This is a genomic window from Pseudomonas sp. FG43 (genome assembly GCF_057809175.1).
The window spans coordinates 1-115,343 of record NZ_JBMDJL010000014.1; the positions used below are offsets into that span (position 1 = coordinate 1).

Sequence of the window (115,343 nt, forward strand, 5' to 3'; positions counted from 1 at the left end):
GTGGGAGGCAGCTTGCTGGCGACTTCACGTACAGACGCAGAATATCTGCCGGTTTCACAGGCCTTTTCGCCAGCAAGCTGCCTCCCACGAGGTTGTGTTGTGCCTTAAGTGATCGGCATGAGTTAGAGGAGGGCAGGATCACTGAGGGTGAGTGATCCTGCCTTTTTCATTCAGGAAGGTTCTTTGTTTCTTTCGACCATCGCAATGATGGTTTCCAGCAGTTCGGCCTTTGCCTGGGCTGAGGTGATCTCTGCGCTCGCAGCGGCATTGGACAAGGCTTCTGCAGCGCCAAGCATCGCTCGCAGGCCAGCCTGTGAAATGACGCCTGAGGGTGAAAACGGAGCCAGGGCATTTCGGCACTTTTCCAGAAAGACGGCCTCGTACTCCCGCTTTACCTTCTCAAGCTCCGGTGAGCTGGCCAGTGCGGCGACGACACCGGATATCTCGCCCCCGTGCAAAACGACGCAGTCCACATAGGACGATGCAATGATATCGGCCTTGTTGATCAGGGTCGCATCGCTTGTCTGAAAGGCCGCGTCCATAAGGGCTGTCTGGCGTTCATCGAAGTCCTTGTAGAGCGTTGCCAGCAATCCGGCACGGGTGCCGAAATGGTCATAGACCACGGGCTTGGTCACGCCTGCCTGTTCGGCGAGCCGCCCCAGCGTCAGCGCTTCGGTCCCTTCCTCGCGCACCAGTTGCCATGCCACGTCGAGCAATTGGCGGTGTCGGTCATCTCGCGATAACCGACGGCGCGGTTGCGGGTCCGGGGTCTGTGCTGGCGTGTCAGTGCTTGACATGGAAACCTACCAAAAGCAACTTAATGGCGTAACTTACTAAAAGTATATAAGTGTCGTCTTTTATCCGCAATCAGCAGGAGTGTTCGCTATGCATGCGCTCATCGTGGTCGCTCACCATGACCCCCAGTCACTCACCCATAGCCTTGCGGCACAGGTCGCAGAAGGGCTGATGCTTGCCGACCCCGGACATACGTTTGAAATCGCGGATCTGTTTGCCGAGTCATTCGATCCGAGATTCAACATGGCCGATCACGCTGTTCATCGCGAAAAGGCTTCGCCACCTGCCGATGTGCTCGCAGAACAGGCCAGGATCGATCGGGCGGATGCCTTGGTACTGGTTTATCCGGTCTATTGGTGGTCGATGCCGGCGATCCTCAAAGGCTGGATTGACCGGGTATTTTCCAATGGCTGGGCGTTTGACTTCAGCTCCGATGCCACACTGGTGAAGAAGCTTGGCCATTTGAATGTCCACCTGATGGGGGGCGCCGGTGCCGATGCGGGTACTTTCACGAAGCATGGTTATCTGAATGCGATGAAGACCCAGATCGATCACGGCATTTTCGATTATTGCGGTGCCCGTGTCGTAACCTCTGAACTCTTGCCGGATTCCGAAACCCGGGATGCGGCTGCTCATCTTGATACAGCACGTACAATAGGGCGCCGGATTTTTGATACCGAGTTACTGGGTGAGCCTGTTTGAGCAAGGTGTAGCGTTGTATGCAGATTCAGAAAATTCAGGATGATATCGGCGAGCACCGAAAGTTGTTCGTACGTTTGCCGTTCGCACGTCTGTTCAGGAAGCGCGAGTATGCAGTCACCTCAGGTTACCTGCTGATCATTTCCATCTTCATGCTGTACAGGATCGGCAGCGATGGTGTGGACGGATTTGTCGATACCATCGCATGGATGTCGTACTGCATGGCGGTGTTGATGATCGCTCTTATGCGCTGTGTGGATGTGATCGCCATTACCCGCTCCGACGTCATCGAGCGGGTGGCGGGTATCGCCAGACCTCAGGACTGCACGGTGCATATCGGCCTGCAGGTTCAGGAGCAGCAGTGGTTTCGTCAGCGTTACCAGTGCGCAAATGAGCAACTGGCCAATGAGGCTTTGGCGCTGGAGGAGCAGTGGTGCAGTTGGCAGCGCATCTGTTCAAAGGCCGGTGATGATCAGGCCAGTGACTTCAAACGGTTTTATTTCAGCTTTCCGGAATCCGGGCGTTTCATGACGCTGCTGGTGGGTTTCTTTGCGATTGTCGCCACGCTCATCATTACTCTGGGGGCGACCCCGACGGCTTATTTCGAGTTACTGGACGATTGGCGCGGATATGTTGGTTTTGTCATTCAGGTAACGATGTTACTGGCCTATGCCGCGTTGCCTTTGCTGGGGGCAAAGGTCATGTTGAAAGAGATGTTCCTGACCTTGCTGGATTACATCAACGCCATGCAAGTCACTGATCGAAGCTTCTATCGATATATTCGCCAGATGATCTGGAGTGCCGGGGTCATGTCCGGGCCGCCGCGCTCTCGCAGCCAGGTCCCGGTTGCCATCGATGGGGCGCTGGCTTTTTTCTCGCTTTCGCCCTTTGCAGCGCTACGGGCCTCCGGTCATTTTCCGGGCTGGTACATCCGCAAGGTTCCTTTCGTCCTGAACTTTGTCTTTGGCTTCATGGTGTTGTGGCTTTGTTCATGAGGCCATCGGGCGTAGGCGAATTCATTCGCGACCGGCTGCTTAGCAGTCGCAGGTTTTGCGAGCGCTTCGCACTCGGTTGTCGCAATGCCGCCCGGAACAAGCATGTCGTCCGCTCATTCGTGAACAGGTCGCCACGGCTTCAGCCACAACGCCAGCCCGACCATCAGCGCGGCGCTATAGGCGCAGCCAAGTGCCAGTTGAGTCCAGATATCCTGCAAGGGATGCAGCAACAGGGCTGCCAGTAACATGAACAGTGTGGCTAGCAGCCAATGACTGCGCCACGGGACGACCGCAAGCAAGGATTGGCGACGCATCAATAGCAGGCCGGTGACCAGCGCGCCGCCCAGTGCCGCGATGGCGATACCGGTCAAACCCAGGAAGAACGGCAGTGTGCCCAGCAGCAAGGCATTGCACAGGCTGCCGATCAACTCGCAGTTCAATGGCAAGCGGGTGTCGCCGTCCGCATAGGCATAGCGAGCCAGCAGGGCATTCCAGGCACCGAACATCAAGGGCACTGAAAACCAGGCCAATAATTGTGGCAGTGGCCCATCGTGGGTCTGATTGGGCAGCAACAGCACCACCAGCGCGCCTGCAGCGCCGATCAGGCCGGTGACTGCCGGCAGTGTCAGCAATGTGGCGCTGCCCAGTCCACGGCGCAGCAGCGACAGGCGTTGGGTGTTCGCGCTGCCGCTCATCAAGCCCAGCAGTACCTGGTTCAGGCTCATCAGGGCAATCAATGGCAGATTGATGAGTTTGCGCGCCAGATTGATCCAGGTCACTGCGCCTTCACCCAGCAACGAGGCGACCATTCGCTCTAGAAGCGCCAGGCCTTGGCTGGCCAGATTGCTGCTCAGCAGTGGGCCGATCCGTTGCAGCAATTCACGCACCGCGCCCTGTTCGGTCTGCCATTGCCATGGACGCCAGCCCGAGCGATAGAGTGTCGGCAGCAGCACGCCCGGCATCAGCAGGCTGCCCAGCACACAGGCAAAGGCCAGACCCGCAGGCGTCGCCGAGTGGCTGAGCACGGCGAGGTAAATCACCGGCGGCAGGTTGAACAGCAGCGAGCCAAGCCCGGCCAGTACAAAACGTGAACGCGCTTGCAGTGGAATACACAGCAAGCCATGCAGCAGAAAACCCGGCGCACACCATGCCAGCCAGTGCAGACCGCTGCCTGCCTGTGCGTAACCGTCGCTGTCGAGCCCAGGCCCGATCAGGCGAACCCACAGCCCGGCACCGAAACTCAGCACCAGGCTGAGCAACACCCCGAAAATCAGCAGACGTGGTGTCAGTGCCTGAAGCCAGCGCTGTTGCTGTTCAGGAGAGCGTTGTTGATACAGAGGCAAGGCCGCCGCACTCAGCAGACCGGCTGCAAGTGACATGCGCAAGGCTTCGGGCAGAAACATCGATACCAGAAACGCATCGCTCTGGCTGCCCGCACCCCAGGCGGCGACCAGCAGCCACTCGCGGGCAAATCCGGCCGCCAGGCCAGTCAGCGTGGCCAGCGTCAGCCACAAGGTCGAACCGAGCATTGTGCAGGCGGCTTAATGGAACAAAGTGAACAGGCCTTTGCCGCCCACTTTGTACTTGAGGTTACGGGCGCGCTCGCCTTTGATTTCCGCGTTCGGTCCGCTGACGATGGCGTAGTCCGGGATCGGCTTGGACACTACGCTGCCGCCACCGACCACGGCACCTTCGCCGATATCGGCACCGAACGAGAGCAGGGCGCGGCTACAGATCCAGGCATAGTCGCGAATGAATACCGGGCCGCCCACTGCCCAGAATTCGGGTTCGTTCAGGTCGTGTCCGCCCGCGATGATCAGCACGTGGGAAGCGATGGTCACATGGTCACCGATCACCAGACCGCCACGGGCATCCAGTTGGCAGTGCCAGCCGACGGTGGAGTCGTTGCCGATGCGCAGGCTGTCCACGCCCAGCACCTCGGTATTGCGCCAGACCGTTGAACCCTTGCCGATCTTTGCTCCGCCGATGCGCAGCCAGAGCAGGCGCAATGTGTGGCTGGGAATCTTGCAGATCAGAATGTTGTAGATCTGCTCCCAGGTACGCAGCATGCGGTCGCGCAGGGTTGGCCAGTTGATTCCATACAAGGGAATCAGCGCGCCCAGGGTTTCGCTGGCCAGCAGGCGATAGAAGCGTCGGGCCAGAGGGTTTTCGATTCTCGGCTCGATATTCAGGTAGCAGATGAAGGACAGGGTGGTGTTCTTGATCCGGGTTTCGAAGCACACCTCGTTGTCCAGCATCCACTGGTAGGTGGCCTGCAATTCTTCCAGGTCTACGCCCATCTTGCGGGCGTAGTCGGGAAGAGCCTCTCTGAGGTTATGCGAATGCATCATGCGGTGTTTCATCGAGCGGTTCCCTGGTCGGTTGGGGCGGCGGGGGATTTCAAGGTCTTTGCAGCCTTGGCGCGCAGGCGCTTGGCTTCGTGCAGGCTGATGCCGACGAATAGCCAGAACAGTGCGACCAGCACGCTGGTGAAGCTGAAGTAGTGATCGAACAGGCCGCTGAACAGTGCCGCCAGAACACCGACGGTACAGCCCAGGCCAATGGCGTTGTCATGGGTCAGGATGATCGGGCCTGGAGCAGGGCGCACCTCTCTCCACCAGCTTACGGTCACGGCAATGAACAGCAGCATGCCGGGAATGCCCATCTTGTAGATGAAGTTCAGCCACAGGTTGGAAATACCGAACTGTGTGTAGCCCGGCACGGGAGGATCGATCTTGAAGCCGATGCCAAACGGAAACAGGGCCATGGCCTGCGGGAAGTGCGTGTATTCCAGAAAGCGAATGGCGGTACTGGTGTCATCGTTGCTGAACAGGCCCAGCAGACGGTCCTGCAAGGGCGGATAGAACATCAGCAGCAACACGCCCGCTATCGCGCCGCCCACCAGCAGACGGCCCAGATACGGCAGACGCCGACGCGCCATCCAGAGCATGATTGCCAGCAGACTCACCAGAGCGCCCCGCGAGCCGGTCAGCAGCAGACCGATGGCACCCAGCGCCGCGACGAGCAGGCCGAGGGAGCGCGGTCCTCCGCTGCGAGTGACGCCAAAGCAGAATGCAATCGGCAGGATCATGGCCATGGCACCACCGGCCACGTTGGGGTGCAACCACGGTGAACCCATGCGACTGGCCAGCGACAGCAGGCTCTCGCTCAGCACGTCGAGGCCGCCGTAGCCCATGATCGCGAGGATCGGCGTGATGGCCGACGCCGAGCCACTGATGATATAGGTCGGAATCGACAGCGCCAGCAACATCAGGGTCCCGGCCAGCATGGCGATGATCACGTGTTCCAGGGCCTTGCCATCGCTCAGCAGGCGTGGCACCAGAAACAGGATCGACAGGTTGAACAGCCAGCGTACCCAGTTGATCGGGCCGTTGCCGTCGGAAACGATCGTCAACTGGCCGACCAGGAACGGGAAGGCGCTGAACAGCATCAGCGCCAGCAGCAGACGCTCTGTGCGCATCATCTTCGGCACGCGGGGCTGCTCGAAGAACATGGCCTGCAACAGATAACTGGCCCAGGTCAGCATGATCAGTGCTTCGGATACTGTGGTGCGGATACCGATCTGGATCGTGGAGTAGGGAATGAATGCACCGATCACACAGAACAGCAGCAGCCCGCGAATGGGTTGGCGGATCACGGTGATGATGGAGGCAGTTCCGACAGCGACCAGCAACACTTTTGCAGGAGGCAACAGCCAGATCATGACACCGAAGACCAGGCCGAAAAACAATCCCAGGGGCATCGCTACCGGCATCAGCGCAACTCCTCAAGGGCTTCATGCAGGCGTTTGTAGAAAGCCTCTGGAGCATAATTGGCCGACCAGGCTCTGGAAATTTCGGGGTCCTCTTCGGGGGCAGTGGACAGCTCTCCCATCAGTTGGACCAGTGCGCTGCTGTTGGTGGGCGAAAACCGCGGGCTGTCCGGCGGGGTGATTTCATCCAGCGACGAACCGGTAGCCACGGCAACCCGTGTGCCGACCCTCAAGGCCTCGATCACCGGCAGGCCGAAGCCTTCGGCATAGGAGGGCTGCCAGAGGCGGTCAGCGTTGCGATAGACCGCATGCAGTTCGCTATCGCTGATGCCGCTGAGCACATGCAGCCCCGGCAAGCGGCGCTGGGATTCGTTCAAGGGCTCGCTGCCGCCGACCAGCACCAGGTCCGGTACGGTCTGGAACTGAAGACGGGCGTTCTGCCAGGCATCGACGAACCAGGCAATGTTCTTGCGTGGTTCGCGAGTGCCGACACATAACCAGTAGCGTTCGGGCAATTGCAACTCGCTGATATCGGCAGGTTCCCCTTTGAAGCCTTCGACCAGCAACGGCACCGTACGCAATTTGTTACGGGCTGAAGGGAACAGGCGGATGACTTCATTTGCAGTGAATTGCGAAGGCACCCATACCACGTCGGCCACTTTCAGCGAATGGGCAATCGAGAGGTAGTCCGTCAGGCGATAGAACGCTGCCTTGAGTCGCGAGCCGTGGTTGTTCTTCTGGGTGATCTGGAACAGGTCATGCAATTGCAGCACGTAGCGCACGTTGGCAGGTTTGCGACCCAGAGGCAGGCCCATGTTGATGTTGGCCACGTAGATCTGTACTTCCGTGTCGCGCAGGGCCTTGGGCAGAAACAGGCCCTCGAAGCCCAGTCGATCCGGCAGACGATGCACCGAGTTCAGCGGGGTCGCCCACCTGGGCGCATGGATCAGGCGCCGGATCGGATGATCGTAAGGAGCAACCCCGAACAGTTGCAGTTGCACGTCGGGGTGAGCGCGAAAGGCATCTTCCAGCGCGAAGTTCTGGCGACCGATGCCGCTGATGGGGTAACCGGCCGCAGCGCGGTAATCAAGTCCGATACGCATGCGCGAGATCCTTGCTTGGGGGCGAAAGTCGGGTGTAGATGCCTTCCAGCTGGGCGGCCGAAACGGACCAGTCATGCCGTGAGCGAACGTAGGCACGTCCGGCTTCGCCAATCTGGATAAGGCGTGCAGGGCTGTCGATGTTGTCGGCGATCAGACGTGCCAGTTGTAACGGGTCCTCGCTGCCCAGGTAGTGCTCGCCATTGGTGACTTCCAGGCCCGATACACCCTGCCCGGTGGTGACCACGGGCAGGCCGGCAGCCATGGATTCAAGAGTCTTGAGTTTCGAGCCGCCACCTTGACGCAGTGGCGCGAAAAACATCGAAGCGCTGCTCTGCAAGGCTCGCAGGTCCGGCACGAAGCCCAGCCATTCGATGCGCTGATCCGTCCAGCGCTCGCGCCAGGACTCAGGCATGCCGAAGCCGCCCACGGCAAAGCGTACGGTAGGGGACAGCTCCCATACCAGTGGCATGATTTCGTCCAGCGCCCACTCGATGGCGTCCACATTGGGGCCGTATTCATAGTTGCCGATGAACAGCAGGCGGCGGTTGTAACGGTCTGCGTGAACATTGGCGTAGTAGCTGCAATCGACGCTGTTGACCGCGATGGAAGTCGCCCGGCCGCTCAGGCGTGAAAGAGCCTTGGCATCATCCTCGGTGACGGCGACCAGTTCGCTGGCCTGGCGGAAGACCCTCAGCTCCCAGCGGCGGTAGCGCCAGCGATCATAGACGGCGAAGGCGCTTGCCCAGCGGGGCAGGCGGTCATAGCTGGCGGCACCCAGCGCCGATTCGACATTGTGCTCGGTAAGCACAAACGGTTTGCCCGAACGCTTGAGCGCCCGCTCGAATGGCTGAAAGGCATAGGTGTGCTGAAGCTGGATGATGTCCCAGTCTTCTTCAAGCAGCTTTTCAAACGCCTTTTCCAGTTTCGGCGCATAGCCGTTGACGCTGGCCAGCATGGGAGGCGGTGCGAAGGCCACAGCCAGCAACGTGCGCAGGCTGAACAGCGGGCGTCGATCAATGACGATCAAGCGCTCCAGCCAGGGTTCCAGCGCGCTGCGGCAGGCATCATCCAGCGCAACCTTGGATTGCACCAGCAGGGTTATCCGGTGGCCTCGTGCTGCCAGATTGCGCAGCAGATGATATTCCCGGGTCTTGCCGCCGCTGGTGGTTGGCCAGGGCAAGTAAGGTAGCGTCCATAGAATTCGCATGGCTTATGGATTCCATTCCAGAATTTGCAGGGAAGGTTTGAGCGCCAGACTGATGCCCTGGCTACCAGACAATGGCGTCTGTGTGCCGGCCAGAGGGTCATGAACGATGCCTTCATGGATTTGCGGAAAGTTCAGAGTGGTGCCGGTGGCGCTCCAGAACATCAGCAGATGTTTGCCGTCGCTGCGTGTCCATGGCACGGCAAACAGGTCATCGGGAACTGTGCTGACGGCGGGCGGTGCGGCGGGCTCCAGGCGCGGGCCGGTGATATTCAGAAAGTTTTGCAGCGCAGTGTAGACAGGCTTTGGGTTGGCTTGCAGGTCGAGCAGGCCGTAACCCTGGTCGCGGGCGCTGGCGCGTTCATCCAGGTCGCTGAGGTTGAACAGGAAAATACGCTGGAAATCCAGGGCGCTCATCAGCGCCAGACGGCGCAGGGTGTAGTCGGCCTGGCCCTGGATACCGATGATGGCCTGCATTTCCACCGGGCCGGTATAGCTCGACCAGCCCCATTCGGTGGCCCAGACCTGCGAGACGCCATTGCTGTGCAGCAACTGGTTCATGGCGTTGGAACGCACCAGAAAATCCCGGTCTGCGACCGAGTCACCTTCGGGGTATTCGGAATACGGGTGGTAAGCCGCCACGATATTCTGCGAACCCAGATTGTTTTCGACCAGTGTCTGCAACATGTAGCCCGAGCGATGCTGCATCTGGCTGTAATAGGCCATGCCGGCGGTCACGATGGTCTTGTCCGGCAGGACTGCACGGATCGCATTGGCGGTGGTGGTCAACAGATTGCTGTAGGCGACCGGGTCCGCCTGTGGCAGCCAGACGATATTGGGCTCGTTCCAGACCTGCCAGTTGTTCACATGGGAATAACGCTGGGCCAGCGCCGTCATGCGCGCGGCAAAGACATTGAAGTCCCTGGGGGGATATTGATCGCGGCTCGCTGCGCTGGACGCCGAGTTGCTGGCAAAGGGTGCCGAGCCCACCAGATAGGCGAGGGTGTTATAGCCATGAGTCTTGATCGCGGCCATGGCAGCATCAAGCTCTGTCAGGTTGTACTGATCCTGGACGGGCTCGATGATTGGCCAGTGAATGGTCAGGCGTATCCAGTTCAGCCCGAGTGCGTCCAGGCGCGCCATCTGCTGCTGATAGACCTCTGGAGCGAAATACTGGAACTGCACGTTGACGCCCAGAAAGTCCTTCCAGACCACTGCACGCGGTGCTTGCAGAATGGTCGCGGCCTGAGCGACGGTTCCCATGAGCATCGCGCTTGTCAGTAGTGCCGCGATAGCCAGCCATGATCTTGATCTGCACTGCATGTCAGTTCACCTCGCATGCTTGCCGGAATACATCCTTGAAGCGTTCTGCCGTCTGACTCCAGACTCGGGTCTTGCCTATGCGCGTCGCGTTCTCGGCCCATTCAATGGTCATGTCCGGTGCTGCGCAGACACGATTCAAGGCGGCTGTCAGTGCTTCTACATCGCCCTGCGGGTAGATCATGCCGTTGCCATGGGAGACTTCTTCGGCAAACGAGCGTGCATCCGAGGTGATGACCCCGCGCCCGCAGGCGGTGGCCCAGGACAACGCGCCACTGGTACCGCGCAGCTTGCCCAGAATCCTCAATTTGCTGGACTCGCGATAGGGCAGGACCATCACATGATGGGCCTGGATGACATGGGCGATCTGTTCGGCGGGCAGGTCCAGTTGCCAGTCCACCAGATCCACCAGACCCAGTTGCCGGATACGCAGGCGCAACTGATCCAGATAGCTGCCTGACGGCCCGAATGCCATTTCCGGTTCGCTACCGCCCGCCAGTGTCAGGCGCACACGAGGGCGCAGTTCCGGCTGGGAGAGGAATACATTGGCCAGTGCATCCAGAAGGTCCTCAATACCCTTGCCGCGGTAGATGAACCCGAAGTACAGCAACCGCAGAGGCTGCAAGGGCGGCAGCGGTACCGGCTCGATTGCCAGGTTGCCATGGTTGATCACGGCCATCTGCGCCTGTTGCAGGCCCATGCGTTGCCTCAGGCTCTGGCTGCCCGCCTGAGTCAGCGTGATCAGGCGGGTCATGCTTCTTGCCAGTTGACGCTCCTCGCGCAGGCACAGTGGATCAGCCAGCACCGTGGCTATTTCCGGCAGGGGAGCGCGCATGCCGCTGGCAAGAGACAAGGGCCATGGCAGTTTTTCCCGACGCCATACCAGACGCTCCGGGTCATGCACGGTGGCGCTCAATGGCAAGCGGGGGAAGCGTTGACGCAATGCCCGCAAGGCATGGAACTCTGCCAGCCGTCCGCCGCCCAGTTCGGCATGGACCAGATCGATGCCGCTCCAGTCGGTTTCGGCGACACGCTGCTCGGCCTTGCGAGGATCGTTGCCGATCCCCTGCAAAGGCGTATGTACCTGCACGCCCAGATCTTCCAGAGCCTGTTTCAGATGTCCGGCATAATCGGCGATACCGTTCTGCTCCGGTGGCAGAGGGGCGAGCAGGGCAATTCGCATCAGGCACGACTCCCGATGCGTTTCAGGAACTTCAGAACGTGTTCCGGTACCTCGAAGCGACGGCGGTTGAGGATGACGCCATCGACCTTCTTGAACGCGGTATTCAATGTAGTCAGGGCGTCTTCGAGCATCGGTACGGTGGTTTGTTCGGCGCGCACCACCAGCACGATCTGATCGGCATCACGCAACAGGACAAAGGCTTCCTGGTTGCCGTAAACCCCCGATGCATTGATCAGCACGATCTCGCCCGGTTTTGCCGGAGCCCGGCCTTCGGTTCGCACGGTATGGCCTTGCTCGACCAGCAGCGTACTCAGGCGCGAGATGACAAAGTTCACACCTTCGCCCCGATGCACGGAGGTAAAACCGATGGCCAGGCCTTTTTCCGCAACCTGACCCAAGGGCAGGATGCCGTATATGCGATGCAGGTTGGCAGTGAGTGCCGCGCTGCGCTCCTGAGCGCGTTCCAGATCGGGAAGGCTGGTCCAGATCGGTACGCCAAAGCGTCCTTCGATCTTGTCTCCATCGTGGATGCGTTGGTCCAGCAGATAGAAGAAGTACAGCGCCAGGAAGCCTACGACAGCACTCAACGGGAAGGCCAGAAGCAGCATCAGCATGCTTTTCGGGAAAACCCGGCTGGCGTTGAAGGTGGCGTCTTCGATCGTGGCGATGTTGCTGATCTGGCTGTTGTCCAGTTCGCGGTCGATACGTGCTTTTTCCAGGCTGTCGGTATAGAGCGCATAGCTTTTCTGGGCAGCATCCAGCTCGTTCTGCAGACGCGAAAGCTCCGGCTCCAGTTTCAAGGCCAACTGACGGTCGCTCTCCAGTTGAGCCAGTTGTGTGTTCTGCTGCGCCAGTTGGGTTTGCAGCCGTGCATAGCTGGTCTGTTGGTCGGCATACACGTTTTGCATGCGGTTATAGATAGGGTTGGGCGTAATGCTTTCGGAACGCTGGATGGTTGCTTCCTGCTCCTTGAGCAGTTGCTTGAGGTTATTGATTTCTTCGTTGGCGGCACGCACTGGCGGTGCCTGTTCCTTGAATGAACGCAACAGTTCCTGACGCTCGACTTCCTTGCCATTGATGCGGTTTTGCAGGTCCTGGCGGTTGGGGTTCAGCGCCAGCTCACGGCCTGCCGAAACCGTTTTGGGTTGTGCCGCCAGTTGTTTCTGCAGGGTGTCGAGCCCGGCCTTGGTGGAAGCAATGGCGCGAATGGTGTTGTTGCGTTCGGTGCGCAGGTCATTGAGGCCCTGGGACGTATCTGCCAGACGCTGGGAAATGCTCACCGCGCCCAACTGGTTCAGGTAGCCCTGGATCTGTTGTTTGTGCGAAATGATGTTGGCGCCAATCTTCTGGACTTCAGACTCGTAGAATCCATAGAGGCTGACGCGCCCCAGTGTCTTGGTACGTTGCAACTGGTATTCATCGATCCAGGTCTTGAGCACGATCTGTGCCGTGACCGGGTCATTCCAGGTGAAGGTCAGCTCCATCACTGATGAGCCCTGCTCGTGACGGACCTTGAAGTTCTTTTCCAGGTCTTCGGCCATGCGTTCGACCGGGGTGCGCTTTTCTGCCAGCCCGAGGAATTGCAGAATGCTGTGGCCGGCATCGAAGACCGAACGTACGGCGTACTTGATGCCGTTTTTCACGGTGACCAGGAAGCCGGTTTCAGGCTGTGCCTTTGACAGTTCGTTCAGGTACTTCTCGGCGACCGTGCGCATGATCGGGCGTCCGGTGAGCATGCGTTCTTCGTCCAGCAGCGGGTCCCGCAGGCCGCTGGGTACGACGATCGCCTGGCGGTCGGACAGTTCGATGGGCACGGTGCTGCTGTCGCGGCCGGGTTTGACCAGCAGCAGAGCCGTAGACTCATAGCGGTTGGGGAGCAGGAAGGCGCCCAGAATAACGATGACGAAAGTCACCAGCACAGTGATCTTTACTTCGCGCTTGAAGATAAAAAACAGGCGTAGCAGATCGCGGAATGAACGAATATTGATCATGTCTTTTCCCTGACGATTAGTTGTTGTTACGCAACTCGTAGTTCATGCCCAGGCCTATCGATTTCGCGAAAGGAATCAACTGGTTGAAGTACAGGTTGACGCCGTCCACCTTGTTTCCGACTGTGGATTTGGGGACGAACACCACATCGCCGCGTTGCAGCAGTACCGGCGCGCGAGGCCCGCCAGCGTCTGCCCAGAGAAACTTGCTGTAGTCGAAGAAGTAAGTCTTGTAGAGGCCGTTTTCTTCCAGGCGCAGCAACGCCACCTGACCTGCATCGGCATCGAGTGCCACACCGCCTGCGCCTACCAGAGCCTGCTCCAGGTTGGTGGCGACATTGACCGGCAGAGTGACCGAGTTACGCACGGCGCCCCCCACGAACACCGTATTGCCCGGCGACTGGGAAATATTGATGGTCAGGGCCGTCTCGCGATAGACATCCTTGAGCTTGCTTTCCAGCAGGTCGTTCAACTGTTGCAAGGTCAGGCCAGCCGCCTTGACCGTACCGATATAGGGATAGGAAAAGGTCCCGTCGTTGAGCACCTGAAACAGCGTCAGCTCATAGATGGAGTTGGCGGTAAAGGCTGATATCGACGGTGCTTCCCCGGTGTTTCGCACGATACGCAAGGTATCTCCGGGGCGAATCCGTTCCGGTGGCAAAGGTTTGCCTGCCAGAGCCCGTCCTGCCGCCTGGCCGGCTTCGATCTGCGCCTTGTCATCGGGCAAGCCGACCCGCGCGGGTGTATTGCAAGCGCTTAGCAGCAATACGCTGATTAACAGCAGAATGCTTTTCATCGGTCCTGAACTCCTGTCATGCACGAATAAGGCTCCCTTTCGGGTAAAGAAATCATGTTGGCTGGTACTGCCTGTCCAGTGCGTGTTGGTTCAGTCCCTCATCGTTATTGATGTGCTTGTCATCGTGACCTTGCTATCGAATTTCATGCCTTGATCGCTTGTTCCGGAGCCCGGCCATAGATGTCAGTGAAGCGCACGATGTCGTCCTCGCCCAGATACTCGCCGCTCTGGACTTCGATGATCACCAGATCAATGACTCCGGGGTTGACCAGGCGGTGCGTGTGTCCTGGCTTGATGAAGGTCGACTCATTGGTGTCGAGCATGAACTCGCGTTCACCATTGGTGACCCTGGCCATGCCGCTGACCACGATCCAGTGTTCGCTGCGATGGTGGTGCATCTGCAGTGACAGCGACCCTTGTGGGCGAACCACGATGCGCTTGATCTTGAAGCGTTTACCTTCCTCAAGAATCGTGTAAGTGCCCCATGGACGAGTGACGGTGCGGTGCAGGCGATAGGCATCGTGACCCTGGCGCTTGAGTTCCTGGGCAATGATTTTCACGTCCTGGCTTCGCTTGCCGTCAGCGATCAACAGGGCGTCGGGTGTGTCGATGATGATCAGGTCGTCCAGGCCCACACCACCCACCAGTCGTTTCGGGGAGTCGATGTAGCAGTTGGTCACGTCATGCAATACGGTCTGGCCGTTGCACTGGTTGCCCTTGGCATCCACTGCGGAGAGTTCGCGTACTGCCTGCCAGGAACCGATATCGCTCCAGCCCAGTTGGCAGGGCACAACGGCGACTTTCTTCGAGCGTTCCATCAGGGCGTAATCAATGGAGATATCCGGGACGGCCGCGAACAGCTCGCTGTCCAGTTCCAGCTGCAACTCCCGGTTGCCTTCCTTGCTGATGCTCTTTTCAAGGCATGCCTTGACCGCGATCAACACCTCGGGCGCATGGATTTCAAGTTCATGCAGCAGGACTTCGGCACGCATGCAGAACATGCCCGCATTCCACAGGTGCTGCCCGCCGTCTACATAGCTCTGGGCGGTGGCTGCGTCGGGTTTTTCGACGAAGCGTGCGACCTGATAACCATCGGCATTGAGCGACTGGGCCTTTTCGATATAGCCGAAACCTGTTTCCGGCTTGGTAGGCAAGATCCCGAAGGTCACCAGCCAGCCTTCATCCGCCAGTAGCCGTGCGGCACTGACAGCCTGGGAGAAGGCTGTCACATCGGTGATCAGGTGATCGGCGGGCAGAACCAGCAGCTTGGCATCCGTGCCATACAGCTTGAGCGCATGCAGTGCAGCTGCCGCGATGGCCGGTGCCGTGTTGCGGCCGAAAGGCTCAAGGATGAAGTCCAGAGGGACCTTGCTCTTGTTGAGCTGACGGTAGTCGTCTGCGGTACGGAAATACACTTCACGGTTGGTGACGGTCAGCAGACGCTCGACGCCTGGCAGGCCTGTGGCGCGTTTGAAGGTTTTTTGCAGCAGGCTTTCGCCATCGGGAAGGCGCATGAAAGGCTTGGGCATGGCTTCGCGAGAGACCGGCCAGAGTCGGGTGCCGGACCCGCCGGCGATGATGCAGGGGATGAGGTTGCTCATCAATAAGCCTCACGAGTGAAGAGCACTGCCGGAACAGTGCGCATAAGGATGTAAAGGTCGAACCAGACGGACCAGTTTTCTATGTACTCAAGATCGAATTCGACGCGCTTTTCGATTTTTTCCACGGTGTCTGTTTCACCACGATAGCCATTGATCTGGGCCAGACCGGTGATTCCCGGCTTGACCCTGTGGCGTGACGTGTACTCCTTCACCGCTTGCTCGAAGAGAATGCCGGCCGCTTTGGTTGCCGTTGCATGGGGCCGAGGCCCCACCATCGACATGCTGCCTGCCACGACATTGAACAACTGTGGCAGCTCATCCAGGCTGGTCTTGCGTATGAAGCGCCCGACCCGAGTGACCCTGGCGTCACCTCGCGTGGTTTGTTGCTCGGCGGTTGCATCGGCCTGATGCTGATGCATGGAACGAAACTTGAAGACCTCGATCAGCCGGTTGTTGTAGCCATAACGTTTTTGCCGGAACAGCACCGGGCCAGGAGAGTCGAGCTTGATCGCCAGGGCGATGAGCAGCATGACCGGCGACAGCGCCAGTACCGCCAGCGTCGAGAGCACAATGTCCTCGGCCCGCTTGAAAAAGGGCGACCAGCCATTGAGTGGCACATCCGAAGCGTTGAACATCGGCAGCTTGGCGACTTCGGTGATGCGGTTGTGGGTGTGCCTGAAAGCAATCATGTCCGGCACCAGCAAGACATTCACCGGCAGCCTGCGCAGTTCGCGAATGATGTAGTCCATGCGGTTTTCGGCGGTCCAGGGCAGGGCAACCAGTACCTGGGTGACTTTCTCTTCCCTGATCAGCCGCTCAAGATCGCTGGTGTTGCCCAGCAAGGGCAGGTTGGCGACGGTCTTGGGCATGCGGCCAATGCGGTCATCGATGAAGCCGGTTACACCCGAACGGATGTCTTGATGCTCAAGCAGGTATTCGGCCAGACGCAGGCCGTTTTCCGTTGCCCCCAGAATCACCGCGTTCTGCAGGAAAATGCCCTTGCGCATCTGGTGCTTGAAAAACACCAGCATCAGCAAGCGCACGATACAGAACAGGGCCAGGCTGCTGAGGTACCAGAAAATCAGCTGCTCGTTGGTCAGACGCTCGAAAAAGCCCATGGTCTGGTGCATGAACAGCAATACGCCGAAGGATGCGGACCAGGCGAAGACGATGACGCGCAAACGTAATGCGTTACTGAACAGCGCTTCGGAATAAACCCCCAGAGCCTGGAATATCAGGACGCTGACCACGCTGAAAAACAGCGGCATCACTGCGTAATCCTGCGGGTTTTCGATAGCGCCATCATGCAGGAGTACCAGAATCAGCAATCCTGGCAGGATGCAGGAGGCTCCATGGATCAGGCGGATGCCCAAAAGGAAGTATTCGACCAGGCTGGTGCGTGTCAGCGAAAGACTGTCGACTGGTTGCAACCGCATAAAGCTCCCTCACTACATGGCACTCATGGTTCGAGTGCCGATCCATGATCTGTCGGTCGTAATATCCTAGAGTCAAAAAAATATCTTTTCTGTTTATTTATTCCAAGAAAAGCCATTTATTTGTCGTTTTTGGTTTTTTTCCTCATGTCCCCTGATGGTGTGTCAATTTTTTCAAGTCATTCAAAGCCTTTGATCGCGTAGGTCTTTTCGTTGGTTTTTGAAAAACAGCACCCTCGAATGGGGGTTTCTTGACAGTAAAGCTCATGAAACAAAAAAAGTTTCATTCTTGGGATTTTATTTTGGCTTTTTGCGTTGTTGCAGAGCTGTTGCAGAGCTGTTGCAGGCGTGCGCGTTCAGTTATTTCAAGGGAGGTCCGGCCAGCAGGCCCCTTGAAAAAATTATCCGGAAGAAGGGGTTTTTTCTTGTGCGGTGGGGTCACATCCACGTGTTACACGGAAAGTGTCTTCGTACAGACTATCGATTATGGAGAGGCGTCATGACAAAACGCAGAGCGATTCTGATTCTGCATGGCAAGCAGTCGCTTAATGAGGATGTACGCAGCGCCGTGATGGAAAAGCGTGAGCAAGGCTGGGAGCTGGATGTTCGACTGACCTGGGAGGGCGGTGACGCGCAGCGTCTGGTCACCGAAGCGCTGACGAACGGACACCGGCACATCATTGCCGGAGGCGGGGACGGCACCGTACGCGATATTGCCGAAGCTCTTGCGCAGGCTGAGACACAGAGCAGCCTTGTGATTCTGCCATTGGGCACCGCCAATGATTTCGCCCGTGCAGCCGGTGTACCGCTGGAAGTGTCGGATGCACTGGATCTGCTGGATGTAGAGCCACGTGCGGTCGATCTCGGGGAAGTGGACGGCAAGCTGTTCCTGAACATGGCCACTGGCGGCTTTGGCAGCCAGGTGACAGCCAATACCTCTGAAGACCTGAAAAAGGTGCTGGGCGGCGCTGCGTATCTGTTTACCGGGTTGTCGCGGTTCAGCGAGCTGCATGCGGCTCATGGCGAACTGGTCGGGCCGGATTTTCACTGGCGCGGCAATCTGCTGGCCCTGGGCATCGGTAACGGTCGACAGGCCGGAGGCGGTCATGTGTTGTGCCCGGAAGCGATGGTCGATGATGGCATGCTCGATATCAGCATCCTTCCGGCGCCTCAGGAGGTTGTCGGTACGCTCAAGCGGCTGCTCGAAGGCGGGTTGGGGATCGACAATATGTTCGTTCGTGCGCGCCTGCCGTGGGTTGAACTCAAGTCCGCCCAGGGGCTGGACATCAATCTGGACGGTGAACCGTTATCAGGCGAGAACCTGCGCTTTGTGGCCCGCCCCGGCGCCTTGCGGATCCATTTGCCCGGGAATTCGCCGGTGCTCGGGACGGTACAGGCACTCAGTCGTCCAGACTGATGATCCGTTCACGTACGCAAAACAGTACCAGCCCGGCAACATCGTAGATCTGCAGGCGCTTCATGATCTGTGAACGATGGCTTTCCACGGTCTTGATGCTCAGGCCCAGCCCGCTGGCGATTTCACGGGTGGATTTGCCGCGTACGACCAGACGCAGGATCTCCAGTTGGCGAGCAGTGAGGTTGTACTTGTCCAGTGGCTCGGGTTTGTTTGCCCGGGGACCACGCAAGGCCCGATTGATCACGGTATGGGCGATGGCAGGGCTCAAATAGCGCTCGCCGTTGCGCAGGGCTTCCAGTGCCTGTTCCAGTTCCTTGGCTGTCGCATCCTTGAGCAGATAGCCATGGGCACCCATTTCCAGGGCTCGCATGATCGTGTCGGTGTCGGTATGCATCGAGATGATCAGCACTTTGCTGTGGGGTTGCACCCCAAGCAGTTGTTCCAGGGCGTCCAGGCCGTTGGTGTCCTTCATGGTGATGTCCAGAAGGATGATGTCCGGTTCCAGTTCGAGTGCCAGACTCGACAGTTGGCTGCCATCAGCCGCCTCGCCAATCACGGCGTAGCCGGGAATGTCTGAAACCAGAGCGCGGACGCCAGCCCTTATCAGCGAGTGGTCATCGATCAGTAATAGATTGCAAGTCATTGGGGGGTCTTGTGTGCATTGGCCCGTTCGTGTGTGCGAGGAGCCCAGGGAAACAATACGTCGATCTGTGTGCCTTTGCCCGGCGTGCTGTGCAGGCTCCATGAGCCATTGAGCAAGGCTACCCGTTCTGCCATGCCCGCCATGCCGCGCTGGCCAGCATGTGCCGGGTTATGTGCCGGCTCGAAGCCTATGCCGTCGTCGGCGATGAAGAGTGAAAGCCCGGCGGGCAAGCGTTGCAGGCGTACCAGCAGGTTTTCGGCACGGGAGTGGCGCAGCACGTTGGTCACGGCTTCCTGAGTGATGCGGAAAGCGGCCACGGCCATTTCTTCGGGAATGCCGGTCAGCCGCTGGTGGCACTCCAGGCTCCAGCGCACCGGGCTGTCGGTCAGGGCGTTCAGCAGATGAGCCCGCAAGCTGGCTTCCAGCCCCAGGCTCGACAGTTGGCGGGGATTGAGGATGGCTGACAGGTCGCGCACTTTGTCCAGGGTTTCTTCAAGAATGCTGTTCAGTTGTATGCCGTGGGACTGTAAATCGGTCGTTAAGCGGCGTTGCAGCCAGTCGCACTGGATCTTTGCAGCGGTCAGCATCTGGCCGATGTCGTCATGCAATTCCCGGCTGAGCCGATGGCGTTCGCTTTCCTGAACTTCCAGCATCCGTTCGGCCAGTTCCTGGGGTTTAAGCTGGATCAGTTTGTTGGCACGTAGTTGTGCGAGCCAGATGCTCACGAACGTGATCAGGTTCAGTGCCAGCAGTGAAAGGGGGAGTGCGTCAGAACTGAGAAACAGCCCGATATTGCCCAGGATTGCGCCCGTACACAGCACATTCGTAAGCCACTGGGCGTTTTTCGTGTTGAGGGATCGAACTCTGGGGAGCTTCCTGCTGACATGCATAAAGAATGGCGCCAATTGATGGTCAGTGCGTATGACCTGGCATTATCGAGGTCAGGTCAATATCACGTAGTTGTATAACAGCCCGTCAGTTTCAGAGCCTGTCCATGTCCGGCCAGTGATCTTATCTCAATGCTGCGATGATTTAATGTTTTAACCTGCCTTCCTGTAAACAGGAAATTGCAGGGCAATGCGTGCGCTGGCACGTACCGTAATAGTGTCCTGATGTTTCTGAAGGGATATCGACTTGAAAACAGGCAATGATTTGCCGGGGGAAGATGGCCTGCAAGACCGGTTGTTATTTGCGCGTAACAGGCTGCGATGATCAGGAAGTACTGGAAATATCGGCGAGCTTGGCCAGAAGTTCCTGCTGCTCTTCACTGTCCAGAGGAAGCTCGCCGGTCTGTGGGTCGATCAGTTCCAGTTGCCAGGACATCAGGGCCAGACAGCTTTTTAGCGTATTCAGCACTTCCTGCGAGAACCCGTCACATTGGCGGGCTTCGGTAAGCCATTGCCGCAGTTGCCGGGAAAAGTCTGCAAGGCATTCAATCGAAGCGTTCTGAGCCTCATGGCTAAGCTTGAGCAGATTGGTCAGCAGGCTTTCAATGGCATCTTCATCGTCGACGATCATTTCCAGGTGCGACAGGCATTCTTCCGACTTGTAAAGAAGAGCCAGCGAGTCCTCAAGGAACTGATCGTGTCTGTGCTGCCACTCATTACTGTTCAGCATCCTCTGTCTCCACGCAGTGTAGGTAGCGAATTTGTTTCGCCCGCAGCGAATGGACGACAGTTAATGTTGATTTCAAATGAATGTATGTAGGTGCTTTCTGAATATTGCCGAGTGATGGCATTTTGATGTTTAAAAAATAATGTCTTGAATGACGCCAACCCGTTATCGGACCGCACTGGATGCTCCAGTTTTGCCATGGTGCAACGCCATTGATGCCCAGCTATGGGCCTCAGCAGGATGGCCGATTGCACGGACCGGAAAGCGAACAAGAGCCTGACTCCATTCATGCAATGAGAATGGCGTCACAATAGTGGCTATTGAGTGTGGAGAATATCAGGTCAGCCCTGATGGGGGCTCAGGGGTACCCCTAGGCTCGAAAGCGTCGAGCCTGTTTTTATGTGAGGGTCAAACAGGAGTTTTCTGTCATATTTGACCACGTGCAGTGCGACACCAGTAAAGCATGATGGTAATGTGACATCAATGCTTGGACATTGTATTTATGGCTATTAAGGTCCGGGCTGTTGCAGCCGATACAGGTACTGCAGACTCATCGTGATCAACGCTTCAGGAGCTATAAATGGCTGGCATTCTCGACACAGTAGATCAACGCACACAGCTGGTGGGCGAGAATCGCCTGGAAATCCTCATGTTTCGCCTTGCCGGTCGTCAGTTGTTTGCGATCAACGTGTTCAAGGTCCAGGAAGTGCTCCAGTTACCCAAGCTGACCCTGATGCCTCAGCGGCATTCATTCGTCTGTGGTGTGGTCAACCTGCGCGGTCAGACGCTGCCGGTGATTGACCTGTCTCAGGCCATCGGCATGCGTCCCCTGGTGCCCGGGCCGGGCAGTACCATCATCGTGACCGAATACAACCGTTCCGTGCAGGCGTTCCTGGTCGGTGGCGTGGACCGTATCGTCAACATGAACTGGGATGCGATCATGCCGCCGCCGACCAGTGCCGGTCGTCAGCATTATCTGACTGCCATCAGCAAGGTCGATGACCAACTGGTGGAAATCATCGACGTGGAAAAAGTCCTCGCCGAGATCGTGCCCTACAACGCCAAGGTGTCCCGCGAGAAGCTGGAAGACCCGGTTCTGGAGCACGCCCGTGGTCGTGAAATCCTTCTGGTGGATGACTCCAAGGTGGCGCTGTCGCAGTTGCGCGACACTCTTTCGCAGTTGGGGCTGAAGCTGCATGTGGCCAGCGATGGCCTCAAGGCGCTGAACATGCTCAAAGGCTGGGCTGACGCGGGTGAGAACGTCGAAGAAAAACTGCTGATGGTCTTTACCGACGCCGAGATGCCCGAGATGGACGGTTATCGCCTGACCACGGAAATCCGCAATGACCCGCGCCTGCGTAGCCTGTACATCGTATTGCACACCTCGTTGTCCGGCAGTTTCAACGAATCGATGGTCAAGAAGGTCGGTTGCGACAACTTCCTCTCCAAGTTCCAGCCCGACAAACTGGTCGAAGTAGTGCGCCAGCGTCTGATCATGGTCAACGGCGGCTGAAACATTTGCTGCTTTGCCTTGGGTGCCTCGTATAAGCTGCGACGTTCATGTCGCAGTTTTTCGAGCTCCCAAGGAACAGGCAATGCTACGTCTCGCTTCTCTTTATCGTTTCCCCCTCAAATCATGCAAAGCCGAAGTACTGCAGCGCGCAGCCTTCGATGAACTGGGGCTGGCAGGCGACCGACGCTGGATGCTGGTGGACGCAAACAGCGGGCGTTTCTTCACTCAGCGTGCCTTGCCGCACATGTCTCAGTTGTCCGTACTGTGGAATGCCGCAGGCGGTGTGACCCTTTCTGCACCCGGTTTCCAGCCTCTTGATGTGGCTCTGCCTGCCAGTGTCGAGGCGAATCTGCGCGGTGTTACTGTCTGGCGCGATACCTTGCAGGTGCCGGATGCGGGAGAGGAGGCGGCTGCCTGGGTCAGCGAATTCATCGGCAAGCCGACCCGCATGGTCTACGTGCCGGTGGATCGTGCCCGCTCGCTGCCCAGTGGTTACGGCACGGCTGATGACAAGGTGTCGTTTGCCGATGGTTTTCCCTTGCTGCTGATCGGTCAGGGCTCGCTCGACGATCTGTCTGCCAGGATCGGTCGCCAGCAGGAGATGCTGCGCTTCAGGCCCAATCTGGTCATCGAAGGCGCCGAGGCCTTTGCCGAGGATGGCTGGAAACGTATCCGCATCGGCGAAATGGAGTTTCGTGTCCTCAAGCCTTGTGCGCGTTGCATCCTGACCACCATCGATCCGGCGACAGGCGTACGCAGCGAAGACCGTGAGCCGCTGACTACGTTGAAGACCTATCGCGAAATGGAGGGCGATGTGATGTTCGGCCAGAATCTGGTCAATGACGGGCCTGGGGTTCTGGAAGTGGGGATGAAGGTCGAGATTCTCGAATAACCTGCCGCCTGAGTGGTGTGGGCAAGGCAGCGTGCAACTGCCTTGCCTCTGATCAGCTTTTACAGGTCGTCGAAGAAGCGCTCATGCCAGTCCACCAGCGGCTGTGGTGAATTGAGCTTCTGCCCGTAGATCACGGAATAAGACAGCACGTTCTGCACGTACTGGCGGGTTTCATCGAAGGGAATGCTTTCTACCCAGACATCGAATGCCAGATGGTTGGCGCCCTTGAGCCATTGGCGAACGCGGCCGGGGCCTGCGTTGTAGGCGGCGGAGGCGAGCACGCGGTTGCCGTTGAACTGGCCGTGTACCTGGCTCAGATAGGCAGCACCAAGCTGAATGTTCTTGTCCGGATCAAACACCTGCTGCGGCGATGCCAGTGGAATGCTGAACTTGCGGGCTGTTTCCTTGGCGGTGGCCGGCATCAGTTGCATCAGGCCGCTGGCGCCCACGCCTGAGCGGGCATCGTCCATGAATGCGCTTTCCTGGCGGGTAATGGCAAACACCCAGCTTGAATGCAGGCCGCGTACCTTGGCTTCGCGCACCAGTGTGTCGCGATGCGCCATCGGGAAGCGGATATCCAGATCGTCCCAGTACTGCGCCTGACTGATGGTCCGGATCGCCGGGAAATACCATTTCATGTCATAGGCCAGTCTGGCCTGGGCAACCATTTCATCGCGGCTGAACAGGCGGCTGACGTGATACCACTCACGACGGCCGTCGACGATTTCGCCGCGATCATGAAACTCCAGGGCGCGACGTATGCCCGGCGTGTTGCGCACCTTGTTGACCAGCGCAGGGCTGAGCACCAGTGGCTTGTTATTGAGCTGGTAAGCGCTTTGAGTGCGATCAGCCGCCAGGAAGCCATAGAAATCACGCTCCTTGGCCACGTCCTTGTAGAGGCTCGGGATCAGAGGGTTGTTCGGCTGGGCAAGCTCCAGTGCGCGAGCTTCCCAATAGCGCCAGCGGTTGGTGCTGGCCAGATCCTTGGGCAGTCGGCGTGCAAGTTCGTAGGCATCTTCCCAGCGTCCCAGGCGCAACAGCAGGCGCAGACGCCATTCGGTCACGGTGTTGTCGCGCAGTTCGGGGTCATATTTGGTCATGACCTCCAGAGCGCGATCGTCGTAGCGACGGGCCAGGGTCAAGCCGATTTCCTTGGCGATCTCCACCTGTTCTTCACGGGAGAAGTGCATGGTCGCGGCATAGCCGTCGAGCATGGCCATGGCTTTTTGCGGGTCCTGTCTGGCCAGGCGGCGCAAGCCAAGGCCTACGACATCGGACATGGCCTCATCCACCGGGGTGAACTGCGCCGGGTTATTGAGCATTTCCGGCTTCTGGGCCACGGCCAGCAGCAACTTGCCTTGGGGGGCGAGGGAATTGAGGCTGTTGACCAGAGTGTTTGCCAGCGTGTAGTTGCGAGCCTGTGCTGCCAGCTTGGCGCGTTGCCAGCGTTTTTGCTCGGTCAACTGGCCGGCGGCTGCCCACTGGCTGAAGAGTGCGTCGCAGGCGTCTGGCTGGGTCTTGCCGGTCATCCACAGCTTTTCGGCGTTGGCATAGCCTTCGGCGCGCAGATTGTTGTTCAACTGGTATTGGCCATACAGGCAGTCCAGTTCGACAAAGTTCATCTTGGGGCTGTAGTACTTGACGAAGGTCTGCCAGTCGCCACGTTCGGCCAGCCAGCGTAACCAGCGCAGTTTCATCCAGTTGGCCTGGGGCAGGTCGTCGTGCTCGGCCAGGAATCTTTCGATCTCCTGATTGCTTGCAGTCTTGAGGCGCGCAGTCAGTTCGTCGTATTCGAGATAAGGCTCCAGCGGGTAGGTGGCCAGCGCTGACTTGTACATCTGATAAGGGCCTGAGTCGCCTTTGGCCAGTGCCCGTTTTGCTTCGTCGTAATATTTGCGTTGTTGGCCGAGATCTGCCGCGTGAGCGTTCTGTGCCGCAGTGGCAGACAGCAACAGGCAGGATAAGAAACTGAACAAACGACTGCGCATGAGACTTCCGAGCAGAGTGAATCGTGAAAAGTGTCGCTAGCTTAGCCTTTTGCCAGCCTCGGGTGAAAGCATTGCCGAAGGCTGTAATGAATGCGAATGAAACCAGATGTTATAAGGACTTTGCGGGTTGCCCGGTGCAGGGTGGCATGAATGCCGACATCTGTCGGTTATCTCAGGTAGAATGCGCGCCCGGTTTTTGGAGAAGATCATGACCCTGCTCAAATTCAGCGATGTGTCCCTTGCTTTCGGCGCCATGCCGTTGTTGGACAAGGTGTCCTGGCAGATCGCCCGTGGTGAGCGGGTGTGCATCATCGGCCGTAACGGTACAGGCAAATCCAGCATGTTGAAGCTGGTCAAGGGCGTGCAGAAGCCCGATGACGGCGCTGTCTGGCGTGCGCCTGGCCTCAAGATCGGCGAGTTGCCACAGGAATTGCCCGTGGCCGATGACCGGACGGTCTTCGACGTGGTTGCCGAAGGTCTGGATGGCGTGGGTGCCTTGCTCGCCCAATACCACCACCTTGCCCAGAACTGCGTGACCGAGGACGACCTCAACAAGCTCATGCATGTCCAGCAGGAACTCGAAGCCCGTGACGGCTGGCGCCTGCAGCAACTGGTCGACAGTACCTTGAGCCGTCTGCAACTGCCCGCCGACAAGACCCTGGCCGAGTTGTCCGGTGGCTGGCGTCGTCGTGTGCTGCTGGCCCAGGCGCTGGTTTCCGAGCCGGATCTGCTGCTGCTCGACGAACCGACCAACCACCTGGATATCGGCGCAATCGCCTGGCTGGAAGAAGCCCTCAAGGATTTCCAGGGTGCTGTGTTGTTCATCACCCACGACCGGGCATTCCTGCAAAACCTGGCGACCCGTATTCTGGAGCTCGACCGTGGTGGCCTGATCGACTGGAATGGCGACTACGCCAGCTTCCTGGTTCACAAGGAAGCCGCGCTGGCTGCCGAAGAAACGGCCAATGCGCTGTTCGACAAGCGTCTGGCCCAGGAAGAAGTCTGGATTCGTCAGGGGATCAAGGCCCGTCGCACCCGTAACGAAGGTCGCGTGCGCGCCCTCAAGGCCTTGCGCGTCGAACGTAGCGAGCGTCGTGAGCGCACCGGCAAGGCCAATATCCAGCTCGATACTGCCGAGAAATCCGGCAAGCAGGTGATGGTGCTGGAAAACGTCAGCTTCGCGCATCCGGGTGGCCCGACGCTGATCAAGGATTTCTCCATGGTCCTGCAGCGCGAGGATCGTATCGGCCTGCTGGGTGCCAACGGTACCGGCAAGACCACATTGCTCAAGCTGATGCTGGACAACCTGCAGCCTACCGAAGGCAAGGTGGAAGTCGGCACTCGCCTGGACGTTGCCTACTTCGACCAGTTGCGTCACCAGCTCGACCTGGAAAAGACCGTTATCGATAACGTGGCCGAAGGCCGTGACTTCATCGATATCGATGGTCAGAGCCGTCACGTCCTGAGCTACCTGGGCGATTTCCTGTTCAGCCCGCAGCGTGCGCGTACGCCGGTCAAGGCGTTGTCCGGTGGCGAGCGTGCCCGTCTGTTGCTGGCCAAGCTGTTCAGCAAGCCAGCCAACCTGCTGGTGCTCGACGAACCGACCAACGACCTGGACGTGGAAACCCTGGAGTTGCTCGAAGAAGTGCTGCTGACCTTCAAGGGCACGGTGCTGATGGTCAGCCACGACCGTGCATTCCTGGACAACGTGGTCACCAGTACTCTGGTCTTCGAGGGTGAGGGCAAGGTTCGTGAGTACGTCGGCGGCTATCAGGACTGGTTGCGTCAGGGCGGTTCGCCGCGCTTGCTGGGTGTCACCGACACCAAGTCAGGCAAGGCCGAGCTGAACACTGCCGTGGTGCAGGCTGCGCCTGTAGCGGCTCAGGAAATGCCTGTTGCCAAAAAGAAGCTCAGCTACAAGCAGCAACGTGAGCTGGAAGCCTTGCCGGGGCAGATCGATGAAGTGGAAGGGGCGATTGCCGCTCTGACTGCAGAAATGGCCGAGCCGGGTTTCTATCAGCGCTCTTCCGAGCAGACCACTGCCGTGCTGGCGCAGGTCGAGAGCATGCAGGCGCAGCTCGATGCGTTGCTGGAGCGCTGGGCCGAACTGGACGAGTGAGCCGAACCCGGTAGGAGCGAATTTATTCGCGAGACGTCATTGAGGGCGATACGTTTTTCGGATGTATCGGCCTTTCGCGAATGAATTCGCTCCTACGCCGGTAGTTTGATGCAAAAAAGCCCGGGACAGATGCCCGGGCTTTTCGCTGGTAAATATGTTTACTCAGGCTTCTTGAGGCGTACAGCCAGCACATCGCAAGGTGCGCCATGCAGGACGTCATTGGCGGTCGAGCCCAGTAGCAGCGCCAGGCCGTGGCGGCCATGGCTGCCAACGACGATCAGGTCGCACTTCTGGTTCTTGGCCAGTTGATGGATTTCCTGACGAGGCTGTCCGTAAACCAGATGGCTTTCGCCTGCCTTGATGTCCGGGTACTTTTCCTTCAGTTTTTCCAGCTTTTCCTTGGCTTGATCGAACTGCTGCTGTTGCAGTTGCGACAGATCCATCGGAACGTCGCCCCCGAAGGCCATCGCCATGGGTTCGACAATATGCACCATTGACAGGGTTGCGTCGCTGGCCTGGGCCAGTACACGGGCGCGACGAATGACTGGATCGCACTCTTCAGTGAGGTCAATGGCAACCAGGATGTGTTGATACGACATGAGGAGGTCCTCCGAGAGGATTGCGATAATGGTGAGTATGGCTTCTTCGCACGCTTATGGGCAGACCCTTTTGCAAGCCATTGTTCTTGTGATTGTTTTTAGTGATACGAAAGCTGGCGAGCAAGGGCGCTATCCGCTCTGCGGTTCTTTCGGGTGATCTCCTTTTCGACTCGCATTTGATGCCGGGTATTTCCGGATGCGGCGACTTTTCGTACTGAGCCTGATTGGGCGGGGACAAGAAATATGACGACCTTGGTGGTTCTGTCAATCATTTGTGTGATGTTGAGCCCGCTCGTATGGCTGCGGCCCTCACGTCAGCAGAGCGGCAGAATGGCTTTGCGCCTGGAGGCCCGGCGTCTGGGGATGGCCATGCAATTGGCACCTCAGGAATGGCCGCACTGGCTTGCCAAGGAGCCGCCAAGCCCTTGCGCTCAATATCACCGGCCTCGTTCGGGAGCGCAGATGGCATGTTGGGCCTACTGGCAGAGCGAACCGGGTGTCTGGCTCAATCGCTGGCGCGAGCCCTGTGAGGACGCCGGGCTGCTAAATCATTTCAATACGTTGCCGGCGGACGTGTTCAAGGTCGAGGCTGACGGGCAGATGATTGCGCTGTACTGGGGGGAGAGGGGAGAGCCGCAGGTCTTGCTGAAAATCGATGCCGTTCTCAAGGCGCTGGCCTGAGAAACGATTGATTTGCAGGCATTAAAAAGCCCGATAACAGCATCGGGCTGGGGGTTGGCCAGGCAGGCCGATAATTCTGGGTGCTACGGTGCAATGCCGTAGATCACCGATCTGCTCGTATGCGGTTCATTTCGCGATGAACGGCTTCTCATGCAGTGCGCTGACTGTAGACCTTCCGCTCTGTTTTGTCGCGTTTTTCCTGAGTCTTTTTCGTCTGTGAGCATCAACGGTGCAAAAAAGGCCATGCGGGCTTTGCTGCGAGCTTTGCATTATCACTTTTTTGAATGGGCCCAAATCAAACTTGGGGCCTGGGTGACGATCCGGTCTGCAATCTGGCCAATCCGCCGTTTTTATTGATGTTTCGTCGAATTGACAATTATCGGGTTTTGCCTGATGGTGTGCATACCCAAATCAAACGGGCGTATGAATTGATCGTTTGGTCGTCAGACGGCTCTGACAGAACTCTGACTACCACGTCGGCGGGTGTGCTTGATTTGGCGTGTTCATCGACGGCGACGTCGTAGTCTCGTCGAACGTTAACGTTCGGCGAGTATTGTTCAGCTTCCCTATTGTGGAGATCAGTTGATGATTTACGAAGGTAAAGCCATCACGGTTAAGGCTCTTGAAAGTGGCATCGTCGAGTTGAAATTCGACCTCAAGGGTGAGTCCGTCAACAAGTTCAATCGCCTGACCCTGAACGAGCTGCGTCAGGTGGTGGATGTCCTCAAGGCCGACGCTTCTGTCAAAGGTGTGATTGTCACCAGCGGCAAGGACGTGTTCATTGTCGGCGCCGACATCACCGAGTTCGTTGACAACTTCAAGCTGCCGGAAAGCGAGCTGGTTGCCGGCAACCTTGAGGCCAACAAGATCTTCAGTGACTTCGAGGACCTGGGCGTTCCTACGGTGGTTGCCATCAATGGCATCGCACTGGGCGGTGGCCTGGAGATGTGTCTGGCAGCGGATTACCGTGTCATCGCCAGCACGGCGAAGATTGGTCTGCCAGAGGTCAAGCTGGGCATATACCCCGGATTTGGCGGCACGGTTCGTCTGCCGCGCATCATCGGGGCCGACAACGCCATCGAATGGATCGCCTCCGGCAAGGAAAACACTGCTGACGACGCGCTCAAGGTCGGCGCTGTCGATGCCGTGGTCATCCCTGAAAAACTTCAGGCTGCAGCCCTGGACCTGATCAAGCGTGCCATCAGCGGCGAGTTCGATTACAAGGCCAAGCGTCAGCCAAAGCTGGACAAGCTCAAGCTCAATGCCATTGAACAGATGATGGCATTCGAAACAGCCAAGGGTTTTGTCGCAGGTCAAGCCGGACCGAATTATCCGGCTCCCGTAGAAGCCATCAAGACCATCCAGAAAGCCGCCAACTTCGGTCGCGACAAGGCTCTGGAAGTCGAAGCTGCCGGTTTCGTGAAAATGGCCAAGACTTCTGCCGCGCAGAGTCTGATCGGCCTGTTCCTGAACGATCAGGAACTGAAAAAGAAATCCAAGGCTTACGATGCGCTCGCCAAGGACGTGAAACAGGCGGCCGTACTGGGCGCCGGGATCATGGGCGGCGGTATCGCTTATCAGTCGGCGGTGAAAGGCACGCCGATCCTGATGAAGGATATCCGCGAAGAAGCCATCCAGTTGGGCCTCAATGAAGCTTCCAAGCTGCTGGGCGGCCGTGTCGACAAAGGCCGTCTGACACCTGCCAAGATGGCTGAAGCCCTCAATGCGATTCGCCCGACCCTGTCCTATGGCGATTTCGGCAACGTCGATCTGGTGGTCGAAGCCGTGGTCGAGAATCCCAAGGTCAAGCAGGCCGTGCTGGCTGAAGTTGAAGCCAATGTGGCTGAAAACACCATTCTGGCCTCCAACACCTCGACCATTTCCATCAGCTTGCTGGCTCAGGCCCTCAAGCGTCCGGAAAACTTCGTCGGTATGCACTTCTTCAACCCGGTACACATGATGCCGCTGGTCGAAGTCATCCGGGGCGAGAAGTCCAGCGAGGAAGCTGTGGCAACCACCGTTGCCTACGCCAAGAAAATGGGCAAGAACCCGATTGTGGTCAACGACTGCCCGGGCTTCCTGGTCAACCGTGTCCTGTTCCCGTACTTCGGTGGTTTCGCCAAGCTGATCAGCGCCGGTGTGGACTTCGTACGCATCGACAAGGTCATGGAGAAGTTCGGTTGGCCCATGGGGCCTGCGTACCTGATGGACGTGGTCGGTATCGACACCGGTCACCATGGTCGTGACGTCATGGCCGAAGGTTTCCCGGATCGCATGAAGGACGACCGTCGTTCTGCCGTGGATGTGCTGTATGAGGCCAGGCGCCTTGGCCAGAAGAACGGCAAGGGCTTCTATGCCTACGAGACAGACAAGAAGGGCAAGCCTAAAAAGGTCAGCGATCCTGCCGTACTGGACGTTCTCAAGCCGATTGTCTACGAGCAGCGTGAAGTGAGCGATGAAGACATCATCAACTGGATGATGATCCCGCTGTGCATGGAAACCGTGCGCTGCCTGGAAGACGGCATCGTTGAAACCGCCGCTGAAGCCGACATGGGCTTGATCTACGGCATCGGTTTCCCTCCGTTCCGTGGTGGTGCGCTGCGTTACATCGACTCCATCGGCGTCGCCCAATTCGTTGCCCTCGCTGACCAATATGCCGAGCTGGGTGCCTTGTATCAACCGACCGCGAAGCTGCGTGAAATGGCCAGTAAAGGCCAGAGCTTCTTCGGTTAAGCGCCTTCTGAGGAATGAACGTATGAGCTTGAATCCAAGAGACGTCGTGATTGTCGACTTCGGTCGCACCCCGATGGGCCGCTCCAAGGGCGGCATGCACCGCAACACCCGCGCTGAAGACATGTCGGCGCACCTGATCAGCAAGCTGCTGGAGCGCAACGCGAAGATCGACCCGGCCGAGGTGGAAGATGTCATCTGGGGCTGCGTCAACCAGACCCTGGAGCAAGGCTGGAACATCGCGCGCATGGCGTCGTTGCTGACCCAGATCCCGCACACCTCGGCGGCCCAGACCGTGAGCCGCCTGTGTGGTTCGTCCATGAGCGCGCTGCATACCGCGGCACAGGCAATCATGACCGGCAACGGCGATGTATTCGTGATCGGTGGTGTCGAGCATATGGGCCACGTCGGGATGATGCATGGCGTCGACCCGAACCCGCACATGTCCCTGTACGCCGCCAAGGCGTCGGGCATGATGGGCCTGACTGCCGAAATGCTCGGCAAGATGCACGGCATTACCCGTGAGCAACAGGACGCCTTCGGTCTGCGCTCCCACCAGCTTGCCCACAAGGCAACGCTTGAGGGCAAGTTCAAGGACGAGATCATCCCGATGCAGGGTTATGACGAAGACGGTTTCCTCAAGGTTTTCGACTATGACGAAACCATCCGTCCCGATACCACCCTTGAAAGTCTTGCGGCGCTCAAGCCTGCATTCAACCCCAAGGGCGGTACTGTGACGGCGGGTACGTCATCGCAGATCACCGATGGTGCGTCGTGCATGATCGTCATGTCCGCCCAGCGTGCCAAGGACCTGGGTATCCAGCCGATGGCAGTGATCCGCTCCATGGCTGTGGCGGGCGTTGACCCGGCAATCATGGGTTACGGTCCTGTGCCGGCAACTCAGAAAGCCCTCAAGCGCGCAGGTCTGAGCATTGCCGATATCGACTTCTTCGAGCTCAATGAAGCCTTCGCTGCACAGGCCTTGCCAGTGCTCAAGGATTTGAAAGTGCTCGACAAGATGAACGAGAAGGTTAATCTGAACGGCGGTGCTATCGCCTTGGGCCATCCGTTTGGATGTTCCGGTGCGCGTATTTCGGGTACTTTGCTCAATGTAATGAAGCAGAATGGCGGCAATCTCGGTGTCTCGACCATGTGCATTGGTCTGGGGCAGGGCATTTCCACTGTTTTTGAACGCATCTGAGTTTTTCGGGGCCTGTTGTTGTCAACAGGCCTTGAAATGATGCGAGCCGGGGCCGGGTCCCCGGCTTTTGTATTTTGGAAAAAGCAATTTTTTTACCCGTTGTTTCAGTCATGTTTCACGAGGGCAACAGCATGCAATTACAGCCAGGGCTCTACCGCCATTACAAAGGCCCGGAGTACCGGGTGTTCAGCGTTGCGCGGCATTCCGAGACCGAGGAAGAAGTGGTGTTCTATCAGGCTCTTTACGGTGATTTCGGGATGTGGGTACGTCCTTTGAGCATGTTCCAGGAGTCCGTCGAGGTTGACGGCGAGCAAGTGCCACGCTTTGCTTTGGTTCAGGTCGAGCCAAGTCTCTTTACCCGTCCGTGAGTCGGGATCGCACAACAGCCTGTGCTTGACCTCACTCTGTTGCCACTATATATAGCGTGGCCTTTATAAGCTGCACTCCGTCTTTCATCTAGTTTTCAGGAATTTTCTGATCCATGGGCAAATCGCTGGTCATCGTGGAATCCCCGGCTAAGGCCAAGACCATCAACAAGTATTTGGGCAACCAGTACGTGGTGAAGTCGAGTATCGGCCATATCCGAGACCTGCCCACCAGCGGTTCGGCTAGTGCCGCCAAGGAACCTGCCGCAAAGCGTGGCAAGGCAACTGCGAGCGAAGCGCCCGCACTGAGTCCCAAGGAGAAGGCCCGGCGCCAGTTGGTGTCGCGCATGGGCGTCGACCCCGAACACGGCTGGAAGGCCAAATACGAAATCCTTCCCGGCAAGGAAAAGGTGATCGAAGAGCTGCGCAAGCTCGCCAAGGATGCCGACACCATCTATCTCGCAACGGACTTGGACCGCGAAGGGGAAGCCATTGCCTGGCACCTGCGCGAAGCCATCGGTGGAGATGACAGCCGCTTCAAGCGCGTGGTGTTCAACGAAATCACCAAGAAAGCCATCCAGGAAGCCTTTTCAAAGCCAGGCGAGCTGGATATCGCCCGTGTGAACGCCCAGCAGGCCCGTCGCTTCCTCGACCGCGTCGTGGGCTACATGGTGTCGCCGCTGCTCTGGCAAAAGGTTGCCCGTGGCCTGTCAGCCGGTCGTGTGCAATCGGTTGCCGTGAAGCTGGTGGTTGAGCGTGAGCGTGAGATTCGCGCGTTCAATCCTGAAGAGTATTGGGAAATCCATGCCGACCTGGGCACTGCCAAGGGCGCCAATGTGCGCTTTGAAGTCGCCAGGGAAAACGGTGAGGCCTTCAAGCCGCTCAACGAAGCCCAGGCCATGGCGGCTCTGGAAAAGCTCAAGGCTTCCAGCTACAGCATCGTCAAGCGCGAAGACAAGCCGACCAGCAGCAAGCCGTCGGCACCGTTCATCACCTCCACTCTGCAGCAGGCTGCCAGTAACCGCCTGGGCTTTGGCGTGAAGAAAACCATGATGATGGCCCAGCGCTTGTATGAAGCGGGCTACATCACCTACATGCGTACCGACTCCACCAACCTGTCGGCCGATGCCGTCAGTATGGCGCGCACCTACATCGAGACTGAGTTCGGCAAGAAATACCTGCCGGAATCCCCGAATGTCTACAGCAGCAAGGAAGGCGCACAAGAGGCTCACGAAGCGATTCGTCCGTCCGACGTCAATACCCATCCAAGCAAGCTGACAGGCATGGAGCGTGATGCCGAGCGCCTTTACGAGTTGATCTGGCGCCAGTTCGTGGCCTGCCAGATGCCTCCGGCTCAGTACCTGTCGACCACGGTCAGCGTTGCTGCCGGTGATTTCGAGCTGCGTGCCAAGGGCCGCATCCTGAAGTTCGACGGTTACACCCGCGTATTGCCGCAGATATCCAAACCGGGCGATGACGGCGTGTTGCCGGACATGGCTCAGGGCGAAACCCTGAAACTGGTGACACTGGACCCGAGCCAGCACTTCACCAAGCCGCCAGCGCGTTACTCCGAAGCAAGCCTGGTCAAGGAAATGGAAAAGCGCGGTATCGGTCGTCCTTCGACCTATGCGGCGATCATTTCGACCATTCAGGACCGTGGCTACGTTGCATTGCATAATCGCCGTTTCTACTCGGAAAAAATGGGCGATATCGTGACCGGTCGCCTGTCCGAGAGCTTTTCCAACCTGATGGACTACGGCTTTACCGCCGGGATGGAAGAGAACCTCGACGATGTGGCCCAGGGGCAGCGTGACTGGAAGAACGTGCTGGACGAGTTCTACGGCGACTTCCGCAAGAAGCTCGAAGTGGCCGAGGCTCCCGACAGCGGCATGCGCGCCAACCAGCCGGTAATGACCGACATTCCGTGCAAGGTGTGTGGTCGCCCGATGCAGATCCGTACCGCGTCGACTGGTGTATTCCTCGGTTGCTCGGGCTACAGCCTGCCGCCGAAGGAGCGCTGCAAGGCAACGGTCAACCTGACGCCCGGTGACGAGATCGCCGAGGATGACGAAGGTGAGTCCGAATCCCGCGTATTGCGTGGCAAGCATCGCTGCCCGGTCTGCAGCACGGCCATGGATGCCTATCTGCTGGATGAGAAACACAAGCTGCATATCTGCGGCAACAACCCGGATTGCTCGGGTTACGAGATCGAAGAGGGTACTTACCGGATCAAGGGCTACGAAGGTCCGAGCCTTGAGTGCGACAAGTGCGGCAGTGAGATGCAGCTCAAGACCGGGCGTTTCGGCAAGTTCTTCGGCTGTACCAATGCCGAGTGCAAGAACACCCGCAAGCTGCTCAAGAGCGGTGATGCCGCACCACCGAAGATGGACCCGGTGAAGATGCCTGAGCTCAAGTGCGACAAGGTTGATGACACCTACATCCTGCGCGACGGTGCTTCCGGCCTGTTCCTGGCCGCAAGCCAGTTCCCGAAGAACCGCGAAACCCGTGCGCCGTTGGTCATTGAGATTGTGCCGCACAAGGATGAAATCGATCCCAAGTATCACTTCCTCTGCGAAGCGCCGAAGAAAGACCCCGATGGCCGTCCGGCGGTAATCCGTTACAGCCGCAAAACCAAAGAGCAATATGTCCAGACCGAAGTGGAAGGCAAGCCGACCGGCTGGCGTGCTTTCTATGATGGTGGTGTCTGGAAGGTCGAAGACAAGCGCTGACCGAAGTTGCCCGGCGTCAGTCGGGCACAGGTTGTCCAGAGAGGCTCTTGGCGGGGTTGTCCTGTCGGGAGCTTTGGTGCTTGTGGCTATGTTCTTTTTATCTGACCGTTATGGAGAATGCTGCCATGGCTCATGAGCTCTATACCCGCACCAACCAGAAGATCTACTTTGCCGGGCTTGCGCTTGAAGCGCTGGGCAAGGCTGAAAAAGGGCAGGCCATCAATGCTCAGGCGCTGCTTCAGGCCGAGCGTGAAGCTGTCCTGTTTCATTTGTATGGCGCGCTGCTGGGGTTGTGTCATGAGATTGCCGGTTTCTACCGCTTGCCTCAGGCCAATGCGCCTCGTGCCGAACTGCTGCTGACTCAGGAAGTGCTGGATGCCGTGGCGATCCCGGAGATGGCTGAACTGGTCGAGCTGGCGCGGCATCGGGAAACCTGGCTGGCGCAGCTTCTTGCGGCCTACAACGCCTTGTTCGAGCCGCCTCGCGCACCCAAGGCCCCGAAGGGAGACGTGACCCAGCCGATGATTGTCGCGGTAAATCTGGATGATGAGCCTGCATTTGAGTTGGGTCGTGAGGAACTGGAAGGCTGGCGGCAACAACTAAAGGGTCTGGCCATTCGTTTTCGTGAAGGCTTGAGCGAGTGCTAAAACCAATGATCTACAAGCTGGCAGACTGGTACAATGTCGGCCTTTCGCGGAGTATTTGTCCTGATGCCTACCTCTTTTCTTGAAATTGTCGAACTACCTGACGGCCGCATAGAATTGCGTCGTGCCGATGATGAAGGGGCGCTGGTTACCCTTGATTTCTCGGCGGATGCCAAGTCTTTCATGCAGGGTCAGCATGTCGAGATTGCCAAGGCGATGCTGAGCGTAGGTGTGCAGATGGCCGGACGATTGGCTGAAGGTGAGCTTGAGAAGGACTCGGGGCCTCGGGTCCTTCATTGACGACTGGGCAATCAATCAGCCCAGTCGAATATTCAAACTCTGCGCATCCCCGATCCGCGCCGCCTTCACCAGTTGCTGACGAGCAGCGGAACCCAGCGGATTGATCCAGCTGACTACCGTATGACTGCGTCCCAGTCTGAGTGCTTCGCGAGTCAACTCCAGTGCGCTTTGATTTCCCCGAGGTTGCAATAGCAGGATTCGCTCTCTGTTGAGCCCTGCATCCCTTAGCCATGTCTGGGTAAGGCTTGGGGGTGGTGCAATCAGAGTCAGCCAGCGGTCGTTGGTGTCCTGGCTCAGTTCCCGAAGGATAGGTGCCATAAGGCTCAGGCAGCTCCCGGCCGCGCCACGCAATGTCAGTTCACTGAAGGCTTCTGGCTCGCTGCCCCAGGCCTTTTCGGTATCTTCGGCAATCATCGGGGCGAGTGGCTGGGCCAGGAACGCCTCGAACAGTGGTAATTGCGTGTGCGGTGCTTGATGGAACTGCATAACGTCTCCTTAGCGGCGAATGACGCCGACACTCAGGCCTTCGATCACCAGCTCCTGATCCTTGAGATCGACCTCGATGGGTGCGAACTCCGGGTTTTCAGCAATGAGCCAGACCTTGCTGCCTTCACGTTTGAAGCGTTTTACCGTGACCTCGTCGCCGATCCGTGCCACGACGATCTGGCCGTTGCGGGCCTCGCGAGTGGTATGCACGGCCAGCAGGTCGCCGTCCAGAATGCCGATGTCCTTCATGCTCATGCCGTGTACCCGAAGCAGGTAATCGGCACTTGGGTGGAAGAAGGTCGGGTTGATGTTGCAGGACTCTTCGATATGTTGCTGGGCCAGGATCGGGGCGCCGGCAGCAACGCGACCGATGATGGGCAGGCTGTTTTCGTCGGGCTTGGCTTCAAAGCCCGGAATGCGGATGCCGCGTGATGCGCCCGGAGTCATTTCAATGGCGCCCTTGCGGGCCAGTGCCTTGAGGTGTTCTTCGGCCGCGTTGGGAGATTTGAAACCCAGTTCCTGAGCGATTTCGGCGCGGGTAGGCGGGTAGCCATTGTCTTCGAGGCAGCGTTTGATAAAGCCCAGAATCTCGGCTTGGCGTGGCGTCAGTTTGATCATGGCGAGCGCTCTGTCTTTTTATACAGTGACTGGGATTATATACAGTGAAAGCGTGTTGGCAATCGTCCTTTTTATTTTCGTCGCCGGACGGTCGCTACAGTCCGTCGCCTGGAGGCTCGATACGTGACTGTTCGGCCACAATATGAACGCCCGCGCTTGACAAGAGGCCCGGCTGATACGTATGTTTCAAACGTTCGTTTGTTAGGCAGAGAGCCATGGCCCAGTCGGAAACCGTTGAACGCATTCTTGATGCTGCCGAGCAATTGTTCGCAGAAAAAGGCTTTGCTGAAACCTCCTTGCGTCTGATTACCAGCAAGGCGTCGGTCAATCTGGCTGCAGTGAACTATCACTTCGGCTCCAAGAAGGCCTTGATCCAGGCTGTGTTCTCGCGTTTTCTGGGGCCGTTCTGCATCAGTCTCGAACGCGAGCTGGAGCGTCGTCAGGCCAGGCCCGAGCAAAAGCCAACCCTTGAAGAGCTGCTGGAAATGCTCGTCGAGCAGGCTCTGGTCGTTCAGCCACGCAGCGGCAATGACCTGTCGATCTTCATGCGCCTGCTGGGGCTTGCGTTCAGCCAGAGCCAGGGCCATTTGCGTCGCTATCTTGAAGACATGTACGGCAAGGTGTTTCGCCGCTACATGACTCTGGTCAATGAAGCTGCCCCGCGTATTCCGCCTATCGAGCTGTTCTGGCGTGTGCATTTCATGCTGGGTGCCGCAGCCTTCAGCATGTCCGGTATCAAGGCCTTGCGCGCCATTGCCGAGACCGATTTCGGCGTCAACACCTCCATCGAGCAGGTCATGCGCCTGATGGTGCCGTTCCTGGCGGCTGGCATGCGTGCGGAAACCGGCGTGACGGATGCCGCAATGATCGCTGCGCAGCTCAAGCCGCGCACCAAAAGCTCTTCAAGCGCCCCCGCAACTGCCAAGGCCTGACGATTCCTGGATGCGCTCGCATTGCGCGAGGCTCCAGGATCAAGCACCATGCCCGGATTGATTGGCAATGGTGTGTTAAGGGTTTTTCTATGAGTTCTGGCCTGCAAGGCTCCCTGATGGTCGATGTCGCCGGTACCTGGTTGACCGCCGAAGATCGTCAGTTTCTGCGTCAGCCCGAAGTGGGCGGTTTGATTATCTTTGCCCGTAACATCGAGCATCCACGTCAGGTACGCGAGTTGAGCGCGGCGATTCGCGCTGTTCGCCCTGATCTGCTGCTGGCGGTGGATCAGGAGGGTGGCAGGGTGCAACGCCTGCGACAAGGCTTCGTGCGTTTGCCTGCAATGCGCGCCATTGCCGATAAACCTGATGCCGAGTTGCTGGCTGAGCACTGTGGCTGGCTGATGGCGACCGAAGTGCTGGCTGTTGGCCTGGACCTGAGTTTCGCGCCGGTACTGGACCTCGATTTCCAGCGCAGCGCGGTGGTCGGAACCCGTTCCTTCGAGGGCGATCCCGAACGTGCGGCCTTGCTGGCCGGTGCCTTTATCCGTGGCATGCAGGCTGCCGGCATGGCGGCCACTGGCAAGCATTTCCCCGGGCATGGCTGGGCGGAAGCCGATTCCCATGTGGCAATCCCCAATGATGAGCGCAGCCTGGACGAAATCCGCAGCAAGGACCTCGTGCCCTTTGCGCGCCTGAGCAAACAACTGGCCGCCGTGATGCCTGCCCATGTCATCTACCCGCAGGTCGATTCGCAGCCTGCCGGGTTCTCCCGTCGCTGGTTGCAGGAGATCCTGCGCGGCGAACTGCAATTTGACGGTGTTATCTTCAGTGACGACCTGTCCATGGCGGGTGCTCATGTGGTGGGCGATGCGGCCAGTCGCATCGAGGCCGCTCTGACGGCCGGTTGTGACATGGGGCTGGTCTGTAATGACCGGGCTGCTGCCGAGCTGGCCTTGAGTGCGGCACAACGCCTGAAGGTCAAGCCTTCTGCGCGCATTGCCCGCATGCGGGGTCAGGCACATGCCTCGACGGATTATCGCCAGCACCCGCGTTGGCTGACGGCGCTTCAAGCGCTGCGCAATGCACAATTGATCGATTAAGGATTTGCAATGACGGTTTACGCGATTATCGGTGGTACAGGCCTGACCCAGCTTGAAGGGCTGAACATTCGCCAGTCTCTGCCCATGAATACGCCTTATGGTGCGCCGTCCGGCGAAATCCAGATCGGGGATTATGCCGGTCGCGAAGTGATGTTTCTGGCCCGCCACGGTCATCCTCATCGTCTGCCGCCGCATCAGGTCAATTACCGCGCCAATATCTGGGCCTTGAAGCAGGCTGGTGCGCAGGCGATCCTGGCAGTGAACGCCGTGGGCGGTATCCATCCGGCCATGGGTACCGGCCATTTCTGCGTGCCCCATGATCTGGTGGATTACACCAGTGGTCGTCAGCACACCTTCTTTGCCGACGATCTGGAGCAGGTCACCCATATCGACTTCAGCTACCCCTACAGCGAAGCGCTGCGTGCCCGGCTGATTGCCGCTCTGGCGGCAGAGGGTTGCGAGTTCAGTGATCGTGGTGTGTATGCCTGCACCCAGGGGCCGCGTCTGGAGACGGTGGCCGAGATCGTTCGCCTTGAGCGTGACGGATGCGACATCGTCGGCATGACCGGGATGCCCGAAGCAGCGCTGGCTCGCGAGCTGGAGCTGGATTACGCCTGTCTGGCGCTGGTGGTCAATCCGGCGGCGGGCAAGTCCACGGCAATCATCACCATGGCCGAGATCGAGCAGGCGCTGCGTGATGGCATGGGCAAAGTGAAAGCGACCCTGGCGCGGGTGCTTTCGGCGCAGTAGCGTACATATCACTTGTGGGAGGGGCCTTGGCCGCGACGACCAGCTTACAGGCAACACATTTTCAGCGTTGATGATGAAGCTGTCGCGGCCAAGGCCCCTCCCACGAGTTTTGAGCCACCTGGCCTCTTATTTCCTGCCTTTCTTCGGCGCAGCCGGCAGCGGCGCGAACAGCGCCTGCAGGTCTTCGTCCCGTAGCTTCCAGTCACCCGCCGAGCGCCCATCCAGAACGCCTGCCGCCAGTGCCGATTTCTCTTGCTGCAAGCGCTGGATCTTCTCTTCCACGGTGCCACGGGCAATCATCTTGTAGACGAATACCGGCTTGTCCTGACCGATGCGATAAGCGCGGTCGGTGGCCTGATTTTCGGCTGCCGGGTTCCACCACGGATCATAGTGAATCACGGTGTCGGCAGCGGTCAGGTTCAAGCCGGTGCCTCCTGCTTTCAGGCTGATCAGGAATACCGGCAGCTTGCCGTTCTGGAAGTCGTGGATCGGTGTGCGGCGGTCGCGGGTCGAGCCCGTGAGCAGGGCGTAGGGAATGCCGCGCTGTTCAAGCTCTTGCTCGATCAGGGTCAGCATCGAAGTGAACTGCGAGAACAGCAGGATCTTGCGGCCCTCGGCCAGCAGTTCCTCGAACATCTCCATCAGGCTTTGCAGCTTGGCCGAGCTGCCTTGTTTGCCAGGAATCGGCATGTCGTCGTTGACCAGTCGCAGGTCGCAGCAGACCTGACGCAGCTTGAGCAGGGCTTCAAGAATGATGATCTGGCTGCGGGCCACGCCCTTGCGGGTGATCTCGTCGCGTACCTTCTTGTCCATGGCCAGGCGTACGGTCTCGTAGACGTCGCGTTGCGCGTCATTGAGTTCGACCCAGTGAATGATCTCGGTCTTGGGGGGCAGTTCGGTCGCGACCTGCTCCTTGGTGCGGCGCAGCAGGAACGGTTTGATACGGGCGTTGAGGTGGTGCAGCCGATCCACATTGCCGTGTTTTTCGATGGCCGTTCGGTAGTTGCTGTTGAATTCCTTGCTGCTGCCCAGCCAGCCGGGCATCAGGAAGTGGAACAGCGACCACAACTCGCCCAGGTGGTTTTCCAGCGGCGTGCCACTCAGGCAAAGGCGCTGGCGGGCATTTAGGTTGCGGGCTGCCTGGGCTGCCTTGCTGTTGGGGTTCTTGATGTATTGCGCTTCATCGAGAATCAGCACGTGCAGCGGCAGTTTCTCCAGCAGTTCAAGATCTCGTGGCAGCAGGGCGTAGGTGGTCAGGATCAGGTCGTAGTCCTGAAGGTTGCTGGCTTCCTGATGACGATTGGCGCCATACAGGGCCAGGACCTTGAGTTGCGGTGTGAAGTTTTCGGCTTCGTCCAGCCAGTTGGGGATCAGGCTGGTGGGCATGACGGCCAGGGCAGGGCGATCCAGGCGCCCGGCCTGCTTCTCCATCAACAGATGCGTCAGGGTTTGCAGGGTCTTGCCCAGGCCCATGTCATCGGCCAGAACACCGCCGACTTCCAGCTCGCGCAAGGACTGCATCCAGCTCAGGCCTTCCAGTTGGTAAGGGCGTAGCGTGGCGTTCAGGCCTTCGGGCAGGCTGACCGGCGCATCCTTGATATTCACCAGTCGTTCGGCGAACTGTCGCAGCCGGTCGCCGCCTTGCCAGACCAGCGGCATATCATCGAGTTCGGTCAGGCGCGCAGCATCGGCCCGGCTCATGCGCAGGGTGTTGCTGTCTTCCTCGCGCCAGTAGAAATCACCGAGGGTTGCCAGCACTGGCTTGAGGCGGCCATAGGGCAGTGCAACCTGCACCGGCCCGCCGCCACTCTGGGTGAAGTGGTTGAGCTGGACCAGCAATTGCTCTTCATCGCCGCGCTTGGCAACGGCCGAAGGGCTCATCAGTTCCGGGTGGCTGCGCAGCAGGTTGATCAGAATCGGCAGCAGGCTCAGGCGCTCGCCGTTGACGATGATGCCCAGTTCCAGATCGAACCAGTCGCGTTCGGTTTCTTCATCGATGACCGCATACCAGTCATCCACGGGAGTGACATCAAAGCCGAAGTCATCGCGTATCTCGATTTCCCAGCCTTGCTCGCGCAGCCTTGGCAGATCGTCCAGCACAAAATGCAGCCACGCCTTGTCGGTGGGCAGTTCATACATGTCGCCGGCGCTGTCGGGCAGGGCCTTGCTTTGCCGGGTGGCGACCTTGAAACCGATGTCGTTCAGTTGCTGGCGATATTGCCGCTCCTGCTCGCCCTGGCGGCGTATGCGCAGGGTTTCGGTTTCGGTGTGCTCGATGATGTCGCTCTTCTGGTTGACCAGATCGCTGCCCAGGGAGCTGACCAGAATGCTGACGTTGGTCGTGCCAACGGCATAGTGCTTGCCATAGGCGAAGGCCAGCGCTGCCCGATGCTGGATATGACGCTGCATGCGCCCGTTGCGCGGTTCATAGGCGCTGAACTCGACACTGGCCAGAATCAGGCGTGGTACGGGTTTCATATCGTCGATCAGGCGTTCGGGCAGAGTGGCCTTGGGCTCGACGACCTCTGGAGTATGCGAGGCCATGGCGGCTGCAATGGCAGGCTTGTTTGCCGGGTCCTGCAGGAAGTGCATGGCTGCTACGCAGTGCTTGCAGTCATTGTGTACAGGGCAGGTGCATTTGCAGACCAGGAAATTCTTGTAGCGATCCGGGTCCTTGAACAGCAGGGTCTGGGTGTAGAGCTCGAACCCTGAGCCCCGGCAGGTGGTACGAATGATCTGCGGGCTGGACTCTTCGAGTGCGATGCGTTTTTGCAGGGCGTAGCTGTACCCCCGCTCAAGAGTCTGGGGTTTGAATAGCTGTGTCCATGCAGAGGCAAGGACTTTTTCGAGAATGGACGACACAGTTTTAAAAAGCCCTACGCCGTAGCGATGCTCAAAAGAAAGGGAGCGCAGTCGCGCTCCTGAATGCTCAAAGGGGAGAAACTTTTATCAGCAGGGCCAGATTGCTGTTATCCAGATAGATCAGCTCGCCGTTCTTGACCCTGGCGCTCTGTTTCATGCGCTCACTGCTGATCAATATGCCATGGGGATCAAGCTGGTTGATCCAGAAGTCCGCAGAGATATCGGTAAAGCGTGCGATGGCCAGGCTGACGGTGCCCTCTATCGGGAAGTGGCCGAGCTGTTCCTGGCCGCTGGTAACGGCCATTTTGCTTTTTTCGGTGCCGATGCTCTGTTGCCAGGCCTTCTGCAGCAGCACTTGATAAGTGCCGCTGTCCTGAAGTTTTTTGGCCATATCGTTCAATGCAGGGCTGCGCTGGTTGCTGGAGTCGATCCGGCTGGCTCCGGCGCTCCAGTCTTCGGGGGCGAACTGCAATGTTGCGGCAGGCTCGCCGAGCTGGCGAAACAGGATCATTTCCACCTGATACAGGCTGTCGGCAAAGGCTGTCGGGGCGACAAGCGTCAGCAGCAGGATCAATGAACGAAACAGACGCATGGATGAATCCTTCAAGCAGTTTTCGGGGTCAGGCGCTCAAGCAGCGCTTCGATCGTATTGAAGCGCTCTTCGGGACGCTCCATGGGGACCATGAATTTGAAGAGTGTGGCACCTTCGAATTTGTAGCGGTTGGGCTGGCTCTGGATCAGTTTGATCAGTGTCAGCGGGTCAACCGGTGTATCGGCTGCGAATTCCAGACGTCCACCCTGAGGCCCGGCATCGATCTTGCGGATGCCCAGCTGCTCGGCATGCAGCTTGAGCAGCGTGATGCGTATCAGGCTCTTGGTGGGTTCGGGCAGCAAGCCGAAGCGGTCGATCATCTCCACTTGCAGATCCTTGAGACCATCCTCGTCGGCGGCATTGGCAATGCGCTTGTAGAGAATCAGCCGGGTATGCACGTCCGGCAGATAGGACTCTGGAATCAATGCCGGGACCCGCAGGTTGATTTCCGGACCGCCACCCAGAGGCTGGTCGAGGTTCGGCTGTTCGCCCTTGCGGATAGACTTGACGGCGCGTTCGAGCATTTCCATGTACAGCGTGAAACCGACGGCCTGGATCTGGCCGCTCTGGCCGTCGCCCAGCAGTTCGCCGGCACCACGGATTTCCAGGTCGTTGGTGGCCAGTACAAAGCCTGCGCCCAGGTCCTGGGTGTTGGCGATGGCTTCCAGGCGCTTTTCCGCATCCGGCGTGATCTGCTTGCGTGGCGGTGTCAGCAGGTAGGCGTAGGCCTGGTGGTGGCTGCGCCCGACCCGGCCACGCAACTGGTGCAACTGAGCCAGGCCGAACTTGTCGGCGCGCTCGATGATGATGGTATTGGCGCTTGGCACGTCGATGCCGGTCTCGATGATGGTCGAGGCGATCAGTACGTTGAAGCGCTTGTGATAGAAGTCGCTCATCACCTGTTCGAGTTCGCGTTCGCGCATCTGGCCGTGGCCGATGCCGATGCGTGCCTCGGGGACCAGTTCAGCCAGGTCGGCGGCGCATTTTTCGATGGTCTTGACGTCGTTGTGCAGGTAATAGACCTGACCGCCGCGCAGCAACTCGCGCAACAGTGCTTCCTTGATGGTCGGCTTGTTCTGCTCCATGACGAAAGTGCGCACCGAAAGCCTGCGGGCAGGTGGTGTGGCGATGATCGACAGGTCGCGCATGCCCGACACCGCCATGTTCAAGGTCCGCGGGATCGGTGTTGCGGTCAGGGTCAGGATGTCGACCTCACTGCGCAGGGCCTTGAGCTGTTCCTTCTGGCGAACTCCGAAACGGTGCTCTTCGTCAATGATCACCAGCCCCAGATTCTTGATTTTCACATCGTCCTGCAACAGCTTGTGGGTGCCGATGACGATGTCGATCTTGCCTTCGGCCAGATCGGCCACGGCAGCGCTCACTTCCTTGGCGGACTTGAAACGGCTCATGACCTCGACCCGGACCGGCCAGTCTGCAAAGCGGTCACGGAAGCTGTTGTAGTGTTGCTGGGCGAGCAGGGTGGTAGGCACCAGAATTGCCACCTGACGTCCGCCGTGTACGGCAATGAACGCGGCGCGCATCGCGACTTCGGTCTTGCCGAAACCCACATCGCCACAGACCAGCCGGTCCATGGGCTTGGGCGCCAGCATGTCGGCGCGTACGGCTTCGATGGTGGTTTGCTGGTCCGGCGTTTCCTCGAACGGGAACCCGGCGCTGAAGGTGGCGTAATCGGCCTTCGGGTCCTGGAAGGCATAGCCTTCGCGGGCGGCCCGGCGTGCGTAGATATCCAGCAGTTCAGCAGCAACGTCGCGTACTTGTTCGGCGGCCTTGCGCTTGGCTTTCTGCCAGGTTTCCGAGCCCAGGCGGTGCAGCGGCGCGTTGTCGTCGTCGCTGCCGGTGTAGCGGGCAATCAGGTGCAGGTTGGCGACCGGAACGTAAAGCTTGGCGTCTTCGGCATAGGCCAGCATCAGGAACTCGGCAACCTGGTTTTCGACTTCCAGCGTCGCCAGGCCAAGATAGCGACCAACGCCGTGATCGATATGCACCACCGGCGCGCCTTCGCGCAACTCGGTCAGGTTCTTGATCACTGCATCGTTGTTGCCGCCGTCGTTGCGCTTTTCGCGACGTCGACGCTGCATGACCCGCTGCCCGAACAACGGGCTTTCAGCGACCAGTGCCAGTGCCGGCTGCTCAAGCAGCAGGCCTTCGTCCAGAGGTGCAATGGTGATTGCCAGCCGGTCCTTGCCGTTGACGAAGTCCAGCCAGTTATCGACAGTCCTGGGCCTTAGTTTCAGGCGATCCAGCAGCTCCAGCAGCACCTCGCGGCGTCCTGCGGATTCGGCAGTGAACAGTACGCGGCCGGGGAACTCGTCGAGAAAGGTCGACAGCGCGGCAAGCGGCTGGCTGGCCTTGGCTTCGATGGCCAGATCCGGCAGGCCCTGGGCCGGGAAGCGTTCGCGACCGACGCCGGGCTCGACATCCTGCTGGCTGGCAACGACTCGCGGCCAGCTTTTGAGGCGTGAAAAACAGTCTTCCACCGGCAGGAACAGCTCGGCAGGCGGCAGCAGCGGGCGATCCGGGTCGATGCGGCGCTCTTCATAGCGGTTGCGCACATCGTTCCAGAAATTCTCGGCGGCCTGTTCGATGCCGGGTAGCGAGAACACTTGTGTGTCCTGAGGCAGGTAATCGAACAGGGTCGACGTTTCTTCGAAGAACAGCGGAATGTAGTACTCGATACCGGCTGGCGTGATACCGCTGCTCAGGTCCTGGAAGATCGTGCTGCGCCGGAAGTCCACATCGAAGCGCTCGCGGAAGCGGGCCTTGAAGCGTGTGACTTCTTCTTTCTGTAGCGGAAATTCGCGGGCCGGCAGCAGGCGTACCGAATCGACCTTGTCTATGGAGCGCTGGGTGTCCGGGTCGAAGGTGCGCAGGGTTTCGATTTCGTCGTCGAACAGGTCGATTCGGTACGGCACCTTGCTGCCCATCGGGAACAGATCGATCAGCGCACCGCGCACCGTGAACTCGCCATGCTCATACACCGTGTCGACGTAGCGATAACCGCTGGCTTCCAGGCGCGTGCGCATGGCCTCGACATCAAGCTTCTGACCGACATCCAGCACCAGGCTGCTGCCCAGCAGGAAGCGGGTCGGTGCCAGTCGATGTAGGGCCGTGGTGATAGGGACTACCAATACACCATGATCCAGTTCCGGCAGGCTATAGAGGCTGGAGATGCGCTGGGAAATGATGTCCTGGTGCGGCGAGAACAGATCGTAGGGCAGGGTTTCCCAGTCCGGAAAGTGCAGGACCGGCAGCGTCGGAGCGAAGAACCTCAGCTCCTGTTCCAGCCGCTCGGCGCTCTGGCTGTCGGCGGTCAGAAGCAGGGTGAAGCGCTTGGCGGCGCTGGCGGCCTCGGCAATAGCCAGGCTCAGTGCGGCACCGGGAAGGTTGCCCCAGTGTTGTTTGCCTGCGGCGGCAGGAAGAAGCGGTAGACGCAGAACGGGCACGGAAGGTCGGACTCCAGGCGTTGCGACAGGGGCGGCGATTGTACCGGGGGAAGGTGGTGGCTGTCAGTTTTCAGCTCAGCTTGAAGCATAAAAAGCCTGGCCCGGCAATTTCCTGCGTGTATGGGGAACAAATGTAGTGCGCATCGATCTGACAACGGCGCATTGCTCATAAACAAAGGCGGCGGCATAATGTAGCCCCTTTTTTCAGCCCCTACATGTGGAAGGTTCCCGTGACTCAGAAGCCCGACCAGTGTCTTGGTGAATGGATCGATCGTGAAGCGCTCGCCGAGGCGATGATTCCGCTTATCGGCCAGCTCTACCGCAATAACAATGTGGTGAGTTCGATCTATGGCCGCAGCCTGATCAACCGTTCAGTCATCGCGATTCTCAAAGCTCACCGCTTTGCGCGTCATCGCCAGTCCGACGCACTTGAGTTGTCCGTGCACGAGACTTTCCCGCTCGTCAAGGCGATGAGCGAGCTTGAGCTGGGCGCCGCTTCGGTGGACCTGGGCAAGCTGGCCGTGAAATTCAAGGCCGAAGGCAATGGCCGTTCCGCCGAGCAGTTCGTGCGTGAAGAGCTGGCCAGTGTGGTTGGCAAGAAAAACGCCACTCCTGCCAAAGGCACCGACGTCGTGCTTTACGGTTTCGGCCGTATCGGTCGTCTGCTGGCCCGTATCCTGATCGAGAAGACCGGTGGCGGCGAAGGCCTGCGCCTGCGCGCCATCGTTGTCCGCAAAGGCGCGGAAAACGATCTGGTCAAGCGTGCCAGCCTGCTGCGTCGTGACTCGGTACATGGTCCGTTCGACGGCACCATCACCATCGACGAAGCCAACAGCACCCTGACTGCCAACGGCAACCTGATCCAGATCATCTACGCCAAGAACCCTGCCGAGGTGGATTACACCCAGTACGGTATCAAGGACGCTCTGCTGGTGGACAACACCGGTGTATGGCGCGATGCCGACGGCCTGGGCCAGCATCTGGCCTGCCCTGGCATCGACCGCGTCGTTCTGACTGCGCCTGGCAAAGGCAAGCTGAAGAACATCGTGCACGGTATCAACCACGGTGAAATCACTGCCGACGACAAGATCGTGTCCGCTGCGTCCTGCACCACCAACGCCATCGTGCCGGTGCTCAAGGCCGTCAACGACAAGTTCGGTATCGTCAACGGTCACGTTGAAACGGTTCACTCGTACACCAACGACCAGAACCTGATCGACAACTTCCACAAGGGCGATCGTCGTGGCCGTAGCGCTGCGCTGAACATGGTCATCACCGAAACCGGTGCTGCCACTGCTGCTGCCAAGGCCCTGCCTGAACTGGCTGGCAAGCTGACCGGCAACGCTATCCGCGTACCGACGCCGAACGTTTCCATGGCCATTCTCAACCTCAACCTTGAGAAAGCCACCAGCCGCGAAGAAATGAACGAGTACCTGCGTCACATGGCGCTGCACTCGGATCTGCACAAGCAGATCGATTTCGTCAATTCGCAGGAAGTGGTTTCCACCGACTTCGTTGGCTCGCGCCACGCCGGTGTCGTGGATGGCGAAGCAACCATCGTCAACGATAACCGCGTTGTTCTGTACGTCTGGTACGACAACGAATTCGGTTACAGCTGCCAGGTTGTCCGCGTCATGGAAGATATTGCCGGCGTCAACCCGCCAGCGTTTCCACAGTAATGATGTAATTGCCCGGTTCTGCCGGGCAGTTCCTCTAACGGGCCGAATCCTGTATCTACAGGTTTCGGCCCGTTTTGTTTATGGAGAGTCGCTTGATGAGCGGTGGTTCGACGATGGAACGTTCGCAGAAACAGCTCAAAAGCAGTTTCTTCCTGTTGTTTCTGACGATTTTTATCCCTTTTGGCTTGGGCCATTTCGTTTCGTACATGTTCCGTACGGTCAATGCGGTGATCTATGTCGACCTGCAAGCTGACCTGAGCTTGCCAGCGAGTAGCCTGGGATTGTTGACGGGGGCTTATTTCCTGACTTTCGCGGCGGCTCAGATTCCGTTGGGGGTCATGCTCGATCGTTACGGCCCTCGCAGTGTGCAGGCTCCGATGCTGCTGTTCGCGGTGCTGGGCTCGATCATCTTCAGCGTCTCCAGTACCGAGGCTGGCCTGCTGATTGGCCGTGGTCTGATCGGTCTGGGTGTGGCGGGGTCGCTGATGAGCGCCATCAAGGCCTGCGCCATCTGGTTGCCACCTGAGCGTCTGCCCTTGAGTACGGCTTGCCTGCTGTCGATTGGCGGGCTAGGGGCCATGGCTTCCACGACGCCCTTGCATGTGTTGCTCAACTGGTTCACCTGGCGTGAAGCATTTCTGATTCTGGCGTTACTGACTTTTTGTGTCGCCGTGATCATTCACGTCAGCGTTCCCCGCACTTACGAAGCCAAGAGCGCACGTTACTCCGACATGTTCGCTGCCGTGGGCAAGCTCTATTCGTCATGGACCTTCTGGCGCCTGGCTCTGTACTCGGTATTCGCCCATGCCATTTACATGTCGGTGCTGTCGTTGTGGATGGGGCCATGGTTGCGTGATATGGCCGGTCTGAGTGATTCAGGCATGGCCAGTGTGTTGCTGTTCGGCACTGTTGCCATGGTTGCCGGTTCTCTGGCGTTTGGCATGATCACTGACTATCTGCGCCGTTTCGGGGTGCAGCCGATCATGGTCTGTGGTGCCGGGATGGTGATCTTTATTGCCTTCCAGATGCTCATGGCCAGCGGCCTGCCGGTTTCGCCGTACCTGATTGCCATGGGTTTCAGCTTTTTTGGCACGTCCACCACCATGAACTACGCCATCGTTGCCCAGTCGGTTTCACCCGAGTTGGCGGGGCGCGTGAGCTCGTCCTTCAACCTGGTGGTGTTCGTTCTCGCGTTTTTCCTGCAATGGCTGATGGGGATCGTGCTGAATCTATGGCCCGTGGCCGAGGGGGCAGGGCATCCGATCGAGGCGTATCAGTGGTCACTGGGCCTCATGATTGCCTTGCAACTGCCGGGTGTATTGCTGTGGCTGAGTTTCAAGCCGTGGAAGTTGAAGGCCTGAAAATGAAATGCCCCGGCACAGGGTCGGGGCATTTCTCTATTGCTTGAAGCTATGTTGCGTGAGGCGTTGAATCAGGCAGTGGCCGCAGCGCCCGGGGCTTGCAGTTTATGTCCGCCTTTGCGGAACAACACCAGCGTTGCAACCAGGCCCAGGATGGCGGCGCCGGTCAGCCAGATACCTGGCGCGGCCTTGTTATCCAGCACATGGATCAGGTAGGTGCATGCCGCTGGCGTGAAACCACCGAAAGTCGCGGTCGCCAGGCTGTAGGCCAGGGAGAAACCGGTGGTGCGAACGTCTACAGGCATGATTTCGGTCAGGGCCACAACCATGGCGCCGTTGTACGAGCCATACAAGAACGAGAACCACAGCTCGACCATCAGCAGGTTACCGAAGCTCGGGTGAGCGACCAGCCACGACAGGGCAGGGTAGGCTGTGGCGATGGCCAGCACGGTTGCCGCGATCAGCAGAGGCTTGCGGCCGATGCGGTCGGAAAACGAACCCATGATCGGCAGCCAGATAAAGTTGGATACACCCACACAAACGGTCACCAGCAGGCTGTCGATGTCCGAGAGGTGTAATTCGTTCTTGCCGAAGGTCGGCGTATAGGCCGTGATCAGATAGAACGAAACAGTGGTCATGACCACCAGCGCCATACCGCCCAGCACCAGCCCGAAGTTCTGGCTGATGGAGCGCATGACTTCGCTCAGGTTCGGACGATGTGTGCGAGCTTCGAACTCCGGCGACTCTTCCAGCGAACGGCGAATGATGAAGATGGCCGGCACGATCAGGCAGCCCACCAGGAACGGCACGCGCCAGCCCCATTCACCCATCTGATCCGGGCTGAGCCAGTGGTTGAGGCCAACACCCAGCAGGCCGGCGAAAACCACGGCTGCCTGTTGGCTTGCGGACTGCCAACTGACGAAGAAACCCTTGCGGCCCGGCGTGGAAATTTCCGCCAGATACACCGAAACGCCACCCAGCTCAACGCCAGCAGAGAAACCCTGCAACAGGCGGCCCAGCAGAACCAGCAGGGGAGCGGCAACGCCCAGCGTTGCGTAACCCGGTACGCAGGCGATCAATACTGTGCCAAGCGCCATCAGCGCCAGGGTGATGATCAGCCCTTTGCGACGACCGTGACGGTCAATGTAGGCACCCAGGAAAATCGCACCCAGCGGACGCATCAGGAAGCCGGCACCGAAAGTGGCCAGCGAAAGCATCAGGGACGCGAATGCGCTGTCGGCAGGGAAGAAGGTTTTGGCAATGGCCGTGGCGTAAAAGCCGTAGACCATGAAGTCGAACATTTCAAGAAAGTTACCGCTGACAACGCGAAAAATCGCCTTGCCCTTGCCTGTGTTTGAGGCCATTGGAAATACTCACTTAGGCTGTCTAGCTAGGGGGAAATCGTTGTATTTATGTCCTGCTTTGCAGCGGCGAAGGCTCAAGCCTGCGCACGAAGCATAATTGTAACCATATGTGTAAATTAGTCCGAAAACAACTTTATGTCACGTGACAGCCGTTTTTCAGAGGGCGTTGGGCCATGGCTGCATGCGGTATTTGTTTATGTCCGGGGGAGGGGGCATATGGCTTTAGCTCATTGAAATAGCGCCCAGGCTTTTAGCTTGAAGGGCAGCCATTCAAACAAGTGAGCTGGATTTCATATGACTATTGCATTCGATGTTGCAGAACAATTTGCCGCGCGTCCCACCTTGCGCGGGGTCGCTGCTACCACCTTGCACCAGGAACTGCGCGAGCTATACCCGACACTGCATATCGACCCGCGGGTTGCTGTCGTTTCCCGTGTTTCAACCGCCGCATACGCTTCATTGCCTGCGTCGGGCGAGGCGAAAACACTCCTCGATTGTCTGCTGGAGCATTTCGCTGCCCAGTCCAGCGTGAAGTGGACCAACGAGCAAAATACCCTGATGGGTGCTTCAGGCGCATTGCCTGTGGACATGCCCGGTCTTGGTGCGCTGGTGAATCGACTGGCGCTCGGGTTGTTCGAGAACGTGAAACAGGCACTGGTCAATTACTGGAGCGAATGCAGCGGTGAGCATGTCGATTGCAACAGTCGCTGGGACTGGCTTGCGAGGCTGATCAGGCAGGCATTACTCGATGGCCTGGGCGCAATGCCTTCGCGTCCGCAGGCGTCGGGCGTTCGGGAGTGGCTGCGAGATATCGCCCTGTTTCCAGAAAAGGCCGAGCGCGAACGCTTGGCCGTACAAAAGCCGTTGCCACGCGCCTGTATTGTTCGTCTGCGAATCAAAGGCGTTGATAGCGGGTCAGTGATACTCCCGGCTCTGGTCGTTTTCGGCATTCGCGAAGGCCATGAGCAGGTTCTGATGTATCAATTGTCAGGCCTTTGCCAGAGCTGGTCGTCGTTGAGTGCCTGGGAGCGAAGCCTGGGGCATCTGCTTGCCGATCAGGGTAATGAAGCAGAGGTGCAGTGGGCGGCTCATGAACCTGAAGATGATATTTTCAGCGTTCTGGCGATGGCGCTTCTGGAAAACCAGTTGATGGGGGTGCAAGGGCTCGCGAGTGAGCCGGCCTATGATCTTGATCGTCTGGAGCATGCTCTGGCGGCACTGACCGACGTTTGCGCACTCTTCGATGGGGATGATCTGACATCCGGTCAGCCCTCCGTACTGGGCATCGAGCGTTTGCCTCTATGGATGAAAAACGCGCAGGAGGCGGACCGCAACCAGTACAGTCGCCTGATGAGTGCTCTGGCAGTGACGCAGAAGCGCTCTCGTGGGAAGTCATTCAATGACGGGCTGCCACCGATTCTTGAGTTCGCATCCCGATCCCTGGCCATTGCCATCGCTCAGGATCACCTTGACGGAGTGGACTTTCTGCCCCATCAGATTCAGATACGAATCGACAAGGTTACCGCTGCAACGGTGTCAGGAGGAGGTCAGCCCTTTGCAACGGGAAGCGTTGAGCCGGTGCTCATGACATTTCCCGAGTTTGCCCTGGAGAATCTCTCCGGCCTGCCCGCAGGAGAAATCACGGTCCATCGCACGGATGGAAAAACACTGCCGCACTGGATGACGGCGGATTATCTGAAAGCACTCACCGTGCGCGTTGATATTGGCCAGGTCTATCCGGATCTGCTCAAGCGCTACCTGGTGACAGACACCGCCGAGGCGCAACGGCGTCAGAGACTGTTTGCCGATCAATTGCGTCTCCAGCTGCCTTTGCAGGCACTGGAGCAGAAGATCAAGGGCGAACTGAGCCTGAAGGGCTATCGATCTGTCTGCGCGATCATGCAAACGGTCGTGGCCGAGCGGCGCGTTGGCATTCAGCCAATAGTCCTGCGGCCACTGGCTTTCGTTCGTCAGCCGGGGCACCGGGCCGATGCCGTAGGCAATATGTTCGTGATCGGACCGCTGGACACGGCTTTCGGGCCGCATGTGCTCTATCGGCCCTTTGCCCGTAAGTCACTGATCGAGTTTGCCAGTTGGTCGGCGCTGCTTGCGGCGGTCAGGCAACCCGGTGCATTGCAGAACGACATACTGGTCTGGCTGAGCGACAGTGCCCGCCCCGTGTATGCCAATGGCGGTTTTGAGGAACCGCATGTCACCCGTTTTGGCCTGGGCTCGGATTTCGCGCCGCTGGAAAAGCCTCAGCCAGCCGTGCTGGGGAGTGATGTACTCAAGGGAGACATCATGTCTGGCCTGTTCAGTGCCAATGCCCGGGCGTTGATCGAACTGGCCGACCGCAATGCCGTTTCCAATGCCGAAAGTCGCTGGGCGCTGTTCAAGGAAGGCGGCTGGTTGTTGCTTAATACCGTGTTGCCTCTGTTCAGTGGACCTGTTGCCAATGCCTTGTGGCTCGCGCAATTGCTGTCCGGAATCAACCAGCAGCTTGCCAGCCCCGTCTCTGCGGACGAAGGGAACTCGGCACAGCTTGCCGGGCTGCTGCTCGATATCTCACTGGTCTTGCTCCATTCCGGGATTTCCTCTCATAACCTTGCATCCGTGAACATGCTTGCAGGCCATCGGATGCTGGCAGAGCCGGTTGAGGCCGATTTGGTGGTCGTTCAGGCCCCTCTGGTTGCCGACCGTCTGCTGGAGGAACCCCGGACGGTGCTCGACTTTTCCTGGTCGCAACCCGGCAGCCGGCTCAGCGGGACGCAACGTCTGGAACTGGAAAAATTCAAGATCTGGCCTGCAACGGTTACCGGTAAGCCGCTTGCTTCCGGGCCCTATGCCGGTCTCTATGACTTCAATGGGCTCTGGTTGGCCAGGGTCGGTAGTGACCTGTTCCGGGTCATGGTCGAAGGCGATGAAGTCCGGGTCGTGCGGCCCGATGACCCCGCGATGGCGGGGCCGTGGCTCAGGCATGATGGTCAAGGCTGGCACCTGGATTTGTCACTGCACCTACGGGGTGGCGCGCCGAAGAAAAACATTCGCAAGCTTGCCCGGGAGAACGCAGAAAACCTGACCCGTATCAATCAGAGCCTCGCAGAGCTTGATCGCCGCGAGACGGATCTGGTGAACAGGATCATGGGTTACAACACGCACTTGAATACGGCCACCGGTGAGGTGCGACAGCTTTTTCTCGACCGCCTCGAAGAGGTGATGGGCGAAGAAGTCGAGTTGTTGAAGCAGCGGATGAGCCTTTGGGAGCAATTGAGAGTCGGAGATCGACCGCCTGAGCGGCATATGGCACAGGATATTGCGCGGGTCACGATCTACCTGGAGTTTCTGGAAGGCCGGCTGGCGGCTGAAAACGGCGTTGTGGCCAACACCGAACTCGCGAAAATGGCCAGGCCCGGAGGTATCGTTTCGGATCAGGACGTCGAGATCTACCTGAACATGTTCAAGTCGCTGCTGAGCCGGCAGGAAAAAGGCATGCGCTGGTCGCAGATCCGTGAAGCGTTCTGGGAGCGGTTGCGCGCAGTGCCTAAAGTTGGCGAAGAGTTCTGGCGCAAGCAGGTCACGACGTTGTATGAGGGAAAATTGTTCTCCGGCCTGGAGTGGCGAATCCAGCACATGATGTCGTTCCTGGAGCTGTGTTTCAGTAGAGAGCACATTGCCGATAATGAGGAGTTTCGTCCTTTCAAGGCATTGCGTACCGACATGGATCTGAATGGTGCGTTCGCTTCCCATGCCGAGCTTGAAAGGCCCAACGACTATTCACTGAGCGAGCGGATTGACGTTCTGGAAAGTGTCTTGCGCGAGTACCAGAAAGCCAGGGGCATCGCTGACGATGTCGATGCCGCGCAGTTTACGGGTGTTCAAGTCCAGTACCTGGAGAACTTCAAGGCCGAGTTGAATGCGCTGTGCGAGACGACCCAGGCCCAGCTTGCGAAGTTGATCCAGGAAAATATCGAGCCTTCGCCTGCGCTGGTCGAGTATGTGCCACGGGTCGAGCAGCTCTACAAAAAAGTCATCAGGACGCGCAATCATCGCTCCTTTGTCGGGCATGTCCGTCAGGGTGAAAGGAGTTTTCCCGGCGAAGTTGCCGATATCAAGAATGCGCAGACGGGCCAGGTCATCAGCTCGTGGCACCGGCATGCCGATGGCCAATGGGTGGAAATTCAAACCGTAACCCCCGAGAAACCGACGCCTACTGCACGGCCGACATCGGCAGGTGAGCTGCAAAGGCGTGCCCGGACACTTCTGCTGGAGGTAGAACCGGCGCTCGAAAAGGCTCGTCAGCAATCGATACGTGGGTACGAGCCTGAAGACATCGAAGATATCCTTGTCTTGAAGGCGGGCAAGTTGACGGCGCTTGCCGAGCAAATGACCGATAGCGCAGGGATATCTGAAAACCTGCCTCAGCAATTGAGCGCAAGCGCGGCACAGTTGCGCGATGCCGCCACCCGCTTGACTGCCGAGGGGCGCAGCCTGCGTATCTCGATGATCAAGGCTCAGCCACCGACAGCCGCTCGGATCAGCTATCTGCACCGCCAGGGCGAAATAAACATTTCATCTTTCGAAGGCAGGAAAAACATGTCGGGCGCCAGGCTTGATGACTTCCTGCAAGAGTATGCGATTCGTGACAAGGACAACCGCTTGCTATGGTGGGCGCATTTTCACTACAGAAACGAAACCGATGCTGCTCAGGCATTCACGGCGGCTCATCTGAAACTGCCCGAGCAGCGCCTGTTGGGCTACAAATCGCTGATCAAAGCCTCTGGAGGAGCAAAGGACGTGGTCAATATCTATCGCAGCGCCATCGGCAAGGAGATCGCCCAGCGTCTGTTTCTGGTGCTGGCTCCATGAGCCTGTTGCTGCGCATGCTTGGGCTTTCACTGTTTGCGGGGTTCATGACTGGCTGTGATTCAGGCTCTGTCTTGCAGAGCTTTGGTGGGCCGACGATGGGCAGCGGTTATTCGGTCAGCTATGTGCGTCACGCTGGGCAGCCGGATGTACATGTCGTCCAGCCTGAAGTCGAAGCGATACTGGCCGAGGTCGATCAACAGATGTCCACCTGGCGCAGCGACTCGGATATCGAGCGCTTCAATGTCCAGCCGGCCAATCACTGTCAGCTTATGCCGCCTGCGGTGCTGGAGCTGATTCGTGTCGGTGAGCACCTGTCCCGTGAAACGAACGGGGGCTTCGATCTGACAGTCCTGCCCCTGATGAACCTGTGGGGCTTCGGCCCCCAGTCCCGGGCGGAACAGGTGCCGACGCCCCGGCAATTGGCCCGGACTCTGGAGCGGGTGGGCTATCGACACCTGAGCGTCGATGACCGGCGTCTGTGCAAGGATGCTGCCGTGGAAGTGGATCTGAGCAGCATGGCTGCCGGTCATACGGTGGATCGTATCGCCGCCCGGCTGGATGAGCTGGGCGTGCATGACTATCTGGTGCAGGTCACCGGCGAGTTGAAGACCAAAGGGCGCAAGCCCGACGGTTCGGCGTGGCGGGTTGCCCTTGAAGCGCCTCGCGACGATCAACAGATCGCGCAGAAAATCTTTGCCCTGGACGGTTGTGGCGTCTCGACCTCCGGGGACTATCGCCACTACTTCGAGCGTGAGGGGCGGCGCTATTCCCATACCCTCAATGCCCTGACCGGTGCGCCCATCGATCATGATCTGGCATCGGTGACGGTGATTCATCCTTCGGCGCTCATGGCCGATGGCTTGTCTACGCTGTTACTGATTCTGGGGCCGGAGCGGGGGTGGGATTACGCACAGCAGCATCAAATCGCTGCTTTTTTTGTGATTCGCGCCGATAAGCGTTTTATCATTCGCAGCAACCCGGCGTTCGATCAGCTGTGTACCGTGCAATCGCAATGAATTCATGATTGAAAGTGAGGGATTGCGATGAGGCCGAGCAGACAAAAGTGGCCTTCAACGCGACCAAGGGGTAATGTTCGCCCCCTTAGTGCAGCGCTAGACTGCGCCAGTGATTTAGCCAGAGATGCCAGAGTGGCGCCTCGGTATGTTCTAAAGGAGTACGCATGGCTGTCTACAACTACGACGTAGTGGTACTGGGTTCCGGCCCAGCCGGAGAAGGCGCGGCAATGAATGCCGCCAAGGCGGGGCGCAAGGTTGCGATGGTCGACAGCCGTCGGCAAGTCGGTGGTAACTGCACTCACCTGGGCACAATTCCTTCCAAGGCATTGCGTCATGCTGTCAAACAGATCATCCACTTCAACACCAACCCGATGTTCCGGGCCATTGGCGAGCCGCGCTGGTTTTCGTTTCCGGATGTACTGAAAAACGCTGAAATCGTCATCTCCAAGCAAGTGGCCTCGCGTACTGGCTACTATGCGCGCAACCGTGTCGATGTGTTCTTCGGCACCGGCAGCTTCTCCGATGAGAACAGCATCGATGTAGTGTGCGCCAACGGCGTCGTCGAAAAGCTGGTGGCCAATCAGGTCATCGTCGCGACCGGTTCGCGTCCTTATCGTCCTGCCGATATCGATTTCAGCCACAAGCGTATCTATGACAGCGACACCATCCTCAGCCTGGGCCATACCCCGCGCAAGCTGATCATCTATGGTGCTGGCGTGATCGGCTGCGAATACGCCTCGATATTCAGTGGCCTTGGGGTGCTGGTCGAGCTGGTGGATAACCGCGATCAGTTGCTGAGCTTCCTGGATTCGGAAATTTCCCAGGCGCTGAGTTATCACTTCAGCAACAACAACGTGATGGTTCGCCATAACGAAGAGTACGAGAAGGTCGAGGGTCTGGATAACGGTGTGATCCTGCACCTCAAGTCCGGCAAGAAGATCAAGGCCGACGCCTTGCTCTGGTGTAATGGCCGTACGGGCAACACCGACAAGCTGGGGCTGGAAAACATTGGCCTCAAGGCCAACGGCCGCGGCCAGATCGAAGTCGACGAAAACTATCGCACCAGCGTTCCCAATATCTACGGTGCAGGCGATGTCATCGGCTGGCCGAGCCTTGCCAGTGCTGCCTATGACCAGGGGCGTTCGGCGGCGGGCAGCCTGGTGGACAACGGCAGCTGGCGTTACGTCAACGACGTGCCGACCGGGATCTACACGATCCCCGAGATCAGCTCGATCGGCAAGAACGAGCATGAGCTGACCCAGGCCAAGGTGCCTTACGAAGTCGGCAAGGCGTTCTTCAAGGGCATGGCCCGTGCGCAGATTTCCGGTGAGCGGGTCGGCATGCTGAAGATCCTGTTCCACCGCGAAACCCTGGAAGTCCTGGGCGTGCATTGCTTTGGTGACCAGGCTTCGGAGATTGTGCACATCGGTCAGGCGATCATGAACCAGGAAGGTGCTGCGAATACGATCAAGTATTTCGTCAACACCACCTTCAACTACCCGACCATGGCAGAAGCCTATCGGGTAGCAGCCTACGATGGTCTGAACCGGCTTTTTTAAGCGGCTCCGGCCGGTGGCCTGAGCCGGCCGGGGAGACCGATTTCAGCGATTCTCGAGGGTGGCGCTGGCCAAACCGGGAAAGTCTGTAATCAGGCTGTCTACGCCGAAGTCGGCGAGCCTGCGCATCAGCGCAGGTTCGTTGACGGTCCATACCGACACATGCAAACCCTGACGCTGGGCCTTCTCCAAGCGTTCCGGGGTACACAGCGTCCAGTTCAATGCCAGAATCTCGCAGCCATAGCTCTGGGCGACCTTCAACGGGTCGAGCCAGGCATATTCGGCGACAAGCCCGCGGCTGATGTCCGGCGTCAGCTCCACTGCGGCGCGCAGTACTTCCCGAGAGCTTGAGGTGATGGTCACTTTATCCAGCAAGCCATGGCGCTGAGCCAGTTCACGAATCGCCAGCACTGTGTTGGCGGCGCGGGTGCGTGAAGCGCTTTTGACTTCTAGCTGCCAGTGCTCGAAGTCGCATTTCTCGAACAGTTCTTCCAGATGCGGGATAGGGCAGGGCGTGACCCAGCCAGGACCGCCCTTGCGGGCGTCGTAGGTCACAAGGTCGGCGGCCAGATGTTCGTTGACCTTGCCGCGTCGGTCTGTGGTGCGTTTCAGGGTCGGGTCGTGGATGACCATCAGTTCCCCGTCGCGAGACAAGTGCAGGTCCAGCTCACAACGGCGTACGCCGTGCTTGAGGCATTCCTGAAAGCTGGTCAGGGTGTTTTCCGGTGCTTCGCCCTTGGCGCCGCGGTGGCCGTAGATAAGGGTCACATTTACTCCTGGCCTCAAAGGCGCCAATTACATTGAATGTGCTATTTGCAGCATGAACATGCTCAGGTCTTGGGTGGAACGCTTTGTTCCAGTGCCTGGCGACGTTGTTGGGCCTGGCGTTGCAGGATATGGCGTGCGAGCAACTGGCGCTGGGCGTCGGGCAGGTCCATGAACTTGGTGCCTGTCTCGTATTCGCCGTTTTCCAGAGTGTTACAGTGAATGACAGTGGCATTCATCATCAGGCCCGCAGCCTGGGGCATCAACACCATCTTGATCGACAGCTCTTCGCCAGGGGTATAACGCTGGCTGGAGGTGAAACGCAGGCCGCCTTCGGAGATATTCACCGGTTGCGGTGCGCCAAGCCTGCCCAGTGCCGTATGCGCTACAACCCGGCCCAGCAGGTCGATACGCTTGTTCAGCGATTTGAGAAAACTGTTGAGCACCCGGTCACGCTCGTCGAGCTGACGCAGCAGATGCTGTGATTCGAACTCGTTCACATGCAGTTCGCTGAGCAGATCGAACAGGGCCGAAGTCTCGCGTATGGCTTCCTGGCTCGCCTGGTCTGCCTGTGACAGAGGGTTAATTTCCAGTGCGACGCTGTCTTCGATACGGTAGTATTCGCGGCGTTCTTCTTCATCTAATGTCGACATGGCGAACCCATGGTAGCTGCTGTGGTCAGAGAGTTTCGAGTGTAAAGCTGCACATCAAGGCCCGCCACACGGACGTCCCCATTCCTGCGAACAATTCCCTAAATGTTCAGACCTCTTTTTGTATTTATCGGCACGCGCTACACCCGTGCAAAACGACGTAATCATTTTGTTTCCTTCATTTCCCTGACGTCCATCATCGGCCTCGCGCTTGGCGTAGTGGTGATGATAGTCGTGTTATCGGTCATGAACGGCTTCGATCACGAAATGCGTACCCGCGTGCTGGGCATGGTGCCTCACGCCACCATCGAATCGGGTGAGCCGATCGGCAACTGGCAAGGCCTGGCTGCCAGGGTCCAGGAAAACCCGCAGGTGCTGGCGGTTGCGCCATTCACCCAGATGCAGGGTTTGCTGACCAATGACGGCAAGGTCCAGAAAGTGCTGCTCAACGGTATTGACCCGGCTCAGGAGCGCAAGGTTTCGATCATCGACAACTTTGTGAAACAGGGGAAGCTCGACAGTCTGGCACCCGGCAGTTTCGGCATTGTGATCGGCGACAAGGCGGCGACCAAACTGGGTGTCGGCATCGGTGACAAGCTGACCTTCGTGGCCCCGGAAGTCACGGTCACGCCTGCCGGCATGTTCCCGCGCATGAAGCGTTTTGAAGTGGTCGGCATCTTCCATGTCGGCGCCGGAGAGCTGGACGGCTACCTGGGTCTGACCAACCTTGAGGATCTGGGGCGTCTGCATCGCTGGAAGCCTGAGCAGGTCCAGGGCTTGCGCCTGAAGTTCGATGACCTGTTTGCCGCGCCGCGCACTTCCTGGGAAATCGCCCAGAAGCTGGGCGAGAACAATTTCTACTCCCGTGACTGGACCCGCACCCACGGCAACCTGTATCAGGCGATCCGTATGGAAAAAGCCATGATCGGCCTGCTGTTGCTGCTGATCGTTGCGGTGGCGGCGTTCAACATCATTTCCACGCTGGTCATGGTGGTCAACGACAAGAAAGGCGATATCGCCATCCTGCGCACATTGGGCGCCACGCCACGGCAGATCATGGCCATCTTCATGGTGCAGGGTTCTGTAATCGGCGTGGTCGGTACCTTGATCGGCGCGGCGGTGGGCATTCTGGCGGCGCTCAATGTCAGTTCGGCGATCTCGGCGCTTGAAGGCCTGATCGGCCACAAGTTTCTCAACGCCGACGTGTACTTCATCGATTACCTGCCTTCGCAACTGATGGCCCAGGATGTGTTCCAGGTCTGCGGTGCCGCGTTGGCCCTGAGTTTCCTCGCCACCCTGTATCCAGCCTGGCGTGCGGCGCGCACCCAGCCTGCGGAGGCGTTACGTTATGAGTGAGTCGGGCATGTTAGATAAAGCTGTATTGAGTTGCCGAAACCTGGGTAAGTCCTACGAGGAAGGTCCTGAGTCTGTTGTGGTGCTGTCCGGCCTGCAGCTTGAGCTGCATCCGGGTGAGCGTGTGGCGATTGTCGGCAGCTCGGGCTCGGGGAAAAGTACCTTGCTCAACCTGCTTGGTGGCCTGGACACGCCTACCGAGGGCAGCGTCTGGCTGGCCGGGGAAGAGCTGTCGGCACTTAATGAAAAGGCCCGCGGCCTGTTACGTAACCGGGCTCTGGGTTTCGTCTACCAGTTCCACCACCTGTTACCCGAGTTCACCGCGCTGGAGAACGTGTGCATGCCGTTGTTGATTGGCAGCACACCGATTCCCGAAGCCCGTCAGCGAGCTACGGCACTCTTGGAGCGCGTAGGCCTGGGGCATCGGCTGGCGCACAAGCCATCGGAGTTGTCCGGTGGTGAGCGTCAGCGTGTGGCGATTGCCCGTGCGCTGGTCAACCAGCCAGGGCTTGTGATGCTCGATGAGCCGACCGGCAACCTCGACCATCACACGGCTCAGGGTATTCAGGACCTGATGCGCGAACTGAGCACTTCGTCGCGTACGGCGTTTCTGGTGGTGACCCACGACATGAACCTGGCCCGGCAGATGGATCGTGTCCTGCGCCTGGAAGACGGTCGTCTCGTCGCTGGCTGATTCACCCGCCCCGACGCAAGTCATCGCGTCGGGGCCTTCACTTTTTTCTACGGTGCTCCGCGAATGTTCAGACCGTTATCCATCTTCATCGGCGCGCGCTATACCCGTGCAAAACGCCGTAAAAGCTTTATCTCGTTCATCTCGATGACCTCGATGATCGGTCTGGCGCTGGGCGTGCTGGCAATGATCGTGGTGCTGTCGGTCATGAACGGTTTCCAGCGTGAAATGAGTTCACGGATTCTCGGCATGGTGCCCCATGCGATGATCGCTGGCGTCAAGCCGGTGGACGACTGGAAGCCACTGGCCGACGCGGCCCTGAAGAACCCTGAAGTCACGGCAGCCGTGCCGCTCACCGAGATGGAAGGCATGCTGTCCTACAAGGGCTCCATGCAGCCGATCCAGGTCAGCGGTATCGACCCTGCGCTTGAGCATCAGGTTTCCATCGTCACCAAACACATTACTCGCGGCAACCTGCAGGACCTGAAACCCGGCGAGTTCGGCGTAGTGCTGGGCGATATCACCGCTCGCCGCTTTCGCTTGAGCGTGGGCGACAAGCTGACCCTGATCGTGCCTGAAGTCAGCAGCGCGCCGGGCGGCATCACTCCGCGCCTGCAGCGCCTGACCGTGGTGGGCGTGTTCAAGGTCGGGGCCGAGCTGGATGGCTCCATGGCGCTGATCAACATTGCCGACGCCGCCCAGATGCAACGCTGGCAGCCCGGTCAGGTGCAGGGCGTGCGTCTGGCGTTGAAGGATCTGTACAAGGCGCCGCAGGTTTCAACCGCCATCGCCTCGGGCCTGGGCGCCGATTATCGTGCCGATGACTGGACCCACACCCAGGGCAGCCTGTTCAGTGCCATGAAAATGGAAAAGACCATGATCGGCCTGTTGCTGCTGATGATCGTTGCCGTAGCGGCGTTCAATATCATCGCGACCCTGATCATGGTGGTGAACGACAAGGGTGCGGATATCGCAATCCTGCGCACCATTGGCGCTACACCACGGCAGATCATGGCGATCTTCATGGTTCAGGGCACGGTGATCGGTATCGTCGGCACCCTGATCGGCGGCGTGCTGGGTGTGATTGCCGCGCTGAACGTCAGCAGTCTGGTGGGCTGGTTCGAGCGGGTCAGCGGCCAGCACGTCTTCAGCTCCGATGTGTATTTCATCAGCAACCTGCCTTCGGAGTTGCAGGGCGGCGATGTGGTGCTGATCTGCAGTGCCGGATTCATCCTGAGTTTCCTGGCCACCATCTACCCGGCCTGGCGTGCTGCACAGGTGCAGCCAGCGCATGCGCTACGCTACGAATAATCAATCCCCGTAGGAGCGAATTCATTCGCGAATAGCCATTTTCGCGAATGAATTCGCTCCTACAGTGTGAGAGTTAAACTCCACCCGAAAGCGTGTTATTCCCTCTGCGGATTCACACTTGATCGACCCTCCATGCGCCCGGATGATCGATTGGCTAATCGCCAACCCCAGCCCGACATGTTCGCTGCTTTCCTGACGTGCCGGGTCAGCTCGATAGAAACGGTCGAAAAGCCGGGGCAGGGCGTCGGGTTCTATACAGATGCCATTGTTTTCCACGCTCAGCGCAATGCCGGTTGGCGATTCGTGCAGGTCGATCCTGATGTAGCCGCCTGAATGAGTGAAGCGCAAGGCGTTATCCAGCAGGTTGGAAAGCACACGACGCAGCATTGTCCGATCACCGGTCACGTTCGCATGGCCTTGCCTGGACAGGTTGATGTTCTTGTCTTCCGCCAGCGCTGCAAAAAACTCCAGCACGGCATCGACCTCATCCTCCAGAGCCAGCCTCTCGCGAGCAGGAATGAGCAGGCCGTGTTCGGCCTTGGCCAGAAACAGCATGTCATTGACCATTTGCGCCATGCCTTGCAGCTCTTCGAGGTTGCCCGCCAGCGCGTCGCGATAATCTTCCAGCGAGCGCGTTCGGGTCAGGGTGACCTGAGTGTGGGTCAACAGGTTTGACAGAGGTGTGCGCAGCTCATGGGCAATATCGGCGGAAAAGGCCGACAGACGCTGAAAGCCATCGTCCAGACGGGCCAGCATCGCATTGAACGCACGAGTCAGCTCTGCCAGTTCGCGGGGCATGTTTGCTTCGGGCAGGCGAGTGGTCAATGAGCTGGCCGACACACCAGCGGCAACGGCGCTCATCCTGTGCAGCGGCTTCAGCCCGCTGCGTGTGGCCCAGGCACCCAGCAGGGCCGTGGCCAGTGCCGAAAGCCCGACGGTCAGCCAGATCAAATGCTGCATGCGTTGCAAAAAGTGCTGATGGTGAGTGATATCCAGCAGCAGCGTAACCTGTGGCGAGTGTGTCGAGCCGGGTTGTAGCTTCGCCGTAAAGCTGCGATAGGACGCCTGATCGCTGTGCAGCGTGTGCAGGCCTGAGCTCTGGGGCGGGGCCTGTGATGACGGCGGCGTATTGTCAAACCATGTCTGGCCGTCGGAGCCGCTGATGCGAACTGTCAGGTCCGGTTGATGGTTCAGGTCGGCGAGCAGGTGTTCTTTACGCTGTGTGAATGCTTCGAGGGTTTCAACGCCGTGCAGCGTGCCGCGCAGGTTGGCCAGCCGGGCATCCAGCAGCTGTTGATCCAGTTCGACAAAGTGCGTGGCGCTGGCATGGTTGAACACGATCCCGGCGGTCAGTGAAACAACTGCGGTGCAGGCGGCGAACAGCAGCGCCAGACGGCTGCGCAATGACAGTCGGTCAAAGGACAGGCGCATTGTCATGATTCGCGTTCTTCAAGCACGTAGCCCATGCCGCGTACGGTATGGATCAGCTTGTCGGGGAAATCATCATCGATTTTCAGGCGCAATCGGCGTATGGCGACTTCGATCACATTGGTATCGCTGTCGAAGTGCATGTCCCAGACCTGTGAGGCCAGCAGCGACTTGGGCAGAATTTCGCCCTGGCGCCGCAGCAATAATTCCAGCAGGGTGAATTCCTTGGCGGTCAGGTCGATACGCTTGCCACTGCGCTCCACCTGGCGTCGCATCAGGTCCAGGCGCAGATCGGCCACCTGCAGGTGGGTTTGCGCCGGGCTGCTGGTGCCTCTGCGCAACAGGCTGCGAACCCTGGCGAGCAATTCGGAAAACGCGAAGGGCTTGACCAGATAATCATCGGCACCCAGCTCCAGGCCATGAACCCGGTCTTCAATCGCATCGCGTGCGCTCAAGAACAACACGGGGGTCTCCAGCCCGGCAGCGCGTACGGCTTCAAGAATCTGCCAGCCATCGCGCCCCGGCAGCATCACGTCGAGAATCAGCAGTGCGTAGTCACCGCTCAGGGCCAATTGCTGGCCGAGGGTGCCGTCGCTTGCCAGCTCCGCCTCGAATCCGGCTTCGCTCAAACCCTGATGCAGATAGTGGCCGGTCCTGGCTTGATCTTCGACGATCAGTAATTTCATGGGGATCTCATGTGCATTGCAATGCGTGCTTTATAGCCCGTCGGCCTGTGCAGGTGTTGAAGCTGACAGCCTTGTAATCCAGCCAGCGGCGGATATTGTCGCTGAAAGCCCGGTGCAAACCCTATAAACTCGCCGGGTTAATTCATGAGATTCCAGGTATCGCCATGCATCCCGCAGCCGAACACTCACCGCTGGGCAAGTCCAGTGAGTACATCGCCACTTATACGCCATCCCTGTTGTTCCCGATTCCGCGCACCGCGAAGTGGGCCGAGCTGGGGCTGACGGCTCAGACGTTGCCTTATCAGGGTGTCGATTTCTGGAATTGCTATGAGTTGTCCTGGCTGTTGCCTTCGGGGAAACCGGTCGTGGCCATTGCCGAGTTCAGCATTCCGGCCGACTCGCCCAATATCATCGAGTCCAAGTCTTTCAAGCTCTACCTCAATTCGCTGAACCAGACCTCGTTCGAGAGTCGTGACCAGTTGCGGGCGACGCTTGAAAAGGATCTGTCGGCAGCCGCAGGCAAACCAGTGGGTGTGCGCATCAGCAGTCTGGCGGAAATCGAGAGCGAAGGTGTGGCGACGTTACCGGGTGCCTGCATCGACGATCTGGATGTGAGCATCGCCAGTTATGACCACCCGCAACCCGAGTTGCTGCGCTGCGACGATTCCCGTGTCATCGAGGAAAGCCTGCACAGCCATTTGCTCAAGTCCAACTGCCCTGTGACCAGTCAGCCGGACTGGGGCAGTGTGGTGGTGGAATATCGTGGCGCGGTGCTGGATCATGCGAGCCTGCTGGCTTACATCGTCAGTTTCCGCCAGCACTCGGACTTCCACGAGCAGTGCGTGGAGCGAATCTTTCTCGACCTGCAGCGTTTGCTCAAGCCGGAAAAACTGACGGTCTATGCGCGTTATGTGCGCCGTGGCGGGCTGGATATCAACCCCTATCGCAGCACTGAAGCATTGCAGGTCGACAACCGCCGACTGGCCCGGCAATAACCTGTACAAACCGCTGTGGGAGAGAATTCATTCGCGAACGGGCATTTTCGCGAATGAATTTACAGATCAGATCCCGATATTGCCCAGGGTCTGCACGATATTGCGCAGGGTTCCTGCAATGGCCGGGTGCTCCAGCTCGAAGCGCTCCACTGCGAGATTGACGCCATCTGCCAGGCTTGCGTCCTGAGTGACGCTTTCCAGCTGGATTTTTGTTTCAATCTGTTCCATCAGCTCATGCAGATTGACACGCTCGGCTTCGGACAGCGGCGGATTATGCTCCAGTTGCTCGCGCAGGGTATTGAGTTGTTCTTGCAGTTCGCGGGCAGGCATGGCGTGCTCCTTCGTTGATAAGTCTGTTTCATGGACTGTTATAGCGACTGAAAGGTCCATGACAGCTTAAGACTAATCCACTCCAGAGCTGCCTGCATGATGTGTATCAGGGCTTTTCGCCTTTGCTGCGGCGCAAGGCGATATCCGCAAGGCAGGACTCCAGTTCGCCCAGATGATCAATGACCGAATGCACGCCTTGGGCATAGAGCTTGAGTGTCGCGTGGGCGCGGCGTTGTTCACGTTCGATATCGCTCAAGGCCTGCCATTGCGTGGGAGACAGGCCGCACAATGGGCCGCAGGATGCCAGGCCTATGGTCCAGAGCCCGGCATTGAGGCCTGATTGCAACAGGCGCGGGTCGCCGCTTATCAAGACGCAACCGTCCAGTTGGTCCACTTTCAGCGCCATCAGGGCCAGCCAGCAGGCGTCGGGGGCAGGCCACTTGGCGGTGGGTCGGGGGGCGGGAATGATCCATTCGCTGACGGTCTCGGCCAGCGCATGGCTCAGGTTTTCGGGTAACTCATCGATCCAGGCGCAAGGCATGCCCTGGCTGCTCAGTATTTGCAGAATCTCCAGTGCGCCGGGAGTGGCGAGAGCCAGGTCCGGCTCCTGGGCTCTGATTCCTGCCTGCGCACCAAAGTCCACCAGGCAGCCGCTAAGGCCGAAAAGCAGGGCAGGGAAGGCTGGCAGGGAGTTGGCGACCGGCGCGAGCATGGTGATCTCTCTGAAATACTCATGCACGCTACTGAGGTTTTATGACATTGAGATGACTATGTGGTGACTGCGTTTAAACTGTCAGCGCACTGACAGATCTGACTTATTTGTAACGGAACGCTTTATACTGCCCGTCCTTGCGTGTGGGCTCGCAGTAGCGCGTCATAATCTTGATCAGGAGTTTCAGCTATGCCCGTGATTGGTGCAGGCTTTGCCGAGCGTCTGGCTCGGTTGTGTGTATGTGTGGGTTTGGCCACGCTTCCGGTGGTGGCACAAGCTGCCGAGGACGATCCGTGGGAGGGCGTCAACCGCGTCATTTTCCGCTTCAACGACACTGTCGACACCTACACTCTCAAGCCTATTGCGCAGGGCTATCAATACATAGCACCGCAGTTCGTCGAGGATGGCGTACACAACTTCTTCAACAACATCGGTGACGTGAGCAACCTGGCCAACAACATCCTGCAGGTCAAGCCAGCGGCTGCCGGTGTCGATACTGCGCGTCTTATCGTCAACACCACGTTCGGTCTGCTGGGCGTCATTGACGTCGGTACCCACATGGGCTTGCAGCGCAATGATGAAGATTTCGGCCAGACCTTGGGGTATTGGGGTGTAAGCAGTGGCCCTTACGTTGTGCTGCCGTTCTTCGGCCCAAGCACTGTGCGTGATGCCATCGCTAAATATCCGGATACCTACACCGAACCGTACCGTTACATCGACCATGTGCCAACCCGCAATACTCTGCGAGCAGCGGGCCTGATCGATATGCGCGCCAGCCTGCTGTCGGCAGAGCGCATGGTCAGCGGTGACAAATACACCTTCATCCGCAACGCCTATTTGCAGAACCGCGAATTCAAGGTCAAGGATGGACAGGTCGAAGACGATTTTTAATCGTTACCGAATGTTGATCCCATAAATGAAGGCGACCTTGGTCGCCTTTGTCTTTTCTGGAAACGTTTTTGCAATCAATTCATCGAAATGATGGAAAGCCCCAGCTTTTGCCCGCCGCCTTCGATATCCGTCAGCCAGACAACCTCTGTCTGGGCCGACAGCCCCTTGAGTGCCGGATGATCTGAATCGATGCTGACGCTGAGCTTGTCTCCTATCTTGAAGGAGCGTGGCGCCTCGACCTGCATTCCGCTGCTGGACAGGTCGATGCACACAGCCGGAATCACCTGACCAGCGTGAAGCAGGTTGATATCTGCATCGATACGCATGCGAATGTAGTCTCGTTTCTCCTCGTAGCTGCGATCATTTTGACCCATGTCTAGCCCTTCGTTTTGGTTGCTGATTTGTAGGTTCTTATAACTCCCGGCGATTTGCGATGTAAAGACGCAAAGTGAGCAGGGTAGTACGCTTGAAACGCCCGTCGGATGGGAGTACCGTCTGCGCCTTGAAGGGCACCTCTGAAACTTGATCGCCGGTCCGACTGCGGACCTGCCGTTGCAGAGAGGCTAGAAGCGAATCCAGTAAGCAGGTTCCGGCACGGCCGGGCCGCCTACACAACCTGATCTGGCGCCGTTTGCCCACATGCCAAAAACCAGTGCCACGCTGCTGATTATCGATGACGACGACGTAGTGCGTGCGAGTCTTGCCGCCTATCTTGAAGATAGTGGCTTCAGCGTCCTCCAGGCGAGTAATGGCCTGCAGGGAATACAGATATTCGAGCAGCAAAAGCCTGATCTGGTCATTTGCGATCTACGCATGCCCCAGATGGGAGGGCTTGAGCTGATTCGTCAGGTGACAGGCCTTTCTCCTCAGACGCCGGTCATTGTCGTTTCTGGCGCGGGTGTCATGAGCGATGCCGTCGAGGCCTTGCGCCTTGGCGCTGCCGATTATCTGATCAAGCCGCTGGAAGACCTGGCCGTTCTCGAACATTCCGTGCATCGCGCACTGGATCGTGCCCGCCTGCTCCAGGAAAACCAGAACTATCGCGAAAAGCTCGAAACGGCCAATCGCGAGCTGGAAGCGAGCCTTCATCTGTTGCAGGAAGACCAGGATGCCGGTCGTCAGGTGCAGATGAACATGCTGCCGATCAGCCCCTGGGCGATTGATGAGTTCCAGTTCGCCCACCAGATCATCCCGTCACTGTATCTGTCCGGCGACTTTGTGGACTACTTCCGTGTCGATGAGCGGCGCGTGGCGTTCTATCTGGCCGATGTATCGGGCCATGGCGCGTCTTCTGCATTCATTACGGTGTTGTTGAAGTTCATGACCACCCGTTTGCTGTTCGAGTCCAAGCGCGGCGGCACATTGCCTGAATTCAAGCCGTCGGATGTGCTGGGGCATATCAACCGTGGCCTGATCAGTTGCAAGCTGGGCAAGCATGTGACCATGGTCGGTGGCGTCATCGACGAAGACACGGGCATCCTGACCTATGCAGTCGGTGGCCATTTACCGCTGCCTGTGCTGTTCACGGACGGGGAGGCGCGCTATCTGCAAGGTCGTGGCCTTCCTGTCGGACTGTTCAATGAGGCGACCTACCAGGACCATGAACTGGAACTGCCAGCGTCCTTCAGTCTGACGATGTTGTCTGATGGCATACTGGATCTTCTGCCCGGTGATACACTCAAGGAAAAAGAAGCGGTCCTGCCTGAAATGGTGAAGACTGCTGGTGGCAGCCTGGAAGGACTGCAGGAGGTTTTTGAATTGGCTACGCTAGGGGAGATGCCGGATGATATCGCCTTGTTAGTGTTACGCAGGAATCTTGAATGAGTACCGGTAGAATCCAGTTCGCCGAGCAGGAAGGCACCTTCGTTCTGAAGTTCGTGGGCGAAGTGCGTTTGACGCTGTGTTCGGCCTTGGATGCGACGATCGAGAGAATCTTCACCGCGCTGAATTTTTCGGCCGTGGTGATCGATTTGACCGAAACCCGCAGCATCGACAGCACGACACTGGGCCTCCTGGCCAAGCTGTCGATCCTGTCGCGTCAAAAGGTAGGGTTGCTGCCAACCCTCGTGACGACCCATGAAGACATCACGCGGCTGTTGCAGTCGATGGGCTTCGATCAGGTGTTCAACATCGTCGATCGTCCCATCCCGCGCCCTGAATGCCTGACCGACCTGCCGTCGCAGGATCAGTGCGAAGAGGTGGTCAAGGCCAAGGTGCTGGAAGCGCACAAGATCCTGATGGGGTTGAACGACTCCAATCGTGAAGCCTTCCATGACCTGGTCAATGCCCTCGAAGGGCAGCGATAAGCCGAGCTGCAACCTTGCCGCGCTGAATGGCGGGCAATAAAAAGGGCGACCCCCGCGAGGAGGTCGCCCTTTAATGCATTCAGGCCTTGGCGGCGAGCAATGCTTCGAGCTTTTCCTGGTCGCGAGCAAACTGACGAATGCCTTCGGCCAGTTTTTCCGTGGCCATTGCATCTTCGTTGGAAGCCCAGCGGAATTCCTTCTCGGACAGGCTCTGACGGGCTTCGCCTGCGTTGCCCGGTGCCAGTTTCTGCTCCAGGCTGCCGTTGTCTTCTGCCAGTTGCTTGAGCAGGTCCGGGCTGATGGTCAGGCGGTCGCAGCCAGCCAGTTGCTCGATCTGGCTCAGGTTACGGAAGCTGGCACCCATGACTACGGTCTTGAAGTCATTGGCCTTGTAGTAGTTGTAGATGCGGGTCACGGACTGCACGCCCGGATCTTCTGCACCTGTGTACTCCTGGCCCGACGACTTCTTGTACCAGTCGTAGATACGGCCCACGAACGGCGAAATCAGAAACACGCCAGCTTCGGCACAGGCCACAGCCTGGGCGAAAGAGAACAGAAGGGTCAGGTTGGTCTGGATGCCGTCCTTTTCCAGCTTCTCGGCGGCCCTGATGCCTTCCCAGGTAGAAGCCAGCTTGATCAGGATCCGGTCACGACCAATGCCGGCAGCATCGTACAGACTGGCCAGACGCTCGCCGCGCTCGATCATCGCATGGGTATCGAAGGACAGACGGGCATCCACCTCGGTGGAAACACGGCCCGGCACGACATCGAGAATCTTGCGGCCAATGGCGACCGCAAAGCGATCCGAAGCCAGACCGATATCGCCCTTGCTGCCACTGAACGCCTCAGCCAGCAGCTCAGCGTTGCTTTCGCTGGAAGCTGCCTTGAGCAGAAGAGAAGGGTTGGTTGTGGCGTCCACCGGCTTGAGGCGGGCAATGGCATCGAAATCGCCGGTATCGGCAACAACAGTTGTGAATTTCTTGAGTTGATCCAGCTTGGAAGTCATGAGCGTGCTCTGTCCTGTGCGGTTGGATGACATTACCCGAGCGTTGCCTGCCACTCAAGGTCGCAGACCATGATGTCTGCGTTTGAAGGCGTGCTTTCCTCATTCGCAGGCAATAGATGACGCTCGGAGGTATGGAAGCTTGGTTCAGACTAATTACCGATCAGTTAAGGCGTACATGTCACTGTTGGAGGGGCCTTGGCCGCGACGACCTGCTTACAGGCAACACATTTTCAGCGCTTGCATTGAAGCTGTCGCGGCCAAGGCCCCTCCCACGGATTGTGGCCCACCCGTTTTTCAAGATTAGCCTCTTAACTGACTGGTATTACTCGGTTCAGACTGGGTTGGAGCGTGGTTGGGGCTGGTTGTTCCCTTGGCGTGTCTCAAGCTTCGTCCGCAGTCTCGATGCTTCCTGATAGACTATGCAACCTTTGCGCTCGGGCATGATTTGCTCGGTGTACCGAATTCGCTGTCCTGTTCCAGTCGTCCGATGAATATACCTGTGAATACTGCTTCAACTGCCCGCTCCATGAAGCCTGCGCCATCCCGCCGCTTCTCCGTTGCGCCGATGATGGACTGGACTGACCGCCATTGCCGGTATTTCCTGCGCCTCCTGTCGAAGAATGCCTTGCTGTACACCGAGATGGTCACCACCGGCGCATTGATCCACGGTGATCGTGAGCGTTTCCTGCGTTACGACGAAGCCGAGCATCCTCTGGCCTTGCAGCTTGGTGGGAGTAATCCTGCGGATCTGGCGACCTGTGCGCGGATGGCTGAGGAAGTAGGGTACGACGAGGTCAATCTGAATGTGGGCTGCCCGAGTGATCGGGTGCAGAACAATATGATTGGCGCATGCCTGATGGCGCATCCCGAGCTGGTGGCCGATTGTGTGAAGTCCATGCAGGACGCCGTTGCTATTCCGGTGACGGTCAAGCACCGGATCGGGATCAATGGCCGTGACAGTTACGCCGAGTTGTGTGATTTCGTCGGCAAGGTTCATGAGGCTGGCTGCAACAGCTTTACGGTGCATGCCCGTATTGCGATTCTGGAAGGGCTCTCGCCCAAGGAAAACCGTGATATTCCGCCGTTGCGCTATGACGTGGCTGCGCAGTTGAAGAGGGATTTTCCTGGTCTGGAGATCATTCTCAATGGCGGGATCAAGACCCTTGAGCAGTGCCAGGAGCATTTGCAGACCTTCGATGGTGTGATGCTCGGGCGTGAGGCTTATCACAACCCCTATCTGCTGGCTGAGGTGGATCGCGAACTGTTCGGTAGCACCGCGCCGGTCATCAGTCGTTCAGACGCTCTGCAAGCGCTACGGCCCTATATCGCCGCGCATATCGAGAGCGGTGGCACCATGCACCATGTCACGCGGCATATCCTGGGGATGGCCCATGGCTTCCCGGGTGCGCGACGCTTTCGCCAATTGCTGTCGGTCGACATCCACAAGGCAGAAAACCCCTTGTTGTTGCTGGATCAGGCGGCGGAGTTTCTGGCTGGGCGTTAGAAATCTGGTTTATTCGCGAATGAATTCGCTCCCACAGGTGTAGGAGTGAATTCATTCGCGAAGGGCTGCCAAAAATAATCGCGCCTGATTTGCTCTGGATCAATCAAAGCTGCCTTTGCGGTGGTTGCTGGCCTTGGAGGGGACTATGTTGAATACATACCCATTCAAGGAGAGATGTCATGCATAAAGTTCTGATTCCTTACGACGGATCGGTTCCTTCAAAACATGCTCTGGAGTACGTCATTGGCTTGTCAGGCAGCCTTGCACGACCACTGCAAGTGCATTTGCTCAACGTGCAGGCCAGCCCGGTCGTTTATAGCGACTATCTGGCGCCGGACATGATCGAAGGCGTCAAGGCAGGGCTGTATAACGAAGCCAACCGAGTCCTTGCAGAGGCCGTGGTGTTGCTGAAAGCGGCGGATGTTGCCCATCAGACTCATGTGGATCTGGGCAATGTGGCCGAGCAGGTCGGTTCTGCTGTCAAGCAACTGGGCTGCGACACCGTAGTGATGGGCACTCGCGGATTGAGCAGCTTCGGTGGCTTTCTGCTGGGTTCGGTCGCCAATCGCGTGATTCATGAAGTGTCGGTGCCGGTCATTCTCATCAAGTAATGCCCGACACCTGTTGAGCTCAAGGCTGCGCCGGTGCCCGATACTGGCGCAGCAGTTCAATGTTTTCCGGTGGCAGCAGCTGGCGCAAGGTCTTGTACAGCGCGCGGGTTTCCAGCAGGTTCCAGATCCGCAACATGGTTTCCAGAGCATCCAGCGGCTTGCTGATGAAGTCCCTTGCGCCTAGCGCCAGAGCTCGCAGGCGGGTGTCGCGAGTGGCATCGGCGGTCAGCACCATGATGGGCAAATAATCATTGCTCGGGATGCGTCGGTTCAGTTGCTCCAGCACTGCAAAACCATCGAATTCCGGCATGTGCAGGTCGAGAATTACCAGGTCCGGCTCAAAGCTGTTGAACAGGTCCAGTGTTCGCAGCGGCTCGGTGCTGCTCAACACATTGGTCAGGCCTTCCCGGGCGAGCAATTGCTCCATCAGCTCAAGGTTGGGCCGCTGGTCATCAATAATCAGGATGCGGAAGTCGCCGCTCATTCAGGCTCCGGTAGATATTGGTCCAGATGGGCGAGAAACGCCGGGACCTGGATAGGTTTGGTCAGGATTGCCGTAGCCCCGGCTTGCCGCAGCTCGCGGTGGGTTCCGTCACTGGCGTCGGCAGTTATCATCAGTACAGGGGTGTTTGCAGTGCTGGGCGATTGTCGCAGGCGCTGTAATACATCGCGACCTGTAATGTCCGGCAGGTTTACATCCAGCAGAATCAATTGCGGCGCATGCTGACGGGCCAGGTCCAGCCCCAGTTGCCCCTGCATGCTGGACAGCAGTTGAATGCCGGGCCTGCGTTGCAGCAGGGTTTCGATCAGGGCCATGCTCGACAGGTTGTCTTCAATACACAGCACTTTGCCGTAGTGCTCGGCACGGGCAGGGTGCGGTTCGGCAGGTATCGCACTGATCCGGCGAAGCGGTGCCTCTTCTGCTTTCTGCACCTGAATATAAGGCAGTTCCAAGGTAAACCGGCAGCCCTGTCCTGGCGTGCTGTGTACGGTCATGCTGCCATGCATGGTTTCCAGCAGGCTTTTGCTCAATGCCAGACCCAAGCCTGTGCCTTCTACACTGGCGTCGGCTTCGAGACGTTCAAAAGGCTTGAACAATTGATCGAGTCGATCCAGCGCAATCCCTTTGCCTGTGTCGATGACGCTTATGGCGACCCGATCGTCCTGCTGCTGGACCTCTATCTTCACCAGCCCTTTCGGGCGGTTGTACTTGATGGCGTTGGACAGCAGATTCAGCAGCACCTGAATCAAGCGCTGGCGGTCGGCAATGACACCGCTGTCGTTTGCCAGCGCTGGCAGTTCTGCCAACTGGATATCGCCATCCGCCGCCATGGGCCACACAAGGCTCAACGCTTCTTGCAGGACCTCGGGCAAGAGAACGGGCTCCAGATTGATCGACAGATGGCCTGCCTCGATACGGGCAATATCCAGAACCTCGTTGATCAGGGTCAGCAGGTGCTGTCCGGCCCGCAGGATATGACCCACTTGGGGTTTCTGGTGATTGGTGGAGTCCATGTCCAGCAACTGGGCGAAACCCAGAATGGAGTTCAGGGGCGTGCGCAGTTCGTGGCTCATGCGTGACAGAAACTCGCTCTTGGCACGGCTGGCGCGTTCTGCTTCTTCCCGCGCATTACCAAGGGCGATTTCGGCAGCGCGGCGGTCGGTGATGTCGCGGGTGATCTTGGAAAAACCCCGCAGGGCATTGTTGCTGTCGTACTGCGCGGTGATGACCACGCTGGCCCAGAAGCGGCTGCCGTCCTTGCGGCAGCGCCAGCCTTCTTCCATATAGCGCCCGTGAAGAGTGGCCTCGCGCAGAGCCATGTCCGGGTGTTGCGGGCATTCTTCCGGCAGATAGAACAAAGAGAAATGCTGCCCGAGTATTTCCTGCTCGGTATAGCCTTTGATACGTTCGGCACCGGCGTTCCAGGTAGTGACATAACCCTGGGCGTCGAGAGCGAAGATACCGTAGTCCTTCACGCCTTCGATGATCAGCCGCAGGCGCTCCTCGTTTTCGCGCAAGGCCCGCTCGCGTTCGGCCAGCAACTGGCCGGCTTCCACCAGACGAGTGCCCAGTTGGCCGACCTCATCGTTTTCCGGCGGCTGCGGTAGCAGCGGATGGCCCAGCGCCAGGCGCTGTGCATTGCCTTGCACTTGCTGAACTCTGGTCACGATGCCTCTGGACAGCATCAAGACCGCAAGAATGGCACCAAACAGGCCTGAGCCCGCAGCCAGCAGCGTTGCCCACAATAGACGGGCACGAGTCTCGGAGGCGGCAGCCGTGCGTTCCGCCAGCAAGGTGTCTTCACGTTCGCGCATGGTGCGGATGCGATCACGCAGCTCATCGAGAATGTACTTGTTCTCGATCAGGATGGTCGCAATCGACTCTCTGCTTTCCAGGCTCATGCTGCGCAGGGTTTCCAGGCCATCGACCTTGTCTTCGATCAGCGGTGCAATGGCCTTGAGGTGTTCGCGCATCTGCTGGTCGCGCACATTGGTGTTGAGTCGATCCAGTGCGGCGTCGATCTGCGCATGGGCGTTCAGATACCCCGGCAGAAAGTCCTCTCGCCGGGTCAGCAGGTAACCGCGTACGCTGGCTGCCGCTTCGGCGAGTTGAGTGTGAACGCTCTGTATATCGCCCTGAACCAGCAGCACTCTGCGCACATCTTCTTCGGCTTGGGTGGTCTGGCGCTCGGCAATGTAGATGAGCGTCAGGGAGAGCATCAGAATGACCATTGGCAAGGAAATGGCGACCAGCGCCTTGCCGCGTAACGGGAGGTCTTCCCAGCGCATGACGTTGAACAAGGTCACCTCCAGTCGCCGGATGTCTGATTGACCAGGCCCAGCGCCAGGCCACGAACGGCAGCCTGGGTCCGGTCGGCGGCACCGAGCTTGGCGATGACTTTCTCGACATGAGACTTGGCGGTGCCAGTGGTGATGCCGAGTTTTTCGCCGATTTCCCGGTTGCTACAACCGCTGGCCACCAGCCCGAGCACCTGGCACTCACGAGGCGTCAGGGTTTCGGTCAGGATTGTGCGGCTGTTGTTGTGTTCGGTCACACGCCGTTGCGGGGCGTTGTTGAGGACTTTTTCGTCATGGGCCACATGTTGCAGCCCCGCGATCGCTTCGTCGCGGCTAGCGTCCTTGAGCAGATGACCGACTGCGCCGGCACTGATCTGCTCGGCACTGTCGTCCATGGTGAAGACCATCACTTTCATGCGTGAAAGAAACCCGTTCCTGGCAAGGCTGGCGCGTTCTACTTCTTCGCGGGCGGTGCCAAGGGCGATCTCGGCAGTACGGCGGTCGGTGAGGTCACGGGTGATCTTGGAAAAGCCTCGCAAGGCATTGTTGCTGTCGTACTGCGCAGTGATGACCACGCTGGCCCAGAAACGGCTGCCATCCCTGCGGCAGCGCCAGCCTTCTTCCATGTAGCGCCCGGTGCGTGAGGCCTCTTGCAAGGCCATCTCAGGGGGTTGCGGGCATTCTTCAGGAGGGTAGAACAAAGAGAAATGCTGCCCGAGAACTTCCTGCTCGGTATAGCCTTTGATGCGCTCGGCACCGGCGTTCCAGGTGATGACATGGCCCTTGGTATCGAGAGCAAAGATGCCATAGTCCCTGGCGCCCTCGATGAGCAGTCGCAGACGTTCCTCGTTTTCGCGCAAGGCCCGCTCGCGTTCGGCGAGCAGTTGACTGGCTTCCACCAGACGAGTGCCCAACTGGCCGACTTCATCGTTTTCCGAGGGTTGTGGTAGCAGCGGATGGCCCAGCACCAGACGCTGTGCATTGCCTTGTACCCGTTGCACTCTGCTCACGATGCTTGTGGACAGTACCCATACCGCAAGGATGGCGCCAATCAGGCCTGAGCCGGCGGCCAGCAGTGTTGCCCAGAACAGGCGTTCGCGACTGTCGGCGGCGGCAGCCGTGCGTTCCGCCAGCAGGATGTCTTCGCGTTCGCGCATGGTGCGGATCTGATCACGCAGCTCGTCGAGAATGTATTTGTTCTCGATCAGGATGGTCGCAATCGTGTCTTTTCCTTCCTTGTTCAGGCTGTGCAGTGTTTCCAGACCATCGATCTTGTTTTCGATCTGCAGCGTAATGGCCTTGAGGTGTTCGCGCATCTTTTCGTCACGCACATTGGTGTTGAGGCGATCCAGTGCCGCTCCGATCTGCGCCTGTTCGTTCAGATACGCCGGCAGAAAGTCCTCATGCCGGGTCTGCAGGTAGCCGCGTACGCTGGCTGCCGCTTCGACGAGCTGGGTGTGAACGTTCTGTATATCGCCGCGAACCAGCAGTACTCTGCGCACATCTTCTTCGGCTTGCGTAGTCTGGCGCTCGGCAATGTAGATGAGCATCAGAGACAGCATCAGAATCACCAGCGGCAGTGAAATAGCCACCAATGCCTTGCCGCGTAGCGGGAGGTCTTCCCAGCGCATGACGTTGAGCAAGGTCACCTCCAGTCGCCGGATGCCTGACTTACCAGGCCCAGTGCCAGGCCGCGAACGGCAGCCTGGGTTCGGTCAGCCGCACCGAGCTTGGCGATGACTTTCTCTACGTGAGCCTTGGCGGTGCCGGTGGTGATACCGAGCTTTTCGCCGATTTCCCGGTTGCTGAAGCCGCTGGCCACCAGCCCGAGTACCTGACGTTCACGGGGCGTCAGGGCTTCGGTCGCGATGGTGCGACTGTTGTTGCGTTCTGTCATGCGCCGCAGCAGGCGTGCGCTGACGGCACTGTTGAGGGCTTCTTCGCCACGCGCCACCTGTTGCAGGGCAGCGATCACTTCATCGCGGCTGGCGTCCTTGAGCAGATAACCGACCGCACCGGCACTGATGGCGGCCTCCAGATGGTCGGTGCTGTCATCCATGGTAAACATCACGACTTTGAGTTTCGGCATGCGTTGCTGGAGGATTCGTGCGGCCCCCAGGCCGTTGAGCACCGGCATGCGGATATCCAGGATCGCGATATCCGGCTGCATCTGCTCGCACAGTTCGATGGCCTGCTGACCATCGGCGGCCTGGCCGACCACCTCGAATTCCGGATGTCCGGCCAGAAGCGAGACGAATCCGGTCCGGGTCACTTCATGATCGTCTGCCAGGACCAGTCGCAAGGTGTTCGTCATGGTGCTGCCTTATCTATGTTGAAGGGTACGGTAGCGCGTATTCGAGTGCCGCATTCCGGGCTGCTGACGCAAGTCAGTCGGCCGCCCAGGAGGCTGGCTCGTTCCTGCATCGCCACCAGTCCCAGCTTCTGAACGCCGTTGCTCCTGGATTGCTGGTCAATGATGAAACCACAACCGTTGTCCTCGATCATTAACGAGGCATTGGTTTCATGCAGCTCGAGCGCCAGCTGCACGTTGGCGGCATTGGCGTGCTTGAGAATATTGTTGATGCCTTCCTGGGCAATGCGAAACAGGGCGATTTCCAGGTGGCTGGGCAGGCGGGTCATGGAGCGTGAGCGCCAGTGTACGTTAATACCGGCTTCGCGTAGACGGTCGGCGTCCTTGTCGACGGCCTGAAGCAGACCGAAATCGTCAAGTACGCTGGGACGCAGGCCACTGATCAATTGCCGACCTTCGCCGACGCAGTGCTGGGCAAGGGTCAGGATCGCCCGCAGGTCGTTATCCAGCGGTTCAGGCAGCTCCGGGCAGCGACCGGCAAAGCCTTGCAGGCGCTGATGCAGGCCGGCAAGGGTTTGCGCCAGTCCGTCATGCAGGTCGTAGGCCATGCGCTTGCGTTCATCCTCCTGTGCAGTGAACAACTGATTGACCAGTTCGGACATGGTGCGCTCCCGTGCAACCAGTGCTTCGAGCAGGCGGTTGTTCTCCAGATGTGCAGCCAGCAGGGTGGCGAGCAGTTGCAGAGATTCGATGTCTTCGCTGTCGGGGGCGCTGATATTCACGCTGTTGGCCAGCACCAGCGTGCCAAAGGAACCGTCATCGGCCCCGCGTAGCGGCAGCATCAGGACGTTGGGCAGAGTGGCGTTTTCACGCTCCAGCCATTGCGGCCCGATGGCCAGGGCGTCGGCCACGATTTCCAGGCTGCGCAGACGCTCTTCACTGCCATGCAGGGCGGTGGTGCGCACGACATTATCGTTGTCCCACTCCAGCAGCAGGCCATGATCCATGGCGACGAAAGCGCAGGCTCTCTGCAGTACACGCTGGCGCATGGCCTCGGGAGGCAGTTGAGTCAGTTCCTGTCCGGTATCCACCAGCAGACGAAGGCGTGCGGCACGGCTTTGTGACTGTCGATACTGCGTGCGGATGGCCAGGGCACTTGCCGGGTCATGGGGAGGGCTTTGCATCTGCGGCGTGCTCCTGCGTGGGTTCATGCCCGCGCGGGCACAACATGATGTCATTAAAACCTGTCATGGCTCGGGGTGCCTATCTGCCGAATGGCATAGATAAATAACCCCGTTTGGCCGATGGAGGACATTACCCGAAACGGCAAAGTAGCACTCACTGAATCCCTGAACAGATCCTTGTAGGAGTGTTGCGATGAAACTGAAAAAAACTGCCCTGGTCATGCTTTTTGCTCTGAGTGCTCCACTGGTCCACGCAGCAGATACAGCACCTTATACCTATCGCATGGTGGCTGAGCAGCCATCCAATGTGAAAGACCAGGAAATTTCAGGTTTGTTTGATCGCTGGAACAACGCACTGAAAACCGGCAACCCGCAAACTGTTGTCAGCCTGTATGCGCCAAATGCCGTATTGCAGCCAACGGTTTCCAACAAGGTGCGAGCCACTCCGGCAGAGATCAAGGACTACTTCGATCACTTCCTGGCACTCAAGCCGGTAGGTGAGATCAACTACCGCGAAATCCGTCGCCTTGGCCCGGATGCGGCACTGGACAGCGGTGTCTACACCTTCACCCTGACCGCTGCCGATGGCAAGAAGAGCAAAGTGCAGGCGCGTTACACCTTCCTGTACGAGCGTGTAGGCGGTCAGTGGAAGATTCTCAACCACCACTCCTCGGCCATGCCGGAAGTGCAGCCTGAGTATCAGGTCAGCCGCTGATTCAATAAGTCTGGCATTTGAAGCGCATCCGGGGCCCTGGCTCCGGATGCGCTTTTTTGCGTTCTCGAAACCGGATTCAGTTTCTGACGCCGCTGACCTTGCGGCAGTGAATCAGCGCATCGCGGATCATGAAGTTCACCAGGGTAGGGGAGACGCCCAGTTCCTTGGCGATGTCTTTTTGCGGGACGCCGTGCAGGCGATACATCTCGAAGGCGTATCGAGTGCGATCCGGCAGTTCCGACAGGGCGTCGGCGATTTTCTCCAGGCTGGAGAAATTGATATGTGAGGTTTCCGGTGAAGCACCCTGGACCACAACGTTCAAGCCTTCATCCTCGGGGCCTGTGTACTTGAGTTCCAGGGCTTGCTTGCGATAGTGATCGATGGCCAGGTTACGCACGATCTGGAACAGATAGCTGAGCTGGGCCTTGAATGAAAGGGTGATCTGGGGAGCGGAACGCAGCCTGAAAAATGCGTCCTGCACCACATCTTCGGCGCGGGAGCGGCAGCCAACGATGCGGGCGGCGATTTTGACCAACAGCAAATAGTTGTCGATAAAAACCTGGAGTAAGGGTGAGTCACACTTACTTGTGAGCACTTGTTCCGTCATGGAATTCACCTTGCTGCGAATCTTTGGGGAAGGAGCGTCCCGGTATTGGGTGGCACCAACTTATCGGCGGGTAAACTAGGCTTAATGATAATAATTGTCAAATGCGAAATTGAATCAGTGCACCTATAGAGAGCAATTCGTCCCCCTGCGCACTTTTGAAGCGCATCGCTCAGATGCGACTAATTATTTCCAGATGCCATCCGTTCTCATTGATGACAGGCCCGTCCACGACAGCGGCCATGGACCAAATCAGGAGGACACAATGGGTTTCGAGCGCGCGCATCGCAGCTTTTTCATCGGCGTTACCGGATGGCAGGGCCTGATATGAGCACTCCTGCGAGCCTGACGCTGTTCTGTCTGCCTTTTTCCGGGGCCAGTGCGATGTTCTACAGCCCGTGGCGGCGCAAGTTGCCGGAGTGGCTGAACGTTCGTCCTCTTGAACTGCCGGGTCGTGGCATGCGCATGAACGAACCCCTGCAGACCGATATCGTACAGCTGGCCAATCGTCTGGCCGATGAGATCAGTGTCGAACTGGATAAGCCCTACGCGATTTTCGGACATAGCCTCGGAGCCTTGCTCTCCTTCGAGTTGGCCCATGTTCTGCGGGCGCGTGGTCTGCCTGCGCCAATCGCCATGTTCGTCTCGGCGTCGGCGGGGCCGGTGCGCCGCGATGTGAGCGAATACGCCATCGCCAAGACCGATGAGCAACTGATTGCCCGGCTGCGCAAGCTCAAGGGCACCAGCGAAAACATCATTGCCAACGATGAGCTGATGCAACTGATGCTGCCCATTCTGCGCGCCGACTTCCTGGCCTGCGGCAGTTTCAAATATGGCGAGCGCGAGCCGTTGAGCGTGCCGATCCATGTCTTTGGCGGCAAGCAGGACAGCGTCACGGTCGAGGAACTGCTCGACTGGCAGGAAGAAACCTGTACCGGCTTTTCCCTGGACATGTTCGAGGGCCATCACTTCTATCTGGTCGACGAGCAGGCGCAATTGTTTCGTCACCTGCGGCGTTACGCCGAGCAACACCTGACCCGCTGGCGCAACAGCACAGCGCGGCATCTGGCCCGGGCGGCCGGTTGATCCCCCATTGCCTCACGCGCGTCTGTGCCTGAGAACGCGCGTTTTTTCTTGAAATCCAGACCTCATTTGGCAAGCCGAATACAGCAGGAACCTCATCATGGATGCGTTTGAACTCCCCGATACCCTGGCACAAGCCCTTCAGCGTCGCGCCGAGCAGACGCCGGACCGCCTGGCCCTGCGTTTTCTCACTGACGAAAAAGACCAGGGCATCGTGCTGACCTACCATGATCTTGACCTGCGTGCGCGGACCATCGCCGCTGCGCTGAAAGCCCAGGCCGAGCCGGGGGATCGTGCGATTCTGTTGTTCCACAGCGGGCCGGATTACGTGGCGGCATTCTTTGGCTGCCTGTATGCCGGTGTGATTGCGGTGCCGGCTTACCCGCCGGAATCCAATCGTCGTCATCACCAGGAGCGTCTGCTGTCGATCATCGCCGATGCCGAGCCGCGCCTGCTGTTGACTGGCTCTGACTTGCGCCCGGCCTTGTTGCAGATGGATGAGCTGGCGGCTGCCAATGCCCCGCAACTGCTGTGTGTCGACACCCTCGACAGCGCCATCGCCGAAGGCTGGCAAGGCCCGGCCCTGAACAGCGACGATATCGCTTTCCTGCAATACACCTCCGGTTCCACGGCCTTGCCCAAAGGCGTTCAGGTCAGCCATGGCAATCTGGTCGCCAACGAACTGCTGATCCGTCACGGCTTCGGTATCGATCTCAATCCCGATGACGTGATCGTCAGCTGGCTGCCGCTGTACCACGACATGGGGCTGATCGGCGGCTTGCTACAACCGATCTTCAGTGGCGTGCCTTGCGTGTTGATGGCGCCTGCCTATTTCCTGACCCGGCCATTGCGCTGGCTGGAAGCGATCAGCGAATACGGAGGCACCATCAGCGGCGGCCCGGATTTCGCCTATCAGTTGTGCAGTTCGCGGGTCAGTGATTCGGCGCTGGCGCGCCTGGATCTCAGCCGCTGGCGTGTGGCCTATTCGGGCTCGGAGCCGATTCGCCAGGACAGCCTGGACAGTTTCGCTGAAAAGTTTGCCGTCTGCGGTTTTACGCCAGACAGCTTCTTCGCCTCCTATGGCCTGGCCGAAGCCACGTTGTTCGTGGCTGGTGGTCAGCGCGGCAAGGGCATTCCATCGCTGCGTCTTGATGAGCGAGCACTGGCGCGCAATATTGCCGAGCCGGGGGATGGCAACCCGGTCATGAGTTGCGGGACCAGCCAGCCTGAACACGGCGTGCTGATTGCCGACCCGCAGACCCTTGCCGTGCTGGGTGAAAACAGTGTCGGTGAAATCTGGGCCTGTGGTCCGAGCATCGCCCATGGCTATTGGCGCAACCCCGAAGCCACTGCCAAGACCTTTGTCGAGCATGAAGGCCTTACCTGGCTGCGTACTGGCGACCTGGGTTTCCTGCGCCATGGCGAGCTGTATATCACCGGTCGCTTGAAAGACATGCTGATCGTGCGCGGCCACAACCTGTATCCCCAGGACATCGAAAAGGCTGTCGAGCGTGACGTCGATGTGGTGCGCAAAGGCCGGATTGCCGCGTTCGCCGTGACCCAGCAAGGCAGTGAAGGTATCGGCATCGCGGCGGAAGTCGGTCGCAGCGTGCAGAAAACCCTGGCTCCCGAGACGCTGATCAAGATGATTCGTCAGGCTGTTGCCGAGGCCTTCCAGGAAGCACCGAGCGTGGTGGTGCTGCTCAATCCGGGTGCCTTGCCCAAGACCTCCAGCGGCAAACTGCAACGTTCCGCCTGCCGCACCCGACTGGCCGACGGCAGCCTGGACAGTTATGCGGTCTTCCCTGAAAGCATCGCGGCTGCCAGGGAAGCGGCTTCGGCTTCCAGCTCCAATCTGCAGGCGCAGGTTGCGAAAATCTGGTGTGAACACCTGCAACTGGAAGAGGTGGCCGCCGATGATCACTTCTTCCTGCTGGGCGGTAACTCGATTGTCGCGACCCAGGTGGTCGCCAGTCTGCGTGAAGCGCTGGGTATCGAACTGAACCTGCGCCTGTTGTTTGAAGCTCCGACCCTGGCGGCGCTGGTTGCACAGATCGAAGTGCTGCAACGCGATGGCCAGACACAAGACAGCATTGCCTGCTTGCCGGGTAACGAGGCGCTGCCGCAATCCCTGGCCCAGAACCGCTTGTGGTTCCTATGGCAAATGGACCCGCAAGGCAGTGCCTACAACATTCCCGGTGGCCTGCACCTGCGTGGCGAACTGGACACCACGGCGCTGCGTAGCAGCTTCCGGCGCCTGATCGAGCGTCATGAATCCCTGCGCACCCGTTTTTACGAGCAGGACGGCGTGGCCTTGCAGCGTATCGATCCGGTCAGCGAGTTTTCGTTGCAGGTGATCGATATCAGCGACCTGTCCGGCGAAGAGCGTCAGGCCCGTGCCCTGGCTATCCGCGAAGAACAGGCACGCCTGCCTTTCGATCTGCAAACTGGCCCGTTGCTGCGCGTCACGCTGGTGAAGCTGGACGATGAGGAGCATCAGTTACTGGTCACGCTGCACCATATCGTGGCCGACGGCTGGTCGCTGAATGTGCTGATCGACGAATTCTCGCGCCTGTACGCCGCTGCCATTCAGGGGCAGCCGCTGGAGTTGGCGCCGCTGTCGTTGCGTTATGCCGATTACGGCCACTGGCAGCGTGAATGGCTGGCCCGTGGCGAGGCTCAGCGCCAGCTCGATTACTGGAAGGCGCAACTGGGTGACGAGCAACCGACCCTGGCTCTGGCCACCGATCATCCGCGTTCGGCCCGCAAGCAACACAGCGCTTCGCGTTACAGCCTGCGCCTGAGCAACGAGTTGAGCGCCGCAGTCAAACAGGCCGCTCAGGCTTATCAGTCGACCCCGTTCATGCTGCTGCTCTCCGGTTTCCAGAGCCTGCTGCATCGCTACAGCGGGCAGAACGATATTCGTATCGGTGTGCCCGGTGCCAACCGGCCGCGTCATGAGACCCAAGGCCTGATCGGTTTCTTCATCAATACCCTGGTGCTGCGTGCGCAACTGGATTCGCGCCTGCCATTTTCCTCGCTGCTGGCGCAAACCCGTCAGGCGGCGCTGGAAGCCCAGGCCAATCAGGACCTGCCGTTCGATCAACTGGTGGAAGCGTTCCCTCAGGCCCGAGAGCACGGTCTGTTCCAGGTTCTGTTCAACCATCAGCAGCGGGACCTGAGCGCCTTGCGTCGTCTGCCGGGTCTGCTGGCCGAAGAGCTGTCGTGGCACAGCCGTGAAGCCAAGTTCGACCTGCAACTGCACAGTGAAGAGGACCGCAACGGTCGGCTGAACCTGTCCTTCGACTATGCCGACGAGCTGTTCGAGCGCGAAACCATCGTGCGCTTGGCCGCACAGTTCGTGCGTCTTTTGACTCAAGTCTGCGAGCAGACCGATATCGTTCTGGGCGATGTGCAGTTGCTCAGCACCGAGGATCTGGCCGAGCAGGCCCGTTGGGGCGCTGCGCCTTGCGCACCTGCCGGACAATGGTTGCCGGAGCTTCTGAGCCTTCAGGCCCGCCAGACCCCGGAGCGCATTGCCCTGATGTGGGACGGCGGCAGCCTCGACTTTGCCAGCCTGCATGCCCAGGCCAACCGTCTGGCCCACTACCTGCGCGACAAGGGCGTCGGCCCGGACGTCAAGGTGGCGATTGCAGCCGAGCGTTCGCCGCAACTGCTGATCGGCCTGCTGGCGATCATCAAGGCTGGCGGCGCCTATGTGCCGCTGGACCCGGATTATCCGACCGAGCGACTGGCCTACATGCTCGCCGACAGCGGCGTTGCGCTGCTGCTGACCCAAAGCCATTTGCTGGGCGATCTGCCGAGCGCCGAAGGCGTCAGCACCATCGTCATGGACACCCTGCATCTGGAAAACTGGCCTGTCAGCGCGCCGGGCCTGCACCTGCATGGCGATAACCTGGCGTACGTGATCTACACCTCCGGCTCCACCGGCCAACCCAAGGGCGTGGGCAATACCCATGCCGCACTGGCCGAGCGCCTGCAATGGATGCAGGCCACTTACGCACTGGACGAAACCGATGTGCTGATGCAGAAGGCACCGATCAGTTTCGACGTTTCGGTGTGGGAATGCTTCTGGCCACTGATCACCGGCTGCCGCCTGTTGCTGGCCGATCCCGGCGAGCATCGCGACCCGCATCGCATTGCCCAGCGCATCAAGGAATACGGCGTCACCACGCTGCATTTCGTGCCGCCGCTGCTGCAACTGTTCATCGATGAGCCACTGGCACAACAGTGCAGCAGCCTGCGTCGCCTGTTCTCCGGTGGCGAAGCGCTGCCTGCCGAACTGCGCAACCGGGTGCTGGAGCAACTGCCGAATGTGCAACTGCACAACCGTTATGGCCCGACTGAAACCGCGATCAACGTCACTCACTGGCACTGTCAGTTGGCGGATGGCGAGCGCTCGCCCATTGGCCGACCGCTGGGCAACGTGCTGTGCCGGGTTCTGGACAGCGATCTGAACCTGCTGCCCCGTGGCGTTGCAGGCGAACTGTGCATCGGTGGTATCGGTCTGGCCCGTGGCTACCTGGGGCGTCCGGGGTTGACGGCCGAACGTTTCATCGTCGATCCGGCGAGTGAAGAGGGCGCGCGCCTGTACCGTACCGGTGACCTGGTGCGCTGGGCGGCGGACGGCTCGCTGGAGTATCTGGGGCGTCTGGACCAGCAGGTCAAACTGCGCGGCTTCCGTGTCGAGCCTCAGGAGATCGAAGCCCGATTGCTGGCTCAAGAAGGTGTTGGCCAGGCCGCGGTGCTGGTGCGGGAAACCGCCTCCGGCCCGCAATTGATCGGTTACTACACGGCAGCGCTGGAACAGGAAGCCGAGGCCGAGCAGATAGAGCGTATCAAGTCCTCGCTGGCCCTTGAGCTGCCTGAGTACATGGTCCCTGCGCAACTGGTGCGTCTGGACAGCATGCCACTGAGCCCCAGCGGCAAGCTGGATCGCCGCGCCTTGCCCGAGCCGGTCTGGCAGAGCCGTGAACATGTCGAGCCCGAAACGGCCTTGCAGAAACAGGTCGCCAGTATCTGGCGCGAAGTGCTGGGTGTGCCGCGCATTGGTCTGCGTGACGACTTCTTTGCCTTGGGCGGCCACTCCTTGCTGGCCACTCAGATCATCTCCAGGGTGCGTCAGGCCTGCGATATCGAGCTGCCGCTTCGTGCGCTGTTCGAGGCCAGTGAGCTGGGGGCGTTTGTCGAACAGGTCCAGGCCATTCAGGCGTCCGGTGCCCGTAACAGCCAGCAGCCGATTGCCCGGATCGACCGCAACCAGCCAGTGCCGCTGTCCTATTCCCAGCAGCGCATGTGGTTCCTGTGGCAGATGGAGCCGGACAGCCCGGCGTATAACGTGGGCGGCATGGCGCGTCTGAACGGCGTGCTGAATATCGAGTGCTTCGAGGCCGCACTGCAAGCTTTGATCCTGCGCCACGAAACCCTGCGCACCACCTTCCCGAGCGTCAATGGCGTGGCGTGCCAGAAAGTCTCCGAGGAAACCGGCCTGCGCATGCAATGGCAGGACTTCTCGGCGTTGCAAGGCGAAGCCCGTCAGCGTCGCTTGCAAGAATTCGCCGACAGCGAAGCGCACAAGCCTTTCGATCTGGAAACCGGCCCGCTGCTGCGCGCCTGCATGGTTCGGGCTGGCGAACTGGAACACTACTTCGTCCTGACTCTGCACCACATCGTCACCGAAGGCTGGGCGATGGATATCTTCGCCCGTGAGCTGGGCCTGCTGTACGAAGCTTTCCTTGAAGGTCGATCTTCGCCGCTGGAGCCTCTGGCGGTGCAATACCTGGATTACAGCGTCTGGCAGCGTCAGTGGATGGAAGCGGGTGAGCGTCAGCGCCAACTGGATTACTGGACGACGCAACTGGGCAACGAGCATCCGCTGCTGGAATTGCCGAGCGACCGTCCGCGTCCGCCGGTGCAGAGCCACAAGGGCGAGCTGTATCGCTTTGATCTGAGCGATGAACTGGCCGCCCGCGTGCGGGCTTTCAACGCCAATAATGGCCTGACCCTGTTCATGACCATGACCGCTACTCTGGCGGTGCTGCTCTACCGTTACAGCGGCCAGAACGATCTGCGCATCGGCGCTCCTGTTGCCAACCGGATTCGCCCGGAAAGCGAAGGGCTGATCGGTGCATTTCTCAACACCCAGGTGCTGCGCGTCCAGCTCGACGGGCAGATGTGCGTCGAGCAACTGTTCGAGCAGGTTCGTCACACGGTCATCGAAGGTCAGTCCCATCAGGACTTGCCGTTCGATCATCTTGTGGAAGCCCTGCAACCACCGCGCAGCGCGGCTTATAACCCGCTGTTCCAGGTGATGTGCAACGTGCAGCGCTGGGAATTCCAGCAGAGCCGCGAACTGGCAGGCATGACTGTCGAATATCTGGTCAACGATGCCCGGGCCACCAAGTTCGACCTGAACCTGGAAGTCACTGAGCTGGATCATCGTCTGGGTTGCTGCCTGACCTACAGCACCGATCTGTTCGACGAGCCGCGCATCGCGCAAATGGCCGGGCACTTGCTAAACCTGCTGCAAGCCTTGCTGGCTGATCCGGCGCAGCGCTTGAGCGAACTGCCGCTGTTGCAGGACGCCGAGCGTCAGCAGTTGCTCGACAGCCTGGGTGTCGAAGCGGGTGAGCAGCGTCTGGATCAGTGCATCCACAGCCTGTTTGCCGAACAGGCCAAAGCACGCCCGAGCGCACCGGCCTTGACCTTCGCCGGTGAAACCCTGAGCTATGCCGAACTGGAGGGCCGCGCCAATCGTCTGGCCTGGATGCTGCGCGAGCGTGGTGTTGGCCCGCAAGTGCGTGTCGGCCTGGCGCTGGAGCGCTCGCTGGACATGGTGGTCGGCCTGCTGGCGATCCTCAAGGCCGGTGGCGCCTATGTGCCGCTGGACCCGGAGTACCCGCTGGAGCGCCTGCAATACATGATCGAAGACAGCGGCGTCGGCCTGCTGTTGAGCAATGCCGCCTTGTTCGAGGCCTTGGGCGAACTGCCTGCGGGCGTCGGTCGCTGGTGCCTGGAAGATGACTTGCCCGCGCTGGCTGCTTACCCGGCGAGCGAGTTGCCGTTCATCAGCCTGCCGCAGCATCAGGCGTACTTGATTTACACCTCTGGCTCCACCGGCAAGCCCAAGGGCGTGGTGGTGTCACACGGTGAAATCGCCATGCATTGTCAGGCGGTGATTCGCCGCTTCGAGATGCGTCCCGATGACTGTGAGCTGCATTTCTATTCGATCAACTTCGACGCAGCCACCGAGCGTCTGCTGGTGCCACTGCTCAGCGGGGCGCGGGTGGTATTGCGTGCCCAGGGGCAATGGGACGCCGAAGAAATCTGCGAGCTGATCCGCAGTCAGCACGTGAACATTCTCGGTTTCACCCCAAGCTATGGCAGTCAGTTGGCGCAATGGCTTTCGACTCAGGGCCAGACGTTGCCGGTGCGCATGTGCATCACCGGTGGCGAGGCGCTGACCGGTGAGCATTTGCAGCGTATTCGGGCGGTGTTCAAACCTGAACTGTTCTTCAACGCCTATGGTCCGACTGAAACCGTGGTCATGCCGCTGGCCAGTCTGGCACCGGCCTGGCTGGAGGAGGGCGAAGCCAGCGTGCCGATCGGCAGCGTGGTGGGCGCTCGGGTGGCTTACATCCTCGATGCCGATCTGGCGCTGGTGCCCCAGGGTGCGACCGGTGAGCTGTATGTCGGCGGCGCCGGTCTTGCTCAGGGCTACCACGAGCGGGCGGCGATGACCGCCGAGCGCTTTGTCGCCGATCCGTTCAGTGGCAATGGCGGGCGTCTGTATCGCACCGGCGATCTGGTGCGCCAGCGTGCCGATGGTCTGGTGGAGTATCTGGGCCGGATCGACCATCAGGTGAAGATCCGCGGTTTCCGTATCGAACTGGGCGAAATCGAAACCCGTCTGCTGGAACACGAAGCCATCCGCGAAGCCGTGGTGCTGGCGCTGGATACGCCATCGGGCAAGCAACTGGCCGGTTATCTGGTCACTGATGTGGCCGGGCAGGGCGAGGAGCAACAGGCGCAACTGCGCGAGTCGCTCAAGGCGCATCTGAAGGCGCAACTGCCGGATTACATGGTGCCTGCGCATCTGATCCTGCTGGACAGCATGCCGCTGACCGCCAACGGCAAGCTTGATCGCCGTGCCTTGCCAGCACCGGACCCGGAACTCAATCGTCAGAGTTATGTGGCACCCACCAGTGAACTGGAGCAGACCCTGGCGGGTATCTGGTGTGCTGTGCTGAATGTGGAAAAAGTCGGCCTCAACGACAACTTCTTCGAGCTGGGCGGCGATTCGATCCTGTCGATCCAGGTGGTCAGCCGTGCGCGTCAGGCCGGGATTCATTTCAGCCCTCGCGACCTGTTCCAGCACCAGACCGTCCAGACCCTGGCCGCCGTGGCCACTACCAGCGAGCGGGTGGTGGCCGAGCAAGGCCTGCTGACCGGCGAATCGGCCCTGACGCCGATTCAGCACTGGTTCTTCGAGACGCCGATCCCTGAGCGCCAGCACTGGAATCAGGCGCTGGTGCTGGAGCCGACCACGGCCCTGGAGCCTCGTCATCTCGAACAGGCTCTGCGGGCGATTCTTGAACAACATGATGCCTTGCGCCTGAGCTTCCGGGACAACGCCGGAAAATGGCAGGCCGAGCACCGTGCTGTCACCGGTGAAAGCCTGCTGCTGCAAGCGCGTGTTTCCGATATGAGCGAATGCGCCGCACTGTTTGCGGACACCCAGCGCAGCCTGGATCTGCAAAGCGGCCCGCTGCTGCGTGCCTTGCTGGTGGATGGGCCGCAGGGCCAGCAGCGCCTGCTGATGGTCATTCACCACTTGGTTGTCGATGGCGTTTCATGGCGCGTGCTGCTGGACGATCTGCAAGTCGCCTATCGCCAGCTTGTCGATGCCGCAACCGTCAAACTGCCAGCCAAGACCAGCGCCTTCCGTGACTGGGCCGGGCGTCTACAGGCTTACGCCGGCAGCGAATCCTTGCGCGAGGAGCTGGCCTGGTGGCAGCGTCAGCTCAGCGGGCCGGGTGCTGAATTGCCTTGCAATAATCCGCAGGGTGGTCAGCAGAATATTCATGCACAGACCGTCAGTGTGCGTCTGGATGCGCAAAGTACCCGACAGCTTTTGCAGCAGGCACCGAGCGCTTATCGGACTCAGGTCAACGACCTGCTGCTGACCGCGCTGGCACAGGTGGTCTGCCGCTGGAGCGGGCAGGCGTCGGCGTTGATTCAGCTCGAAGGCCATGGCCGCGAAACCCTGTTCGACGAAATCGACCTGACCCGTACCGTGGGCTGGTTCACCAGTGCCTATCCACTGCGCCTGACGCCTGGATTGGCCGAAGAGGCTGGGCCGGGCGCATCGATCAAGGCGATCAAGGAGCAATTGCGTCAGGTTCCTCACAAGGGCCTGGGTTATGGCGTGCTGCGTTATCTGGCTGATGGCAACAGCCGCGCTGCAATGCAAGCCTTGCCGGTCGCGCCGATCACCTTCAACTACCTGGGGCAATTCGACCAGAGCTTTGGCAGCGATGCCTTGTTCCGTCCGCTGGAAGAGTCGGCGGGTGCAGCCCATGACGTTCATGCGCCACTGCCTAACGAGTTGAGCATCGACAGTCAGGTGTACGGCGGCGAACTGGTGCTGCGCTGGACCTTCAGTGGCGAGCGTTACCAGACCCAGGCCATTACTGAACTGGCGCAGGCTTATCTGGCGCAGTTGCAGGCGCTGATTGCCCATTGTCTGGCAGATGGCAGCGGCGGCCTGACACCTTCGGACTTCCCGCTGGCTGCTCTGGATCAGGCGCATCTGGATGCGCTGCCGGTTCCGGCGAGCCATATCGAAGATGTCTATCCGCTGACCCCGATGCAGGAAGGCATGCTGCTGCATACCCTGCTGGAACCGGGCACCGGTCTGTATTACATGCAGGATCGCTATCGCATCAACAGCGAGCTGGACCCGCAACGTTTTGCCCAGGCCTGGCAGGCAGTAATTGCCCGTCACGAAGCCCTGCGTGCCTCGTTCTGCTGGGATATCGGCGAAACCATGCTGCAAGTCATTCACAAACCCGGCAACACGCCCATCGACTATCTGGACTGGCGTGATGTTGCCCAGGACCAGCAGGAGCCGCGTCTGCAAGCCTTGCTCAAGTCCGAGCGCGAGGCCGGTTTCGATCTGCTCAACCAGCCGCCGTTCCACCTGCGCCTGATCCGTGTCGACGAGGCCCGCTACTGGTTCATGATGAGCAACCACCACATCCTGATCGATGCCTGGTGCCGCTCGTTGCTGATGAACGACTTCTTCGACATCTACACCGCGCTGGGCGAAGGCCGCGATGCACAACTGGCCGCGCCGCCGCGCTATCGCGATTACATCGGCTGGTTGCAGCGTCGTGGTCTGGTACAGGCCCGTGACTGGTGGCGGCAGAACCTCAAGGGCTTCGAGCGTCCGACGCCGATCCCGAGCGACCGTCCGTTCCTGCGCGAACATGCCGGTGACAGTGGCGGCATGGTGGTAGGGGACTGCTACACCCGTCTGGATGTGGCCGATGGCGTGCGACTGCGCGAACTGGCTCAGCAGCATCAACTGACCATCAACACCTTTGCCCAGGCGGCCTGGGCCTTGACCCTGCGGCGCATGAGCGGTGACCGGGACGTGGTGTTCGGTGTGACCGTGGCCGGGCGTCCGGTCGACATGCCACAGATGCAGCGCACGGTGGGCCTGTTCATCAACACCATCGCCCTGCGCGTGGGCTTGCCGCAGGATGACCAGCGTTGCAGTGTTCGCCAGTGGCTGAACCGTTTGCTGGAAAGCAACATGGAGCTGCGCGAGTACGAGTACCTGCCGCTGGTGACCATCCAGGAAAACAGCGAGCTGCCCAAGGGCCAGCCGTTGTTCGACAGCCTGTTCGTGTTCGAGAACGCGCCGGTTGAAGTCTCGGTGCTGGACCGTGCGCAAAGCCTCAACGCCACTTCGGATTCAGGCCGTACCCACACCAACTATCCGCTCACGGCAGTGTGTTACCCCGGCGATGACCTGGGCCTGCATCTGTCCTATGACCAGCGCTACTTCGACGAAACCACGGTCCAGAGCATGCTGGGCGAGTTCAAGCGCCTGCTGCTGGCCTTGATCGAAGGCTTCCATGGCGATATGTCCGAGCTGGCGCTGCTCAGTGAAACGGAGCGCGAATTCCTGCTCGATGGCTGCAACAGGAGCGACCATGACTATCCGCTGGAGCGCAGCTATGCCGAGCTGTTCGAGGTGCAGGTCGCGGCCCATCCACAGCGTACCGTCGTCAGTTGCCTGGATCGCCAATACAGCTATGCCGAGTTGAACGCACTCAGCAACCGTCTTGGCCATGCCTTGATCGAGGCCGGAGCCGGTTTCGATCAGCCGATAGCCTTGCTGGCCGAGCGTGGTCCCGAACTGCTGGGCATGATTATCGGCAGCTTCAAGGCCGGAGCCGGTTACCTGCCGCTGGACCCGGCGCTGCCGAACCAGCGTCTGAGCGGCATCATTCAGCAAAGCCGCACGCCGGTACTGGTGTGCAGTGCCGAATGTCGTGACCAGGCTCAGGCCTTGCTGGCCGATATCGCTGAAGCGGGTCGTCCACGTTTGCTGGTCTGGGAAGCGGTGCAGCAGAGTGAGCTGTCGCAGGACAATCCCGGTCGATACAGCGCGCCGGACAATCTGGCCTACGTGATCTTCACCTCGGGTTCCACCGGATTGCCCAAAGGCGTGATGGTCGAGCAACGCGGCATGCTCAATAACCAGTTGAGCAAGGTGCCTTATCTGAACCTGAGCGATGCAGACGTGATCGCCCAGACTGCTTCGCAGAGCTTCGATATCTCGGTCTGGCAGTTCCTGGCAGCGCCATTGTTCGGTGCGCGGGTGGACATCGTGCCAAACGATATCGCCCGTGATCCGCAGGCCTTGCTGAGTCACGTTCAGGCCCAGAGCATCAGCGTGCTGGAAAGCGTGCCGTCCCTGATTCAAGGGCTGCTGGCCGAGGAGCGCGCAAGCCTCGATGGCCTGCGCTGGATGCTGCCGACCGGTGAGGCAATGCCGCCGGAACTGGCTAATCAATGGTTGCAACGCTACCCGGATATCGGGCTGGTCAACGCTTATGGTCCTGCCGAATGTTCAGACGACGTGGCGTTCTTCCGCGTCGATCCGGAGTCGACTCGCAGCACCTACCTGCCCATCGGCACGCCAACGGACAACAACCGTCTGTACCTGCTCGACGAGGCGCTGGAGCTGGTGCCGCTGGGCGCTGTCGGCGAACTGTGTGTGGCCGGGACTGGTGTCGGTCGTGGTTATGTCAGCGACCCGTTGCGCACCGTGCCGGTGTTTGTGCCCAACCCGTTCGGTGCAACCGGCGAGCGCTTGTATCGCACCGGCGACCTTGCGCGCAGAAGGGCTGACGGCGTGCTCGAATACGTGGGCCGGGTCGACCATCAGGTGAAGATCCGCGGCTACCGCATCGAACTGGGCGAGATCGAAACCCGCCTGCAGGAGCACGAAGCGATTCGTGAATCTGTAGTGCTGGATATCGACGGACCGTTGGGCAAGGTGCTGGCGGCGTATCTGGTGCCGCGTGGCAATGCTCAGGACCCGGACTTGCTGCGTGACGAACTGAAAAGCCATCTCAAGACCAGCCTGCCGGACTACATGGTGCCAAGCCATCTGGTGATGCTGGAGGCCATGCCACTGACCCCGAACGGCAAGCTGGACCGCAAGGCTCTGCCCAAGCCGGATGTCAGCCAGGTGCAGAACGACTACGTGGCACCGCAGAGCGAAATGGAGCAGCAACTGGCGACGATCTGGGCCGATGTGTTGAAAGTCGAGCGTGTCGGGATCACCGACAACTTCTTCGAGCTGGGTGGGCATTCGCTGCTGGCAACTCAGGTGGTGACCCGTGCGCAGAAGCTATTGCAACGCAATGTACCGCTGCGTGCCATGTTCGAGTTCAACACCATTCAAGGGTTGGCCGGGCATCTGGAAGGTCTTGGCGGGCAGAAGGTCGATGAACAGAAATTCGACCGGCTTGCGGACCTGATGGCTGAACTGGAAGGGTTGTGATTCGCCTCTCGTCGGGCTGAAGGCTCTGCGGATAAAAAAGCTGTTACGGGGTGTAAATCCGCAGGCCTCTGGCGCGTTTTCAATGAAGGAATAAATGCCTGATGCACGTGTGTATCAGGCCACTTACGGATTTCGCTTATCGACAGCGTATTGAGGGTTGCACAGATGTCAGTCGCTACCAGGTTTATTGAAGATCAGCCGGCACCGGTCGCCCCGCAGCCTGCCGAGAAGCTTTACCAGTTCGACGAATCGCCATTGTTGGCCCGCCAGAACCGCCAGGAGTCCAACGCTCGCAGCTATCCGCGACGTATTCCCCTGGCACTCAAACGCGCCAAGGGTATTCATGTCGAGGACGTCGAAGGGCGTCGCTTCATCGATTGCCTGGCGGGTGCTGGCACCCTGGCTTTGGGTCATAACCATCAGGTCGTGATCGAGGCTATCCAGCAAGTCATCAGCGACGAATTGCCGTTGCATACCCTGGACCTCACCACGCCGGTCAAGGACCAGTTCGTCCAGGACCTGTTCGGTCTTCTGCCGCAGGAACTGGCGCAGGAAGCGAAAATCCAGTTCTGCGGCCCTACCGGCACCGATGCTGTGGAAGCCGCCCTGAAACTGGTGCGTACCGCAACCGGGCGCAGCACGGTGTTGTCGTTCCAGGGCGGTTATCACGGCATGAGTCAGGGAGCCTTGAGCCTGATGGGCAGCCTGGGACCGAAAAAACCCTTGGGTGCCTTGCTGAGCTCCGGCGTGCAGTTCATGCCATACCCTTACGATTACCGTTGCCCGTTCGGTCTGGGTGGCGCGCAAGGGGTCAAGGCCAACCTGCATTACCTGGAAAACCTGCTCAACGATCCCGAAGCCGGGGTGCAGCTACCGGCTGCGGTGATTGTCGAGGTGGTGCAGGGCGAGGGCGGTGTGATTCCGGCGGATCTGGACTGGTTGCGCGGCCTGCGCCGCATCACCGAGAAGGCTGGCATTGCCCTGATCGTCGATGAAATCCAGAGCGGTTTCGCCCGCACCGGCAAGATGTTTGCCTTCGAGCATGCCGGGATCATCCCGGATGTGGTGGTGCTGTCCAAAGCCATCGGCGGCAGCCTGCCGCTGGCGGTGGTGGTTTATCGCCAATGGCTGGATGCCTGGCAGCCGGGCGCTCACGCCGGTACATTCCGGGGTAATCAGATGGCTATGGCCGCTGGTTCGGCGGTGATGCGTTATCTGAAGGAACACAACGTCTGTGAACACGTGAACACTGTGGGCGCACGTTTGACCCGGCACCTGCGCGACCTGCAACGCGACTTCCCGCAACTGGGGGATATTCGCGGTCGCGGGCTGATGCTCGGTGTCGAGTTGGTGGACCCGAACGGCGCACCCGATGCACTTGGGCATCCACCGGTATTTGCCCGCCTGGCACCGCTGGTACAGCGTGAATGCCTCAAGCGTGGGCTGATTCTGGAACTGGGCGGTCGCCATGGCAGCGTCGTGCGCTTCCTGCCGCCGCTGGTGATTACGACCGAGCAGATCGACGAAGTGGCCGGTATATTCGGCCGGGCGCTTTCGGCGGCGGTGGCCAGTCTTTAATTTTTCGACGTAGCGATACGTTCACTTTACATAGCCGCTGTGAATTGGCGCATCGGCACTGAATAACCATGGAGAGCAGCAATGACTTCAGTTTTCGACCGCGACGACATCGTCTTTCAGGTCGTGGTCAACCACGAAGAGCAATATTCCATCTGGCCGGATTACAAGGCAATCCCCAACGGCTGGCGCACCGTGGGCAAGAGCGGTTTCAAGAAGGAATGCCTGGCCTACATCGAAGAAGTGTGGACCGACATGCGTCCACTGAGCCTGCGCCAGAAGATGGAAGCACAGGCTGCTACTGCACACTGATTGCGTAGCGCCCTAAAACAAACGCCCCGATCAATGTCGGGGCGTTTTTGTTTCTATGCTGCCCACAAATCCGTAGGACCGAATTTATTCGGGAAGAGGCCGGCACACTCACTGCATCTTCATCGTCAGCACTTCATACCTCTTTCGCGGATAAATCCGCTCCCACACAGACCTCTATGGGCGTTTATTTCTTGCCTGCCAACTCCGCAATAACCTGCTCGATATTGCCCTGCAGTTCGGCTACCGGGTCTTCTCCATCGACTCCCAGCACCAGCAGTTTACTGCCTGCCGCAGTGACGGCCGCTTTCACGGGCTCCGGTGGCTGGCGATGGTCCAGCACCAACGCCACATCATTATCCTTGAGCGTAGCCGTCAGCTTTTGCAGGGCCTCGGGTGTCCACTGTTCGTCGGTGAGCGCCTGGGTGTCGATCAGCTCCAGATTGAGGCCGCTGATCAGGTAGCCGAAACGGTCGGACAGGCTGACCACGCTCAGGTTATCCGCACTGGCCAGACGGGCTTCACTGGCTGCGCTGAGCTTGAGCAACTGCTGCTTGAGGGCCGCCAGATTGGCTTCGATTTTCGGTTTGGCGGCCGGAGCCAGACGTACCAGATCCGCTGCCATCACATCGGCCATGCGGCCCATGTTATTGCTGGCCAGCCAGGGCTGACTGTTCAAGCCATCGACGTTCTGGCCGGGTTGCAAGGCGATGCCCGGCAGGCTGCCATCCACGGGGCGGGCGGCATCGATTTCGACGATGCGGATATTGCTGCGTCGGGCATTGGGGTAAAGCGGGTCATCGGCCCAGATCGAACGCAGCCCGATCACCGCATCGGCTTCCACGCTGAGTTTACGCAGCGCTTCGGCACCGCGCCCGGTGAAGTAGGCAGTCTGGCGTGAGCCGGGCAGGTTGGCGGCTGCCGCGCGTTCCAGCACCACGCCGCTGTCCTTGAGCAGAATCTGCCCCAGGCCGTAGGTGATGGGCAGGCTGGCCAGAACCCGGACCGGTTCCGGGCTGGCGCTTTTGCTTTCGGCCGCGTACAGGCTATTGCTGAACAGGCCGCTGAGAGCCAGGGCGAGGGTCAATGTGCGCAGAGTAGGCATTTATCCGATATTCCCTTTGAGGCTGGGGACCGTGCCGCGGGCGATGGCGGCCAAGGCGAAGCCGACGCCCGCCACCAGAATGATCGCCGCGCCTGAAGGCACGGGCAGGTCGAAGACGATAGGCAGCAGGATGCCGCACAAGGTACTGACGGTGGCAATGGCGACCGAAATCCAGAAGAAGCCTTTGAGTGACTGGCTCAGCAAGCGTGCAGCGGCAGCCGGTATCACCAGCAGGGCACCCACCAGAATGGCGCCGATGACTTTCACGGCAGCCACGGTAATCAGCGTCACCAGAATCACGAACAGGTAATCCAGCGTCTTGACCGCAACGCCTCGCACAGCCGCCAGTTGCGGGTTGAAGCTGGCCAGCATGATGCGGTTGTACAGCGGCAGGCTCAGGCCCATGACCAGCGAGCCGACAATCAGCAGCACCAGCAGGTCACTGCCGTTGACGGTCAGCACCGAGCCGAACAGGACGTTTTCCAGAATATGCACGTTGATCTTGCCCGCCAGCACCAGCAACAGGCTGGCGCCCAATGCCAGGGACACCGAAAGGAATACGCCGATCAAGGTGTCCGGTGCCAGACCGGTGCGGTTGCGCAGGTAGTTGAGCACGATACCGAACAGCAGGCAGTAGCCGAAAAGGCTGCCATAAGGGCCGGTGTAGGGTTCGCCCAGCAGAATGCCGATGGCCACCCCGGTCAGGGCCGCATGGCCCACGGCTTCCGAGAAGAACGCGAAACGCTTGACCACCACCAGCGTGCCCAGGCCGCCCAGCACCGGGCCGATCAGCAGGCCGGCGAGCAGGGCGTTGACCACGAAACCGTAGGCCAGTGCTTCTGGCAGGTAGCCGGACGAAGCCAGGTTTTGAATGAACAGGCGAAAGCTTTCGTAATCCATCACGCGGCACTCCCTTGGGCGTCCGCTGCACGCGGATGGGCGGAGAACAGCGTCAGCAGCCGCTCGGGTGTCAGGGCGGTGTGCGCCGGTTCATCGAAAAGGACGCGGCGATTGAGGCCGGTGACGTTATCGGCCAGTCGTTTGACGGCCTCCAGATCATGCTCGATCCACAGCACCGTAATGCCTGCCTGACGCCAGTCGCCGAGCAGGCGCTCGAATACCTGGATACCGGCTTCATCAAGGGCCGACATCGGCTCATCGAGCACCAGCAGTTGCGGGGCCGGAATCAAACCCTGGGCCAGCAGCACGCGCTGGCGCTCGCCACCGGACAGGGCGCCCATGCGGCGCTTGCGTTTGTCCTGCATGCCGACTCGCTCCAGAGCTTCGCCGATGGCTTTCGCGTAGTGGCGGGACAAGCCGATAAATGCCGGACGCCGCTGGCACATGGCAGCCATGAAGTCATCGACTGTCATGGGCAGGCCGCGGTCGAACTCCAGCGCCTGAGGTACATAGCCGATCAGGCCGGGTGAGCCGGGCCATTGCAGGCTGAGCTGGCCCTGATGGGGCATCTGCCCGAGCAGGGTCTTGATCAGCGAGCTTTTGCCGCCGCCGTTCGGCCCGACCAGCGCATGCACGCTGCCGGCCCGCACATTGAAGTTGATGCGGTCCAGAATGGTGGTGCGTCCCAGAGTCAGGCTGACATCGGCGAAGGTGACGCCAGGCCCGCGGCTGGCGAGGGAAATCGGTTCGGCAGCGGTCATGCGCCAGCCTCCTGAATGGCCCGGACCACGGTATCCAGATTGCCTTTCATTTCCTTCTCGTACTTGTCGGCGCTGTATTCGCCATAGGAAATGTGCGACAGCGGGTAGAGCTTGACGCCGGATTCACGCTGGATGGTTTCGACGTAAGTGGACGGGAAGTCCATCTCCGAGAAGATCACTTTCACGTCCAGTTCGCGCAACTGGTCGATGGTCTTCTTCAACTGGCTCGGGCTCGGCTCGATACCGTGAGCCGGTTCGACCACGGCTGTGACTTCCAGGCCGAATTCACGCAGCAGGTAGTCGTAGGCCGCATGCACCGTGGCGACTCGCAGGTCGGCATTGGGGGCCTTGGTGAGTTTGGCCAGAGCGTCGGCGCGCATCTGCCGCAGGCGTTTGCCATAGGCGCGGGCATTGGCGGTGTAGGTCTTGGCGTTGTCGGGGTCAAGTTTGCCCAGTTCGCGGGCAATGTTGTTGACCTGTGCGATAGAGGCGCTGATCGACAGGAAGGTATGCGGGTTGACCACTTTGCCCGCGCCACGAGCCGCGATCCCGGTGGCTGCCAGCAGCGGCACATCAGCGTTGGCTTCGATGGTGGCGATATCCGGTTTTTCACTGGCGGCGATCATGCGGTCGGCAAAGTCGTCATGGCCCACGCCATTGAGCACGACAACGTCCAGCGAGCCGATACGCTTGATGTCTTCAGCGCGGGGTTCATAGGCGTGCGGGTTGAAACCGGCGGGAATCAGCGGAACCACCTCGGCCTTGTCGCCGACGATATTGCTGACATAGCTGTAGTAAGGATGCAGTGTGATGCCGATCCGCAGGCGCTTGGCCGGGTCGGCGCTGACCAGTGGTGCGAGCAGGGTTGCGAACAGGCCAACCAGTACGACGCGCAGCAATGGACGGCGTTTCAATGAAATAGGCATGGGTAAACAGTCTTCTTTTCAGTGAATGCGTGGGTTCAGTGTCGATGCTGGCGGGTAACCCCGGCATCGAATTGCGCGACGACCTGCTGCCAGCCAGCGCTGATCAGAGCCTGGTCGCCAAGATCGGTCGGTGCAGCCAGCGAGCCTTTGCGGTTGATCCAGATGTCGGCTTCGGCCTTGTCGTCGGCCTCGATGCGCAGCAGGAAGGAGCCGGCGACTGTCGGTGTAGGGCTCAGGCCCAGATAGGAGTGTTCGACCATTTGCCAGGCATGATTGCCCCGGCTGACAGAGCTGGCGTCCTGAGCAAAGGGCGCAAAGCCTTCCTCGGCCAGTTGCTGTGGAGTGACCGGTTCCTGCTGTTCCTGCGTCAGCAGGCGTACTTCGTCCAGTGTCACGCGCAGGTCAGCGTAGATGCCTTGCTCGGCGGCACTCAGGTCGCGACGTGCATCCAGTTGATGGCTGGCAACAGTGTCCGCCTCATGCTTCTCGCCACGCAGGCCTACTACAGTTGCGGCGACACCCAGAATCAGCAGGCACAACAGCAGCACGTAAAGGGTTTCATGACCGGCTCCAGCCGGGCGAACGATCTGTCGGGTTGGCGTACTCATGGGGCCTCGATATCGGCTTGGTCGATTTCCACGACATGGCCGGGGCCTGCATCGAACAGCACATAGAACTCGGCGGAAGGGCGCTTGAAGGTCAGGGTTGAATCCGCGCCCAGCTTGCCGGGCACCAGAATGGTTTCGTCATAGCCGATGACGTCCAGCGTCACCCCCGGCGCGCCGCTGCCATCGGAAAAACCGCCGGTGCAGCGGATCTGCTCGGCGTCGATCTGTTTGCACTCGCACATCGGGTTGTGGGCCAGGGCATTGCCGGCAAAGCCGACGCTCAGCAGGAAGAGGGCGCTGACACCCAACTGGCGTAGCGGGAAGCGTACGATCATTTTTTGGCTCCTTGTTTTTTCAGCCAGGCTACGGTCGTAGGTGAGGCCTGTTGCAGAGGAATGGAGGCTTGATGCACGGAGCCGTCCCAGCCTTCCATGGTGATCCACAGGTCCTGATCGGGATCGGTGTTTTCCGGGATCTGCATGAACGCAGTCATGCGATAGGCCACGCCGAAGAAGATCACCCCGGCAGTCCGCAGGCTGCGGGGTTTACCGATGCGCAGGTAAGTTGCCTTGACCTGATCGGCGCAGCTTTCGCACAGCGAGGCATTGAAGTTTTTCATGTAGCCCGAGGCGCCGGAAAAGATCGGCGCTTCATTGCGTTCTTCGGCCAGTTTCATGCTCCATGGCCCGACCTGGATGGTGCCCAGATCCCGCTGCCCGAGCCCCTTGTCGCCCCGGAGCAGGGCGTCATCGGCGAAGTACTTGGGCATGAAACCCAAGGGAATCAGCACCAGCAAGATATTGATATGGAAACGCCATTTGTGCCAGACGCGGCTCAGGGTCGAAACAGGTTGTGCAGTTGCGGCCTTGCTCACAGGTTGTTCTCCGGAATTTCGGTGGCCAGCGACGGTCGTGCTGTTTGTTGTTTCCTGACGGTGGCCTGTTCGGCCTTGGCATCGCGTTTCAGGGCATTGAGGGTGGCCAGTGCCGTGCGTTTACTCCAGATCAGCAGGCCGCTGAGGACCATCATGCTCAGCAGCAGGCCAAAGAAGGCCCAGATCAGCTTGATCCAGATGCCGCCGAAGTCGCCGGTATGCAGTGGGCGCATGGACTCGGTGACGAACTCCAGATTGTTGCGGTCCGACAACAGGTGCGAGGTGGCGATTTCACCGCTGTACGGGTTGATTTCGGCGGTCTGGTACATCAGCGGATACCAGCTGCGGCCACCGACCTCCATATTGGCGTATGCATTGCTGGGCGGGCTGATGAAGCTGGCTTCCAGGCCGGGAATCCGTTGCTTGGCAATTTCGATGGCCTTGTCCAGGCTGATGGTCGGCGCAGGGCTGCCGTCAGCGGTGAGGGGCACGCTGCTATGGGGAATGATGGACGCCGTCTGGGACTTGCTGGAGATGCTGATCTGGTTATCCCAGAGCAGCGCCTGGATCAGAAACCAGGTGCCGGTGATCGAAATGACGGCAATGAACCAGATCGACCAGATGCCGCTCAGACGATGAAAGTCGCCCCAGAAGATTCGCGCGCCATGGTTGAAGCGCAACGTGGGTTTCAGGAAGCCTTTCCAGAACTTCTTGTAGACCACCAGCCCGGTGATCAGCGACACCAGCATCGGCAGGCCCAGTATCGACACCAGATACCAGCCCCAGGAATAGCCGTTGGTGAAAGGCACCAGCCACCAGCCATGCAGGGCGCGGGTGAATCGGCGGAAGTCGAAGGCCGGCGTGACGCCCTGGATAAGGCCGGTGTAAGGGTTCACATAGGCAGGTACCGAACGCCCGTCGGGGTAGGTGACATTGACGCTCAGGGCGAAATATTCACCGTCCGGCTGCATCATCGTGCCGATGATCAGGTTCGGTTCGTTACGCTCTATGGTGGCCCTGATCTGCTCGAAGCTGAGCCGTGGCGCATCATCCGATGGCTTGACGGCACGCATTTCCGGGTTGGCCAGCCACATGATTTCCTTGCTGACCACCGCCAGCGTGCCGGTGACGCACACGATCAGCACAAAGAACCAGATCGGCAGCGCCAGCCAGCTATGGACGAGAAACCAGATTTTTGAGCGGGACTTCTTTGACATGGGGGAACGGTCTCGATTCACGGTGTCAGAGCGGCCATTTTTTGAAGGGCACAGACTCCTTTTGTAAAAATACGGTCATGGCTTTTGGCCGATGCTGCCGCTGCATCTAATAAAGACGAATGAGAATGCAAATGATGTAATTATTTCTTTCGTCCAAATGAAAGTAAATGTTTCAAAAGGCGGATGTGAGCTGTCTTTCTGCGGGAAAGGCCTAATTTTCAGGTAGCCGGGTACGTTAAATCAGGACGTCGGTGTTGCGTCAGGCCGTTGGGGCTCGCACGCTTTGCCATCAAGGGAGAGTCATCATGAGTCATGCGTTGAGTTTGAATATCCGGCCATTACGGGCCGGGGCCGGTACCTTGCCCATGCTGGTGGAGGCGCCCGAGCCGGGCCTGGACTTGATGGAAGCTCTGGGCGAGTTCAAACCACTGGTTGCCGAACATCTTTACCGCAGCGGCGGGATCCTGTTCCGCGGCTTCAATGTCGGCGGTGCGGAAGCCTTTCGTGAATTTGCCGCCGGGTTTGGCGACCCGCTGCTCAACTATGAGTTCGGTTCAACGCCGCGCAGCAACGTGACCAAAGGAGTCTACACCTCCACCGAATACCCGGCCCACCAGAGCATCCCCTTGCACAACGAGCAGGCTTACACCCTGGAATGGCCGATGCGTATCTGGTTCTACAGCATGATCGCTGCCGAAACCGGCGGTGAAACCCCGATTGCCGACAGCCGTGAAATCTATCGCCGGATTCCTGCGCGCATTCGTGATCGCTTCGTCGAAAAGAAACTCATGTACGTGCGCAATTTCGGCAATGGCCTTGATGTGGACTGGAGTCAGGTGTTCAACACCGAAGACGAAAGTGTTGTCGAAGCCTACTGCCGCGCCCACAACATTCAATGCGAGTGGAAAGACGACGGCGAACTGCGCACCCGGCAGATCTGCCAGGCAGTGGCGCGTCATCCGGTAACTCAGGACATGGTCTGGTTCAACCAGGCGCATCTGTTCCACATCTCCAACCTGCAGCCGGAAGTGCGTGAAACCCTGCTCGATGTGGTGGACGAAGAAGACCTGCCGCGCAACGTTTACTACGGCGACGGCTCACCCATCGAAGAAAGCCTGCTGGACGAAGTCCGTGGCGTGCTCGATGAGTGCACCGTCAGCTTCCCCTGGCTGGAAAACGACGTCCTGATGCTGGACAACATGCTCTCGGCCCATGCGCGCTCACCGTTTACCGGCAAGCGCAAGGTGGTGGTGGCCATGGCTCAGGGGCATACCGAACTGGCCAGATGATTCTGGCCTTCACTTAGCCGTTCTCAAAGTCAGGCGGCGACACAAAGTCCTCGGCCTTGGGCGTTGCCTGAATGCCCTTGGCTTCCTGAGCGCGGTACCAGGCTTCGATGGTGAGCTCTTCACTCAGGCGGGCTTTGATCACGCAGGGCTGTTGCTGCCAGGGATAGCGTTGCAATTGCTCGTTGAGTTTCTTTTCTCCCGAAGTTTTCCAGCCTGTTATTGCTTGATCGCGCCAGCGACGTGAGTTGCGGCCGGTGCTGGCATCGTGGGCGGCGGTGACGGGGTCCAGATGGCGGCTTTGTTCCAGTACCGGAAGGTCGGGCAGAGGTTGGGTGACGTCCATATAGCGTTGCAGGCAATCCCAGAAGGCCAGAGTGTTGGCCTTATCCAGTCCCAGTGAATGCATCTTGGTCGCCAGATAGATCTTTTTATTGGTGTAGCGGTGATACAGCGTGATCGTGTAGTCATGAGAGCCGTAGCCGCTGGGCAGTAATGTCAGCACTGGGTCGAACTCCTCGAAAGGCGCGACAAACAAACGCCGAAAACGCCGCTTGAAACGCACCATGCCGTCTACGCGGTTGAACTCGCTGCCGTCATGGCGGCTGACCATACTGTGTAGCCAGAGCAGGCAATCGAAGCCGATGGCACCCATGAAGTAAAGGAGGGTGCCTCCCCAAAAGGCGATGTGCATTTCGCTACTGCCCCAGAGCGTTCCTTTTAGCCAGAGGACGATGGCTGCGCAGATAAAAAAACCGGTAATTTGAATGTAATGAACCGCTTTTTTTTCTGTCATGAATAGAATAAGAGATGTAATAGCTAAGGTGACCGCTAAAAAAGCTATTAGTACTGCGAGCTCGGTGCCGACGGTTTTGTAGCCAAGCTCGAGTTTTATTGGAAGAAAAATCCATGTACTCCATGGGACCCATATAAGAAAAAAGCTCATTATTTTAAAAGTAAATAGAAGATACGGAATCTTGCTGGAGTTCTGAAAGCGCCAGCGCTTTGCATCGCAATACACCTCCTGTTTTTTGCCCGCATCTTCTTGCGTCTGATAGATCCGATGCTCTTCGCACTCCAACTGCAGAGTGATCTCCGTAGCCGAGTCCAGCTCGGCGTAATGACCAAACGCAAGATGCGTATCGAACAGGCCATTGCGGTTGAGATGGGCATACGATCCTGGTGGCGGCAGTGGTTCCTGGCTGTCGCTGCGGTAAGCGCTATTGGCGTAGGCGTTCATATTTGTGACTCGTCGTAATCAGCGCGTCGTGCAAAATCTTCAGCCTTGGGTGTTGCCTGAATGCCCTTGGCTTCCTGAGCGCGATACCAGGCTTCGATGGTGAGCTCTTCGCTCAGGCGCGACTTGATCACGCAGGGTTGTTGCTGCCAGGGATAGCGTTGCAATTGCTCGTTGAGTTTCTTTTCTCCCGAAGTTTTCCAGCCTGTTATTGCTTGATCGCGCCAGCGACGTGGGTTGCGGCCGGTGCTGGTATCGTGGGCGGCGGTGACGGGGTCCAGATGGCGGCTTTGTTCCAGCACCGGAAGGTCGGGCAGAGGTTGGGTGACGTCCATATAGCGTTGCAGGCAATCCCAGAAGGCCAGGGTATTCGCCTGATCCAGCCCCAGTGAATGCATCTTGGTTGCCAGAGATATCTTCTTGTTGGTGTAGCGGTGATACAGCGTGATCGTGTAGTCATGAGAGCCGTAGCCGCTGGGCAGTAATGTCAGCACCGGGTCGAACTCCTCGAAAGGCGCGACAAACAAACGCCGAAAGCGCCGCTTGAAACGCACCATGCCGTCTACGCGGTTGAACTCGCTGCCGTCATGGCGGCTGACCTTGCTGTGTAGCCAGAGCAGGCAATCGAAACCGATGGCGCCCATGAAGTAGAGGAGGGTGCCTCCCCAAAAGGCGATGTGCATTTCGCTACTGCCCCAGATCGAGCCTTTTAAACAGAGGAGAAGGGTTGCGCAGATGAGGAGGCCAGCAATTTGAATGTAATGGACCCGTTTTTGTCCTGACATGTGCGTAGCAAGAGAAATAATCATTAAAGCTGTAGAGAACAGTGTTATCAGAAATGCGGTTTCGGTTGAGTATTTCTGGTAGTCAAGTTCCTCCAGGAGGAAATAGAAAAACCCCATTCCCCAAGAAACCCATATAAAGAAAAAACTCATTAGTTTAGACGTAAATAATATGTGTGGAATCTTGCTGGAGTTCTGAAATCGCCAGCGTTTTGCATCACAGTACACTTCCTGTTTTTCAGCACCCTCTTCCTGCTTCTGATAAATCAGATGTTCTTCGCACTCCAGTTGCAGAGTGATTTCCGTAGCTGAATCCAGCCCGGCGTAATGACCAAAGGCAAGATGCGTGTTGAACAGGCCATTGCGGTTGAGATGGACGTACCATCTTGGCGGCGGCAGCAGTTCCTGGCTGTCGCTGCGGTAGGCGCTATTGGCGTAGGTAGTATCAATATTTGCGTTCATATACGGTTCTCGATGGTTTCGATCTGCCAATACAGAGGAGGGTTGCTCTCCGGGTTGCCATTGGGTGCTCGGCGGTGGGCAGGCGTAAAAGGCGTCCACTTTTTGGGGTGGGGTTGCGGAAGTAGCAAAGGCGGGCTGCCCGGTTCTGCATGCAATTCGATCTGGGTACTGATTCTCAGCCCTTCGGTTCTGACGGTGCGGCTGATGGGAAAGGTGGTTTCAATGAAAGAGGGCAATACATACAGAACGGTGGTCGCATCCAGTGGCACCGCCGCCAGTTTTGGGTTACCCGCCCTTTGCCAGTGATAGTGCTGGCCAGCGAAGGCCATGCCGGTTTCCATGCTTGATTGAAATTCATGTGCCTGTAGTTGAAAGTGTTGAGCGTTATTGCTGAGCATCCCCAGCAGAGGGGTGCTTAAAGTCACCACCCAATCCTGCTCGTCCAGTGCCTTGGCGTCGGGCGCGATGGTTTGCCAATATGTGTTTGTCGGGCGCTTGCGTTGCTGGTCGGCGTTTAACAGTGCCTCAAGATGATGTGCTGGGGCTTTTCTGCGCCAGTCGGCGAGTCGCATTGCATTGATCTCGGGTTTGCACAGAAGCCCCGTTAATTGCTGATAGGCAATGAACGGATCTTTTAAATGTAGAAAGTCTTCAGGCGAATCTTCAGCGGCAGAGTCTGTGCCGAGGGGGCCATAACGCACGGCAAGTTCGATTGCATCGTCATCAAATATATTGGCAAGCACTGCTCCGCCAATCACCAGTGCTGCCCCGATCAAAAGCGCAAAGGGGTTGATGGTAAGTCCTATGGTATAGGCTAGCCATATTAAATTTCCCGCTGTAATTACTGCATAGCTTGCTGATAGTTCGTAATTGCCTTCCTGATAGTTTCGATGGCTGTCCAAAGCGCTTATTGCTGCGCTAAATAGTGTGGCTCCGCCGCCTAGAGCACGCAGCAGAGGTAGTTTAGGGCTACCTGTCTGTTTTTCTAGATTTTTTGCCCAGCGGGGAGATATTTTCGATACGTTGATACGAGGCTTGGACAGGTAGTTTGCGGTGGTTGCACCAAAAAGAAGTTTACTATGGTTGCCGAGAGCCACTGCCAGATCAACGAGTGCGCTACCGACACCAATCAGGGCACGAAACCCTTCTCCCTCAGCCTTAAAATCCTTATATACATCCAACTGCACCACCAAGTTAAAAACCGCAAACCCCAGCATCAACGTAGGCACCACCCTGGTCTTCTCCAACCCCTGCGTCAGCGCCCCAAAATTCACCCGGAAGTTGCTGTAGTGCGCCAGTTCGGGGTGGCCCTGAGGGATGGCAAGCACCATGACATTGCGCAGCATCGGGGCGTTCTTGCCTTGGCCTTTGGCGCTGGTGCTGCCCAGGGTTTCGCCGGACTGGCTGTGAAGGCTGGCGTAGCGGTAGTTCTTGCGGGTCAGTTCGCTGCGTTCGCTGTCGGTCAGGCCTCTGCGCAAACCTGCGCCCTGAACGCCGATGACCACATAGTTTCCGGCCAGTGCTTCGCCCATGGGCATCAGGCGGATTTCAGCCATCTTTTTCGAGAGAGCCGAGAGGGTGTTAAAGGTCGGCATGAAGAGCCGGTCGAGTTTGATCTTGAGACTGCTGTTGGACAGCCGACTGAGTTGCGCCACGACGCTGGCACCGAAAATATCCAGCAGATCGCCCATGAAGTACGCGAAGGTCTTGCCCAGGCCGGGCCAATCCACCTTGTCGACAAAGGAGGCGCTGAGCATCAGGGTGCTCAGGCCCATGGCTTGTGGCTCGGCTGGTTGATCAAGGTCGCGCAGGGCAATCAGGCGCTTGAGCAGTTCGGGAGGTTGCCCGGCGTCTGTGGCCAGCAGCATGGCGCCCAGTGGGTGCTCGGCCTGCAGGATGTTCTTGACCAGGGTTCTGATGGAGGTTTCCAGCTCTGTAACGTCCATGCCGGTCAGCAAGGCATCCGCCTGAGCAGGCGTGTACTCAAGCGCGCCCAGAGCATTTGCCATCAGGCTGTAAGGTTCCAGCAACGCTTCGTCGTGGCGATGGGTCCAGTCCATCAGGACGGCGGGCAGTTTTTTGTCGAGCACGTCGACCAGTCGCGCAAGATGTGCGGCCAGCGATTTGCGTCCGAACTTGCGCTCCTGCTCGAACACCGTTTCATAAAACCTCGGCAGGTCAATCCGGCCTTTCAGGTAAGCGTAATTTCCACCCACAGCGCTATACAGCACCTGCGCATAACGGCCGTGTGGCTGGAAGGCAATCAGGGCGTTCAAGGTTTGCAGATAGGAAACGCAGTCGCGTATCTGGGCGGTCGCGTGGCGAATGGTAAACAGCGGGTCTTCAAGAATGAGGGCGACCAGATGGGTGTTGTCACGCAACTGGTAGCTGTCCAGCAGATCGACGCCCGCTTCCACGTCGGGCAGTGGCGCAGGCGGTTGCTGTTTGAGGTGTTGTGCCAATTGCTCCTGGCGGCTCTGCAAACGTTTGAGCAATGTCTCATCGCTGAACGTCGCAAACTCCGGGGTGAAATCCAGAGGGTCCTGCAGGGCGCTTTCAATATTGAAATCCCTGGCTCGCAAGCCTTTGCGGATACGGCTGACCGGTAGGCTCGGGTTGTCCTGTGTGGTTTTCCAGTGCTCCGAACCCACTACAGCGGTGTCCCAGATCCGCGCAATATGCTGACAGCGAACCTTGATCCGGTTGGCATCGCTTTCAAGCCATTCGATGTGCTCCCAGCTCCAGGGCAGTTCGCTGTAAGCCATGCGCAACTGATCGGCGACAAAGCGACCCTGCAGCAACATTGGCAGCAGAATCACCTGCTGCTGGACGGCCACCGGGTCACGCTGGTCGGCATTGCCGAGTTGTTGCGCGACACTGCGCCAGTGAGCGACATCCACCTCGAACAACTGGCCCTGGCCATCGGTTTCCAGCTCTCGCCATAAAACGTTGCGCCAGAACACATAAATGCGGCCTCGCCGAGGCAGGCCGCCCCTGGGGGATTCATCGGGCTTGTCATAGCCCGGAAGGCGAGCCAGGTGCAGGACGGAGAGCAGCGTATTACGCTGAATGGTTTCCTCTTCTCGGGTGCTTTGAGCATCGGGGAGCACAGGGGGATTTGCAGCATGCCGCCGTCGGTGCGGGGAATCTGCAGCGCCAGCCGCGCATTCTGGTCATTAAGGTACTCGGTTTTCTTGCGGGTGCCCTGGGTGATGGGCTTGTCGTTGAACGTGCTCATGGCTGCTGCTCCGGCCCCGTCAGGATCAACTGGCTGCCATGATCGGGATCGCCCCAGACATCGACGATAAGTGCCTCGGGGCCCTGGCTGGAGGTGGGTGTTTCAGGTTTGGGGGTGGACGGCACTGTCACAGGTTTCCTGCCGGCAGCGGATGTATCTGCCGCCTTTGGAGCGACGGGCAGCACGGGCGGCGCCTCGGTCCCGATGCCCGGATAGCCGCCTTGATTGGTCCTGACCAACGGCCCGTTCATCATCACGCCACAGTGATCGATCTTGATAAAGCTGCCGCCGACCTTGAGGGTCAGCTCCATCCCGGCATCGATCACCAGTTTGTCGCCGGACTTGATGTGGATTTCCTGTCCGGCTTCTACGAGCTGCGCCACTCCCACCTTGATGTGCTGAACCTGAGCGATGCTCAGGTGATCGTTTGCCCTGATTTCCACCTTGCGGTCGGCGTTGACGGTGCGGTGTTCCTCGGCCTGGAATTCGCTGTAGCTATTGGCCTCGACCCGGTCGTGACGCTCATGGCCGACATGGACCTTCTGGTCGTGGCCGATGCTCTGGTCCCAGTTGCGCTGGGCGTGGATGAAGATCTGTTCCTGATCCTTGCGGTCCTCGATGCGCAGCTCGTTAGAGCCACCGCCACCGGGGCTGCTCAACGTCTTGAAGACGCTGCGGGTGCGGTGTTCGGGCAGGCTGTAGGGCGGAGTGTTTTCGGCGTGGTAGAGGCAGCCGGTGACCAGAGGTTGATCGGGATCGCCTTCCAGAAAAGTCACCAGCACTTCCATGCCGACCCGTGGCAGGACGACAGCGCCATAGCGATTGCCCGCCCAACCGGACGACACCCGCAGCCAGCAACTGCTTTTGGCATCCTGCTGGCCCTCGCGGTCCCAGTGGAACTGCACCTTGATCCGGCCATGTTTGTCGCAATGGATTTCCTGGCCCAGCGGCCCGGTGACCATGGCGGTCTGGCTGCCCTGAATGCGTGGCTTGGGATGGCGCAGAGGCGGGCGATAGAAAGCGTCCCACGGCGTACCGCGAAAGGTATTGCGATAGCCCTGCCAGTCAGAAGGGTGAGCCGACTCTTCCAGCACCTGCGGTTGGCGGCCTTCGTGACGAACCTCGGTCAGCAGCCAGAGCTGGTTCCAGCTTTTCTGCGGGTGACTGGCCAGTTCCAGAAAGTGGCCGCTGACCAGCCGTGGCTGATCGCTATGGCCTTCGGCGAGGCGGTAATCATGACGGTGGCGTTCCAGTGCCCGTCGGGCCAGAAGATTGCCACGCTCACGGTTGCTGAAACGGCCGGGGTAATCGTAGTCCTCAAGGTCGGGCAGGGTTTTGTTCTGGACTTCGCTTTCAAGGGGAACCAGCGGTTTCTGAAAGTCATAATCCCGCCGCGTGGTGCGAGAGGTACGAGTTTCAAGACGCACATTGAAGCGCTTGACCACCGGCTCATTGGGGACCATCCCGCTGTCCTGTCGATAGGTCAGCGGCTTTAGCCTGGGAAAGACCGTCTGGTCATCGCCGAATACCAGACGGTGCATGGTCCTGCTGTGCTGGAAGTGATAGTGCAGGCCTTCTTCTTCGCAGAGTCGCTGAATGAAATGCAGGTCCGATTCGTCGTACTGCACACAGTACTCGCGTTTCGGGTACGGCAGACCGAGCTGGAAGTGATAGCGGTCGGCCAGGATGCCGTGCTCTTGCAGGATGCGGGCAATGATGTCCGGCACCGACTGTTGCTGGAAGATGCGTTGATTGATGCGATGGCCCAGGTAGGCGAGGTGCGGTCGCAGGGTCATGGCGTAGTGGGTCAGTCGCTTGCGGGAGTCGCCTTGAGCGATACGGTCGATCAAGCCATGCACGCCAGCGTCGTCGGGGCCGAACTGCAGAAAGGCAGAGCGATTGAGCAGGCTGTCCAGATCCAGCGCCGGGTTTTCGCTGACCAGTTCCAGCTCAAAGACAAAGGGCTGGTTGATGGCCTCCGTGCCGGTAAAGGCCAGCACCTGAAAGTCGTGTCTGACGTCCTCCAGATGCAGGCTGAAATGTGTTTGATGGGCGGGTGCGGACATCCCTTGTTCCTCCGTCTGTATGGGCAATAACGCCCGTTGAGCGGAGAGACGTATGTCAAAAATCATGCCGACTGGTTTTTATCCAGCAAATACAAGCACATGGCATTTGGCTGCTTGAAAAAGAGGCGACTTTTTCAGCAAAAAGTGCGCAAGAGCTTGCGCACCCGCGCAATTCTTTGCGCAGTGATCGAAAGCCTTTAAATACGAGGCTTACAGCGATTATTAGCGTTTTTGCATGCGCATGTTTTTGCGCATAAGGGCGATGTGCTACCGACCATTAATTTCCGTTAAATATTTTGCTTCCAATTCGTTCTTGTTCATACGACCAAGCCTCATGGTCAGGCCTATTCAGCAAGGACCCAATGCATGAATCCCGAACACGCCCATAAACTGGCTCGCCGTTTTGTCGAGCTGCCCCCTGAAAAACGTCGGTTGTTTCTCGACGGTATGCGCCAGGAGGACATGGACTTTTCGTTGTTCCCGATCCCGTCCTGCGTTGGGCTTGTTGAGCGTGATGGCTTGTCCTATGCGCAGCAGCGCATGTGGTTTCTCTGGCAACTCGACCCTGAAAGCTCAGCCTATAACCTGCCGATGTCGGTGTGCCTGAACGGTTCGCTGGATGTTGCCGTGCTGGAGCGCGCATTCAGTGCCTTGGTAGAGCGCCATGAAAGCCTGCGCACGACCTTCGGTCAGGACGGCGAACGTGCATTCCAGCGGGTGGCCGAGCCTGCGCCGGTGACCATCGAATTGCTGGACCTGAGCGCCTTGCCACTGGAAGAGCGCTGGTCGAAGGCTCATCGGGAAATGGCTCGCCAGGCCGAACAGTCTTTCGATCTGGAGAAAGGCCCGCTGTTCAGCATTCGCCTGTTGCGTCTGCAAGAGCAGGAGCATGTGTTGCTATTGAACCTGCATCACATGATCACCGACGGCTGGTCGATGAATGTACTGATCGATGAATGGTTGCGCGGCTACGATGCGCTGATTGCCGGCAAGCCTCTGCAACTGAATCCGCTGGCCGTGCAGTACCGCGATTATGCGTTGTGGCAGCGCAGTTGGCTGGAGGCGGGTGAGCAGGAGCGTCAGCTCGATTACTGGCGTGCGCATCTGGGTGAAGAGCATCCGGTGCTGGAGCTGCCCACCGACCGGCCACACCCGGCGTTGCCGACGCATCAGGGGGCGCGTCTTGAAATCTCGCTGGATACCGCGCTGTTGCGCGACCTGAAAACCCTGGCCCAGCGCCAGGGCGTCACCTTGTTCGTGGTGTTGCTGGCCTCCTTCAAGAGCCTGCTGCATCGCTATAGCGGGCAGACCGATATCCGCGTCGGCGGGTTGATTGCCAACCGTACGCGCAGTGAAACCGAAGGCCTGATCGGCTGTTTCATCAACACCCAGGTGCTGCGCAGCGAAGTGACGGCGGGCACCCGTTTTGTCGATCTGTTGCAGACCGTGCGTCAGGCGGCGATGGGCGCGCAATCGCATCAGGAATTGCCGTTCGACGCCGTGATCGATGCCTTGCAGCCTGAGCGTAGTCAGAGCCATAACCCGCTGTTCCAGGTGATGTTCAACCATCAGCCGGTGGTTGCCGATCTGTTGGACAAGCAATTGGAAAGCGGCCTGCGGGTCGCGAATCTGCCAGCGGAACAACAGGCCGCCGCCGGGCGTGCCCATGCTGCCGCCAGCGACCTGATGCTGGCCACCAGTGGTGAAGGCGAACAGCTCAATGCCGCCTTTACCTATGCCACCGATATCTTCGACGAGGCGACCATCGCCCGTCTGGCCGGGCATTGGCGCAATCTGCTGGCCTCGGCTTGTGCCAATCCGCAGCAGTCGGTGGGTGAGTTGTCGATGCTGGCGGCTGAAGAGCGTCAGCAGTTGCTGGATGTGGATGCCGCGCCACGAGCCAGCATTGCCACGCCCGCGCATCGTCTGTTCGAGGCACAGGTCAAGCGCACGCCCCAGGCTCAGGCTCTGGTCATGGCGGGCGAAC

At 59.0% G+C, this 115,343-nt stretch carries 84 protein-coding genes and 4 pseudogenes (1 of these 88 running past the window's edge); 37 read left to right on the forward strand and 51 right to left on the reverse strand.

Features of this window, described 5'->3' with window-relative positions; translation table 11 throughout:
* Positions 1–170: 170 nt before the first annotated feature.
* Positions 171–797 (reverse strand): TetR/AcrR family transcriptional regulator, encoded by a 627-nt coding sequence (locus ACODS3_RS16895; protein ID WP_201002795.1) that lies wholly within the window; start codon positions 795–797, stop codon positions 171–173.
* A gap of 88 nt (positions 798–885) precedes the next feature.
* Here ACODS3_RS16895 and ACODS3_RS16900 point away from each other — a divergent pair, with 88 nt between their 5' ends.
* Complete coding sequence (locus tag ACODS3_RS16900) at positions 886–1,497, forward strand: NAD(P)H-dependent oxidoreductase (RefSeq protein WP_489035372.1); 612 nt, start codon at positions 886–888, stop codon at positions 1,495–1,497.
* A gap of 17 nt (positions 1,498–1,514) precedes the next feature.
* Complete coding sequence (locus ACODS3_RS16905; protein ID WP_489035374.1) at positions 1,515–2,489, forward strand: hypothetical protein; 975 nt, start codon at positions 1,515–1,517, stop codon at positions 2,487–2,489.
* 113 nt (positions 2,490–2,602) lie between these two features.
* Here ACODS3_RS16905 and ACODS3_RS16910 read toward each other — a convergent pair whose 3' ends face one another.
* From ACODS3_RS16910 to ACODS3_RS16960, 11 genes are all read right to left on the reverse strand, one after another.
* On the reverse strand, positions 2,603–4,018 hold the full coding sequence (locus tag ACODS3_RS16910; protein ID WP_304574277.1) for a lipid II flippase MurJ: 1,416 nt from the start codon (positions 4,016–4,018) through the stop codon (positions 2,603–2,605).
* Positions 4,019–4,030: 12 nt separating this feature from the next.
* Positions 4,031–4,852, reverse strand: a complete 822-nt coding sequence (locus tag ACODS3_RS16915) for an acyltransferase (protein WP_201018544.1) — start codon at positions 4,850–4,852, stop codon at positions 4,031–4,033.
* The gene (locus ACODS3_RS16920; protein ID WP_304574276.1) at positions 4,849–6,264 is read right to left on the reverse strand and encodes an O-antigen ligase family protein; all 1,416 of its coding nucleotides are present in this window, start codon (positions 6,262–6,264) and stop codon (positions 4,849–4,851) included. Before ACODS3_RS16920 ends, ACODS3_RS16915 begins: the two co-directional genes overlap by 4 nt.
* Positions 6,264–7,364, reverse strand: coding sequence for a glycosyltransferase family 4 protein (locus ACODS3_RS16925; protein WP_489035377.1), 1,101 nt, complete (start codon positions 7,362–7,364; stop codon positions 6,264–6,266). The genes ACODS3_RS16920 and ACODS3_RS16925 overlap by 1 nt, the downstream gene beginning before the upstream one ends.
* Positions 7,348–8,571: a glycosyltransferase family 4 protein gene (locus ACODS3_RS16930; RefSeq protein ID WP_201018547.1), complete on the reverse strand. Its 1,224-nt coding sequence runs from the start codon at positions 8,569–8,571 to the stop codon at positions 7,348–7,350. Before ACODS3_RS16930 ends, ACODS3_RS16925 begins: the two co-directional genes overlap by 17 nt.
* 3 nt (positions 8,572–8,574) lie before the next feature.
* Positions 8,575–9,891: a cellulase family glycosylhydrolase gene (locus ACODS3_RS16935; RefSeq protein WP_489035379.1), complete on the reverse strand. Its 1,317-nt coding sequence runs from the start codon at positions 9,889–9,891 to the stop codon at positions 8,575–8,577.
* A gap of 1 nt (position 9,892) precedes the next feature.
* A complete protein-coding gene (locus tag ACODS3_RS16940; protein WP_489035381.1) occupies positions 9,893–11,071 on the reverse strand; it encodes a glycosyltransferase in 1,179 nt (392 codons plus the stop codon).
* Complete coding sequence (locus ACODS3_RS16945; RefSeq protein WP_489035382.1) at positions 11,071–13,062, reverse strand: GumC family protein; 1,992 nt, start codon at positions 13,060–13,062, stop codon at positions 11,071–11,073. Before ACODS3_RS16945 ends, ACODS3_RS16940 begins: the two co-directional genes overlap by 1 nt.
* A 16-nt stretch (positions 13,063–13,078) precedes the next feature.
* A complete protein-coding gene (locus ACODS3_RS16950) occupies positions 13,079–13,855 on the reverse strand; it encodes a polysaccharide biosynthesis/export family protein (protein WP_201018551.1) in 777 nt (258 codons plus the stop codon).
* A gap of 143 nt (positions 13,856–13,998) precedes the next feature.
* Positions 13,999–15,456 (reverse strand): mannose-1-phosphate guanylyltransferase/mannose-6-phosphate isomerase, encoded by a 1,458-nt coding sequence (locus ACODS3_RS16955; protein ID WP_201018552.1) that lies wholly within the window; start codon positions 15,454–15,456, stop codon positions 13,999–14,001.
* The gene (locus ACODS3_RS16960; protein WP_201018553.1) at positions 15,456–16,892 is read right to left on the reverse strand and encodes an undecaprenyl-phosphate glucose phosphotransferase; all 1,437 of its coding nucleotides are present in this window, start codon (positions 16,890–16,892) and stop codon (positions 15,456–15,458) included. Before ACODS3_RS16960 ends, ACODS3_RS16955 begins: the two co-directional genes overlap by 1 nt.
* 496 nt (positions 16,893–17,388) lie before the next feature.
* Here ACODS3_RS16960 and yegS point away from each other — a divergent pair, with 496 nt between their 5' ends.
* Positions 17,389–18,306 (forward strand): lipid kinase YegS, encoded by a 918-nt coding sequence (gene yegS / locus ACODS3_RS16965; RefSeq protein WP_201018555.1) that lies wholly within the window; start codon positions 17,389–17,391, stop codon positions 18,304–18,306.
* Here yegS and ACODS3_RS16970 read toward each other — a convergent pair.
* The 3 genes from ACODS3_RS16970 to ACODS3_RS16980 all read right to left on the reverse strand — a co-directional run bounded on the left by ACODS3_RS16970 (position 18,290) and on the right by ACODS3_RS16980 (position 20,566).
* Positions 18,290–18,949: a response regulator gene (locus ACODS3_RS16970; RefSeq protein WP_201002765.1), complete on the reverse strand. Its 660-nt coding sequence runs from the start codon at positions 18,947–18,949 to the stop codon at positions 18,290–18,292. The genes yegS and ACODS3_RS16970 overlap by 17 nt on opposite strands.
* Entirely contained in the window at positions 18,946–19,839 is an 894-nt protein-coding gene (locus ACODS3_RS16975; RefSeq protein ID WP_489035383.1) for a sensor histidine kinase, read from the reverse strand. The genes ACODS3_RS16970 and ACODS3_RS16975 overlap by 4 nt, the downstream gene beginning before the upstream one ends.
* A gap of 322 nt (positions 19,840–20,161) precedes the next feature.
* Positions 20,162–20,566 carry a hypothetical protein gene (locus ACODS3_RS16980; protein ID WP_201018558.1) on the reverse strand — a complete coding sequence of 135 codons (405 nt, stop codon included), beginning with the start codon at positions 20,564–20,566 and terminating at the stop codon, positions 20,162–20,164.
* A 577-nt stretch (positions 20,567–21,143) separates the two neighbouring features.
* Here ACODS3_RS16980 and ACODS3_RS16985 point away from each other — a divergent pair.
* Both ACODS3_RS16985 and ACODS3_RS16990 read left to right on the forward strand, forming a co-directional pair.
* Positions 21,144–22,076, forward strand: coding sequence for a chemotaxis protein CheV (locus ACODS3_RS16985; RefSeq protein ID WP_489035385.1), 933 nt, complete (start codon positions 21,144–21,146; stop codon positions 22,074–22,076).
* Positions 22,077–22,158: 82 nt separating this feature from the next.
* Positions 22,159–22,968 carry an MOSC domain-containing protein gene (locus tag ACODS3_RS16990; RefSeq protein ID WP_304574271.1) on the forward strand — a complete coding sequence of 270 codons (810 nt, stop codon included), beginning with the start codon at positions 22,159–22,161 and terminating at the stop codon, positions 22,966–22,968.
* A gap of 59 nt (positions 22,969–23,027) precedes the next feature.
* Here ACODS3_RS16990 and ACODS3_RS16995 read toward each other — a convergent pair whose 3' ends face one another.
* Positions 23,028–24,956 (reverse strand): transglycosylase SLT domain-containing protein, encoded by a 1,929-nt coding sequence (locus ACODS3_RS16995; RefSeq protein ID WP_201018561.1) that lies wholly within the window; start codon positions 24,954–24,956, stop codon positions 23,028–23,030.
* Between the two features lie 208 nt (positions 24,957–25,164).
* Here ACODS3_RS16995 and ACODS3_RS17000 point away from each other — a divergent pair, with 208 nt between their 5' ends.
* Positions 25,165–27,075 (forward strand): ATP-binding cassette domain-containing protein, encoded by a 1,911-nt coding sequence (locus ACODS3_RS17000; RefSeq protein WP_201002753.1) that lies wholly within the window; start codon positions 25,165–25,167, stop codon positions 27,073–27,075.
* A 158-nt stretch (positions 27,076–27,233) separates the two neighbouring features.
* On the opposite strand, the gene ACODS3_RS17005 is transcribed toward ACODS3_RS17000, so the two are convergent.
* A complete protein-coding gene (locus ACODS3_RS17005; protein ID WP_201002751.1) occupies positions 27,234–27,674 on the reverse strand; it encodes a universal stress protein in 441 nt (146 codons plus the stop codon).
* 243 nt (positions 27,675–27,917) lie between these two features.
* On the opposite strand from ACODS3_RS17005, the gene ACODS3_RS17010 reads away from it, so the two are divergent.
* The 7 genes from ACODS3_RS17010 to ACODS3_RS17040 all read left to right on the forward strand — a co-directional run bounded on the left by ACODS3_RS17010 (position 27,918) and on the right by ACODS3_RS17040 (position 36,324).
* Positions 27,918–28,355, forward strand: coding sequence for a hypothetical protein (locus ACODS3_RS17010; protein WP_201018562.1), 438 nt, complete (start codon positions 27,918–27,920; stop codon positions 28,353–28,355).
* Positions 28,356–28,940: 585 nt separating this feature from the next.
* Entirely contained in the window at positions 28,941–31,088 is a 2,148-nt protein-coding gene (fadB, locus tag ACODS3_RS17015) for a fatty acid oxidation complex subunit alpha FadB (protein ID WP_201018563.1), read from the forward strand.
* Positions 31,089–31,110: 22 nt separating this feature from the next.
* Positions 31,111–32,286 (forward strand): acetyl-CoA C-acyltransferase FadA, encoded by a 1,176-nt coding sequence (gene fadA, locus ACODS3_RS17020; RefSeq protein ID WP_201002745.1) that lies wholly within the window; start codon positions 31,111–31,113, stop codon positions 32,284–32,286.
* A 131-nt stretch (positions 32,287–32,417) separates the two neighbouring features.
* Positions 32,418–32,654 (forward strand): DUF1653 domain-containing protein, encoded by a 237-nt coding sequence (locus ACODS3_RS17025; RefSeq protein ID WP_201018564.1) that lies wholly within the window; start codon positions 32,418–32,420, stop codon positions 32,652–32,654.
* 113 nt (positions 32,655–32,767) lie between these two features.
* The gene (topA, locus tag ACODS3_RS17030) at positions 32,768–35,380 is read left to right on the forward strand and encodes a type I DNA topoisomerase (protein WP_201002741.1); all 2,613 of its coding nucleotides are present in this window, start codon (positions 32,768–32,770) and stop codon (positions 35,378–35,380) included.
* A gap of 125 nt (positions 35,381–35,505) precedes the next feature.
* On the forward strand, positions 35,506–36,027 hold the full coding sequence (locus tag ACODS3_RS17035; RefSeq protein ID WP_489035390.1) for a DUF6586 family protein: 522 nt from the start codon (positions 35,506–35,508) through the stop codon (positions 36,025–36,027).
* Positions 36,028–36,090: 63 nt separating this feature from the next.
* Positions 36,091–36,324 (forward strand): hypothetical protein, encoded by a 234-nt coding sequence (locus tag ACODS3_RS17040; RefSeq protein WP_025260738.1) that lies wholly within the window; start codon positions 36,091–36,093, stop codon positions 36,322–36,324.
* Between the two features lie 15 nt (positions 36,325–36,339).
* Here the strand turns inward: ACODS3_RS17040 and sulA are convergent, their stop codons facing one another.
* Both sulA and lexA read right to left on the reverse strand, forming a co-directional pair.
* A complete protein-coding gene (sulA, locus tag ACODS3_RS17045) occupies positions 36,340–36,810 on the reverse strand; it encodes an SOS-induced cell division inhibitor SulA (RefSeq protein ID WP_201002737.1) in 471 nt (156 codons plus the stop codon).
* 9 nt (positions 36,811–36,819) lie between these two features.
* Positions 36,820–37,428 (reverse strand): transcriptional repressor LexA, encoded by a 609-nt coding sequence (gene lexA / locus ACODS3_RS17050; RefSeq protein WP_025260736.1) that lies wholly within the window; start codon positions 37,426–37,428, stop codon positions 36,820–36,822.
* Positions 37,429–37,643: 215 nt separating this feature from the next.
* On the opposite strand from lexA, the gene psrA reads away from it, so the two are divergent.
* From psrA to ACODS3_RS17065, 3 genes are all read left to right on the forward strand, one after another.
* A complete protein-coding gene (gene psrA, locus ACODS3_RS17055) occupies positions 37,644–38,360 on the forward strand; it encodes a transcriptional regulator PsrA (protein WP_201002735.1) in 717 nt (238 codons plus the stop codon).
* Positions 38,361–38,461: 101 nt separating this feature from the next.
* A complete protein-coding gene (gene nagZ / locus ACODS3_RS17060; protein ID WP_201002893.1) occupies positions 38,462–39,460 on the forward strand; it encodes a beta-N-acetylhexosaminidase in 999 nt (332 codons plus the stop codon).
* Between the two features lie 9 nt (positions 39,461–39,469).
* Positions 39,470–40,210 (forward strand): S-methyl-5'-thioinosine phosphorylase, encoded by a 741-nt coding sequence (locus ACODS3_RS17065; protein ID WP_201002733.1) that lies wholly within the window; start codon positions 39,470–39,472, stop codon positions 40,208–40,210.
* A gap of 126 nt (positions 40,211–40,336) precedes the next feature.
* On the opposite strand, the gene ACODS3_RS17070 is transcribed toward ACODS3_RS17065, so the two are convergent.
* The 3 genes from ACODS3_RS17070 to mfd form a co-directional block, all read right to left on the reverse strand.
* On the reverse strand, positions 40,337–43,072 hold the full coding sequence (locus tag ACODS3_RS17070) for a DEAD/DEAH box helicase (RefSeq protein ID WP_489035394.1): 2,736 nt from the start codon (positions 43,070–43,072) through the stop codon (positions 40,337–40,339).
* A gap of 67 nt (positions 43,073–43,139) precedes the next feature.
* Entirely contained in the window at positions 43,140–43,664 is a 525-nt protein-coding gene (locus ACODS3_RS17075; RefSeq protein WP_201018567.1) for a CsiV family protein, read from the reverse strand.
* 11 nt (positions 43,665–43,675) lie between these two features.
* Positions 43,676–47,128 (reverse strand): transcription-repair coupling factor, encoded by a 3,453-nt coding sequence (gene mfd / locus ACODS3_RS17080; protein ID WP_304574267.1) that lies wholly within the window; start codon positions 47,126–47,128, stop codon positions 43,676–43,678.
* A 215-nt stretch (positions 47,129–47,343) separates the two neighbouring features.
* On the opposite strand from mfd, the gene ACODS3_RS17085 reads away from it, so the two are divergent.
* A complete protein-coding gene (locus tag ACODS3_RS17085; RefSeq protein WP_201002725.1) occupies positions 47,344–48,807 on the forward strand; it encodes a glyceraldehyde-3-phosphate dehydrogenase in 1,464 nt (487 codons plus the stop codon).
* 95 nt (positions 48,808–48,902) lie between these two features.
* Entirely contained in the window at positions 48,903–50,168 is a 1,266-nt protein-coding gene (locus ACODS3_RS17090; protein ID WP_304574266.1) for an MFS transporter, read from the forward strand.
* Between the two features lie 71 nt (positions 50,169–50,239).
* Here the strand turns inward: ACODS3_RS17090 and ACODS3_RS17095 are convergent, their stop codons facing one another.
* Positions 50,240–51,532, reverse strand: a complete 1,293-nt coding sequence (locus ACODS3_RS17095) for an MFS transporter (RefSeq protein WP_304574265.1) — start codon at positions 51,530–51,532, stop codon at positions 50,240–50,242.
* A 294-nt stretch (positions 51,533–51,826) separates the two neighbouring features.
* Between ACODS3_RS17095 and ACODS3_RS17100 the strand changes: the two genes are divergently transcribed.
* The 3 genes from ACODS3_RS17100 (at position 51,827) to sthA (ending at position 58,973) form a co-directional block, all read left to right on the forward strand.
* Positions 51,827–56,398: a dermonecrotic toxin domain-containing protein gene (locus ACODS3_RS17100; protein WP_489035398.1), complete on the forward strand. Its 4,572-nt coding sequence runs from the start codon at positions 51,827–51,829 to the stop codon at positions 56,396–56,398.
* The gene (locus ACODS3_RS17105; protein ID WP_489035400.1) at positions 56,395–57,414 is read left to right on the forward strand and encodes an FAD:protein FMN transferase; all 1,020 of its coding nucleotides are present in this window, start codon (positions 56,395–56,397) and stop codon (positions 57,412–57,414) included. Before ACODS3_RS17100 ends, ACODS3_RS17105 begins: the two co-directional genes overlap by 4 nt.
* A 164-nt stretch (positions 57,415–57,578) precedes the next feature.
* On the forward strand, positions 57,579–58,973 hold the full coding sequence (sthA, locus tag ACODS3_RS17110; RefSeq protein ID WP_201002699.1) for a Si-specific NAD(P)(+) transhydrogenase: 1,395 nt from the start codon (positions 57,579–57,581) through the stop codon (positions 58,971–58,973).
* A gap of 42 nt (positions 58,974–59,015) precedes the next feature.
* Here the strand turns inward: sthA and ACODS3_RS17115 are convergent, their stop codons facing one another.
* A complete protein-coding gene (locus ACODS3_RS17115; protein ID WP_304574262.1) occupies positions 59,016–59,738 on the reverse strand; it encodes a glycerophosphodiester phosphodiesterase in 723 nt (240 codons plus the stop codon).
* A gap of 62 nt (positions 59,739–59,800) precedes the next feature.
* Positions 59,801–60,388 (reverse strand): PilZ domain-containing protein, encoded by a 588-nt coding sequence (locus ACODS3_RS17120; RefSeq protein WP_201002695.1) that lies wholly within the window; start codon positions 60,386–60,388, stop codon positions 59,801–59,803.
* Positions 60,389–60,490: 102 nt separating this feature from the next.
* On the opposite strand from ACODS3_RS17120, the gene ACODS3_RS17125 reads away from it, so the two are divergent.
* The 3 genes from ACODS3_RS17125 to ACODS3_RS17135 all read left to right on the forward strand — a co-directional run bounded on the left by ACODS3_RS17125 (position 60,491) and on the right by ACODS3_RS17135 (position 63,740).
* A complete protein-coding gene (locus ACODS3_RS17125) occupies positions 60,491–61,741 on the forward strand; it encodes a lipoprotein-releasing ABC transporter permease subunit (protein ID WP_201002693.1) in 1,251 nt (416 codons plus the stop codon).
* A gap of 7 nt (positions 61,742–61,748) precedes the next feature.
* A complete protein-coding gene (gene lolD / locus ACODS3_RS17130) occupies positions 61,749–62,432 on the forward strand; it encodes a lipoprotein-releasing ABC transporter ATP-binding protein LolD (RefSeq protein WP_201018574.1) in 684 nt (227 codons plus the stop codon).
* A gap of 63 nt (positions 62,433–62,495) precedes the next feature.
* Positions 62,496–63,740 (forward strand): lipoprotein-releasing ABC transporter permease subunit, encoded by a 1,245-nt coding sequence (locus ACODS3_RS17135; protein ID WP_489035404.1) that lies wholly within the window; start codon positions 62,496–62,498, stop codon positions 63,738–63,740.
* A 21-nt stretch (positions 63,741–63,761) separates the two neighbouring features.
* On the opposite strand, the gene ACODS3_RS17140 is transcribed toward ACODS3_RS17135, so the two are convergent.
* Together ACODS3_RS17140 and ACODS3_RS17145 are read right to left on the reverse strand one after the other, a co-directional pair.
* Positions 63,762–65,177 (reverse strand): heavy metal sensor histidine kinase, encoded by a 1,416-nt coding sequence (locus tag ACODS3_RS17140; protein WP_201018576.1) that lies wholly within the window; start codon positions 65,175–65,177, stop codon positions 63,762–63,764.
* The gene (locus ACODS3_RS17145; protein ID WP_201018577.1) at positions 65,174–65,854 is read right to left on the reverse strand and encodes a heavy metal response regulator transcription factor; all 681 of its coding nucleotides are present in this window, start codon (positions 65,852–65,854) and stop codon (positions 65,174–65,176) included. Before ACODS3_RS17145 ends, ACODS3_RS17140 begins: the two co-directional genes overlap by 4 nt.
* 164 nt (positions 65,855–66,018) lie before the next feature.
* Between ACODS3_RS17145 and queF the strand changes: the two genes are divergently transcribed.
* Positions 66,019–66,849: an NADPH-dependent 7-cyano-7-deazaguanine reductase QueF gene (gene queF / locus ACODS3_RS17150; protein WP_489035407.1), complete on the forward strand. Its 831-nt coding sequence runs from the start codon at positions 66,019–66,021 to the stop codon at positions 66,847–66,849.
* 66 nt (positions 66,850–66,915) lie between these two features.
* Here queF and ACODS3_RS17155 read toward each other — a convergent pair whose 3' ends face one another.
* Entirely contained in the window at positions 66,916–67,179 is a 264-nt protein-coding gene (locus ACODS3_RS17155) for a DUF4404 family protein (RefSeq protein WP_201002681.1), read from the reverse strand.
* A 106-nt stretch (positions 67,180–67,285) separates the two neighbouring features.
* Positions 67,286–67,891, reverse strand: a complete 606-nt coding sequence (gene pcrP / locus ACODS3_RS17160) for an HAD superfamily inactivated hydrolase PcrP (protein ID WP_201018579.1) — start codon at positions 67,889–67,891, stop codon at positions 67,286–67,288.
* 189 nt (positions 67,892–68,080) lie between these two features.
* Between pcrP and ACODS3_RS17165 the strand changes: the two genes are divergently transcribed.
* The gene (locus ACODS3_RS17165; RefSeq protein ID WP_489035410.1) at positions 68,081–68,782 is read left to right on the forward strand and encodes an MlaA family lipoprotein; all 702 of its coding nucleotides are present in this window, start codon (positions 68,081–68,083) and stop codon (positions 68,780–68,782) included.
* Between the two features lie 74 nt (positions 68,783–68,856).
* On the opposite strand, the gene ACODS3_RS17170 is transcribed toward ACODS3_RS17165, so the two are convergent.
* Positions 68,857–69,156, reverse strand: coding sequence for a PilZ domain-containing protein (locus ACODS3_RS17170; protein WP_201002675.1), 300 nt, complete (start codon positions 69,154–69,156; stop codon positions 68,857–68,859).
* Between the two features lie 265 nt (positions 69,157–69,421).
* On the opposite strand from ACODS3_RS17170, the gene rssB reads away from it, so the two are divergent.
* Positions 69,422–70,606, forward strand: coding sequence for a two-component system response regulator RssB (gene rssB, locus ACODS3_RS17175; RefSeq protein WP_201002673.1), 1,185 nt, complete (start codon positions 69,422–69,424; stop codon positions 70,604–70,606).
* Positions 70,603–71,088, forward strand: a complete 486-nt coding sequence (gene rssC, locus ACODS3_RS17180; RefSeq protein ID WP_004881040.1) for an anti-sigma factor antagonist RssC — start codon at positions 70,603–70,605, stop codon at positions 71,086–71,088. The genes rssB and rssC overlap by 4 nt, the downstream gene beginning before the upstream one ends.
* A 79-nt stretch (positions 71,089–71,167) precedes the next feature.
* Here rssC and tal read toward each other — a convergent pair whose 3' ends face one another.
* Positions 71,168–72,094: a transaldolase gene (gene tal, locus ACODS3_RS17185; RefSeq protein WP_201018580.1), complete on the reverse strand. Its 927-nt coding sequence runs from the start codon at positions 72,092–72,094 to the stop codon at positions 71,168–71,170.
* A gap of 526 nt (positions 72,095–72,620) precedes the next feature.
* Between tal and dusA the strand changes: the two genes are divergently transcribed.
* On the forward strand, positions 72,621–73,598 hold the full coding sequence (dusA, locus tag ACODS3_RS17190; RefSeq protein WP_489035451.1) for a tRNA dihydrouridine(20/20a) synthase DusA: 978 nt from the start codon (positions 72,621–72,623) through the stop codon (positions 73,596–73,598).
* 179 nt (positions 73,599–73,777) lie between these two features.
* Positions 73,778–74,209 (forward strand): universal stress protein, encoded by a 432-nt coding sequence (locus tag ACODS3_RS17195; protein WP_201018581.1) that lies wholly within the window; start codon positions 73,778–73,780, stop codon positions 74,207–74,209.
* Positions 74,210–74,228: 19 nt separating this feature from the next.
* Here the strand turns inward: ACODS3_RS17195 and ACODS3_RS17200 are convergent, their stop codons facing one another.
* From ACODS3_RS17200 to ACODS3_RS17230, 7 genes and pseudogenes are all read right to left on the reverse strand, one after another.
* Positions 74,229–74,693, reverse strand: a complete 465-nt coding sequence (locus tag ACODS3_RS17200) for a response regulator (RefSeq protein WP_201002667.1) — start codon at positions 74,691–74,693, stop codon at positions 74,229–74,231.
* Positions 74,690–75,061, reverse strand: a pseudogene (locus tag ACODS3_RS17205) (response regulator); the annotation flags it as partial. The gene ACODS3_RS17200 and the pseudogene ACODS3_RS17205, both read right to left, overlap by 4 nt.
* 83 nt (positions 75,062–75,144) lie before the next feature.
* Positions 75,145–76,999: pseudogene (locus ACODS3_RS17210) on the reverse strand (sensor histidine kinase); the annotation flags it as partial.
* 14 nt (positions 77,000–77,013) lie between these two features.
* Positions 77,014–77,424, reverse strand: a pseudogene (locus tag ACODS3_RS17215) (LuxR C-terminal-related transcriptional regulator); the annotation flags it as partial.
* Positions 77,422–78,639, reverse strand: a pseudogene (locus ACODS3_RS17220) (PAS domain S-box protein); the annotation flags it as partial. The pseudogenes ACODS3_RS17220 and ACODS3_RS17215, both read right to left, overlap by 3 nt.
* A gap of 14 nt (positions 78,640–78,653) precedes the next feature.
* Positions 78,654–79,322 carry a response regulator gene (locus ACODS3_RS17225; protein ID WP_201002665.1) on the reverse strand — a complete coding sequence of 223 codons (669 nt, stop codon included), beginning with the start codon at positions 79,320–79,322 and terminating at the stop codon, positions 78,654–78,656.
* Positions 79,319–80,503 (reverse strand): sensor histidine kinase, encoded by a 1,185-nt coding sequence (locus ACODS3_RS17230; RefSeq protein ID WP_201018582.1) that lies wholly within the window; start codon positions 80,501–80,503, stop codon positions 79,319–79,321. The genes ACODS3_RS17225 and ACODS3_RS17230 overlap by 4 nt, the downstream gene beginning before the upstream one ends.
* A 193-nt stretch (positions 80,504–80,696) precedes the next feature.
* Between ACODS3_RS17230 and ACODS3_RS17235 the strand changes: the two genes are divergently transcribed.
* Positions 80,697–81,218 (forward strand): SgcJ/EcaC family oxidoreductase, encoded by a 522-nt coding sequence (locus tag ACODS3_RS17235; RefSeq protein WP_201002661.1) that lies wholly within the window; start codon positions 80,697–80,699, stop codon positions 81,216–81,218.
* 76 nt (positions 81,219–81,294) lie between these two features.
* Here the strand turns inward: ACODS3_RS17235 and ACODS3_RS17240 are convergent, their stop codons facing one another.
* Positions 81,295–81,825, reverse strand: coding sequence for an RNA polymerase factor sigma-70 (locus ACODS3_RS17240; protein ID WP_201002659.1), 531 nt, complete (start codon positions 81,823–81,825; stop codon positions 81,295–81,297).
* Between the two features lie 324 nt (positions 81,826–82,149).
* Between ACODS3_RS17240 and ACODS3_RS17245 the strand changes: the two genes are divergently transcribed.
* From ACODS3_RS17245 to ACODS3_RS17260, 4 genes are all read left to right on the forward strand, one after another.
* Complete coding sequence (locus ACODS3_RS17245) at positions 82,150–82,908, forward strand: thioesterase II family protein (RefSeq protein WP_489035416.1); 759 nt, start codon at positions 82,150–82,152, stop codon at positions 82,906–82,908.
* Between the two features lie 94 nt (positions 82,909–83,002).
* Positions 83,003–96,010 carry a non-ribosomal peptide synthetase gene (locus ACODS3_RS17250; RefSeq protein ID WP_489035453.1) on the forward strand — a complete coding sequence of 4,336 codons (13,008 nt, stop codon included), beginning with the start codon at positions 83,003–83,005 and terminating at the stop codon, positions 96,008–96,010.
* A gap of 165 nt (positions 96,011–96,175) precedes the next feature.
* A complete protein-coding gene (locus tag ACODS3_RS17255) occupies positions 96,176–97,588 on the forward strand; it encodes an aspartate aminotransferase family protein (RefSeq protein ID WP_489035418.1) in 1,413 nt (470 codons plus the stop codon).
* A gap of 81 nt (positions 97,589–97,669) precedes the next feature.
* A complete protein-coding gene (locus ACODS3_RS17260; RefSeq protein ID WP_025260698.1) occupies positions 97,670–97,897 on the forward strand; it encodes an MbtH family protein in 228 nt (75 codons plus the stop codon).
* Between the two features lie 184 nt (positions 97,898–98,081).
* Here ACODS3_RS17260 and ACODS3_RS17265 read toward each other — a convergent pair whose 3' ends face one another.
* From ACODS3_RS17265 to ACODS3_RS17300, 8 genes are read right to left on the reverse strand one after another with little or no spacing between them, the layout of a single operon-like run.
* On the reverse strand, positions 98,082–98,999 hold the full coding sequence (locus ACODS3_RS17265) for a metal ABC transporter substrate-binding protein (protein ID WP_201018585.1): 918 nt from the start codon (positions 98,997–98,999) through the stop codon (positions 98,082–98,084).
* Complete coding sequence (locus tag ACODS3_RS17270; protein WP_201002881.1) at positions 99,000–99,899, reverse strand: metal ABC transporter permease; 900 nt, start codon at positions 99,897–99,899, stop codon at positions 99,000–99,002.
* The gene (locus tag ACODS3_RS17275) at positions 99,899–100,660 is read right to left on the reverse strand and encodes a metal ABC transporter ATP-binding protein (RefSeq protein ID WP_489035421.1); all 762 of its coding nucleotides are present in this window, start codon (positions 100,658–100,660) and stop codon (positions 99,899–99,901) included. Before ACODS3_RS17275 ends, ACODS3_RS17270 begins: the two co-directional genes overlap by 1 nt.
* The gene (locus tag ACODS3_RS17280) at positions 100,657–101,586 is read right to left on the reverse strand and encodes a metal ABC transporter substrate-binding protein (RefSeq protein ID WP_201018587.1); all 930 of its coding nucleotides are present in this window, start codon (positions 101,584–101,586) and stop codon (positions 100,657–100,659) included. Before ACODS3_RS17280 ends, ACODS3_RS17275 begins: the two co-directional genes overlap by 4 nt.
* Positions 101,587–101,621: 35 nt before the next feature.
* A complete protein-coding gene (locus tag ACODS3_RS17285; RefSeq protein ID WP_025260693.1) occupies positions 101,622–102,194 on the reverse strand; it encodes a DUF6162 family protein in 573 nt (190 codons plus the stop codon).
* Positions 102,191–102,529, reverse strand: coding sequence for a hypothetical protein (locus ACODS3_RS17290; RefSeq protein WP_025260692.1), 339 nt, complete (start codon positions 102,527–102,529; stop codon positions 102,191–102,193). The genes ACODS3_RS17285 and ACODS3_RS17290 overlap by 4 nt, the downstream gene beginning before the upstream one ends.
* Positions 102,526–103,068 (reverse strand): thiamine pyrophosphate-binding protein, encoded by a 543-nt coding sequence (locus ACODS3_RS17295; RefSeq protein ID WP_489035424.1) that lies wholly within the window; start codon positions 103,066–103,068, stop codon positions 102,526–102,528. The genes ACODS3_RS17290 and ACODS3_RS17295 overlap by 4 nt, the downstream gene beginning before the upstream one ends.
* Positions 103,065–104,285, reverse strand: coding sequence for a PepSY-associated TM helix domain-containing protein (locus ACODS3_RS17300; RefSeq protein WP_201018589.1), 1,221 nt, complete (start codon positions 104,283–104,285; stop codon positions 103,065–103,067). Before ACODS3_RS17300 ends, ACODS3_RS17295 begins: the two co-directional genes overlap by 4 nt.
* A gap of 305 nt (positions 104,286–104,590) precedes the next feature.
* Here ACODS3_RS17300 and ACODS3_RS17305 point away from each other — a divergent pair, with 305 nt between their 5' ends.
* Complete coding sequence (locus ACODS3_RS17305; RefSeq protein WP_304574247.1) at positions 104,591–105,574, forward strand: TauD/TfdA family dioxygenase; 984 nt, start codon at positions 104,591–104,593, stop codon at positions 105,572–105,574.
* Positions 105,575–105,587: 13 nt separating this feature from the next.
* Here ACODS3_RS17305 and ACODS3_RS17310 read toward each other — a convergent pair whose 3' ends face one another.
* From ACODS3_RS17310 to ACODS3_RS17325, 4 genes are all read right to left on the reverse strand, one after another.
* Positions 105,588–106,811, reverse strand: coding sequence for a hypothetical protein (locus ACODS3_RS17310; protein ID WP_489035427.1), 1,224 nt, complete (start codon positions 106,809–106,811; stop codon positions 105,588–105,590).
* The gene (locus ACODS3_RS17315; protein WP_489035429.1) at positions 106,808–108,052 is read right to left on the reverse strand and encodes a hypothetical protein; all 1,245 of its coding nucleotides are present in this window, start codon (positions 108,050–108,052) and stop codon (positions 106,808–106,810) included. Before ACODS3_RS17315 ends, ACODS3_RS17310 begins: the two co-directional genes overlap by 4 nt.
* Entirely contained in the window at positions 108,049–111,162 is a 3,114-nt protein-coding gene (locus tag ACODS3_RS17320; RefSeq protein WP_489035431.1) for a hypothetical protein, read from the reverse strand. The genes ACODS3_RS17315 and ACODS3_RS17320 overlap by 4 nt, the downstream gene beginning before the upstream one ends.
* Positions 111,163–111,286: 124 nt before the next feature.
* Positions 111,287–113,356, reverse strand: a complete 2,070-nt coding sequence (locus ACODS3_RS17325; RefSeq protein ID WP_489035433.1) for a type VI secretion system Vgr family protein — start codon at positions 113,354–113,356, stop codon at positions 111,287–111,289.
* Positions 113,357–113,722: 366 nt separating this feature from the next.
* Between ACODS3_RS17325 and ACODS3_RS17330 the strand changes: the two genes are divergently transcribed.
* Positions 113,723–115,343, forward strand: the start of a protein-coding gene (locus ACODS3_RS17330; protein ID WP_489035435.1) for an amino acid adenylation domain-containing protein. Its footprint extends 1,793 nt past the window's final position; the window shows 1,621 of its 3,414 coding nt (coding positions 1–1,621); the start codon lies at positions 113,723–113,725; its stop codon lies off the right edge, out of view.

Bases quoted from the DNA above. Each gene is read 5' to 3' on its own strand.
- ACODS3_RS16895 (WP_201002795.1), bottom strand. From the start codon at position 797: ATGTCAAGCACTGACACGCCAGCACAGACCCCGGACCCGCAACCGCGC.
- ACODS3_RS16900 (WP_489035372.1), top strand. From the start codon at position 886: ATGCATGCGCTCATCGTGGTCGCTCACCATGACCCCCAGTCACTCACC.
- ACODS3_RS16905 (WP_489035374.1), top strand. From the start codon at position 1,515: ATGCAGATTCAGAAAATTCAGGATGATATCGGCGAGCACCGAAAGTTG.
- ACODS3_RS16910 (WP_304574277.1), bottom strand. From the start codon at position 4,018: ATGCTCGGTTCGACCTTGTGGCTGACGCTGGCCACGCTGACTGGCCTG.
- ACODS3_RS16915 (WP_201018544.1), bottom strand. From the start codon at position 4,852: ATGAAACACCGCATGATGCATTCGCATAACCTCAGAGAGGCTCTTCCC.
- ACODS3_RS16920 (WP_304574276.1), bottom strand. From the start codon at position 6,264: ATGCCGGTAGCGATGCCCCTGGGATTGTTTTTCGGCCTGGTCTTCGGT.
- ACODS3_RS16925 (WP_489035377.1), bottom strand. From the start codon at position 7,364: ATGCGTATCGGACTTGATTACCGCGCTGCGGCCGGTTACCCCATCAGC.
- ACODS3_RS16930 (WP_201018547.1), bottom strand. From the start codon at position 8,571: ATGCGAATTCTATGGACGCTACCTTACTTGCCCTGGCCAACCACCAGC.
- ACODS3_RS16935 (WP_489035379.1), bottom strand. From the start codon at position 9,891: ATGCAGTGCAGATCAAGATCATGGCTGGCTATCGCGGCACTACTGACA.
- ACODS3_RS16940 (WP_489035381.1), bottom strand. From the start codon at position 11,071: ATGCGAATTGCCCTGCTCGCCCCTCTGCCACCGGAGCAGAACGGTATC.
- ACODS3_RS16945 (WP_489035382.1), bottom strand. From the start codon at position 13,062: ATGATCAATATTCGTTCATTCCGCGATCTGCTACGCCTGTTTTTTATC.
- ACODS3_RS16950 (WP_201018551.1), bottom strand. From the start codon at position 13,855: ATGAAAAGCATTCTGCTGTTAATCAGCGTATTGCTGCTAAGCGCTTGC.
- ACODS3_RS16955 (WP_201018552.1), bottom strand. From the start codon at position 15,456: ATGAGCAACCTCATCCCCTGCATCATCGCCGGCGGGTCCGGCACCCGA.
- ACODS3_RS16960 (WP_201018553.1), bottom strand. From the start codon at position 16,892: ATGCGGTTGCAACCAGTCGACAGTCTTTCGCTGACACGCACCAGCCTG.
- yegS (WP_201018555.1), top strand. From the start codon at position 17,389: ATGACAAAACGCAGAGCGATTCTGATTCTGCATGGCAAGCAGTCGCTT.
- ACODS3_RS16970 (WP_201002765.1), bottom strand. From the start codon at position 18,949: ATGACTTGCAATCTATTACTGATCGATGACCACTCGCTGATAAGGGCT.
- ACODS3_RS16975 (WP_489035383.1), bottom strand. From the start codon at position 19,839: ATGCATGTCAGCAGGAAGCTCCCCAGAGTTCGATCCCTCAACACGAAA.
- ACODS3_RS16980 (WP_201018558.1), bottom strand. From the start codon at position 20,566: ATGCTGAACAGTAATGAGTGGCAGCACAGACACGATCAGTTCCTTGAG.
- ACODS3_RS16985 (WP_489035385.1), top strand. From the start codon at position 21,144: ATGGCTGGCATTCTCGACACAGTAGATCAACGCACACAGCTGGTGGGC.
- ACODS3_RS16990 (WP_304574271.1), top strand. From the start codon at position 22,159: ATGCTACGTCTCGCTTCTCTTTATCGTTTCCCCCTCAAATCATGCAAA.
- ACODS3_RS16995 (WP_201018561.1), bottom strand. From the start codon at position 24,956: ATGCGCAGTCGTTTGTTCAGTTTCTTATCCTGCCTGTTGCTGTCTGCC.
- ACODS3_RS17000 (WP_201002753.1), top strand. From the start codon at position 25,165: ATGACCCTGCTCAAATTCAGCGATGTGTCCCTTGCTTTCGGCGCCATG.
- ACODS3_RS17005 (WP_201002751.1), bottom strand. From the start codon at position 27,674: ATGTCGTATCAACACATCCTGGTTGCCATTGACCTCACTGAAGAGTGC.
- ACODS3_RS17010 (WP_201018562.1), top strand. From the start codon at position 27,918: ATGACGACCTTGGTGGTTCTGTCAATCATTTGTGTGATGTTGAGCCCG.
- fadB (WP_201018563.1), top strand. From the start codon at position 28,941: ATGATTTACGAAGGTAAAGCCATCACGGTTAAGGCTCTTGAAAGTGGC.
- fadA (WP_201002745.1), top strand. From the start codon at position 31,111: ATGAGCTTGAATCCAAGAGACGTCGTGATTGTCGACTTCGGTCGCACC.
- ACODS3_RS17025 (WP_201018564.1), top strand. From the start codon at position 32,418: ATGCAATTACAGCCAGGGCTCTACCGCCATTACAAAGGCCCGGAGTAC.
- topA (WP_201002741.1), top strand. From the start codon at position 32,768: ATGGGCAAATCGCTGGTCATCGTGGAATCCCCGGCTAAGGCCAAGACC.
- ACODS3_RS17035 (WP_489035390.1), top strand. From the start codon at position 35,506: ATGGCTCATGAGCTCTATACCCGCACCAACCAGAAGATCTACTTTGCC.
- ACODS3_RS17040 (WP_025260738.1), top strand. From the start codon at position 36,091: ATGCCTACCTCTTTTCTTGAAATTGTCGAACTACCTGACGGCCGCATA.
- sulA (WP_201002737.1), bottom strand. From the start codon at position 36,810: ATGCAGTTCCATCAAGCACCGCACACGCAATTACCACTGTTCGAGGCG.
- lexA (WP_025260736.1), bottom strand. From the start codon at position 37,428: ATGATCAAACTGACGCCACGCCAAGCCGAGATTCTGGGCTTTATCAAA.
- psrA (WP_201002735.1), top strand. From the start codon at position 37,644: ATGGCCCAGTCGGAAACCGTTGAACGCATTCTTGATGCTGCCGAGCAA.
- ACODS3_RS17065 (WP_201002733.1), top strand. From the start codon at position 39,470: ATGACGGTTTACGCGATTATCGGTGGTACAGGCCTGACCCAGCTTGAA.
- ACODS3_RS17075 (WP_201018567.1), bottom strand. From the start codon at position 43,664: ATGCGTCTGTTTCGTTCATTGATCCTGCTGCTGACGCTTGTCGCCCCG.
- ACODS3_RS17085 (WP_201002725.1), top strand. From the start codon at position 47,344: ATGTGGAAGGTTCCCGTGACTCAGAAGCCCGACCAGTGTCTTGGTGAA.
- ACODS3_RS17090 (WP_304574266.1), top strand. From the start codon at position 48,903: ATGAGCGGTGGTTCGACGATGGAACGTTCGCAGAAACAGCTCAAAAGC.
- ACODS3_RS17095 (WP_304574265.1), bottom strand. From the start codon at position 51,532: ATGGCCTCAAACACAGGCAAGGGCAAGGCGATTTTTCGCGTTGTCAGC.
- ACODS3_RS17100 (WP_489035398.1), top strand. From the start codon at position 51,827: ATGACTATTGCATTCGATGTTGCAGAACAATTTGCCGCGCGTCCCACC.
- ACODS3_RS17105 (WP_489035400.1), top strand. From the start codon at position 56,395: ATGAGCCTGTTGCTGCGCATGCTTGGGCTTTCACTGTTTGCGGGGTTC.
- sthA (WP_201002699.1), top strand. From the start codon at position 57,579: ATGGCTGTCTACAACTACGACGTAGTGGTACTGGGTTCCGGCCCAGCC.
- ACODS3_RS17120 (WP_201002695.1), bottom strand. From the start codon at position 60,388: ATGTCGACATTAGATGAAGAAGAACGCCGCGAATACTACCGTATCGAA.
- ACODS3_RS17125 (WP_201002693.1), top strand. From the start codon at position 60,491: ATGTTCAGACCTCTTTTTGTATTTATCGGCACGCGCTACACCCGTGCA.
- lolD (WP_201018574.1), top strand. From the start codon at position 61,749: ATGTTAGATAAAGCTGTATTGAGTTGCCGAAACCTGGGTAAGTCCTAC.
- ACODS3_RS17135 (WP_489035404.1), top strand. From the start codon at position 62,496: ATGTTCAGACCGTTATCCATCTTCATCGGCGCGCGCTATACCCGTGCA.
- ACODS3_RS17140 (WP_201018576.1), bottom strand. From the start codon at position 65,177: ATGACAATGCGCCTGTCCTTTGACCGACTGTCATTGCGCAGCCGTCTG.
- ACODS3_RS17145 (WP_201018577.1), bottom strand. From the start codon at position 65,854: ATGAAATTACTGATCGTCGAAGATCAAGCCAGGACCGGCCACTATCTG.
- queF (WP_489035407.1), top strand. From the start codon at position 66,019: ATGCATCCCGCAGCCGAACACTCACCGCTGGGCAAGTCCAGTGAGTAC.
- ACODS3_RS17155 (WP_201002681.1), bottom strand. From the start codon at position 67,179: ATGCCTGCCCGCGAACTGCAAGAACAACTCAATACCCTGCGCGAGCAA.
- pcrP (WP_201018579.1), bottom strand. From the start codon at position 67,891: ATGCTCGCGCCGGTCGCCAACTCCCTGCCAGCCTTCCCTGCCCTGCTT.
- ACODS3_RS17165 (WP_489035410.1), top strand. From the start codon at position 68,081: ATGCCCGTGATTGGTGCAGGCTTTGCCGAGCGTCTGGCTCGGTTGTGT.
- ACODS3_RS17170 (WP_201002675.1), bottom strand. From the start codon at position 69,156: ATGGGTCAAAATGATCGCAGCTACGAGGAGAAACGAGACTACATTCGC.
- rssB (WP_201002673.1), top strand. From the start codon at position 69,422: ATGCCAAAAACCAGTGCCACGCTGCTGATTATCGATGACGACGACGTA.
- rssC (WP_004881040.1), top strand. From the start codon at position 70,603: ATGAGTACCGGTAGAATCCAGTTCGCCGAGCAGGAAGGCACCTTCGTT.
- tal (WP_201018580.1), bottom strand. From the start codon at position 72,094: ATGACTTCCAAGCTGGATCAACTCAAGAAATTCACAACTGTTGTTGCC.
- dusA (WP_489035451.1), top strand. From the start codon at position 72,621: ATGAAGCCTGCGCCATCCCGCCGCTTCTCCGTTGCGCCGATGATGGAC.
- ACODS3_RS17195 (WP_201018581.1), top strand. From the start codon at position 73,778: ATGCATAAAGTTCTGATTCCTTACGACGGATCGGTTCCTTCAAAACAT.
- ACODS3_RS17200 (WP_201002667.1), bottom strand. From the start codon at position 74,693: ATGAGCGGCGACTTCCGCATCCTGATTATTGATGACCAGCGGCCCAAC.
- ACODS3_RS17225 (WP_201002665.1), bottom strand. From the start codon at position 79,322: ATGACGAACACCTTGCGACTGGTCCTGGCAGACGATCATGAAGTGACC.
- ACODS3_RS17230 (WP_201018582.1), bottom strand. From the start codon at position 80,503: ATGCAAAGCCCTCCCCATGACCCGGCAAGTGCCCTGGCCATCCGCACG.
- ACODS3_RS17235 (WP_201002661.1), top strand. From the start codon at position 80,697: ATGAAACTGAAAAAAACTGCCCTGGTCATGCTTTTTGCTCTGAGTGCT.
- ACODS3_RS17240 (WP_201002659.1), bottom strand. From the start codon at position 81,825: ATGACGGAACAAGTGCTCACAAGTAAGTGTGACTCACCCTTACTCCAG.
- ACODS3_RS17245 (WP_489035416.1), top strand. From the start codon at position 82,150: ATGAGCACTCCTGCGAGCCTGACGCTGTTCTGTCTGCCTTTTTCCGGG.
- ACODS3_RS17255 (WP_489035418.1), top strand. From the start codon at position 96,176: ATGTCAGTCGCTACCAGGTTTATTGAAGATCAGCCGGCACCGGTCGCC.
- ACODS3_RS17260 (WP_025260698.1), top strand. From the start codon at position 97,670: ATGACTTCAGTTTTCGACCGCGACGACATCGTCTTTCAGGTCGTGGTC.
- ACODS3_RS17265 (WP_201018585.1), bottom strand. From the start codon at position 98,999: ATGCCTACTCTGCGCACATTGACCCTCGCCCTGGCTCTCAGCGGCCTG.
- ACODS3_RS17270 (WP_201002881.1), bottom strand. From the start codon at position 99,899: ATGGATTACGAAAGCTTTCGCCTGTTCATTCAAAACCTGGCTTCGTCC.
- ACODS3_RS17275 (WP_489035421.1), bottom strand. From the start codon at position 100,660: ATGACCGCTGCCGAACCGATTTCCCTCGCCAGCCGCGGGCCTGGCGTC.
- ACODS3_RS17280 (WP_201018587.1), bottom strand. From the start codon at position 101,586: ATGCCTATTTCATTGAAACGCCGTCCATTGCTGCGCGTCGTACTGGTT.
- ACODS3_RS17285 (WP_025260693.1), bottom strand. From the start codon at position 102,194: ATGAGTACGCCAACCCGACAGATCGTTCGCCCGGCTGGAGCCGGTCAT.
- ACODS3_RS17290 (WP_025260692.1), bottom strand. From the start codon at position 102,529: ATGATCGTACGCTTCCCGCTACGCCAGTTGGGTGTCAGCGCCCTCTTC.
- ACODS3_RS17300 (WP_201018589.1), bottom strand. From the start codon at position 104,285: ATGTCAAAGAAGTCCCGCTCAAAAATCTGGTTTCTCGTCCATAGCTGG.
- ACODS3_RS17305 (WP_304574247.1), top strand. From the start codon at position 104,591: ATGAGTCATGCGTTGAGTTTGAATATCCGGCCATTACGGGCCGGGGCC.
- ACODS3_RS17310 (WP_489035427.1), bottom strand. From the start codon at position 106,811: ATGAACGCCTACGCCAATAGCGCTTACCGCAGCGACAGCCAGGAACCA.
- ACODS3_RS17315 (WP_489035429.1), bottom strand. From the start codon at position 108,052: ATGAACGCAAATATTGATACTACCTACGCCAATAGCGCCTACCGCAGC.
- ACODS3_RS17325 (WP_489035433.1), bottom strand. From the start codon at position 113,356: ATGTCCGCACCCGCCCATCAAACACATTTCAGCCTGCATCTGGAGGAC.